The sequence below is a fragment of the Streptomyces sp. NPDC085937 genome, assembly GCF_044540535.1.
Classification (GTDB): domain Bacteria; phylum Actinomycetota; class Actinomycetes; order Streptomycetales; family Streptomycetaceae; genus Streptomyces.
The window spans coordinates 1-112,741 of sequence record NZ_JBITSH010000002.1 but is presented as its reverse complement, the minus strand read 5'-3'; the positions used below and the strand labels follow the sequence as shown (position 1 = coordinate 112,741).

94 protein-coding genes, 2 tRNA genes, 1 other RNA gene, 1 pseudogene and 1 riboswitch are annotated in these 112,741 nt (G+C 72.7%); of the genes and pseudogenes, 33 read left to right on the top strand and 65 right to left on the bottom strand.

Going from position 1 to position 112,741, the window contains the following annotated elements; genetic code table 11:
• The coding region (locus ACIF8S_RS04025) for an SGNH/GDSL hydrolase family protein (RefSeq protein ID WP_399997163.1) at positions 1–1,328 on the top strand (1,328 nt) is incomplete at its 5' end.
• Between the two features lie 36 nt (positions 1,329–1,364).
• Here the strand turns inward: ACIF8S_RS04025 and ACIF8S_RS04020 are convergent.
• Genes ACIF8S_RS04020 through ACIF8S_RS04005 form a run of 4 tightly spaced genes read right to left on the bottom strand, consistent with a single transcriptional unit; the run spans position 1,365 to position 4,868 of the window.
• Positions 1,365–2,213 (bottom strand): DUF1707 domain-containing protein, encoded by an 849-nt coding sequence (locus ACIF8S_RS04020; RefSeq protein WP_399997161.1) that lies wholly within the window; start codon positions 2,211–2,213, stop codon positions 1,365–1,367.
• Positions 2,214–2,246: 33 nt separating this feature from the next.
• Positions 2,247–3,260 (bottom strand): ATP-binding cassette domain-containing protein, encoded by a 1,014-nt coding sequence (locus tag ACIF8S_RS04015; RefSeq protein ID WP_399997160.1) that lies wholly within the window; start codon positions 3,258–3,260, stop codon positions 2,247–2,249.
• 8 nt (positions 3,261–3,268) lie between these two features.
• Positions 3,269–4,090: an ABC transporter permease gene (locus tag ACIF8S_RS04010; protein WP_399997158.1), complete on the bottom strand. Its 822-nt coding sequence runs from the start codon at positions 4,088–4,090 to the stop codon at positions 3,269–3,271.
• Positions 4,083–4,868: an ABC transporter permease gene (locus ACIF8S_RS04005; RefSeq protein ID WP_399997790.1), complete on the bottom strand. Its 786-nt coding sequence runs from the start codon at positions 4,866–4,868 to the stop codon at positions 4,083–4,085. Before ACIF8S_RS04005 ends, ACIF8S_RS04010 begins: the two co-directional genes overlap by 8 nt.
• Before the next feature lie 284 nt (positions 4,869–5,152).
• On the opposite strand from ACIF8S_RS04005, the gene ACIF8S_RS04000 reads away from it, so the two are divergent.
• Entirely contained in the window at positions 5,153–7,690 is a 2,538-nt protein-coding gene (locus ACIF8S_RS04000) for a transglycosylase domain-containing protein (RefSeq protein ID WP_399997157.1), read from the top strand.
• 26 nt (positions 7,691–7,716) lie between these two features.
• Here ACIF8S_RS04000 and ACIF8S_RS03995 read toward each other — a convergent pair whose 3' ends face one another.
• The 3 genes from ACIF8S_RS03995 to ACIF8S_RS03985 all read right to left on the bottom strand — a co-directional run bounded on the left by ACIF8S_RS03995 (position 7,717) and on the right by ACIF8S_RS03985 (position 8,979).
• On the bottom strand, positions 7,717–8,037 hold the full coding sequence (locus ACIF8S_RS03995) for a DMT family transporter (RefSeq protein WP_399997155.1): 321 nt from the start codon (positions 8,035–8,037) through the stop codon (positions 7,717–7,719).
• Positions 8,038–8,071: 34 nt separating this feature from the next.
• A riboswitch (guanidine-III (ykkC-III) riboswitch) is annotated at positions 8,072–8,138 on the bottom strand.
• 94 nt (positions 8,139–8,232) lie between these two features.
• Positions 8,233–8,535, bottom strand: a complete 303-nt coding sequence (locus tag ACIF8S_RS03990; protein WP_156698885.1) for a co-chaperone GroES — start codon at positions 8,533–8,535, stop codon at positions 8,233–8,235.
• Between the two features lie 114 nt (positions 8,536–8,649).
• Positions 8,650–8,979 (bottom strand): DUF3618 domain-containing protein, encoded by a 330-nt coding sequence (locus ACIF8S_RS03985; RefSeq protein WP_215210046.1) that lies wholly within the window; start codon positions 8,977–8,979, stop codon positions 8,650–8,652.
• Positions 8,980–9,117: 138 nt separating this feature from the next.
• Between ACIF8S_RS03985 and bcp the strand changes: the two genes are divergently transcribed.
• A complete protein-coding gene (gene bcp / locus ACIF8S_RS03980; RefSeq protein WP_231156913.1) occupies positions 9,118–9,585 on the top strand; it encodes a thioredoxin-dependent thiol peroxidase in 468 nt (155 codons plus the stop codon).
• Between the two features lie 165 nt (positions 9,586–9,750).
• Positions 9,751–9,833, top strand: a tRNA-Leu gene (locus tag ACIF8S_RS03975).
• Between the two features lie 40 nt (positions 9,834–9,873).
• Here ACIF8S_RS03975 and rdgB read toward each other — a convergent pair.
• From rdgB to ACIF8S_RS03955, 4 genes are all read right to left on the bottom strand, one after another.
• Complete coding sequence (gene rdgB / locus ACIF8S_RS03970; protein WP_399997154.1) at positions 9,874–10,476, bottom strand: RdgB/HAM1 family non-canonical purine NTP pyrophosphatase; 603 nt, start codon at positions 10,474–10,476, stop codon at positions 9,874–9,876.
• Positions 10,477–10,513: 37 nt separating this feature from the next.
• Positions 10,514–10,912 carry a hypothetical protein gene (locus ACIF8S_RS03965; RefSeq protein WP_399997153.1) on the bottom strand — a complete coding sequence of 133 codons (399 nt, stop codon included), beginning with the start codon at positions 10,910–10,912 and terminating at the stop codon, positions 10,514–10,516.
• Between the two features lie 141 nt (positions 10,913–11,053).
• Positions 11,054–11,791 (bottom strand): ribonuclease PH, encoded by a 738-nt coding sequence (gene rph, locus ACIF8S_RS03960; RefSeq protein WP_399997152.1) that lies wholly within the window; start codon positions 11,789–11,791, stop codon positions 11,054–11,056.
• A 110-nt stretch (positions 11,792–11,901) separates the two neighbouring features.
• A complete protein-coding gene (locus ACIF8S_RS03955; protein WP_399997151.1) occupies positions 11,902–12,135 on the bottom strand; it encodes a glucose PTS transporter subunit EIIB in 234 nt (77 codons plus the stop codon).
• A 185-nt stretch (positions 12,136–12,320) separates the two neighbouring features.
• On the opposite strand from ACIF8S_RS03955, the gene ACIF8S_RS03950 reads away from it, so the two are divergent.
• Together ACIF8S_RS03950 and ACIF8S_RS03945 are read left to right on the top strand one after the other, a co-directional pair.
• Positions 12,321–13,628: a PTS transporter subunit EIIC gene (locus tag ACIF8S_RS03950; RefSeq protein WP_399997788.1), complete on the top strand. Its 1,308-nt coding sequence runs from the start codon at positions 12,321–12,323 to the stop codon at positions 13,626–13,628.
• 210 nt (positions 13,629–13,838) lie between these two features.
• Positions 13,839–15,089, top strand: a complete 1,251-nt coding sequence (locus tag ACIF8S_RS03945; protein WP_349792483.1) for a PTS transporter subunit EIIC — start codon at positions 13,839–13,841, stop codon at positions 15,087–15,089.
• Between the two features lie 155 nt (positions 15,090–15,244).
• On the opposite strand, the gene ACIF8S_RS03940 is transcribed toward ACIF8S_RS03945, so the two are convergent.
• Positions 15,245–15,997, bottom strand: a complete 753-nt coding sequence (locus ACIF8S_RS03940; protein WP_399997150.1) for an MBL fold metallo-hydrolase — start codon at positions 15,995–15,997, stop codon at positions 15,245–15,247.
• A gap of 202 nt (positions 15,998–16,199) precedes the next feature.
• Here ACIF8S_RS03940 and ACIF8S_RS03935 point away from each other — a divergent pair, with 202 nt between their 5' ends.
• A complete protein-coding gene (locus tag ACIF8S_RS03935) occupies positions 16,200–16,334 on the top strand; it encodes a hypothetical protein (RefSeq protein WP_399997809.1) in 135 nt (44 codons plus the stop codon).
• A 71-nt stretch (positions 16,335–16,405) separates the two neighbouring features.
• Here ACIF8S_RS03935 and ACIF8S_RS03930 read toward each other — a convergent pair whose 3' ends face one another.
• The 8 genes from ACIF8S_RS03930 to clpS all read right to left on the bottom strand — a co-directional run bounded on the left by ACIF8S_RS03930 (position 16,406) and on the right by clpS (position 23,206).
• Positions 16,406–17,356: a PLP-dependent cysteine synthase family protein gene (locus ACIF8S_RS03930; protein ID WP_399997149.1), complete on the bottom strand. Its 951-nt coding sequence runs from the start codon at positions 17,354–17,356 to the stop codon at positions 16,406–16,408.
• Between the two features lie 5 nt (positions 17,357–17,361).
• A complete protein-coding gene (locus ACIF8S_RS03925) occupies positions 17,362–17,640 on the bottom strand; it encodes a MoaD/ThiS family protein (RefSeq protein ID WP_349792479.1) in 279 nt (92 codons plus the stop codon).
• 89 nt (positions 17,641–17,729) lie between these two features.
• The gene (locus ACIF8S_RS03920; protein ID WP_315898746.1) at positions 17,730–17,825 is read right to left on the bottom strand and encodes a putative leader peptide; all 96 of its coding nucleotides are present in this window, start codon (positions 17,823–17,825) and stop codon (positions 17,730–17,732) included.
• 79 nt (positions 17,826–17,904) lie between these two features.
• On the bottom strand, positions 17,905–18,327 hold the full coding sequence (locus ACIF8S_RS03915; RefSeq protein ID WP_024885388.1) for a M67 family metallopeptidase: 423 nt from the start codon (positions 18,325–18,327) through the stop codon (positions 17,905–17,907).
• Positions 18,328–18,461: 134 nt separating this feature from the next.
• Positions 18,462–19,880: an amino acid permease gene (locus tag ACIF8S_RS03910; protein ID WP_399997148.1), complete on the bottom strand. Its 1,419-nt coding sequence runs from the start codon at positions 19,878–19,880 to the stop codon at positions 18,462–18,464.
• Positions 19,881–20,320: 440 nt separating this feature from the next.
• On the bottom strand, positions 20,321–21,856 hold the full coding sequence (locus ACIF8S_RS03905) for an alanine/glycine:cation symporter family protein (RefSeq protein ID WP_399997147.1): 1,536 nt from the start codon (positions 21,854–21,856) through the stop codon (positions 20,321–20,323).
• A gap of 361 nt (positions 21,857–22,217) precedes the next feature.
• Positions 22,218–22,820 carry a DUF2017 domain-containing protein gene (locus ACIF8S_RS03900; RefSeq protein WP_349792474.1) on the bottom strand — a complete coding sequence of 201 codons (603 nt, stop codon included), beginning with the start codon at positions 22,818–22,820 and terminating at the stop codon, positions 22,218–22,220.
• Positions 22,821–22,888: 68 nt separating this feature from the next.
• A complete protein-coding gene (gene clpS, locus ACIF8S_RS03895) occupies positions 22,889–23,206 on the bottom strand; it encodes an ATP-dependent Clp protease adapter ClpS (protein ID WP_024885384.1) in 318 nt (105 codons plus the stop codon).
• A gap of 143 nt (positions 23,207–23,349) precedes the next feature.
• On the opposite strand from clpS, the gene ACIF8S_RS03890 reads away from it, so the two are divergent.
• Positions 23,350–24,696 (top strand): nicotinate phosphoribosyltransferase, encoded by a 1,347-nt coding sequence (locus ACIF8S_RS03890; RefSeq protein WP_399997146.1) that lies wholly within the window; start codon positions 23,350–23,352, stop codon positions 24,694–24,696.
• Positions 24,697–24,806: 110 nt separating this feature from the next.
• Complete coding sequence (locus tag ACIF8S_RS03885; protein ID WP_024885382.1) at positions 24,807–25,397, top strand: nicotinamidase; 591 nt, start codon at positions 24,807–24,809, stop codon at positions 25,395–25,397.
• A 68-nt stretch (positions 25,398–25,465) separates the two neighbouring features.
• On the opposite strand, the gene ACIF8S_RS03880 is transcribed toward ACIF8S_RS03885, so the two are convergent.
• Together ACIF8S_RS03880 and ACIF8S_RS03875 are read right to left on the bottom strand one after the other, a co-directional pair.
• On the bottom strand, positions 25,466–25,795 hold the full coding sequence (locus tag ACIF8S_RS03880) for a hypothetical protein (RefSeq protein WP_145827551.1): 330 nt from the start codon (positions 25,793–25,795) through the stop codon (positions 25,466–25,468).
• A 122-nt stretch (positions 25,796–25,917) separates the two neighbouring features.
• Entirely contained in the window at positions 25,918–28,275 is a 2,358-nt protein-coding gene (locus ACIF8S_RS03875; protein ID WP_399997145.1) for an immune inhibitor A domain-containing protein, read from the bottom strand.
• A gap of 390 nt (positions 28,276–28,665) precedes the next feature.
• On the opposite strand from ACIF8S_RS03875, the gene ACIF8S_RS03870 reads away from it, so the two are divergent.
• The gene (locus ACIF8S_RS03870; RefSeq protein ID WP_399997143.1) at positions 28,666–28,959 is read left to right on the top strand and encodes a hypothetical protein; all 294 of its coding nucleotides are present in this window, start codon (positions 28,666–28,668) and stop codon (positions 28,957–28,959) included.
• A gap of 62 nt (positions 28,960–29,021) precedes the next feature.
• Here ACIF8S_RS03870 and ACIF8S_RS03865 read toward each other — a convergent pair whose 3' ends face one another.
• The 3 genes from ACIF8S_RS03865 to ACIF8S_RS03855 all read right to left on the bottom strand — a co-directional run bounded on the left by ACIF8S_RS03865 (position 29,022) and on the right by ACIF8S_RS03855 (position 32,912).
• Positions 29,022–29,852, bottom strand: a complete 831-nt coding sequence (locus tag ACIF8S_RS03865; RefSeq protein WP_399997141.1) for an RDD family protein — start codon at positions 29,850–29,852, stop codon at positions 29,022–29,024.
• Between the two features lie 86 nt (positions 29,853–29,938).
• On the bottom strand, positions 29,939–31,381 hold the full coding sequence (locus ACIF8S_RS03860; protein ID WP_399997140.1) for an RDD family protein: 1,443 nt from the start codon (positions 31,379–31,381) through the stop codon (positions 29,939–29,941).
• 115 nt (positions 31,382–31,496) lie between these two features.
• Positions 31,497–32,912, bottom strand: a complete 1,416-nt coding sequence (locus ACIF8S_RS03855) for an FAD-binding oxidoreductase (RefSeq protein WP_399997138.1) — start codon at positions 32,910–32,912, stop codon at positions 31,497–31,499.
• A 103-nt stretch (positions 32,913–33,015) separates the two neighbouring features.
• Between ACIF8S_RS03855 and ACIF8S_RS03850 the strand changes: the two genes are divergently transcribed.
• Entirely contained in the window at positions 33,016–34,410 is a 1,395-nt protein-coding gene (locus ACIF8S_RS03850; protein ID WP_399997137.1) for a tetratricopeptide repeat protein, read from the top strand.
• A 28-nt stretch (positions 34,411–34,438) separates the two neighbouring features.
• Here ACIF8S_RS03850 and hppD read toward each other — a convergent pair whose 3' ends face one another.
• On the bottom strand, positions 34,439–35,584 hold the full coding sequence (gene hppD, locus ACIF8S_RS03845; RefSeq protein WP_024885374.1) for a 4-hydroxyphenylpyruvate dioxygenase: 1,146 nt from the start codon (positions 35,582–35,584) through the stop codon (positions 34,439–34,441).
• Positions 35,585–35,706: 122 nt separating this feature from the next.
• Between hppD and ACIF8S_RS03840 the strand changes: the two genes are divergently transcribed.
• From ACIF8S_RS03840 to ACIF8S_RS03820, 5 genes are all read left to right on the top strand, one after another.
• Complete coding sequence (locus tag ACIF8S_RS03840) at positions 35,707–36,177, top strand: Lrp/AsnC family transcriptional regulator (RefSeq protein ID WP_399997136.1); 471 nt, start codon at positions 35,707–35,709, stop codon at positions 36,175–36,177.
• 31 nt (positions 36,178–36,208) lie between these two features.
• Positions 36,209–36,862 carry an ABC transporter permease gene (locus ACIF8S_RS03835; protein WP_399997135.1) on the top strand — a complete coding sequence of 218 codons (654 nt, stop codon included), beginning with the start codon at positions 36,209–36,211 and terminating at the stop codon, positions 36,860–36,862.
• A gap of 25 nt (positions 36,863–36,887) precedes the next feature.
• Positions 36,888–38,117, top strand: coding sequence for a betaine/proline/choline family ABC transporter ATP-binding protein (locus ACIF8S_RS03830; RefSeq protein ID WP_399997787.1), 1,230 nt, complete (start codon positions 36,888–36,890; stop codon positions 38,115–38,117).
• Positions 38,114–38,959, top strand: coding sequence for an ABC transporter permease (locus ACIF8S_RS03825; RefSeq protein ID WP_399997133.1), 846 nt, complete (start codon positions 38,114–38,116; stop codon positions 38,957–38,959). The genes ACIF8S_RS03830 and ACIF8S_RS03825 overlap by 4 nt, the downstream gene beginning before the upstream one ends.
• Positions 38,960–39,042: 83 nt before the next feature.
• Positions 39,043–39,930 carry a glycine betaine ABC transporter substrate-binding protein gene (locus ACIF8S_RS03820; RefSeq protein WP_349793802.1) on the top strand — a complete coding sequence of 296 codons (888 nt, stop codon included), beginning with the start codon at positions 39,043–39,045 and terminating at the stop codon, positions 39,928–39,930.
• A 12-nt stretch (positions 39,931–39,942) separates the two neighbouring features.
• Here ACIF8S_RS03820 and ACIF8S_RS03815 read toward each other — a convergent pair whose 3' ends face one another.
• From ACIF8S_RS03815 to ACIF8S_RS03800, 4 genes are all read right to left on the bottom strand, one after another.
• The gene (locus ACIF8S_RS03815) at positions 39,943–40,734 is read right to left on the bottom strand and encodes a S16 family serine protease (protein ID WP_399997132.1); all 792 of its coding nucleotides are present in this window, start codon (positions 40,732–40,734) and stop codon (positions 39,943–39,945) included.
• Positions 40,735–40,825: 91 nt separating this feature from the next.
• Positions 40,826–41,467 carry an IclR family transcriptional regulator gene (locus ACIF8S_RS03810; protein WP_215215314.1) on the bottom strand — a complete coding sequence of 214 codons (642 nt, stop codon included), beginning with the start codon at positions 41,465–41,467 and terminating at the stop codon, positions 40,826–40,828.
• A 347-nt stretch (positions 41,468–41,814) separates the two neighbouring features.
• The gene (locus ACIF8S_RS03805; protein WP_399997130.1) at positions 41,815–43,608 is read right to left on the bottom strand and encodes a DEAD/DEAH box helicase; all 1,794 of its coding nucleotides are present in this window, start codon (positions 43,606–43,608) and stop codon (positions 41,815–41,817) included.
• A 273-nt stretch (positions 43,609–43,881) separates the two neighbouring features.
• On the bottom strand, positions 43,882–45,357 hold the full coding sequence (locus ACIF8S_RS03800; protein WP_399997128.1) for an MFS transporter: 1,476 nt from the start codon (positions 45,355–45,357) through the stop codon (positions 43,882–43,884).
• Positions 45,358–45,578: 221 nt separating this feature from the next.
• On the opposite strand from ACIF8S_RS03800, the gene ACIF8S_RS03795 reads away from it, so the two are divergent.
• Positions 45,579–45,676 (top strand) — tRNA-OTHER (locus ACIF8S_RS03795).
• Positions 45,677–45,753: 77 nt separating this feature from the next.
• Here ACIF8S_RS03795 and ACIF8S_RS03790 read toward each other — a convergent pair.
• The 10 genes from ACIF8S_RS03790 to ACIF8S_RS03745 form a co-directional block, all read right to left on the bottom strand.
• A complete protein-coding gene (locus ACIF8S_RS03790; protein ID WP_399997127.1) occupies positions 45,754–46,929 on the bottom strand; it encodes an SUKH-4 family immunity protein in 1,176 nt (391 codons plus the stop codon).
• A gap of 228 nt (positions 46,930–47,157) precedes the next feature.
• Positions 47,158–49,467 carry a xanthine dehydrogenase family protein molybdopterin-binding subunit gene (locus ACIF8S_RS03785; RefSeq protein ID WP_399997126.1) on the bottom strand — a complete coding sequence of 770 codons (2,310 nt, stop codon included), beginning with the start codon at positions 49,465–49,467 and terminating at the stop codon, positions 47,158–47,160.
• The gene (locus tag ACIF8S_RS03780; RefSeq protein WP_399997125.1) at positions 49,464–51,368 is read right to left on the bottom strand and encodes a 2Fe-2S iron-sulfur cluster-binding protein; all 1,905 of its coding nucleotides are present in this window, start codon (positions 51,366–51,368) and stop codon (positions 49,464–49,466) included. The genes ACIF8S_RS03785 and ACIF8S_RS03780 overlap by 4 nt, the downstream gene beginning before the upstream one ends.
• Positions 51,365–52,258 carry an FAD binding domain-containing protein gene (locus ACIF8S_RS03775; RefSeq protein WP_399997123.1) on the bottom strand — a complete coding sequence of 298 codons (894 nt, stop codon included), beginning with the start codon at positions 52,256–52,258 and terminating at the stop codon, positions 51,365–51,367. The genes ACIF8S_RS03780 and ACIF8S_RS03775 overlap by 4 nt, the downstream gene beginning before the upstream one ends.
• Positions 52,259–52,584: 326 nt before the next feature.
• Positions 52,585–54,228, bottom strand: coding sequence for a beta-N-acetylhexosaminidase (locus ACIF8S_RS03770; protein ID WP_399997122.1), 1,644 nt, complete (start codon positions 54,226–54,228; stop codon positions 52,585–52,587).
• A gap of 4 nt (positions 54,229–54,232) precedes the next feature.
• Positions 54,233–55,078 carry a carbohydrate ABC transporter permease gene (locus tag ACIF8S_RS03765; protein WP_399997120.1) on the bottom strand — a complete coding sequence of 282 codons (846 nt, stop codon included), beginning with the start codon at positions 55,076–55,078 and terminating at the stop codon, positions 54,233–54,235.
• Positions 55,079–55,107: 29 nt separating this feature from the next.
• Positions 55,108–56,097 (bottom strand): carbohydrate ABC transporter permease, encoded by a 990-nt coding sequence (locus ACIF8S_RS03760; RefSeq protein ID WP_399997119.1) that lies wholly within the window; start codon positions 56,095–56,097, stop codon positions 55,108–55,110.
• Positions 56,094–57,386 carry an extracellular solute-binding protein gene (locus ACIF8S_RS03755; RefSeq protein ID WP_399997117.1) on the bottom strand — a complete coding sequence of 431 codons (1,293 nt, stop codon included), beginning with the start codon at positions 57,384–57,386 and terminating at the stop codon, positions 56,094–56,096. The genes ACIF8S_RS03760 and ACIF8S_RS03755 overlap by 4 nt, the downstream gene beginning before the upstream one ends.
• A gap of 250 nt (positions 57,387–57,636) precedes the next feature.
• On the bottom strand, positions 57,637–57,918 hold the full coding sequence (locus tag ACIF8S_RS03750; RefSeq protein ID WP_024885352.1) for a DUF3039 domain-containing protein: 282 nt from the start codon (positions 57,916–57,918) through the stop codon (positions 57,637–57,639).
• A 29-nt stretch (positions 57,919–57,947) separates the two neighbouring features.
• Positions 57,948–58,520: a YqgE/AlgH family protein gene (locus ACIF8S_RS03745; RefSeq protein WP_167534624.1), complete on the bottom strand. Its 573-nt coding sequence runs from the start codon at positions 58,518–58,520 to the stop codon at positions 57,948–57,950.
• A gap of 309 nt (positions 58,521–58,829) precedes the next feature.
• Between ACIF8S_RS03745 and murA the strand changes: the two genes are divergently transcribed.
• Positions 58,830–60,176, top strand: a complete 1,347-nt coding sequence (gene murA / locus ACIF8S_RS03740; protein ID WP_145827526.1) for a UDP-N-acetylglucosamine 1-carboxyvinyltransferase — start codon at positions 58,830–58,832, stop codon at positions 60,174–60,176.
• Between the two features lie 175 nt (positions 60,177–60,351).
• On the opposite strand, the gene ACIF8S_RS03735 is transcribed toward murA, so the two are convergent.
• From ACIF8S_RS03735 to ACIF8S_RS03710, 6 genes are all read right to left on the bottom strand, one after another.
• A complete protein-coding gene (locus tag ACIF8S_RS03735; protein ID WP_003990598.1) occupies positions 60,352–60,633 on the bottom strand; it encodes an HU family DNA-binding protein in 282 nt (93 codons plus the stop codon).
• Between the two features lie 407 nt (positions 60,634–61,040).
• Positions 61,041–62,450 carry an NAD-dependent malic enzyme gene (locus tag ACIF8S_RS03730; protein WP_024885349.1) on the bottom strand — a complete coding sequence of 470 codons (1,410 nt, stop codon included), beginning with the start codon at positions 62,448–62,450 and terminating at the stop codon, positions 61,041–61,043.
• Between the two features lie 381 nt (positions 62,451–62,831).
• Positions 62,832–65,129 (bottom strand): HelD family protein, encoded by a 2,298-nt coding sequence (locus tag ACIF8S_RS03725; protein WP_399997114.1) that lies wholly within the window; start codon positions 65,127–65,129, stop codon positions 62,832–62,834.
• A 60-nt stretch (positions 65,130–65,189) separates the two neighbouring features.
• Complete coding sequence (locus ACIF8S_RS03720; protein WP_399997113.1) at positions 65,190–65,954, bottom strand: zf-HC2 domain-containing protein; 765 nt, start codon at positions 65,952–65,954, stop codon at positions 65,190–65,192.
• Positions 65,955–66,028: 74 nt separating this feature from the next.
• Complete coding sequence (locus tag ACIF8S_RS03715; protein ID WP_078492847.1) at positions 66,029–66,613, bottom strand: sigma-70 family RNA polymerase sigma factor; 585 nt, start codon at positions 66,611–66,613, stop codon at positions 66,029–66,031.
• 295 nt (positions 66,614–66,908) lie between these two features.
• The gene (locus ACIF8S_RS03710) at positions 66,909–67,496 is read right to left on the bottom strand and encodes a CGNR zinc finger domain-containing protein (protein ID WP_399997111.1); all 588 of its coding nucleotides are present in this window, start codon (positions 67,494–67,496) and stop codon (positions 66,909–66,911) included.
• A gap of 136 nt (positions 67,497–67,632) precedes the next feature.
• Here ACIF8S_RS03710 and ACIF8S_RS03705 point away from each other — a divergent pair, with 136 nt between their 5' ends.
• On the top strand, positions 67,633–68,211 hold the full coding sequence (locus tag ACIF8S_RS03705) for a YdeI family protein (RefSeq protein WP_399997110.1): 579 nt from the start codon (positions 67,633–67,635) through the stop codon (positions 68,209–68,211).
• 9 nt (positions 68,212–68,220) lie between these two features.
• On the opposite strand, the gene ACIF8S_RS03700 is transcribed toward ACIF8S_RS03705, so the two are convergent.
• From ACIF8S_RS03700 to ACIF8S_RS03670, 7 genes are all read right to left on the bottom strand, one after another.
• The gene (locus tag ACIF8S_RS03700) at positions 68,221–69,378 is read right to left on the bottom strand and encodes a uroporphyrinogen-III synthase (protein WP_399997109.1); all 1,158 of its coding nucleotides are present in this window, start codon (positions 69,376–69,378) and stop codon (positions 68,221–68,223) included.
• Between the two features lie 128 nt (positions 69,379–69,506).
• Positions 69,507–70,865, bottom strand: a complete 1,359-nt coding sequence (locus tag ACIF8S_RS03695; protein ID WP_399997107.1) for a nitrate/nitrite transporter — start codon at positions 70,863–70,865, stop codon at positions 69,507–69,509.
• Between the two features lie 190 nt (positions 70,866–71,055).
• The gene (locus ACIF8S_RS03690; RefSeq protein ID WP_399997106.1) at positions 71,056–71,973 is read right to left on the bottom strand and encodes a hypothetical protein; all 918 of its coding nucleotides are present in this window, start codon (positions 71,971–71,973) and stop codon (positions 71,056–71,058) included.
• 99 nt (positions 71,974–72,072) lie between these two features.
• Positions 72,073–73,416 (bottom strand): acyltransferase, encoded by a 1,344-nt coding sequence (locus ACIF8S_RS03685; protein ID WP_399997105.1) that lies wholly within the window; start codon positions 73,414–73,416, stop codon positions 72,073–72,075.
• Complete coding sequence (locus tag ACIF8S_RS03680) at positions 73,413–75,611, bottom strand: polysaccharide deacetylase family protein (RefSeq protein WP_399997103.1); 2,199 nt, start codon at positions 75,609–75,611, stop codon at positions 73,413–73,415. Before ACIF8S_RS03680 ends, ACIF8S_RS03685 begins: the two co-directional genes overlap by 4 nt.
• The gene (locus tag ACIF8S_RS03675; RefSeq protein WP_399997102.1) at positions 75,611–76,777 is read right to left on the bottom strand and encodes a hypothetical protein; all 1,167 of its coding nucleotides are present in this window, start codon (positions 76,775–76,777) and stop codon (positions 75,611–75,613) included. Before ACIF8S_RS03675 ends, ACIF8S_RS03680 begins: the two co-directional genes overlap by 1 nt.
• A 301-nt stretch (positions 76,778–77,078) precedes the next feature.
• On the bottom strand, positions 77,079–78,062 hold the full coding sequence (locus ACIF8S_RS03670; protein ID WP_399997101.1) for a LysR family transcriptional regulator: 984 nt from the start codon (positions 78,060–78,062) through the stop codon (positions 77,079–77,081).
• A gap of 83 nt (positions 78,063–78,145) precedes the next feature.
• Between ACIF8S_RS03670 and ACIF8S_RS03665 the strand changes: the two genes are divergently transcribed.
• On the top strand, positions 78,146–79,450 hold the full coding sequence (locus ACIF8S_RS03665; RefSeq protein ID WP_399997100.1) for an MFS transporter: 1,305 nt from the start codon (positions 78,146–78,148) through the stop codon (positions 79,448–79,450).
• Positions 79,451–79,654: 204 nt separating this feature from the next.
• Here the strand turns inward: ACIF8S_RS03665 and ACIF8S_RS03660 are convergent, their stop codons facing one another.
• The 6 genes from ACIF8S_RS03660 to ftsE form a co-directional block, all read right to left on the bottom strand.
• Positions 79,655–80,635, bottom strand: coding sequence for an alpha/beta hydrolase family esterase (locus ACIF8S_RS03660; RefSeq protein ID WP_399997099.1), 981 nt, complete (start codon positions 80,633–80,635; stop codon positions 79,655–79,657).
• 131 nt (positions 80,636–80,766) lie between these two features.
• Positions 80,767–81,170, bottom strand: a transfer-messenger RNA (tmRNA) gene (gene ssrA, locus ACIF8S_RS03655).
• A gap of 117 nt (positions 81,171–81,287) precedes the next feature.
• The gene (gene smpB / locus ACIF8S_RS03650; RefSeq protein WP_024885335.1) at positions 81,288–81,767 is read right to left on the bottom strand and encodes an SsrA-binding protein SmpB; all 480 of its coding nucleotides are present in this window, start codon (positions 81,765–81,767) and stop codon (positions 81,288–81,290) included.
• 60 nt (positions 81,768–81,827) lie between these two features.
• A complete protein-coding gene (locus ACIF8S_RS03645) occupies positions 81,828–82,988 on the bottom strand; it encodes a S41 family peptidase (protein WP_399997097.1) in 1,161 nt (386 codons plus the stop codon).
• A gap of 67 nt (positions 82,989–83,055) precedes the next feature.
• Positions 83,056–83,973: a permease-like cell division protein FtsX gene (ftsX, locus tag ACIF8S_RS03640; RefSeq protein ID WP_024885333.1), complete on the bottom strand. Its 918-nt coding sequence runs from the start codon at positions 83,971–83,973 to the stop codon at positions 83,056–83,058.
• 29 nt (positions 83,974–84,002) lie between these two features.
• Positions 84,003–84,692 (bottom strand): cell division ATP-binding protein FtsE, encoded by a 690-nt coding sequence (gene ftsE / locus ACIF8S_RS03635; protein WP_006132401.1) that lies wholly within the window; start codon positions 84,690–84,692, stop codon positions 84,003–84,005.
• A 283-nt stretch (positions 84,693–84,975) separates the two neighbouring features.
• Here ftsE and ACIF8S_RS03630 point away from each other — a divergent pair, with 283 nt between their 5' ends.
• Positions 84,976–85,167, top strand: coding sequence for a hypothetical protein (locus tag ACIF8S_RS03630; protein WP_349792364.1), 192 nt, complete (start codon positions 84,976–84,978; stop codon positions 85,165–85,167).
• 98 nt (positions 85,168–85,265) lie between these two features.
• Here the strand turns inward: ACIF8S_RS03630 and ACIF8S_RS03625 are convergent, their stop codons facing one another.
• The 4 genes from ACIF8S_RS03625 to ACIF8S_RS03610 form a co-directional block, all read right to left on the bottom strand.
• Positions 85,266–85,946 (bottom strand): LPXTG cell wall anchor domain-containing protein, encoded by a 681-nt coding sequence (locus ACIF8S_RS03625; protein WP_399997095.1) that lies wholly within the window; start codon positions 85,944–85,946, stop codon positions 85,266–85,268.
• Between the two features lie 307 nt (positions 85,947–86,253).
• Positions 86,254–87,360: a peptide chain release factor 2 gene (gene prfB / locus ACIF8S_RS03620; protein ID WP_399997094.1), complete on the bottom strand. Its 1,107-nt coding sequence runs from the start codon at positions 87,358–87,360 to the stop codon at positions 86,254–86,256.
• A gap of 380 nt (positions 87,361–87,740) precedes the next feature.
• The gene (locus ACIF8S_RS03615; RefSeq protein WP_399997093.1) at positions 87,741–88,979 is read right to left on the bottom strand and encodes a serine/threonine-protein kinase; all 1,239 of its coding nucleotides are present in this window, start codon (positions 88,977–88,979) and stop codon (positions 87,741–87,743) included.
• Positions 88,980–89,088: 109 nt separating this feature from the next.
• On the bottom strand, positions 89,089–90,723 hold the full coding sequence (locus tag ACIF8S_RS03610) for a serine/threonine-protein kinase (RefSeq protein ID WP_399997091.1): 1,635 nt from the start codon (positions 90,721–90,723) through the stop codon (positions 89,089–89,091).
• Positions 90,724–91,213: 490 nt separating this feature from the next.
• Here ACIF8S_RS03610 and ACIF8S_RS03605 point away from each other — a divergent pair, with 490 nt between their 5' ends.
• The 9 genes from ACIF8S_RS03605 (at position 91,214) to ACIF8S_RS03565 (ending at position 108,875) form a co-directional block, all read left to right on the top strand.
• Positions 91,214–94,747 carry an FHA domain-containing protein gene (locus ACIF8S_RS03605; protein WP_399997090.1) on the top strand — a complete coding sequence of 1,178 codons (3,534 nt, stop codon included), beginning with the start codon at positions 91,214–91,216 and terminating at the stop codon, positions 94,745–94,747.
• Positions 94,748–95,220: 473 nt separating this feature from the next.
• Complete coding sequence (locus tag ACIF8S_RS03600) at positions 95,221–96,642, top strand: ABC transporter substrate-binding protein (RefSeq protein WP_399997089.1); 1,422 nt, start codon at positions 95,221–95,223, stop codon at positions 96,640–96,642.
• A gap of 7 nt (positions 96,643–96,649) precedes the next feature.
• Entirely contained in the window at positions 96,650–97,999 is a 1,350-nt protein-coding gene (locus ACIF8S_RS03595; RefSeq protein ID WP_399997088.1) for a carbohydrate ABC transporter permease, read from the top strand.
• On the top strand, positions 97,996–98,910 hold the full coding sequence (locus ACIF8S_RS03590) for a carbohydrate ABC transporter permease (RefSeq protein WP_399997087.1): 915 nt from the start codon (positions 97,996–97,998) through the stop codon (positions 98,908–98,910). The genes ACIF8S_RS03595 and ACIF8S_RS03590 overlap by 4 nt, the downstream gene beginning before the upstream one ends.
• 147 nt (positions 98,911–99,057) lie before the next feature.
• Positions 99,058–101,298, top strand: coding sequence for a CDP-glycerol glycerophosphotransferase family protein (locus ACIF8S_RS03585; protein ID WP_399997085.1), 2,241 nt, complete (start codon positions 99,058–99,060; stop codon positions 101,296–101,298).
• Positions 101,299–101,468: 170 nt separating this feature from the next.
• Positions 101,469–103,688: a CDP-glycerol glycerophosphotransferase family protein gene (locus tag ACIF8S_RS03580; RefSeq protein ID WP_399997083.1), complete on the top strand. Its 2,220-nt coding sequence runs from the start codon at positions 101,469–101,471 to the stop codon at positions 103,686–103,688.
• 1 nt (position 103,689) lies between these two features.
• Positions 103,690–105,906, top strand: a complete 2,217-nt coding sequence (locus tag ACIF8S_RS03575; RefSeq protein WP_399997082.1) for a CDP-glycerol glycerophosphotransferase family protein — start codon at positions 103,690–103,692, stop codon at positions 105,904–105,906.
• On the top strand, positions 105,903–107,168 hold the full coding sequence (locus tag ACIF8S_RS03570; protein WP_399997081.1) for a hypothetical protein: 1,266 nt from the start codon (positions 105,903–105,905) through the stop codon (positions 107,166–107,168). Before ACIF8S_RS03575 ends, ACIF8S_RS03570 begins: the two co-directional genes overlap by 4 nt.
• Before the next feature lie 96 nt (positions 107,169–107,264).
• A complete protein-coding gene (locus ACIF8S_RS03565; protein ID WP_399997080.1) occupies positions 107,265–108,875 on the top strand; it encodes a hypothetical protein in 1,611 nt (536 codons plus the stop codon).
• Here the strand turns inward: ACIF8S_RS03565 and ACIF8S_RS03560 are convergent.
• A complete protein-coding gene (locus tag ACIF8S_RS03560; protein ID WP_024885318.1) occupies positions 108,824–109,237 on the bottom strand; it encodes an organic hydroperoxide resistance protein in 414 nt (137 codons plus the stop codon). The two genes, ACIF8S_RS03565 and ACIF8S_RS03560, sit on opposite strands and share 52 nt — an antisense overlap.
• Before the next feature lie 127 nt (positions 109,238–109,364).
• Between ACIF8S_RS03560 and ACIF8S_RS03555 the strand changes: the two genes are divergently transcribed.
• Both ACIF8S_RS03555 and ACIF8S_RS03550 read left to right on the top strand, forming a co-directional pair.
• The gene (locus ACIF8S_RS03555) at positions 109,365–109,859 is read left to right on the top strand and encodes a MarR family transcriptional regulator (protein ID WP_024885317.1); all 495 of its coding nucleotides are present in this window, start codon (positions 109,365–109,367) and stop codon (positions 109,857–109,859) included.
• A gap of 87 nt (positions 109,860–109,946) precedes the next feature.
• Positions 109,947–111,560: a glycosyltransferase family 2 protein gene (locus ACIF8S_RS03550; protein WP_399997079.1), complete on the top strand. Its 1,614-nt coding sequence runs from the start codon at positions 109,947–109,949 to the stop codon at positions 111,558–111,560.
• Positions 111,561–111,750: 190 nt separating this feature from the next.
• Here ACIF8S_RS03550 and ACIF8S_RS03545 read toward each other — a convergent pair whose 3' ends face one another.
• Entirely contained in the window at positions 111,751–112,386 is a 636-nt protein-coding gene (locus tag ACIF8S_RS03545; RefSeq protein WP_399997077.1) for a TetR/AcrR family transcriptional regulator, read from the bottom strand.
• Between the two features lie 134 nt (positions 112,387–112,520).
• On the opposite strand from ACIF8S_RS03545, the pseudogene ACIF8S_RS03540 reads away from it, so the two are divergent.
• Positions 112,521–112,741: pseudogene (locus ACIF8S_RS03540) on the top strand (ABC transporter permease); the annotation flags it as partial.

The following is a 112,741-nucleotide window of genomic DNA, read 5'->3' as shown; positions in this document are numbered from 1 at the left end:
GGCCCGACCGGCACGGGGCCCTGCTCGCCGCGATGCTCGTGGCCGTCCTCGCCGTGTCGTCCGTCATCTTCGTCGGCGTCTCGGCCGACCGCTCCCGCGGACGCGACACCCTCGCCGGCACCGGCGTCCTCGGCCTGCCCGTCGCCCCGGCCTCCGCCGGCACCTGGGTCACCGCCTGGACGGCCTCCCCCGGCGGCGCCGAACCCGGCACGGAGACCACCGGGCTCGCCGGCCGCTCCGTGCGCAACGTCGTGCACACCACCGCCGGCGGCACCCGCGCCCGGGTCACCCTGTCCAACCTCTACGGCCGCTCCCCACTGACCCTCACGCGCGCCTCCGTCGCCGTCGCGGCCGGCCGGGACACCGCGGCGGCGCTGGCGGAGACCATGCGCCCGCTGACCTTCGCCGGGAACCCGTCGGTCGTCGTCCCGGCGGGCGGACAGGTGGTCAGCGACGTCGTACGTGTCCGCGTCCCGCGCGACGGACACGTCCTCATCAGCACCTACTCGCCGATCCCGTCGGGGCCGGTCACCTTCCACAAGCACGCCCGGCAGATCTCCTGGGTCGCCGAGGGCGAGCACACCCACGACACCACCGGGGCCGCCTACTCGGGGCGGAGCACGGTCTGGCGGTACGTGACCGCGCTGGACGTCCTCAGCGACGACTCCGAGGGCACGGTCGTCGTCCTCGGCGACTCCCTCACCGACGGCATCACCTCCACCGTCGGCGCCGACGCCCGCTGGCCCGACGTGCTGTCCGGCCGGCTGCGCGCGGCCCTCGCCGACGGCCGGGACCTCCCCCGGTACAGCGTCGTCAACGCCGGGATCAGCGGGAACGAGATCCTCGCCGACCGGTCCGGGACGCCGCCCGAGAACCCCGGCGCGCTGCGCCGCTTCGACCGGGACGTGCTGGGACGCGCGCACGTCGAGGTGGTGGTCGTCGTGCTCGGCATCAACGACATCCTGCGCGCGCCCGGCACCGCCGACCCCGAGCGGATCGTGGGCGGTCTGACGGCCCTGGTGGAGCGGGCGCACGCCCAGGGGATCAAGGCCGTCGGGGCGACGCTGATGCCGTTCGGCGGCCACCGCGCGTACACCGACGCGCGCGAGGACGTACGGCAGCGGGTCAACGCGGCGATCCGCGACGGGGGCGTGTTCGACGCGGTCGTCGACTTCGACGAGGCGCTGCGGGACGGGTACGACCCGCGGCGGTTCCGCGCGGGCTACGACTCCGGCGACGGCCTGCACCCCAGCGACGAGGGGTACGCGCGCATGGCGGAGGCGTTCGACCTGGACGCGCTGAAGGGCGGCGCCCCGGCCCGCCTCTGACGCGTCACCGGGCCACCGCCGCAGCGGTGGCGGCCGTCAGTCGTCCTCCGGCCGGGGTTCGGGCCGGCGGTGCGGGGAGTGCAGGTCCAGCGGGTCGTGCAGCGGGCGGGGCGCCTCCACCTCACGGCGGTGCCGGTCCGAGCGCTCCAGGTGCTCCTGACGCTGCCGCTCCGCACGGTCCAGGTGCTGCCGGCGCCGCTCCTCCTTGCGTTCGAGCTTCTCCCGGCGACGCTCCTCGCGCAGCCGCTGCCGCTCCGCGCGGGGCAGCTTGCGCTCGACGCCCACACCGCCCCAGAAGGCCAGGCCCGTGACGACGACGCGCGGGGCGCCCGGCTCGGCCGGCACACCCTCCTCACGGTGGTCGAAGCCGCCCATGATGCCGACGCCGCGCACCACGACCTCCACGCCGGGCGGCACGATCACCTCCACCCCGCCCATGATCGCGACGGCGTTGATGACGATCTCCCGGTCCGCGAAGTTCGCCTCGCGCAGGTCGATCTCGCCGCCGCCCCAGAAGGCGAAGCAGTTGAAGCGCCGCGGCGCCGTCCACCGCCCCTTGCGCTGGAAGCCGCTCATCACGGCCACCGCCCAGCTCGACGTCCCCGGGTCGTCCCCGCCGACGATGCGGTCCGCCCAACCACCGCCGTCCGCCGGGTCCTTCGTCAGGGAGACGGCGGGCACCGGGGCCGAGCCCGCACCGGGGAGGTCACGGGTGATCGGCGTCAGTTCCCCGTACGTGCGCGCCTTGTACGTCGCGTCGAGCCGCTCCTCGAACTCCTCCATGTCCAGACGGCCCTCGGCGAGGGCGTCCCGGAGGATCTCGGCGACCCGTTCGCGGTCGGCGTCGGCGGCACGGAGGTCCGGGGCGGGTACGTCGTCGGTCATGGCAGCAGCCTACGAGTTGTCCCCGTCACACGGCTACGACGACTGCGTCGGGGTACGCCCGGCCCGCTCCGCGTACATCTTCGCGATGACGGCCTCGATGTCCGGCTCCCGCACCGACAGGTCGACCAGCGGGTAGCGTTCGGCGACCCGCGCCACCAGCCCGGCCGCCGACTCCGACGCCGGGAACGCCACCCACTGCCGCGGCCCCTCCACCCGCACCACACGCGCCGGCGCGGGCACCTCGACCGGCGGGCACTCGCGCTCCAGGTCCACCACCAGCGTCCGCTCGCTCTCCCCCACCTCGTGCAGCCCGGCGAGCGGCCCGTCGTACACCATCCGTCCGTGGTCGATCACCATCACCCGGGAACACACCTGCTCGATGTCCTGCAGGTCGTGCGTCGTCAGCAGCACCGTCGTGGCGCGCTCGGCGTTCACCTGCCGCAGGAAGTCCCGCACCCGGGTCTTGGAGACGACGTCCAGACCGATCGTCGGCTCGTCCAGGTACAGCACCTCCGGGTCGTGCAGCAGCGCCGCCGCGATGTCCCCGCGCATCCGCTGCCCCAGCGACAGCTGCCGCACCGGCACCTCCAACAGATCGCCCAGGTCGAGCAGTTCGACCAGCCGGGCGAGGTTCTCCCGGTAGCGGGCGTCGGGGATGCGGTACATGCGGTGCATCAGCTTGTACGAGTCGATCAGCGGGAGGTCCCACCACAGCGTGGTGCGCTGCCCGAACACCACCCCTATGCGGTGGGCCAGCCGGGTCCGCTCCCGGGACGGGTCGATTCCCGCGACCCGCAGCCGGCCCGCGCTCGGCGTGAGGATGCCCGTCAGCATCTTGATCGTCGTGGACTTCCCCGCGCCGTTCGGGCCGATGTAGCCGACCATCTCCCCGCGCGCCACGGTGAACGAGATCGAGTCCACGGCCCGCACCTGGTGCCGCTCCCGCCGCAGCAGCCCCTTGCGCCTGCGCACGTCGAAGACCTTCTCGACCCCCTCCAGCGCGATGAACCCCTCGGTACCGGTGTCCGGTCCGGCTGTCGTGTGCATCCGCCCGCTCAACTCCCCACGCTCATGTACGACCTGAGACCGGTCCGCCACGCCAGCCCGGCCAGCGCACAGCACCCCGCCGCCACCAGCGGCGACGCGAAGGCCACCCAGCCCGGCAGCACCACCGGGTACGGACGCCCCAGCACCTGGGCGGCCGGCACCCAGTTGACGAAGGCCAGCGGCAGCACGAACGTCACCCCCCGCACCAGGTCCTTCCCGAACACGCTCGGCGGGTACTGCAGCATCGTCGTCCCGCCGTACGTGAACGCGTTCTGCACCTCGGCGGCGTCCTGCGCGTAGATCTGGAAGACCGCGCCCGCCACGAACACCGCGACGAAGATCGCCGCACCGGAGAGCACCATCAGCGGCACCAGCAGTACCCGCGCCACCGTCCAGTCGATGTCCGCCGCCACCAGCGCCCAGCCCAGCACCGCCCCGCCCTGCACGAGCCGGCCCAGCCGGCGCAGCGAGAAACGGTCCCCGCCGATCTGCGCCAGCACCGGAACGGGACGCACCAGCAGCACGTCGAAGGAACCGTCCCGGATCCGGGAACCCAGCTGCGCCATCGACCCGGCCGCCAGATGCGCGATCCCGAACGACGTCACCGACGCCCCGTACAGGAACGCCACCTCGGGCAGCGACCAGCCGGCCAGCGAGTCGACGTGCGAGAACATCAGCAGGATCCCCACGAAGTCCAGGCCCGTCATCACCAGGTTCCCGAACAGCGTGAAGACGAAGGAGGTCCGGTAGGTCATGCCGGACCGCACCCACATGCCGGCGATCATCCGGTAGGCCCGCAGGCCCTCCAGCACCGCACCGCGCTCAGCCACCCTGCACCACCACCCGGCGCGTGGCCGCCGACTGCACCACCCGGCCCGCCGCCAGCAGCACCACCGCCCACACGGCCTGGAACACGAACGCCCCCGCCGCGCCCGTCTCCCCCATCAGCACGTCCGCCGGCACCTGCAGCTGCGCCGCCCACGGCAACGCCCGCGCGACCTCCCCGAACCCTCCGGGAAAGACGTTCAGCGGCAGCACCATGCCCGAGAAGAACACCCCGAGGATCATCATCGCCTGGTTGACGCCCGTACCGTCCAGCAGCCAGAACACGCTCAGCGCCACCAGGTAACGGATCGCGAAACTCACCACCGCCGCCAGCGCCAGCGCCACCGCGAAGGACGCCCACACGTCGAACCGCGTGGGCAGCGCCGTGGGAAACAGCAGCCCGCCCACCAGGAACGGCACCACACCCCGCCCCAGCAGCTGGAACATCCCCCGGCCCAGATCGCTCGCCAGCCACCACAGCTGCAGATCCGCCGGCCGGTACAGGTCCACCGCGATGTCACCCGTGCGGATCCGCTCCATCAACTCCTGCTCCACACCCCCGCCCTGCAGCGCCAGCGCCGCGAACAGGCACTGCCCCAGCCACACGTACGTCACCGCCTGCGCCTGGTCGTACCCCCCGAGATCCGGACGCTCGTCCCAGAGCGCCAGATACGTGTACACGAGGATCAGCCCGAACACCGTGTTGGTGAACACCCCCGCCACGGTGGCCGCCCGGTACGACGCGTACCGCCGGAACCCCCGGACCGCCACGGCCAGGTACAACCGCGCCGAGCCCACGCCCTCGTCCCCCTCCCGCGTCCGCACCGAAGCGCAGGAGCCTAGTGCGCGCGCCGAATCCGCCGCCACGGGTTTTCCGTCCCGTCCGCCGGTCGGGGGAACGTTCGGCGCGGCCGTAGCCGGGAAGCCGCACGGGTGCGTGACGCGCGTCGCCGTCTGCGAACGCGGCGCCGGATGCGACAGTCTTCAATAGGAGGCACGCATGAGGCGTACGCGTACACAAGAGGCGTACGGGAACGAACAAGGCGAAACAGGAGTCCGTGCACGACATGAGCGACGAGCCGCAGCCGAAGAAGCCCCGGCCGGGCTGGGCATCGCACGAACCCCGGACGCCCGGCACCCCCCGCCCCGGCACCGGCGGCGAGGACGACGGCACGGCGCCCTCCGGCCCCGGCGAACCCACCGCGGCCGAGGGACCCGACGCACCCGGCGTCACACGAACGGATGAAACCGGTCGTACTCGTCCCGACGACCCCCGCGCCGCGCGGAAAGCGGCCCGCCAGGAACGGCGCGCCGCCCGCAAGGCCCGCCGCACCGGCTGGCGCCGCGCCGTCCCCACCTGGCGCATGGTCCTCGGCGCGTTCCTCGTCACCGCCCTGCTCCTCGTCGGCGGCTTCCTCCTCGGCTACGCCCTCGTCCAGATCCCCGCCGCCAACGCCGCCGCCACCCAGCAGGCCAACGTCTACCTCTACGCCGACGGCTCCGTCATCGCCCGCGACGGCGAGGTCAACCGCGAGAACGTCACACTCGCCCAGATCTCCAAGGACGCCCAGCACGCCGTCCTCGCCGCCGAGGACCGCGACTTCTACACCGAGTCCGCCGTCGACCCCCAGGCCATGATCCGCGGCGCCTGGAACACCGTCACCGGCAAGGGCAAACAGTCCGGCTCCACCATCACCCAGCAGTACGTCAAGAACTACTACCTGCGCCAGGAGCAGACCGTCACCCGCAAGGTGAAGGAGTTCTTCATCGCCATCAAGCTGGACCGGAACCAGACCAAGGACGAGATCCTCGAGGGCTACCTCAACACCAGCTTCTTCGGCCGCGGCGCCTACGGCATCCAGGCCGCCGCCCACGCCTACTACGACATGGACGCCGACGAACTCGACGCCGGCCGCGCCGCCTACCTCGCCGCCCTCGTCAACGCCCCCAGCCAGTACGACGTCGTCGCCCACCCCGAGAACCGCGCCCTCGTCGAGGACCGCTGGAACTACGTCCTCGACGGCATGGTCGACGAAGGCTGGCTCGACCCCGGCGAACGCGCCCGCCTCACCTTCCCCGTCCCCAAGCGGACCACCCACTCCACCGGCATGTCCGGCCAGCGCGGCTACATCGTCAACATCGTCAAGCAGCACCTCGTCGACCAGAACATCGTCGACGAGACCTCCCTCGACGCCGGCGGCTACCGCATCACCACCACCCTGCAGAAGAAGAAGCAGGACGCCTTCGTCGACGCCGTCAACGACAACCTGATGGACCGCCTCGACCAGGACAGCCGCAAGGTCGACACCTACGTACGCGCCGGAGGCGCCTCCGTCGACCCCAAAACCGGCAAGGTCGTCGCGATGTACAACGGCATCGACTACGTCAAGCAGTACACCCCCAACGCCACCCGCCGGGACTTCCAGGTCGGCTCCTCCTTCAAGCCGTTCGTCTTCACCGCCGCCGTCGAGAACGGCTCCCGCACCCAGGACGGCCGCCGCATCACCCCCACCACCCGCTACGACGGCACCAGCGAACGCCCCGTCCAGGGCTGGCCCGGCGAACGGTACGCACCCGAGAACGAGGACCACGAGGACTACGGCGACATCACCGTCCGCGAGGCCACCGACAAGTCCGTCAACGCCGTCTACGCGCAGATGGCCGTCGACGTCGGCCCCGACAAGGTCCGCCGCACCGCCATCGACCTCGGCCTGTCCAAGGACACCCCCAGCCTCGACGACGCCGGCCCCTCCATCGCCCTCGGCGTCGCCACCGCCAGCGTCCTCGACATGGCCCAGGCCTACGCCACCCTCGCCAACCACGGCAAGCACACCCCGTACACCCTCGTCGAGAAGGTCACCCAGAACGGCCAGGACGTCACCCTGCCCGACCGGCGCACCCGCCAGGCCGTCAGCCGCGAGGCCGCCGACACCACCACCGCCGTCCTCAAGGGCGTCGTCGAGAACGGCACCGCCACCGCCGCCCAGACCTCGGGACACCCCGCCGCCGGCAAGACCGGTACCGCCGAGGAGGACACCGCCGCCTGGTTCGCCGGCTACACCCCCGACCTCGCCACCGTCGTCGCCGTCATGGGCCAGGACCCCGTCACCGCCGGCCACAAATCCCTCTACGGCGCCATGGGCCTGCCCCGCGTCAACGGCGGCGGCGCCCCCGCCGAGATCTGGGGCCAGTACACCCGCGACGCCCTCAAGGGCGCCGCCGTACGCTCCTTCGACCTGCGCCTCCAGCCCGGCGCCGACGAGAGCCAGCCGCCGGCCCCCGACTCCAGCACCGGCGCCTCCTCCTCCGGCGACCCCTCCGGCACCGCGACCGACGCGCCCGACGACGAGGACACCGACACCCCCACCCCGGACGACAGCGGCAGCCGCACCGGCGGCGGGAACGGCGACACCGGCGAACAGGACAGCACCGGCGGCACCACCACCGGCTCCCCCACCGGAGGCGGGAGCGGCGACTCCACCGACGGCGGCACCGGCACCGGAGACGGCGACACCGCGGGCGGCACCGACGACGGCGGCAACCGCGACGAACTCCCCGGACCCGGCGGACTCAGCGGCGCCCTCGACGGACGCCGCTGGAACTAGCGGCCGCCAGGGGGCGCTGGTGGCCGCTAGTGGCCGGAGGTCGCCTTCAGCCCCACCACGGCGACCAGCAGCAGACAGATGAAGAAGATCCGGGCGGCGGTCACCGGCTCCCCCAGCACCACCATGCCCAGCACCGCCGCCCCGGCCGCGCCGATCCCCACCCACACGCCGTACGCCGTACCGATCGGCAGCGTCCGTGCCGCGTACGACAGCAGCAGCATGCTCGTCACGATGCCCGCACCCGTCAGCACACTCGGCACCAGACGGGTGAAGCCATCCGTGTACTTCATACCGATCGACCAGCCGACCTCCAGCAGACCGGCGACCACCAACAGAACCCAGGCCATGACAGGCACCTCCGGGACACGACAGCGAAACGGGGGTGCGTCGTCTTTGCCTTCACCCCGGTACGGCGCGTCTCGTCGGGGCCCGCACGACCACGCCACACAGGGGCGCCGTACAGGACCCTCCACGGTAACCGACCACACGAGAAGGGCCGGTGACACCCGTCACCGGCCCTCCGGACAGCTGGAACCACCGACCTACAGGTACAGCCCGGTCGAGTCCTCCGACCCCTCGAAACGGTCCGCGGCCACCGCGTGCAGATCACGCTCCCGCATCAGCACGTACGCCGTACCGCGCACCTCGACCTCCGCCCGGTCCTCCGGGTCGAACAGCACCCGGTCACCCGGCTCCACCGTCCGCACGTTCTGCCCCACCGCGACCACCTCGGCCCAGGCCAGCCGACGGCCCACCGCCGCCGTCGCGGGAATGAGAATGCCGCCACCCGACCGCCGCTCACCCTCACCGGTCTCCTGCCGCACGAGCACACGGTCGTGCAGCATCCGGATCGGCAGCTTGTCGTGCGGGGAACTGTCGTTTCTCTTGGCGCTCACAGCCTGAAACCTACCTGCCTCGACGACGGACGCACGCGGGAGGGGTGACCGTCCGGCGGCACGTCAGCGCCGCCGCCTGCGGGACCCCAGGGCCAGCAGACCCACGACCCCCACCACCAGCACCGCCACCGGAACCACCCGCTCCAGCCGCGGCGCGCCCGCCTCGTCCACGAACTGCGCCTTGACGTCGCTCACCACACGGTTCACGCCCACATAGGCGCGGCCCAGCGTGTGGTCGACGTTCGACACGACCCTGGCCTTCGCGTCCCCCACGATCGTCTTCGGGTGCACCCGCACCCCGATCTCGTCCAGCGTCTCCGCCAGCGCCGCACGGCGACGCTCGATGTCCGCCTCGATCTGCGCCGGGGTCCTGGTGTCCGCCGTGTCCGCCACCGTGTCGCCTCCGCAATCCACATGTTGCCTGTGCCGGACAGTCTGTCAGCTCCAGGCCGCGCCGCACTGTCAGGACCCCCGGTTACCCTCGATCCCGGCACCCGATCCACGCAGTGCACGTACGAGGAGACCAGACCGATGAGCGAACGCCTCCAGCCCGGGGACGAGGCCCCCGCCTTCACCCTGCCCGACGCCGACGGCAACGAGGTGTCGCTGGCCGACCACAAGGGCCGCAAGGTCATCGTCTACTTCTACCCGGCGGCGCTGACCCCCGGCTGCACCAAGCAGGCCTGCGACTTCACCGACAACCTCGAGCTGCTGGCCGGCGCGGGCTACGACGTCATCGGCATCTCGCCCGACGCGCCCGAGAAGCTCGCCAAGTTCCGCGAGAAGGAGTCGCTGAAGGTCACCCTCCTCGCCGACCCGGACAAGAAGGTCCTCGACGCCTACGGCGCCTTCGGCGAGAAGAAGAACTACGGCAAGACCTACATGGGCGTCATCCGCTCCACGATCGTCGTCGACGAGGAGGGCAAGGTCGAACACGCCCTGTACAACGTCCGCGCGACGGGCCACGTGGCCAAGATCATCAAGGACCTGGGCATCTGACGCCGGAGCCTTTGCAACGGCCTGTACCGGAGCGCCGGTACAGGCCGTTCCGCTTTCCGGGATCTGAGCCTGCTGTGCCCGAACCGCCCCGTCCTCACCCGTACCTGGCTCAGAGGCGGGAACCGACGTGGACCGTCAGCTCAGCCGGGTAGCATGGCCCCGCAGGCGGCCGTTGCTGAATGGTATAAGCAGAGGTTTTAGGTGCCTCGGGGCATTTGCCCATGTGGGTTCGACTCCCATCGGCCGCACGCGTGGAGGGGCCGCCGATCGGTGGCCCCTCAGCATCGCTCAGCCCAACAACTCCCGCACCACCGGCACCAGTGCCCGGAACGCCTTCCCCCGGTGGCTGATCGCGTTCTTCTCGGCCGGGGTCAGCTCCGCGCACGTGCGCGTCTCGCCTTCCGGCTGGAGGATCGGGTCGTAGCCGAAGCCGTTCGTGCCGGCGGGGGCGTGGCGGAGGGTGCCGCCCAGGCGGCCCTCGACGACCCGCTCGGTGCCGTCGGGGAGGGCGAGGGCGGCGGCGCAGGCGAAGGACGCGCCGCGGTGCTCCTCGGCGATGTCGCCGAGCTGGGCGAGGAGGAGGTCGAGGTTGGCCTGGTCGTCGCCGTGGCGGCCGGACCAGCGGGCGGAGAAGATGCCGGGGGCGCCGCCGAGGACGTCGACACAGAGGCCGGAGTCGTCGGCGACGGCGGGCAGGCCGGTGGCCTGGGCGAGGGCGTGGGCCTTGAGGAGGGCGTTCTCGGCGAAGGTGACGCCGGTTTCCTTGACGTCGGGGACGTCGGGGTAGGCGTCGGCGCCGACGAGTTCGTGGGGCAGGCCCGCGTCGGCGAGGATCGAGCGGAGCTCGGTGATCTTTCCGGCGTTGCGGGTGGCGAGGATCAGGCGGGTCATGGGCCCAGTATCCCTGGGCCCATGGCGGGGGCCGTCGTTACGGGGTGCAGACCTTGGTGAGTTCGCCCGCCGCGTCGGTGACGGGGCTGATGTCGGGGGTGGGGTCGCCTTCGTCGATGGAGGTGCGGACGTTGGTGACGGCTTGTTCGAGGTTCTCGACGGCCTTGCCGACGTCGGCGTTGTCGGTTTCGTCGCGGAGTTTGCCGAGGTTGGTCTCGACGGAGTCGAGGGCTTCCTCGAGCTGGGTGACGTCGTTGGAGGCGTTCTCGACGGCCTGTTGCATGTCGGTGACGCTCTCGGCGACGGCGTCGGCGGTGCGGACGCAGTCCAGTGCCTTGTCGACGGCGTCGCAGCCGGTGGTGAGTCCGGCGGTGAGCGCGACGGCCGCCAGGGTGGCGGCGACGGCTGCGGTGCGGCGTCGGCGGCTCGAGGCCATGGAAGGTTCCCTCCCTCGTCGGGCCGGTGGGGCCCGGTTCGTCGGCGGGGCGCGCGGGGTGGAGCCGTGCGCCCGTATCCCTTCAGACGCGGCGGTGGCCGGCGCGGTTGCTCACGCCGGCCACGGTCCTTGGGGTGCCCTTTACTTTTCGAGGAGGGTACCGAGTGCGGCGTGCTGGGCGGTGGCGAGTTCGGTGCATCCGGTGACGGCGAGGTCGAGGAGGGCGTTGAGCTCGTCGCGGGCGAAGGGTTCGGCCTCGGCGGTGCCCTGGACCTCGACGAAGCGGCCGTCGCCGGTGCAGACGACGTTCATGTCGGTCTCGGCGCGTACGTCTTCCTCGTAGCAGAGGTCGAGGAGGGGGACGCCGGCGACGATGCCGACGGAGACGGCGGCGACGGTGCCGGTGAAGGGCTTGCGGCCGGGCTTGACGAGTTTCTTGCCCTGGGCCCAGCCGATGGCGTCGGCGAGGGCGACGTAGGCGCCGGTGATGGCGGCGGTGCGGGTGCCGCCGTCGGCCTGGAGGACGTCGCAGTCGAGGACGACCGTGTTCTCGCCGAGGGCCTTGTAGTCGATGACGGCGCGCAGGGAGCGGCCGATGAGGCGGCTGATCTCGTGGGTGCGGCCGCCGATGCGGCCGCGGACGGACTCGCGGTCGCCGCGGGTGTTGGTGGCGCGGGGGAGCATGGAGTATTCGGCGGTGACCCAGCCCTCGCCGCTGCCCTTGCGCCAGCGGGGGACGCCTTCGGTGAAGGAGGCGTTGCAGAGGACCTTGGTGTCGCCGAAGGAGACGAGGACGGAGCCTTCGGCGTGTTTGCTCCAGCCGCGTTCGATGGTGACGGGGCGGAGCTGTTCGGGGGTGCGGCCGTCGATGCGAGACATGGCGTCGAGCCTAGCCCTAGACGGGGTGGGCCCCTTCCGTGGTGGGGAAGGGGCCCGGGGTGCGGTGGCGGCCGGTGGGTGGCCGCGGTCGCGTCATGTGGCGGGGTGGCTCACATCATGTCTTCGATCTCGGCGGCGATGGGGTCGGCGTCGGTGCCGATGACGACCTGGATGGCGCTGCCCATCTTGACGACGCCGTGGGCGCCGGCGGCCTTGAGGGCGGCGTCGTTCACCTTGGAGGGGTCGACGACCTCGGTGCGGAGGCGGGTGATGCAGCCCTCGACCTCTTCGATGTTGTCGATGCCGCCGAGCCCGGCAACGATCTTCTCAGCCTTGGTGGCCATGTTCGTTCTCCCTGATCCGAACCGCTTTGTCGCAGTAACCCACAGTTGGCCCATCTTTGCGAGCGGTCATGTCGTGGGCGCTCGATGATGGGCGTCACGACAGCGGAACCGTCCTGCCTCACTGGTCTACACCACCGGGAGGACTGCCGCCAAACCCGTCATGGCCGCCCGGTGAAGGGGACTTGATGAGTGCCGAGACCCCCGCCGGTCCGGACGCCGGGGTGAGCCCCGCGCGGGAGCGCTGGAACCGGTTGTTCCAGGGGCTGCAGAAGATGGGGCGGAGTCTGCAGCTGCCGATCGCGGTGCTGCCGGCGGCGGGGATCCTCAACCGGCTGGGGCAGCCGGACGTGTTCGGGGACGACGGTCTGGGCTGGACGAACGTCTCGAAGGTGATGGCGGGTGCGGGCGGGGCGCTGCTGGACGGTTCGCTGGGGCTGCCGCTGCTGTTCTGTGTGGGTGTGGCCATCGGGATGGCGAAGAAGGCGGACGGGTCGACGGCGCTGGCGGCGGTGGTGGGGTTTCTCGTCTACTTCAATGTGCTGCGGCAGTTCCCGAAGGACTGTCCGGAGGGGTCAAAGGCGGTTCCGAACATCGGCTGTCAGCTGGCGGACGGGACGGTGACGGCGTTCGACTTCCAGAATCCGGGGGTGTTCGGCGGCATCGTCATCGGGTTGACGGCGGCGTATCTGTGGCAGCGGTTCCACCGCACGAAGCTGGTGGACTGGCTGGGCTTCTTCAACGGGCGCCGGCTGGTGCCGATCATCACGGCGTTCGCGGCGATCGTGTTCGCGGCGCTGTGCCTGTGGGTGTGGCCGCCGATCGGTGACGCGCTGGAGAGTTTCAGCGACTGGATGACGGGGCTGGGCGCGTGGGGTGCGGGTGTGTTCGGTGTGGCGAACCGGGCGTTGCTGGTGATCGGGCTGCACCAGTTCCTGAACGTGCCGATCTGGTTCCAGTTCGGGTCGTTCACGAAGCCGGACGGCACGGTGGTGCACGGTGACATCAACATGTTCCTGGCGGGTGATCCGGACGCGGGGCAGTTCCTGTCGGGGTTCTTCCCGATCATGATGTTCGCGTTGCCGGCGGCGGCGCTGGCGATCACGCACTGTGCGCGGCCGAGCCGGCGCAAGGAGATCGGCGGTCTGATGCTGTCGGTGGCGCTGACGTCGTTCGTGACGGGCATCACGGAGCCGATCGAGTACTCGTTCCTGTTCATCGCGCCGGCGTTGTACGCGGTGCACGCGGTGCTGACGGGTGTGTCGATGGCGGTGACGTGGGGGCTGGGGGTGCACGACGGCTTCAGCTTCTCGGCGGGGCTGATCGACTACGTCATCAACTGGAACCTGGCGACGAAGCCATGGCTGATCATTCCGATCGGTCTGGTGTTCGCGGCCGTGTATTACGTGGTGTTCCGCTTCGCGATCACGCGGTTCGATCTGAAGACTCCGGGGCGGGAGCCGGAGGAGGAGGTGGAGGACGCGGCGAGGCGTTGATCTCCTAGGCTGGAGGTGGCTGCCGAAGCCCTCGGATCCTTAAGTTCCGGGGGCTTTTCGGTGTGCCCGCGAAGGGTGTCGTCCGGCCGTTTCGCGCAGGCACCGTGCGTAGTGCCGCGGTCGCTATTTCGCGGGTTCCTTACGTGGCCTTCATCGTGCTACAACAGGTCTACACCAGTAGTGGTGTAGACCACCACCGATGGAGGAAGTATGAGCACCGCCACCGACTCGGCGGCCCCCGCGAAGAAGCGGGGATCCGGCCTGTTCCAGGGCCTGCAGAAGATCGGCCGCAGCCTGCAGCTCCCGATCGCCGTGCTCCCGGCGGCGGGCATCCTGCTCCGTCTCGGCCAGCCGGACGTGTTCGGCGCGGACGGTCTGGGCTGGGACAAGGTCGCGGCCGTCTTCGCCACCGCTGGTGGCGCGATCTTCGACAACCTGCCGATGCTCTTCTGCATCGGTGTGGCCATCGGCTTCGCCAAGAAGGCCGACGGCTCGACCGCCCTCGCCGCGCTCGTCGGCTTCCTGGTCTACAGCAACGTCCTGAAGGCCTTCCCGGTCACCGAGGCCAAGGTGCAGGACGGCGCGGACATAGCCGCGACCTACAACAACCCCGGTGTCCTCGGCGGCATCCTCATGGGTCTGCTGGCCGCGGTGCTCTGGCAGCGGTACCACCGCAAGCAGCTGGTGGACTGGCTCGGCTTCTTCAACGGCCGCCGGCTCGTCCCGATCATCATGGCGTTCGTCGGCACGCTCATGGGTGTCTTCTTCGGCCTCGTCTGGGAGCCGATCGGCAACGTCATCTCCGACGCGGGCGAGTGGATCACCGGTCTCGGTGCCGCGGGCGCGGGTCTGTTCGGTCTGATCAACCGCGCGCTGATCCCCATCGGCATGCACCAGTTCGTGAACACCGTCTCCTGGTTCCAGATCGGTGACTTCACCAACGCCGCCGGCGAGGTCGTCCACGGTGACCTGAACCGGTTCTTCGCCGGTGACCCGGACGCCGGTCTGTTCATGTCGGGCTTCTTCCCCATCATGATGTTCGGTCTCCCGGCCGCCGCGATCGCGATCGCGCACGCCGCCCGTCCCGAGCGCCGCAAGGCCGTGATGGGCATGATGGTCTCGCTCGCGCTGACCTCGTTCGTGACCGGTGTGACCGAGCCGATCGAGTTCGCGTTCATGTTCATCGCGCCGCTGCTGTACGTGATCCACGCGGTGCTCACCGCCCTGTCGATGGCGATCACCTGGGCGCTCGGTGTACACGCCGGCTTCACCTTCTCGGCGGGCTTCATCGACTACCTGCTGAACTGGAACCTGGCGACCAAGCCATGGCTGATCATCCCGATCGGCCTGGTGTTCGCGGTGATCTACTACGTGGTCTTCCGCTTCGCCATCGTCAAGTTCAACCTCACCACCCCGGGCCGCGAGCCCGAGGAGGAGATCGAGGACCTCACCAAGGCGTAGGTCCTCCCCCGCCCGACGCGAAGGCCCCGGAACCGAGACGGTTCCGGGGCCTTCGCCGTGCGGCGCGGGGGTTTTCGCCGTGCGGCGCGGGGGCCTTCGCCGTGCGGCGCGGGGGCCTTCGCCGTGCGGCGCGGGGACTCCGCCCTGTCGCGGCCTCAGATCTCGTACGTCGCCCCCGGCGCCGCCAGGCCGACCGGCCCGTCGTACACCGCGCGGGCGTCGGTGAGGTTGACCTGCGGGTCGGTCCACGGGGCGATGTGGGTGAGGATCAGCCGGCGGGCGCGTGCCCGGGCCGCCGTCTCGCCCGCCTCGCGGCCGTTGAGGTGCAGGTCGGGGATGTTCTCCTTGCCGTACGTGAAGGCGGCCTCGCACAGGAAGAGGTCGGCGTCGCGGCCGAGGTCGTCGAGCGCGGGGCTGACTCCCGTGTCGCCGGAGTAGGTGAGGGTCCTCCCGCCGTGCTCGATGCGGATGCCGTACGCCTCGACCGGGTGCGCGACGCGCTCGGTGTGCACGAGGAACGGTCCGATCTCGAAGGTGGACGGCTTGACCGTGTGGAAGTCGAAGACCTCGCTCATGGAGGAGGCCGAGGGGGTGTCGGCGTAGGCGGTCGTCAGCCGGTGCTCGGTGCCCTCGGGACCGTAGACCGGCAGCGGGGCGCAGCGGCCGCCGTCGTGCCGGTAGTAGCGCGCCACGAAGTAGGCGCACATGTCGATGCAGTGGTCGGCGTGCAGGTGGCTGAGGAAGATCGCGTCGAGGTCGTAGAGACCGCAGTGGCGCTGCAGCTCGCCCAGGGCGCCGTTGCCCATGTCGAGGAGCAGCCGGAAGCCGTCGGCCTCGACGAGGTAGCTCGAGCAGGCCGATTCCGCGGACGGGAACGACCCCGAGCAGCCGACGACGGTGAGCTTCATGAAGCAGAAACCTCCGCTGGCGGGTATGGAGAGACGGGGGTCGTGCGGTTCGTCGAGCGTAAGGCGCAAAACCTGCGGTCGCTCCTCCACCAGGCGCCGTTGTGGGCGAACTCACCTGCGCTGTCACCGGTTCGGCTGGAAGGGGCGCGCGCGGGGGCGGGAGGGGGCGCGCGGCGCCCGCTCGCGCCGGTACGGTCTGGGCATGAACACGGCCTGGTGGCTCGCGCTCGCCGCGGTGGTCCTGCTCGCCCTGGTCACCGCCCTGGTCGACGGCTGGGGCAGGGGCCACCGGCCGCGCAGGACGCGCCGCCCGAGACGCGACGGCGAACCGGAGTGACGACCCCCGGAAACACCTGAGGGGCCGGGGTGTCTCCCCCGGCCCCCGGCCCGCGCGTCATCCGCGGCGGGCTACGCCCAGAGCTGGCCCTGGAGGGTCTCGATGGCTTCTTCCGTCGTCGTGGCCGTGTAGACGCCCGTCGAGAGGTACTTCCAGCCGCCGTCGGCGACGACGAAAACCACGTCGGCGGACTCGCCGGCCTTCTGCGCCTTCTTCGCGACGCCGATCGCGGCGTGCAGGGCGGCGCCGGTGGAGACACCGGCGAAGATGCCCTCCTGCTGGAGGAGTTCGCGGGTGCGGGTGACCGCGTCGGCGGAGCCGACGGAGAAGCGGGTGGTCAGCACGGACGCGTCGTACAGCTCGGGCACGAAGCCCTCGTCGAGGTTGCGCAGGCCGTAGACCAGGTCGTCGTAGCGCGGCTCGGCGGCGACGATCTTCACGTCGGGCTTGTGCTCGCGCAGGTAGCGGCCGACGCCCATGAGCGTGCCGGTGGTGCCGAGGCCGGCGACGAAATGCGTGACGGAGGGGAGGTCGGCGAAAATCTCCGGTCCCGTCGTCGCGTAGTGCGCGCCCGCGTTGCCCGGGTTGCCGTACTGGTAGAGCATCACCCAGTCCGGGTGCTCGGCGGAGAGCTCCTTGGCGACGCGCACGGCGGTGTTGGAGCCGCCCGCGGCCGGGGAGGGGATGATCTCGGCGCCCCACATGCCGAGCAGGTCGCGCCGCTCCTGGGAGGTGTTCTCGGGCATCACGCAGACCATGCGGTAGCCCTTGAGCTTGGCGGCCATGGCGAGCGAGATGCCGGTGTTGCCGGAGGTGGGCTCCAGGATGGTGCAGCCGGGGGTGAGGCGGCCGTCCTTCTCCGCCTGCTCGATCATGTGCAGGGCGGGGCGGTCCTTGATCGAACCGGTGGGGTTGCGGTCCTCCAGCTTGGCCCAGATGCTCACGTCGGCGGACGGCGACAGCCGCGGCAGGCGCACCAGAGGGGTGTTGCCCACCGCGGCCAGCGGGGAGTCGTAACGCATGCGGATCAGGCCATACCGCCGGCGACGGCCGGCAGGATCGTCACGTTGTCGCCGTCGCTCAGCTTGGTGGTGATGCCGTCGAGGAAGCGGACGTCCTCGTCGTTGAGGTAGACGTTGACGAAGCGGCGCAGCTGGCCGCCGTCGACGATGCGGGCCTGGATGCCCGTGTGGCGGGTCTCGAGGTCGGCGAAGAGCTCGGCGAGGGTGTCCCCGTTGCCCTCCACGGCCTTCTGACCGTCGGTGTACTGGCGGAGGATGGTGGGGATGCGGACCTCGATGGCCATGGCTGAGGGCTCCTGTCGGAAGGTGTCGTGGGTTCTTCAAAGGCGCACGGCGGCGCCGCGGCTCACGGCCGTACGGCGGCGGCGGAACGTCAACAGATGGCGCTGTTCAGCCTGCACAGGTCGACGTGGAGCCGCGCCACGAGCAGTGCGCCCGGCGCCTTGTCGCCCACGTCGAAGAGAACCATGCACTCATCGTATCGATTCCCTGTCCGGGATCCGGAGTGTGATCCCACATCCCGGACGTCGACCATCCGCGATGCGGGATCAGTACGCGTCGACGACCCGTACCTCCTCCTCGGTGACCTCACCGTCCAGGATGCGGAAGGAGCGGAACTGGAACTCGCCGGCGCCGTCGGTGTCGGCGGTGGAGACCAGCACGTAGTGGGCGCCGGGCTCGTTGGCGTAGGAGATGTCGGTGCGGGAGGGATAGGCCTCGGTCGCGGTGTGCGAGTGGTAGATGACCACCGGCTCCTCGTCGCGGTCGTCCATCTCCCGGTACAGCTTCAGCAGGTCCTGGGAGTCGAACTCGTAGAACGTGGGCGAGCGGGCCGCGTTCAGCATGGGGATGAAACGCTCGGGGCGGCCGGAGCCCACCGGGCCCGCCACCACGCCGCACGCCTCGTCGGGGTGGTCCTCACGGGAGTGGGCGACGATCTGGTCGTACAGGGCCTGGGTGATGGTCAGCATGAGGCTCAGGATAAGCAGACGGGCCGTTCCGTACCGAGGGGTGGTACGGAACGGCCCGGATGCCGGACGCCTTGAGCGGATGGCGGCGGGGAAGGCCACGAGTGCTCCCCGTGCGCCGGCGTCCTTCGGGGTGGTCAGCCGACCTTCTCGAACCGGTCCTCGTCGCGGTCCGCGATCGCCGGGTTGCCCTTCTTGAGCACGGTCCAGCCGATGCCGAGGGCGACGGCCCAGCCGGCCGCGACGTACAGGCAGACCCGGGCGTCCTGGTCCGCCGCGATCATGACGGTCACGCCGATCAGGAAGGTCAGGGCGACCCAGCTGAACTTCGCCCCGCCGGGCGCGGGGAAGGACGAGGCGGGCAGCCGTCCGGCGTCGACCGCGCGGCGGTAGCGGATGTGGCTGACGAGGATCATCATCCAGGTCCAGATGCCGGCCGCGGTGGCCACGGAGGTGACGTAGGTGAACGCCTTCTCGGGGACGACGTAGTTGAGGATCACGCCGATGCCCATGAGGGCCACGGAGACGGTGATGCCGACGGCGGGCGTCTTGCGGGCGTTGAGCCGGGCGAACGCCTTGGGGGCCTCGTTGTTGGCGGCCAGTCCGCGCAGCATCCGGCCGGTGGAGTACATGCCGGAGTTGCAGGACGACAGGGCCGCGGTGAGCACCACGAAGTTGACGATGCCGGCGGCGAGCGGGATGCCGATCTTGCCGAAGGCGTGCACGAAGGGGCTCTCGCCCGCGGAGAACTCCGTCCACTTGACGACGGAGAGGATCACCAGCAGGGCGCCGACGTAGAAGACGATGATGCGCCAGGGCAGGGTGTTGATGGCCTTGGGCAGGGTCTTCTCGGGGTTCTCGGACTCGCCGGCGGTGACGCCGACCAGTTCGACGGCGAGGTAGGCGAACATGACGCCCTGAAGGGTCATCAGGCTGGAGCCGATGCCGTTGGGGAAGAACCCGTCGTGGGACCAGAGGTTGGAGACGGCGGCGGTGTCACCGGCGTCGGAGAAGCCGAGGGTGAGCACACCGAGTCCGATGACGATCATGCCGATGATGGCCGTCACCTTCACCATCGAGAACCAGAACTCGACCTCGCCGAAGATCTTCACGGAGATCAGGTTCACGCCGAAGAGCACCACGAGGAACACCAGGGCGCTGACCCACTGGGGGATCTCGGGGAACCAGAAGTGGATGTAGATGGCGGCGGCCGTCAGCTCGGCCATGCCGGTGACCACCCACATCAGCCAGTACGTCCAGCCGGTGACGAAGCCGAAGAACGGGCCGAGGAACTCCCGGGCGTACTCGGCGAAGGAGCCGGAGACGGGCCGGTAGAGGAGCAGTTCGCCCAGCGCCCGCATGATGAAGAAGATGACCACGCCGGCGAGGGCGTACATGAGGATGATGCTGGGCCCGGCCTTGGCGATGTTCGCCCCGGCGCCCATGAAGAGGCCGACGCCGATGGCGCCGCCGATGGCGATCATCTGGACCTGGCGGCTGCCGAGTCCGCGCTCGTACCCCTCTTCGGGGGCCTCGGTGACCTTCGCAGAGGTCATGTGTCGTGCGCCTTTCTCCATGCCGACCCGGGCCGGTACGTCGGCCGCGGATCGGGTCTCGATCCCCCCGGACTGATGGAGCTGAGCGGGCGTGCGGCGCCCGCTCGTGCCTGGCCGGCGGTGACCGGCTCGGTGGCGCACCCGGCCGAACGTTCGGGTGGCGTTCGCCGGGCGGTCGTGAAGGTCTATCACGGTCACCGTCGTGGTCGTCGGCCCATGATGTGACGGGCCACACAAAGAAAAGGGGACAAACGCGACCTGAAAACGGAAAGGCGGGCGGTCGTTTGACGCGATCGTTATGCGGATTTGAGAGCCCGTTGAGCGAACAGCTGTACACAGCGTGCAGGTGGAACGAAAAACGGAAGGGTCCCGTCCACACAGAGTGACGATGTGGACGAGACCCTTCCGGTTCTGTCGGGTCCCCGAGGATCCGGGTCGGGTCAGGGCGCCTCGGCCGGCTCCGGCTCCGCGGAGCCGGTGCCGGCCGCCGCGCCCGACCGGCGGTCGCGGACGAACGTGAGGAACGTGTCGAGCTCCCGCTTGACCACGGGGGCCAGCAGGTAGAGGCCGATGATGTTGAACACCGACAGCAGGAACAGCGCGGAGTCCGCCAGGCTGATCAGCGAGTCGAGCGAGAGCAGCGAGCCCGCGACCACGAACACGCTCCACACCGCCTTGAAGACGGTCTCGCTCACCTTGCTGCGCCCGAAGAGGTACGTCCACGCCTTCAGGCCGTAGTAGCCCCAGGTGAGGATCGTGGAGAAGGCGAACAGCAGCACCGCGACGGTCAGCAGGTTCGGGAACCAGGGCAGCACGGTCGCGAACGCGTCGGAGGTGATGGTGACGCCGCCGATCTCGTTGCCCTCACGGGCGGCGTCCCAGCTGGCGGGGGCCGCGATGACGATGGTCAGCGCGGTCATGGTGCAGATCACGACCGTGTCGATGAACGGCTCCAGCAGCGCGACCAGGCCCTCGCTCGCGGGGTGCTTGGTCTTCACCGCGGAGTGCGCGATCGGGGCCGAGCCCAGACCGGCCTCGTTGGAGAAGGCGGCGCGCTGGAAGCCGACGATCAGGGCGCCGATGACACCGCCCGCGACACCCTCCGCCTCGAAGGCACCCTGGAAGATGTTGCCGATGGCGTCGGGCACGGCGGTGACGTTGGTCAGGATGACGATCAGACACGCCACGACGTACATGATCGCCATGGCCGGGACCAGGCGGCTGGTGACCGAGGCGATGGAGCGGATGCCGCCGAGCAGCACCAGGCCGACGAGCGCGGCGACCACCAGGCCGAAGAGCACGGCGCCGGCGGAGGAGGCCAGGAAGCCGTCCTCGCCGCCGAAGGTCGAGGAGATCTGCGCGTAGGACTGGTTGGTTTGGAAGAGGTTGCCGCCGAACAGACCGAAGAACAGGATCATCACGGAGGCCAGGACCGCGAGCACCTTGCCGAGCTTGGCGCCGCCGCGGCCGAACCGCTCGGCGAGGCCCTTGGGGAGGTAGTGCATGGGGCCGCCGGAGACGGTGCCGTCGGGGTGCTCCTCGCGGTACTTCACACCGAGGGTGACCTCGACGAACTTGGTGGCCATGCCGAGCAGGCCGCAGAGGATCATCCAGAAGGTGGCGCCGGGGCCGCCGATGGAGACGGCGACGGCCACACCGGCGATGTTGCCGAGGCCGACGGTGCCGGAGACGGCGGCGGTCAGCGCCTGGAAGTGGCTGACCTCGCCGGGTGAGCCCTTCTCGTCGAAGCGGCCGCGCACGACGTCGAAGGCGAGTTTGAGCTTGCGGGCCTGGATCAGGCCGAACCAGCTGGTGAACACCAGGCCGGCGACGACCAGCCAGGCGACGATCAGGGGGAGGTCGGTTCCTCCCACGGGGACCGTGTAGAACACGATGTCGCCGACCGTGGTGGCGACCGGGTCGAAGAAATCGCTGACGGCGTCGTCGATGGTCGTGGTGATGGAGTCGAGTGACATCGAACTTCCTCGGTGAGGGCGGGGACGTCCTGGCAGCTGCGGAGCGGGGGGACGACGCGGGGCGTGGTCCGGGTCCCGTTCGGTGACGGAGGTTGGGGGGGACGGCCCCTGCGTGGGGCCGGCGTCCGTGTCGGGCAGGGCAGCACACCGGCGGGAACCGGCTTCGTCGCTCACCACCGCGTCGGCGGCGCAAGCGGGTTGCGAATTCTTACCACGCCCTTACCGGGCCACGAGTGGCCCAGGTCACATGAAATCGCCCCTGCGGCGGAAAGCCGCAGGGGCGGTGACGGGATCGTTATTCGGACTTGAGGTTCGTCTGAGCGAACGCGTCACGGGACGTTCGGGACGGACCGGGACACTGTCACGGCAGCAACGTCGAGACCAGCGTCTCCTGCAGACCGCCCAGCCAGAGGTACGCCATCACCATCGGTTTGCGCTGGTCCTCGTCCGGGAGGTGGAACAGCAGGTCGCTGTCGTCCTCGTCGGTGATCTCCAGCCGGGCCCCGATCGCCAGGCGCAGGTCGTTCAGCGCGCCGAGCCAGCGCCGGGACTCCTCCGCGGACAGCTTGAGCACCGCGCCGCCCTCGCCGGCCGGACCGAGCCCGTCCAGGGAGCGGATCACCGCGAGGGCGTTGTCCCGCTTGCCGGCCCGCAGGTCGTTCTCCGTGTACCGGCGGAACTCGGCGGAGTGCTCCCGCTGCTCCTCGGCCTCCCGGGCCTGCGGGGCGCCCTCCGGATCGACGTAGGCGTCCGGGAAGAGGCGGCGCAGCACCGGGTCGGAGGGGGGCTCGCTCGGCCCCTCGGCGAAGAGCTCCGCGAGCGGGTCGCCGCCGGCCTCCTCGGCCGGGCCGGGGCCGATGATCTCCATCAGCTGCACGGCCAGCGAGCGGATGATGGAGATCTCGACGTCGTCGAGGGCGACGGCCGCGCCGCCGCCGGGGAGCGGTTCGAAGTGTCCTGGCATGGAGGCGATTCGCTACTTCCGGTCCTGCGGGCGAGGTGGGGTCACGTCCGGTGCGGTCATGTCCGGCGTCACTTCCGGTCGTGCTGGAGGGTGGCCCACAGGCCGTAGCCGTGCATGGCCTGGACGTCGCGCTCCATCTCCTCACGGGTACCGCTGGAGACCACCGCCCGGCCCTTGTGGTGGACGTCGAGCATGAGCTTGGTGGCCTTGTCCTTGGAGTAGCCGAAGTACGACTGGAAGACGTACGTCACGTAGCTCATGAGGTTGACCGGGTCGTTGTGGACGATCGTGACCCACGGGACGTCGGGCTCGGGTACGGCGAAGACCTCCTCCGCCGACTCGGTGCGTTCGATCTCCAGGGGTGCGGGTGACGTCACACTGCCCATGCTGCCACCGGTGGGGGGTGGTCGCACAAACCGGCCCGCCCACAAGGCCGTCCGGGTGGTCCGCGCCCCGTCCGGACGGGGCTCGCCGTCCCTCCCGGAACCTTAAATCGTCAGAGTGACGAAATGGGGGTACCATCCTCGCCATGGACACAGCGGACCTTGCGTTGCCGGTGACCGTTCCGTCGACGGCGCTCTTCACCGACCAGTACGAACTGACGATGCTGCAGGCCGCGCTGAAGGCCGGGACGGCCGCGCGGCACAGCGTGTTCGAGGTCTTCACCCGGCGGCTGCCGCACGGCCGCCGCTACGGCGTCGTGGCCGGCACCGGACGGGTGCTCGACGCGGTGGAGAACTTCCGCTTCGACCCGGCCGTGCTGGGCTTCCTGCGCGAGAAGGCCATCGTCGACGAGGAGACCCTGGACTGGCTGGCCGGCTACCGCTTCTCCGGCGACATCTGGGGCTACCCCGAGGGCGAGGTCTACTTCCCCGGTTCGCCGATCATGCGGGTCGAGGGCAGCTTCGCGGAGTGCGTGCTGCTGGAGACGGTGATCCTGTCGATCCTCAACCACGACTCGGCCATCGCCGCCGCGGCCTCCCGGATGTCGTCGGCCGCCGGCGGCCGGCCGCTGATCGAGATGGGCGCCCGGCGCACCCACGAGCTGGCCGCCGTCGCCGCCTCCCGCGCCGCCTACATCGGTGGCTTCTCCTCCACCTCCGACCTGGCGGCCGGCTTCCGCTACAACATCCCCACCGTCGGCACCTCCGCGCACGCCTTCACCCTGCTGCACGACACCGAGCGGGACGCCTTCCGTGCCCAGGTGGACACCCTCGGCGCGGGCACGACGCTGCTGGTGGACACGTACGACGTGACCGAGGCGGTCCGCGCGGCCGTCGAGGTCGCGGGACCGGAGCTGGGCGCGGTGCGCATCGACTCCGGTGACCTGCTGCTGGTGGCGCACCGGGTGCGGCAGCAGCTCGACGAGCTGGGCGCCCGCGACACCAGGATCGTCGTGACCTCGGACCTGGACGAGTACGCCATCGCCTCGCTGGCCGCGGCGCCGGTGGACGCCTACGGTGTGGGCACCCAGCTGGTGACCGGCTCCGGGCACCCGACCGCCTCCATGGTCTACAAGCTGGTCGCCCGCGCCGCGACCGCCGACCCGGGGGCGCCGCTGATGCCGGTGGCGAAGAAGTCCACCGGCGGCAAGACCTCCGTGGGCGGCCGCAAGTGGGCCGCCCGGCGCCTGGACGCGGACGGCGTCGCCCAGGCCGAGGTGATCGGCACCGGCGAGGTGCCGCCGGAGCTGGCGGACCGGCAGCTGCTGGTGCCGCTGGTGCGCGGTGGCGAGGTGGTCGCCCGCGAGCCGCTGGACGTGGTCCGCGACCGGCACGCCGCCGCCCGCGCCGGACTCCCGCTGTCCGCGACCCAGCTGTCCCGCGGGGAACCCGTCCTTCCGACGGAGTACGCGCACGGGCCGTCGGGTAGCTAAAGGCAAGCCGACCGCGCGCGTCGCCGCCCGCCGTCCCCGGGGCCCGGTGTCCGCCCGCCCGGGCCCCACCCGAATCCGTCCGTCCACCCCAGAGCCGAAGGACACCGACCATGCGCCGCGCACTGATCGTCGTAGACGTGCAGAACGACTTCTGCGAGGGGGGCAGCCTCGCCGTCACCGGCGGCGCCGACGTGGCCGCCGCCGTCACCGAGCTGATCGGCCAGGCCGCCCCGGCCGGGTACCGGCACGTGGTCGCCACCCGCGACCACCACGTCGACCCCGGCGGGCACTTCGCCGACCACCCCGACTTCGTCCACTCCTGGCCCGCGCACTGCGTGGCCGGCACGGAGGGCGTCGGGTTCCACCCGAACTTCGCGCCCGCGGTCACCTCCGGCGCGGTCGACGCCGTCTTCGACAAGGGGGCGTACGCGGCGGCCTACAGCGGCTTCGAGGGGACCGACGAGAACGGCACCCCGCTGGCCCGGTGGCTGCGGGAGCGGGAGATCGACGAGGTGGACGTGGTGGGCATCGCCACGGACCACTGTGTGCGGGCCACCGCCCTGGACGCGGTGCGTGAGGGCTTCCGCACCCAGGTGCTGCTCGACCTCACCGCGGGTGTGGCCCGCGGGACGACGGAGCGTGCGCTGGAGGAGCTGCGGCAGGCGGGTGTGGAGCTGTCGGGGAAGCCGGTGGTGCAGTGACCCCGGGCGGCGCGGTTCCGCCGGCCCGCGGCTGACGTCCGCCGCCCTCCCGGGCCCGCCGGAGCCGGTCAGGCGCGGGCGGCCGGGGGTCTGAGCAGGGCCCGGATCGGGTGCCAGAGCTCCAGCGGGAGCACTCCCCCGGCCGGCGCCGTGCGCCATATCAGGCCGTCGGGATGGTGCAGGACCGCGGTGATCTCGTCGGGGGTGGGCGGCGCGGTGTTGCCGCGCAGGTAGACCGCCCGCAGGCCCAGGTTGCGCAGCCTGGTCAGGGCGCGCGCCCGGTTGTGGGCGTGGACCAGCACCCGCACCCCGGCCGGTGCGTCGGCGGCGGGGCTGGGCAGGTTCAGCGCCACCACCACCGTGCCGTTCGGCAGCTTGCAGAAACCTCCTGCGGCCATGCGGTCATACCCCCGTGTCACCAGGTGTCAATAAGAGAGCCACAGGAGGCACCTAAACACGGATCGGCGGTGACCCGCCAGGGGGTCACCGCCGATCATGTGCTGACCTGCGAGAACGCTACTTACCGGCCCGCAGGGCCCACCTCGAGCTCGATCGTGGAGCCGTCCTTGGGCTCCTTGGTGATCTTGATCTTGGTGTTGGTGTCAGTGACCTGGACACTGCCGGTCGGGTTCGCCGGGTCCCAGTAGGTGTTCTTGCGGTCGTTGAAGACCGACACACCCTTCGAGCCCGGGATGTACTTGGCGACGTCCGCCTTGTGCAGCGTGATCGCGTCCGTGCGGAACGTGCTGAACGGGGAGTCGTAGGCCTGGATGCGGTTGCGCATCAGGGTGCCGTCCGCCCACTTCAGCGCGGTCGGGTGGGAGTCGATCGGGAGGATCAGACCCTTGCCCGGGTGCTGGCTGGTGTTGTTGTCCAGCTGGGAGGTGTCCCACTTCCAGATCAGCAGGCCGTTCTGGTACGCGTAGTGCTCCACCCAGTCCGGACGGGCCGTGTAGCCGAAGTTGTACGGGCCGACCTCGAGGGTCTTGTCGTACGACACGTACTGCCGGTTTTCGGCGATGTAGTACTGCTCGTAGTCGTTGGTGAACGACGCGCCGATGCGGGAGAAGCCGGTGGCCTTCCAGGCGGCGTCGGCGGTCTCGGCGTTGTCCGAGAACACCGCGGCGCCGTCCGCCGTCACCGTGATCACGTCGGCCGTGAAGCCCTTCTGGGCCACGCCGCCGTCGGTCTGGTAGCGGAAGCGCAGGTCGATCTTCTGGCCGGCGTACGCGTCCAGGGAGTACGCGAACTTCTTGTGGCCGTCGATCGTGCCGTGCAGGGCGGGCTTGTCGCTGCCGTCGCGCGGGATCGCCTGGCCGTCCACCGTGCCGTCGACGGCGGTCCAGTTGGCGCCGCCGTCGGTCGACACCTCGGTGTAGAGGTAGTCGTAGTTGGCCTCGATGTCGTACCAGCCGTCGAAGGTGAGCTCGGCGGAGGACTTGCCGGTCAGGTCGACCGTGCGGCTCAGGGTGTTCTTGAGGTCGTCACCGCTGCCGCTCCACCACTGGGTCCGGCCCTCGGACGGCGTGACGACCTCGGTGGTGACGGCCTTCTTCGGCAGCGTCACGACCAGGGCCTGCTTGTGCTTGGTGTTGTACTCCGCGACGCCGAGCTTGTGCCAGGAGCTGACCCCGGCCTTGGCCACGTCGTAGTTCAGCCAGCCGAGCTGCAGCTTGTCCCAGGCGGTCATGTCGCCGGGCAGGTCGCCGATCTCCTTCTTCCCGGTGCCGAGCCAGGAACCGGAGGACATCAGGGTCCAGAAGCCGGTGGAGTTCTCGCCGCCCGCGGTGTCGTAGAGGTCCGGCAGACCGAGGTCGTGGCCGTACTCGTGGGCGAAGACGCCGAGTCCGCCGTTCTCCGGCTGGATGGTGTAGTCGCCGACCCAGATGCCGGTGGAGCCGATCTGCGTGCCGCCGAGCTTGTTCTCCTCGGGGCCGGTGGCGCCGGCGTCGGTGCCGAAGGCGTACCAGCGGTGGGCCCAGATCGCGTCCTCGCCCTGAACGCCGCCGCCGGCGGACTCGTCCTCACCGGCGTGCACGATCTGGAAGTGGTCGATGTAGCCGTCCGGCTCGTTGAAGTCGCCGTCGCCGTCGAAGTCGTAGCGGTCCCACTCGTCGAAGCGGGCCACGTCGGCCTTGATCTGGGCGTCGGTGCGGCCGGCGGCCTTCTGCTGGGCGACCCAGGCGTTCAGACCGTCGCTGACGACGTTCCACACGCTCGGGCAGGTGCTGTCGCCGCAGTAGTTGGAGCCGTAACGGGCCTCGTTGTAGGGGACCTTGACCCAGTCGGAGACCTCACCGTCGACCGAGTAGCGGCCCGAGGACTGCTTCTCGTAGTAGGTCTTGACCGAGTCGACGCCCTTGCCGGACCCGAAGTAGATGTCCTCGAAGTGCTGCTGGTTGTAGTCCGCCTGCCATGCGGTGGAGTTGTCCACCTTGCGGTCCGGCTTGGCGATCTGGTTGTGCAGCGGGCCGGGGGTGCCGCCGTAGCGGCTGTCTATCTGGTCGCCGAACTCGACAAGGATGGTGAAGATCTTGTCGGTCTTCTCCCGGCCCAGCTCGACGTACTTGGTGTCGCCCTTCTTGCTCTTGAGGCCGACGACCTTCGAGCCCGCGCGGTTCTTGACCGACGTCTTGCCGGACAGGACCTGGTTGAGGGCCTCCTCGCGCTGGGCCGCCTGCGTCTTGGAGAGCGGTCCCTCGAGGTCGTGCTCGACGTGGTTGTGCGACGCCGGGTCCTGGCGGTCCACGGCGCTCGGCCGGTCGGCCGCGTCGGCCGTGTCGGCCTGGGCCGTGGTGAACGCAGAGCAGGTGGCGGTGGCCGCCGCGAGGGCCACGCCTATCGCGGCCGCTCTGAACGTCCAGGGTCTACTGGTCACTTGAGATCCCCTCCCGCGTTCGTACGCGCGGATGAAGGAGGTTCCGTCAGGGAAGGTCCCGCGCGCACGTGATCAACGCGTGTAGTCAAGTGACGTCATTTGACTAAAGGTTCGCCAGAAAAAACAGACCTTGACTTGAACAGATCAAACGCGTTATGCGGAGCCGGGGTCCGTTTTCCGGACACTTCCGTGCGAAACCCCGGCGGGCGCGTCCGTCCGGCCGTGTGCGGGGTGGCATGAATCCGTGCGCCCCCTGTGCACCGGCCCTGTAGGTCAGGTCACGCTTACCGTCCGTTCCCCTCGGGCACCCTCGCGGTTAGAGTCGCTTGGCGGCACGCCGTTCACGCCGGTGGAAAGCCAGGCCGACAGCCCCCGACTTCCGAGGACACGATGGCCATGCCCCGTCCGACTGTCGCTCAGTTCGCCTACGGCACGTGCGCCGTGATCCTGTCGACCTTCGCCCTGCTGCTGCTGTCCGGGGCGAGTTCCGCCGCGGCCGTCGCGGTGATCGCCGTCGCGGCGCTCGCCCTGGGACTGGTGGTGGCCACGAGAGTCCCGGTCCCCGCCTCCCGGCGGCCCGTCACCGCGGTACCGCCCGCGACGCCTGCGCCGGTACGGGCCACGGTGCCCTCGCCGGCCCGCGAGCAGGTGCGCGAGCCGGTCCACGAGCGCGCCGCGTCCTGACGTCCCGTCCGCGCGGGGCCGGGCGGTGAACCCGGTCCCGTGCCGGGCCGTCCGGTCACGCGTCACCGGGTCGAGACCACCACGGTCCTGGCCGCCTTGTCGTGCAGCCCCTGCTTGTAGGGCCGGTCGAAGAAGCTCCAGCCGCCCGCGATCGCGGTCCACACACAGGCGCAGCAGAAGGCGAACGGCAGCCACAGCACGGCGGCGCGGATCAGCGCGGTCTGCACGGAGGGGTTGTTGCCGTCGGAGAGGTTGGCGACCCGCATGCCGAGCCACTTCTTGCCGAGGGTGCGGCCGAAGCGGACGGCCATGAAGGTGTCGTAGGCGATGTAGAGGACGGCGGCGATCACCGACTGGGCGAAGCCGTTGCCGACGTTGACCCGCTCGCCGTCGAAGTTGTACTCGCTGACCCCGACGGGCCAGGTGAGCAGCCAGACCACGATGCCGACGAGGATCAGGTCGATGATGCGGGCGAGCGTGCGCCGGGCGCTGTCGGCGAGCGGGGGCATACCGGCCAGCGGGTCGCCGCCCGGTGCGCCGCCGTAGGGGCCGCCGCCGTAGGGGCCGCCCCCGGGGGGACCTCCCCCGTAAGGGCCTCCGCCACCTCCGCCGTAGGGACCGCCGGGTCCGCCGGGTCCGCCGCCGTAGGGGTCGCCGCCCTGAGGGCCGCCCGCACCCTCGTACGGGCCGCCTTCGCCCCCGTACGGGCTGCCGCCGCCCTGCCCGGGCGGGGGTGTGCCGCCGGAGGTGTCGTACGGGGAGCCGGAGCCCGGACCGGGAGCGCCCGGCGGGGGCTGTTTCCTGAACGGGTCCTCGTCCGGCGGCGGCTGCTTCCTGAACGGGTCCTCGTCCGGCGGCTGCTGACCGGAGCCGTGGGGCGGTTCGGTGGTCATGCCCCCGAGTCGACCCCGAACCCCGCGGCCCCGCATCCGGCGAGCCGCCGTCCGGAGTACCGGGGCGCCGGGAGCCCGACGGGCCGTCAGGCGGCGGCGACGAACGTGTGCGCGGCCTTGTCGTGCCAGCACTGGCGCCACGGCTTGTCGAACAGGCACCACAGCACACCGACGACCCCGACCACGAGCAGTCCGGGCACGCTGTAGACGAGCCAGCGCCGCAGGGCCGCGCCGAACTCCGGCGCGTCGTGCCCCTCGATGTCCCGCACCTCCAGTCCGGTCAGCCGCTTGCCCAGCGTGCGGCCCCACTTGACGGTGGGCAGCACCTCGAGCAGCACCCCGGCGAGCAGCAGGACGGCGAGGACGATGCCGAGGTGCACCGCGGTGGTGCCGTCGATCAGCCAGACCGTGACGGTCTCGCCGGAGAGCTTGGCCGCCTCGATCTTGGCGTCGATGTGGTCCATGGCCTTCAGACCCAGCGGCACGGCGGCCACGGCGGTGACGGCGCCCAGGACGACGGTGTCCAGCAGCCGGGCGGCCAGCCGCCGGCCCAGCGAGGCGGGGCGGGCCGCGGCCTGCCGGCGGGCGGCGGCCTGGAAGACGTCGTCGACCGGCGGCTTCCACGGCGCGACCGGCTCCGGCTCCTGGGTGCCCGCGAGGCGGTGCACCTGCTGCGGCCAGGAGGACTGGCCGCCCCCCGGACCGGCCGTGAGCGGCGCGGCGGCGGCCGGGGCGGCAGCGGCGGGCGCGGCCGGGGCGGCGGGCGCGGCGGGCGCGGCGGCCTGCGGGGGTACAGGCGGGGCGGTGGCCTGCTGCGGTCCGGACGGTGCCGGGGCGGCGGGCGGGGACGCGGCGGCGCGCGCGGCCGCCGCCTTGCCGGCGGCGAACCCGGGCCGCCCGGGAGCCGCGCCCGCGCCCTGCTCCCCGGCGCGGGGGGTGACCGCGCGGAAGGTCATGGTGCCCTCGTCGGCGGCCGGCGCCGCGCCGCCCGAGGTGATCGGCGGCTGCGCCGGGCCCGTCGGTCTGCGGAACACGAAGGTCCCGCCGCCGGCCTGCGGACCGTCCGAGGCGGGCTCGGCGCCGGCCGGGCCGCCCGGTGCGGCACCGGGGCCGCCCGGGCCCGCGGCCCCGGTCGCCGGGGTGTGCGGGACCCGGGGGTCGGCGCCCCAGGAGACCTTGCGGTCCGGGTCGCCCCCGAAGCCCCTCTGGCGCGCGGGGTCGGCGCCCCAGGCCGCGGCGGGTTCGGGCCGGCTGCCGTGCTGCGCGTCGGCCGGGGACGGTCCCGCCGGGGCGGGTCCGTCGTCCGGGTCCTCGTCGAAGAAGTGCGGGCCGGTCTCCTCCACGGACGGCGCGGCCGGGGCGGCGCCGGGCGGCGGGGAGAGCGACTCGCCGTCACCGGGCGCCGGACGGCTCGTGCCCGGTACCCATGAGGCACCGTTCCAGTACCGGACATATCCAGGAATGGACGGGTCCGGGTAGTACCCTTCGCGGGGCCTGTCGTCGCCGGGGGCCGGGGTTGGGGCGCTCATGTCCGTCGTCCCGTATCTGCTCGAGGGGTGGGTCGGGGGGAACCACATCTATCAGACGGGCGGGGGCCGAACGGCCCGACCGACTGGACCCCACCCCTTTCGGGCACCTTCTCGTTCAGAAGAGCTTGCCCGGGTTCAGAATGTTCAGCGGATCGAAGGCGTGTTTGACGGCCCGCTGCATCTCCATGCTCACCGGGCCCGCCTCCCGCGCCAGCCACTCCTTCTTCAGCACGCCGACGCCGTGCTCGCCGGTGATGGTGCCGCCGAGCTCGAGACCGAGCGCCATGATCTCGTCGAAGGACTCCCTGGCCCGCCGCGACTCGTCCGGGTCGGAGGCGTCGAAGCAGACCGTCGGGTGGGTGTTGCCGTCACCGGCGTGGGCCACGACGCCGATGGTCAGCCGGTACTTCTCGGAGATCCGCTCGACGCCCTCGATCAGCTCGCCGAGCCGGGAGCGGGGCACACACACGTCGTCGATCATCGTGGTGCCCTTGACGGCCTCCAGCGCGACCAGGGACATCCGGCGGGCCTGGAGCAGCATCTCGGACTCGGCGGCGTCCTCGGCGGGGACGACCTGGGTGGCCCCGGCCTCCTCGCACAGCGCGCCGAGGGCGGCGAGGTCGGCGGCCGGGTCGGTGGTGTCGAAGGCGGCCAGCAGCAGCGCCTCGGTGGTCTCCGGCAGGCCCATGCGGGCCATGTCGTTGACCGCCTTGACGGTGGTGCGGTCCATCAGTTCGAGCAGGGACGGGACGTGTCCGGCGGCCATGACGCGGCACACCGCGTCACTGGCGGCGGCGCCGGAGGCGAACTCGGCGGCCAGCACCAGCTGCTCGGGGGGCTTGGGCCGCAGGGCGAGGACCGCGCGGACGACGACGCCGAGGGACCCCTCGGAACCGACGAACAGCCGGGTCAGGTCGTAGCCGGCGACGCCCTTGACGGTGCGGCGGCCGGTCGACAGCAGCCGGCCGTCGGCGAGGACGACGTCCAGGCCGAGGACGTACTCGGCGGTCACGCCGTACTTCACGCAGCACAGGCCGCCCGAGGCGGTGCCGATGTTGCCGCCGATGGTGCACATCTCCCAGCTGGAGGGGTCCGGCGGGTAGGCGAGGCCGTGTTCGCCGACCGCTCGGGAGAGCGTGGCGTTGACGACGCCCGGCTCCACGACGGCGATCCGGTCGACGGGGTCGATCTCCAGGATGCGGTCCATCCTGGTCAGGGAGAGCACCACGCAGCCGTCGGTGGCGTTGGCGGCGCCGGACAGGCCGGTGCGGGCGCCCTGCGGGACGACCGGCACCCGGAGCTCGGTGGCGGTGCGCATGACGTGCTGGACCTGTTCGACCGTGCGGGGCAGCACCACCACCGCGGGGCTGCCGGCCGGGCAGAAGCTCGCCATGTCGTGGGCGTAGGAGGCCGTGACGTCCGGGTCGGTGAGGACGGCCTCCGGGGGGAGCCCGCCGAGCAGCCGGTCGACGAGAGGTCCGGCCGCCACCGTGTCTTCATCGCGTCGCGCTTCGATACGGCTCATGATCACAGCGTCGCACCCGGGGCCATCGGTGTGAACCCCGCGGAACCGGTCCCGCCCCCTCGGAGTGTGATGATCATACGTAAGTGACCTGTGACGCACAGTGTGCGCCATGGACCACACAGCACGTGCGCACCGCCGGCGGATCCGCCGCCGGACGCTGCTCGCCTCGGCCGCCGGGGGCACCGCCCTGGCCGGGGTGCTGGTGACGCTGCCGTGGGGCGAGCAGGTGCCTCCCGGGCCCACCCCGCAGGAGCGGGCGCTGGCCGCGGTGACCAGCGGGGTCCCGGCCGCGCTGCCCGACCTGGAGGCGCTGGTCCGCGACCGTGAGCGGCGGGTGCGCGAACGGCCCCGGGACGCCCGCGTCTGGGCCGAGCTCGGCGCGGCCCGCGTGGAGCAGGGGCTGCGGCTGGCCGACCCGCGGTACTGGCCGCGGGCCGAGAAGGCCCTGCGCACCTCGCTCGACGTGCGGAAGGACAACGCGCCGGCGCTGCGGGCCATGGCCGCGCTGGCCAACGCCCGCCGCGACCACGCGGGCGCCCGCACGTGGGGCGAGGCCGCGCGGAAGCTGGAGCCGGAGCGGTGGACGACGTACCCGCCGCTGATCGAGGCGTCCGCCGGACTCGGGGACGACGAGGAGACCGGCCGGCTGCTCGAGAAGCTCACCGCGCTGCGCACCGGACCGGCCGTGATGGCACGGGCCGCCGCCGTCTACCGGGACCGGGGCTGGCGGGAGGACGCGGCGGCGAAGCTCGCGGACGCCGCGTCGGCCGCCGGGGAGCCCGCCGAGCGCGCGGCCTACCTGGAGCGGGCCGGACAGCTCGCCTGGGAGCGCGGCGACCGGGAGGACGCGCTGCGCCACTTCCAGGAGGCGGTGCGCGTCGACCCCGACCAGCGGGCGGCGCAGGCCGGGCAGGGCAGGGTGCTGGCGGCGCTGGGCCGGACCACGGAGGCGCTGAGCGCGTACCGGACGGCGCTGGCGAAGCACCCGCGGCCCGAGTACGCGCTGGAGCTGGGCGAGCTGTACGAGTCGCTGGGGCTGAAGCCGGCCGCGGAGGTGCAGTACGCGCTGCTGCGGGAGCGGGTCCGGCTGGCGTCCGCGCACGGCGGGGACGAGGAGTTGGTGCTGGGCCGGTTCGAGGCCGACCACGGCGATCCCGGGGCGGCGGTGCGGCGGCTGCGGGCGGAGTGGGAGCGGCAGCCGTCCACGGAGGTGGCGGACGCGCTGGGCTGGGCGCTGCACCGGGCCGGGGAGCACGAGGAGGCGCTGCCGTTCGCGGTGCGGGCCACGGAGGGGACGAAGGGCGGGGGCGTGCGCAGCGCGCTGTTCGCCTACCACCGGGGCGCCGTCGAGCGGGCGCTGGAGCGGTACGGGGCCGCGCGCCGCCATCTGACCGAGGCGCTGCGGATCAACCCCTGGTTCTCGCCGCTGCACGCGCCGCGGGCGAAGCAGGCGCTGGCCCGCCTGGGTGAGCCGTCCGTCCAGGCGGGCCCCGAGTCCTCCTGATCCGAGGGCGCGGTGCGGGGCGCGGCGCCTACAGGTTGCCGCGCTTGGCCTGCTCGCGCTCGATGGCCTCGAACAGCGCCTTGAAGTTGCCCTTGCCGAAGCCCATGGAGCCGTGGCGCTCGATCATCTCGAAGAAGACGGTCGGGCGGTCCTGGACCGGCTTGGTGAAGATCTGCAGCAGGTAGCCGTCCTCGTCGCGGTCGACGAGGATCTTCAGCTCGCGCAGCGTCTCCACCGGCACCCGGGTCTCGCCCGCCCACTCGCCGAGGGTGTCGTAGTACGAGTCGGGGGTGTCCAGGAACTGCACACCCGCGGCGCGCATCTGACGGACCGTGTGCACGATGTCGTTGGTGTTCAGCGCGATGTGCTGGACGCCGGCGCCTCCGTAGAACTCCAGGTACTCGTCGATCTGGGACTTCTTCTTGGCGACGGCGGGCTCGTTGATCGGGAACTTGACCTTGAGCGTGCCGTCGGCCACGACCTTCGACATCAGCGCGCTGTACTCGGTCGCGATGTCGTCGCCCACGAACTCCTTCATGTTCGTGAAGCCCATGACCTTGTTGTAGAACTCGACCCACTCGTTCATCCGGCCGAGCTCGACGTTGCCGACGCAGTGGTCGACGGCCTGGAAGGAGCGCTTGGCCGGCGGCTCGACGATCGGGTCCGCGGTGACGTAGCCGGGCAGGTAGGGGCCGTCGTAGCCGGTGCGCTCGACCAGGGTGTGCCGGGTCTTGCCGTAGGTGGCGATCGCGGCCAGCACGACGGTGCCGTGCTCGTCCTTCAGCTCGTACGGCTCGGCGACGGAGGTGGCGCCGTGCTCGATCGCGTAGGCGTACGCGGCGCGGGCGTCCGGGACCTCGATGGCGAGGTCGACCACACCGTCGCCGTGCGCGGCGACGTGGTCCTCGAGGAAGGAGCCCCACTCGGTGGAGCGCTTGATCACCGAGGTGAAGACGAAGCGGGCCGAGCCGCTCTCCAGCACGTAGGAGGCGGTCTCGCGGCTGCCGTTCTCCGGTCCGGAGTAGGCGACGAGCTGCATGCCGAAGGCGGTGGAGTAGTAGTGCGCCGCCTGCTTGGCGTTGCCCACGGCGAAGACGACCGCGTCCATTCCCTTGACCGGGAAGGGGTCTGCCTGCCGTGCGGTGTCGGGAGCGGTGTGTGTGGTCTGCGTCATAGGGGCAGGGTGGAACAGCACTGCAAGGTGCGCAATAGTTCACCCAATCACTGGGCAACATGTTCAGCCGAACGCCCGCATCGGCGGGCTTTCTGTACAGGATGACCACTGGGGAGAGCGGCATGGCGATCGATCATCTGGACGGGCGGATCATCGTGCTGCTGGCGCGCGAGCCGCGCATCGGGGTGCTGGAGATGTCCCGCCGGCTGGGGGTGGCGCGCGGGACCGTGCAGGCCCGTCTGGACCGGCTTCAGTCGAACGGAGTCATCCGCGGATTCGGCCCGCAGGTGGATCCCGCGGCCCTCGGCTACCCGGTCACCGCGTTCGCGACACTGCAGATCAGACAGGGTCAAGGAGCCGACGTGCGGGAGCACTTGGCGACCGTGCCGGAGGTCCTGGAGCTGCACACCACCACCGGCACGGGGGACATGCAGTGCCGGCTGGTGGCCCGCTCCAACGCCGATCTCCAGCGGGTGATCGACCGCGTCGTCGGTTTTGATGGCATCGTCCGGGCGTCCACGGCGATCGTCATGGAGAACCCCGTTCCGCTGCGGATCATCCCGCTGGTGGAGCAGGCCGCGCTCGGCGAGTGACCGGACCTGGCCGAGCTGGGGGTGAGCGGATGTGAACTTCTGGGAGTACCTGGAGAGCCGGCACCAGCAACTGCTCACCGACGCCTACCAGCACGCCAGCGTGGTCTTCCAGTGCATGGTGGTGGCGACCGTCCTCGGGGTGCTGATCGGCATCGTCACCTACCGCAGCGAATGGGCGGGCAACCTCGCCACGACCGTCACGGCGACACTGCTGACCGTCCCGGCACTGGCCATGATCGGCCTGCTCATCCCGATCGTGGGACTGGGCGTGGCGCCGACCGTGATCGCGCTGACCCTGTACGGGCTGCTGCCCATCGTGCGGAACGCGATCGTGGGTCTGCGCGGGGTCGATCCGGCGCTGGTGGACGCGGCCACGGGCATCGGCATGTCGCGGCTGTCCCGGCTGGTGCGGGTGGAGCTGCCGCTGGCCTGGCCGCCGATCCTGACCGGCATCCGGGTCTCCACCCAGATGCTGATGGGCATCGCGGCCATCGCCGCCTTCGCCTCCGGGCCCGGCCTCGGCAACCTGATCTTCCGTGGGATCGCCTCCCTGGGCAGCAAGAACGCGCTGAACCAGGTGCTCGCCGGCACGCTCGGGATCGTCGTCCTGGCCCTGCTGTTCGACGCCGCCTACGTCCTGATCGGACGGCTGACCATCTCCAGGGGGATCCGTGCCGGAGCCTGAGACGTCCGAGGCCGGGCCCCGGTCGATGGGGGCGCCCATCGAGCTGGAGGGCCTCACCAAGCGCTACCCGGGCAGCCGGCAGCCCGCCGTCGACAACGTCACCATGGACATCAAGGCGGGCGAGACGGTGGTGTTCGTCGGCCCCTCGGGGTGCGGGAAGTCCACCACGCTGAAGATGATCAACCGGCTGATCGAGCCCACGGGCGGCCGCATCCGCATCGGTGGCGAGGACGTCACCGACATGGACCCGGTGAAGCTGCGCCGCACCATCGGCTACGCGATCCAGGCGAGCGGGCTGTTCCCGCACATGACCGTGGCGCAGAACATCGCCCTGGTGCCGAAGATGCTGCGCTGGCCGGGCGCGCGGGTGCGGGACCGGGTCGAGGAGATGCTGGACCTGGTCGGCCTGGACCCCGGCGAGTTCCACGACCGCTATCCGCGCCAGCTCTCCGGCGGCCAGCAGCAGCGGGTGGGCGTGGCGCGGGCGCTGGCGGCGGACCCGCCGGTGCTGCTGATGGACGAGCCGTTCGGCGCGGTCGACCCGATCACCCGGGACCACCTCCAGGACGAGCTGATCCGGCTCCAGCGGGACCTGCACAAGACGATCGTCTTCGTCACCCACGACTTCGACGAGGCGATCAAGATCGGCGACCGGATCGCGGTGCTGCGCGAACGCTCCCACATCGCGCAGTTCGACACCCCGGAGGCGATCCTCACCACCCCGGCCGACGACTTCGTGTCCGGGTTCGTGGGCGCGGGGGCGGCCCTGAAGCGGCTCAACCTCACCCGGGTCGGCGACGTGGCGATCACCGACTACCCGACGGCCGGCGTCGACGACCCGCTCGACGAGATCTCCGCCCGGCTGCGGTCCGGCGGCACCGACGAGGTGCTGGTGCTCGACCAGCGGGGCCGCCCCTACAAGTGGCTGCGGCGCGGCGACATCATGCGCGCCAAGGGCTCGCTGGCCCGCGCGGGCGTGCTGGTGCAGGACACGGTGACCCGGGACGCGACCCTGCGGGACGCGCTGGAGGCGGTGCTCACCGACAACACCGGCCGGGTCGCGGTGACCGGACGGCGCGGCGCGTACGAGGGCGTCGTGGACGTGGAGACGCTGATGAACTCGGTGCACGAACTGCTGGAGGCCGACCGGCTGGAGGCGCGGGAGGCGCAGGCCGGCCTGGAGGAGCAGCGGGCCGCGCAGACGCACGCCGAGCAGGAGGGCGCCGCGGGCCCCGGAGGGGAGCCGCAGGCGTGAGGACCTCCGAGGGGCGGACGAGTGACGGCGACACCCTCCCGGGGGAGGGCGGCGGGCCGTCCGGCGAGGAGGTCGCTCCCCCGCCCCGCCCGGCCGTGGCGCCCTCCCGGGTGACCTGGCAGAAGCTGACGTTGCTGCCGGTGGCGCTGATCGCGGTGCTGCTGGCGACCTGGCTGTGGTTCGAGCAGGCCGACCTGGACGCCCTCACCCGGAACGCGCTGTCGGACGGGCGGGTGTCCCAGGCGCTGTGGCAGCACATCGAGCTGACCGTGATCTCGACGTTCTTCGTGCTGATCATCGCCATCCCGCTGGGCATCCTGCTGACCCGGCGCGGCTTCAGCAGGGCCACGCCGGTCGCGATGGCGTTCGCCAACATGGGGCAGGCCACCCCGGCGATCGGTCTGCTGGCGCTGCTGGTGATCTGGCTGGGCATCGGCCGCCGGGCCGCCCTGATCGGCATCATCGCCTACGCCGTGCTGCCGGTGCTGTCCAACACCATCGCCGGCCTGCGGGCCAACGACCCGACGCTGCTGGAGGCGGCGCGCGGCATCGGCATGTCCCCGTTCGGGGTGCTCACCCGGGTCGAGCTGCCGCTGGCCGTGCCGCTGATCCTCGCCGGGGTGCGCACCGCCCTGGTGCTCAACGTCGGCACCGCGACGCTCGCGACCTTCGGCGGGGGCGGCGGGCTGGGCGTGCTCATCACCACCGGGATCACCAGTCAGCGCATGCCGGTGCTGGTGATCGGGTCGGTCCTCACCGTCGCGCTCGCGCTGCTGGTGGACTGGCTGGCCTCGCTGGCGGAGCTGCTGCTGCGGCCGCGCGGTCTGGAGGCGGCACCGTGAGGGGGCGGGCAGGGGTGCGGCCGGCACTGGCGGCAGTGCTGCTGGCGGTGGTCGCGGGCTGCGGTCTGACCAGCGGGTCGCCCATGGTCGACGACGTGGAGCCGGGCACGGTCGGCCGGGGCGAGCCGCTGGAGGGCGCGAAACTCACCGTCACCTCCAAGGAGTTCACCGAGCAGCTGATCCTCGGCGCGATCATGGGCATCGCCTTCCAGGCGGCCGGCGCGGAGGTGATCGACCGCACCGGCATCCAGGGCTCGGTCGGCTCGCGGGAGGCGGTCGTCAAGGGCGAGGCCGACGCCGGTTTCGAGTACACGGGCACGGGATGGATCACGTACCTGGGCAACACCAAGCCGATCCCCGACCCGCGCGAGCAGTGGCTGGCGGTGCGGGAGGCGGACGCGAAGAACGGGGTGACCTGGCTGGAGCCGTCGGAGCTGAACAACACCTACGCCCTCGCCATGAACCAGGCCAACTACGAGCGGTACCGCACCCGCACCCTCTCGGAGGTGGCGGAGCTCTCCACGTCCGACCCGGGCGCGGTGACGCTGTGCGTGGAGGGCGAGTTCGCCAACCGCGCCGACGGGCTGCCGGGCCTGGAGAAGGCGTACGGGATGAGCATCCCGGCGGGGAACGTCACGCAGATGGACACCGGCATCATCTACACCCAGACGGCCAAGGGCGCCTGCACCTACGGCGAGGTCTTCACCACCGACGGGCGGATCAAGTCCATGAACCTGGTGGTGATGGAGGACGACAAGAAGTTCTTCCCCAACTACAACGCGGCCCCGACGGTCAACAGCGAGACGCTGAAGAAGTGGCCGGCGATCGCCGGGGTGCTGGCCCCGGTCACGGAGAAGCTGGACAACACCGTGGCGCAGACCCTCAACGCCCGCGTCGACGTCGACGGGGAGGACCCCCACCAGGTGGCGCTGGACTGGATGGTGGCGGAGGGCTTCGTCAAGGAGCGGTAGCGGGCGGCCGCGTCAGCAGCTCGGGACCCTGCCGGTGCCCTTCTCCAGCGCGACCAGCGCGTCGACCGCGCCCTCGAGGGTAGTGACGGGGACCAGCCGCAGGCCCTCGGGCAGCTCCGACCGCGCCTCGGAGCACTCGTCCTTCGGGACCAGGAAGACGGTGGCGCCGTCCCGCCGGGCGGCCTGCGTCTTCAGCGGCACACCGCCGACCGCGCCGACCCTGCCCGCCGCGTCGATGGTGCCGGTGCCCGCGATCACCCGGCCGCCGGTGAGGTCGCCGCCGCTGCCGTCGCCGTCCAGCTTGTCGACGATGCCGAGCGAGAACAGCAGTCCGGCGCTGGGGCCACCGACGTCGGCGAGCTTCAGGGTGACGTCGATGCCCTCGTTCTGCCGGCCCAGGAACGTCAGCGCGGCCCGGGTGGCCTCGTCCTGGGACTCCTCCATCTGCTTCTGGTTGAACTTCTCGATCTCCTTGACGTCGTCCCCGCTCGGGTAAACGGCGTCACGGGGCATGACCGCCTCGTCGCTGCTGAACCAGCTGTCGATCACCTGGGGGAGGTTCACCCGGGTGTCCGGCGAGGTCGCCTCGATCGTCGTCATCCGCAGCTGCCCGGTGGTCTTCCGCACGGGTGCGCCGGAGATCGTGATGACCTGCTGCCCCTTGTTGTCGCCAAGCACGTCGGCCGTCAGCCCGGGCTGCGCCACGGAGAAGGGCAGCGGCGCGAGCACGGCGGTGGCCAGCAGCGCTACGGCCGGGGCGGCGCAGACGGCCAGGGTTTGGGGACGCGTGAGGCGAGAGAGCACGGAGCCAATCTAACGCGACGGGGGACACGCCCCGCCGGGGTGCCCGCGGGGCCGCTCACGGAAGCCGGCGCGGCTGGGCCGCGCCCGCGGATCAGCGCAGGGCCTCCGCGACCTCCCGGGCGGCCTCCATCACACGGGCGCCGACCCGCTCCGGTACGACGTCCGCCAGCATGACCACGCCCACGCTGCCCTCGACGCCCGTCACTCCCACCAGCGGCGCGGCGGCCCCGCACGCGCCGGCCTCCAGCTCGCCCTGCGTCAGCGTGTAGCCGGGGTCGCCGGGTGTCTTCCGCCGGGCGGCGAGTATCGCCTTGCCCGCGGCCCCGCGGTCCAGGGGGTGGCGGAAGCCCGCCCGGTACGCCACGTGGTAGTCCGTCCACGACGGCTCCACCACCGCGACCGCCAGGGCCTCGGCGCCGTCGACCAGGGTCAGGTGGGCGGTCGCGCCGATGTCGTCCGCCAACGACCGCAGCGCCGGCATCGCCGCCTCCCGCACCAGCGGGTGCACCTGCCGTCCCAGCCGCAGCACGCCCAGCCCGACGCGGGCCCGTCCGCCGAGGTCGCGGCGGACCAGTGCGTGCTGCTCCAGCGTCGCCAGCAACCGGTACACCACGGTCCGGTTGACGCCCAGTTTGTGGGAAAGCTCGGTGACGGTCAGCCCGTGATCGGTGTCGGCGAGCAGCTTCAGAACCCGTAGGCCCCTGTCGAGCGTCTGAGAGGTCTCCGCGGTCACGACGCCCACTCCTTCAGTGGTGAGGTCGACGGCCCCCTCGCGCGGATACGTCACCGAGTCCCGTCGGTCACGCGCGTCAGAGGCCGCCGATCGGCCGGCGGCCCGGTCGGCTCCCGGGCACTGTCGCTTCACGGCTGCGCTCCGCGGCGGCGCTGCCACGGGGCGTGTGCGTAGCCGGACAGTAGCGAGCCGGTTCGCTGAGCGGAAGTCTCCGTCCAGAATCCGGTCACCACTTCAACAAAGTGGTCACTTTTGTCCCGGAACGCACGCCGGTTGACCGGTACCCCACGCGGACCGACCGACGGTGTGCGCCGGTTGACGGCCCTCCCGGAGGACGGAAGGGCGCCTCAGCGCATGCGGGTGGCCCACTCCTGCACCTTGGCGATCCGCTGGCGCAGCTGCCCCGCGGTCGCCTCGGCGGACGGCGGGCCGCCGCACACCCGGCGCAGTTCGGTGTGGACGACACCGTGCGGCTTGCCGCTCTGGTGGACGTACGCGCCGACCAGGGAGTTGAGCTTCTTGCGCAGCTCCATCATCTCCTTGTGGGAGACCACGGGCCGCCGCTCGGCGGGCAGTTCGAGGAGGTCGGCCTCCTCGGCCGGCTTCTTCTTGCTGTGCGCGATCTGCCGGGCCTGCCGCTTCTGGAGCAGCAGCTGCACCTGGTCGGGCTCCAGCAGGCCCGGGATGCCGAGGTAGTCCTGCTCCTCCTCGCTGCCGGGGTGCGCCTGCATGCCGAACTCGGCGCCGTTGTACATGACCCGGTCGAAGACGGCGTCGGACTCCAGCGCCTCGAAGGGGAGCATGTCCTGCTCGCCGGTGTCCTCGTCCTGCTCCCGGTTCGCCTCCTCCATCTCCTTCTCGGACTCGGCGTACGGGTCCTCCTCGCCCCCCTTCTTGGGCTTGTCGAGGACGTGGTCGCGCTCGCGCTCCATCTCGTTGGCGAAGGAGAGGAGGTCCGGCACGGTCGGCAGGAACACCGACGCGGTCTCGCCACGCCGCCTGGACCGCACGAAACGGCCGACGGCCTGGGCGAAGAACAGCGGGGTGGAGATGGTCGTGGCGTACACGCCGACCGCGAGACGGGGCACGTCGACGCCCTCGGACACCATGCGGACAGCGACCATCCAGCGGTCGTCGCTCCGGCTGAAGTCGTCGATCCGCTGGGACGCGCCGCTGTCGTCGGAGAGGACGAGCGTCGCCCTGTGCCCGGTGATGTCCCGGATCAGCTTGGCGTAGGCGCGGGCGGACTCCTGGTCGGAGGCGATGACGAGGGCGCCGGCGTCCGGGATGGCCTTGCGCACCTCGGTGAGCCGCTGGTCCGCCGCGCGCAGCACGGACGGCATCCACTCGCCGCGCGGGTCGAGGGCGGTGCGCCAGGCCTGGCTGATCGCGTCCTTGGTCATGGGCTCGCCGAGCCGGGCGGCGATCTCGTCGCCGGCCTTGGTGCGCCAGCGCATGTTGCCGCTGTACGACATGAAGATCACGGGCCGCACGACGTTGTCGGCGAGCGCGGAGCCGTACCCGTAGGTGTAGTCGGCGGACGACCGGCGGATCCCGTCGTCGCCCTCCTCGTACGTCACGAACGGGATGGGGTTGGTGTCCGAGCGGAACGGCGTACCGGTCAGCGCGAGCCGGCGGGTGGCCGGCTCGAACGCCTCCAGGCACGCCTCGCCCCACGACTTGGAGTCGCCGGCGTGATGGATCTCGTCGAGGATGACGAGCGTCTTGCGCTGCTCGACGCGGTTGCGGTGCAGCATGGGGCGCACGCCGACACCGGCGTACGTGACGGCGACGCCGTCGTACTCCCGGCCGAGGGGGCCCGCGCTGTACTCCGGGTCGAGCTTGATGCCTATCCGCGCGGCGGCCTCGGCCCACTGCTTCTTCAGGTGCTCGGTGGGCGCGACGACGGTCACCTGCTGCACGACGTGGTGGTGCAGCAGCCAGGACGCCAGCGTCAGCGCGAACGTGGTCTTGCCGGCGCCGGGGGTGGCGACCGCGAGGAAGTCACGGGGCTGAGCCTGGATGTACTTGTCCATCGCCCCCTGCTGCCAGGCGCGCAGCTTGCCGGCGGTGCCCCAGGGGGCACGTCCGGGGAAGGCCGGGGACAGGTGGTGCGAGGCGGTGCCGGCGGTGGTAGTCACGATCTCCGGGAGGGGGGTCGGGCGGCTCAGGTGCGTGGGACGACCGGGCCACCCTACCGATGGCCCGGTGGTGCACACGCCGCTTGAGGCCCGCGTCGCCCGAGGGTGGGACCCACGTCACAGCCGCCGCAGCCGCCCTCGATCTCCCCCACGTCCCCCTCCACCCCGGAAGCCACGTCGACGACCAGCCCGTACGCGGCGTCCTGGTCCACGCCCGTTTACCCGGTCCTCGTAGGCCGGTGCACGCGATGACTACGGTCCGCGACCGGACGCTCACGAGTTCCGCACGGGCTGCTTCCCGTCCGGCCGTACCCGGGTCGCCACCCAGACGCCCACCAGGGCCACCGCCGCCATCGGCAGGAAGACCGCGGCGAAGGCGGCCGGGTGGGAGCCGGTGGCCTGGGTCGCCGCGTGGCTGACGGTGCCCCCGCCCAGGGCGGCGAAGGCGGCGCCGCCGACCGCCAGCAGGAGGACGTTGGACAGGCCGTCGGAGATCTGCAGGGCGGCGGAGTTGGTGCCGGCCTCCTCGGGGGCGGAGAGCTGGAGCAGCAGGACGCTGGTGGAGGAGATCACCAGGCCCATGCCGAAGCAGCCGAAGGCCCAGGCGACCGCCAGCGTCCAGGCGGGCACGGCGTGGATCAGCACGCTCGGCGCCGCAGCGACGGCGAAGGCGACCAGCAGCATCCCGAGGGTCATCAGCCGTTCCCGGTGCGGCTCCAGCCGGGGCCGGGACTGCACCCAGGAGCCCAGCGCCCAGGTGCCGCCGCCCGCCGCGAGGGAGAAGCCGGCCATCGTGGGGCTGAGTCCGCGCTGGGTGACCAGCATCAGCGGCACGAAGGACTCCGCCGCGATGAACGACCCGGCGGCGACACCGCGCAGCAGCACCACGGAGGGCAGGCCGCGCGCCGCCCGCCAGGTGCCGTGCGGGAGCAGGCCGAGGACGGCCGGGACCAGCAGGGCCACGCCCAGCGCGCCCGGCAGCAGCGACAGCCAGCGCAGGTCCTGGGCGGCGTACTGGAGCAGGCCGGCGCCGAAGGAGATGGCGAGGGCCAGCCGGATGCGGCGGCCGTCGAAGGAGACAGGCGTCTCCTTGTCCTCCCCGACCGGGCCGGCCGCGAGGCGCCGTATCTGGGGCAGCGCGAGGGCCAGCGGGAGCGTGACGAGCACCGGTATGCCGAGGAAGACCCAGCGCCAGCCGAGGTGCTCGGTCACCGCGCCGGACGCGAGCGGGCCGACGATGGAGGGGACGACCCAGCTGGCCGCGAACGCCGCCATGATCGCCGGCCGCAGCCGCTCCGGGTAGGCGCGCCCCACGACGACGTACAGCGCGACGATCACCAGGCCGCCGCCGAGGCCCTGCACGGCCCGCCCGAGGATGAACATCCACATCGCGCCCGCGGTCCCGGCGAGCAGCAGGCCGGCCGCGAACGAGGCGATGCCCCAGGTCAGCGGCGCGAGCGGGCCTCGCCGGTCGGACCACTGGCCGGACAGCACCATGCCGAAGAGGCTGGTGGTGAAGTATCCCGAGAACGCGAACGCGTAGAGCGAGACCCCGTCCAGCTCGCGCGCGGCGACCGGCATGGCGGTGCCCACGGCGGTCGCCTCGAAGGCGATCAGCAGCACCACGGAGACGACCCCGATGCTCAGCGCGCGGTAGGTACGGCTGAGGACGGTGTCGTCGGGGGCGAGGGCCGGGGCGGCACCTGCGGGCTCGGCGACACCGGTGTCGCGGGGGTTCGGGGTGGTCATGCCCGCCAGAGTAAGGTCCACGCCCCGCTTTGACCCCTGTCGGGGGTCGGTAACCGGACCGGGACGTTGGTCGTAGGCCCTCGCCGCCGAGTGTGAACGGCACATGGCAGTCGCGTTGCACGCCCCGGAGTTCCCTTGAGCGCCGTTCGCGGCCCCCCGTACGGTCGCTGTACCGGTTCGGGACGGCGAGGCGCCGCACGGCACCTCTCCCCCACCGACACGGCCGTGTGCCCGAGTGGCTCAGGGACTCGCCTGCGCCGCATCCATCAGCGAGCTCCGCTCGCGGGGAGTTACGCGGGTTCGATTCCCGCCACGGCCTCCCCCAGAGCGGGGCGCATCACCAAGCGCCCCGCCCTTCGACGTGCGCGCCCAGCGCCCTCACCGGGCGGTGCCGTGTCACAGCACCCCGCCCGCCTCGTCCTGGAAGAGGCGGGTCCAGTAGTGCCAGTCCGTGTCGGGGGTGGTGCCCGTCGGGTCGACGGAGGCGAGGACCTGGATCATCGTCAGCGCCAGCTGGTCGTACGCGTCGCTGGTGAGCGCGTGGCCCGCATCCTCGTCGAGGGAGCGCTCCCGGTGCAGCAGCCACAGCGTGAAGGCGAGCGTGGAGATGTCCGTGTTCAGCGGGCGCAGCACCGCCTCGGCCTCGCTCCAGCTGAGCACCGCGCCCGTCGCGCCGTCGACGATCAGGCTGTGGTCGTCGACCAGGTGACCGACGCGGATCAGCCGGTCGGCGTAGGCCGGGAGGAGACCCGGCGGGATGCCGCCGCCGCAGTCGTCGGCGTCGTACTCCGCGAGGGTGCGCAGCGGCTGGTCGGTGTCCAAGGAGAACAGGAAGCCGTCCTCGGGCAGGCCCGTCTCGCGCAGGAAGCGGCGGGTCGGCTCGTGCGTGAGCGTCGAGGGGAAGTCGACCTCCTCGAAGCGGACCACACCGCCCCGGCCGAACTCCTCGTCCAGCAGGCGCAGGGGCAGGTCCAGGGCGAGGCCCGACGAGGTGCCGGGGCCCGCGACGAGGGCGAGCGGGCGGATCAGCGCGGCCATCCGCCAGAACGGCGCCGGCTCGCCGTCCGCGCCCTCCTCGAACACCGCGAGCAGCTGCCGCGAGGCCTCCGCGACCGCCTTGGTGCCGTAGCGGCCGGCGTACGCGGCGAACTGGCCACGCAGCCCGGCCAGTTCGTCCGTGGCCGCGGCGAAGCGGACCAGGGTCGGCAGGGACGGGGCGAGCGGACGGCAGTCCATGAGGTCGGGCCGGTCGTGCACGTACGTCGTGGAGACCTCCCCGGTCGCGCCGTCGAGCAGCACCGACTCCGTCTCCAGGCCCGCCGGGGCGAGCAGTTCGCCGATGACGAGCTGGTCCCGCAGCGCGGGCGGCAGCCGGTCGGCGGCGCCCGTCACCTCGGCGACCGTGTGCGGTCCGCCGTGCCGGCCCAGCTCGGCGAAGCGGAACAGGCCGCTGTCGCAGGGCAGTCCGGGGCCGGTCAGCCAGCTCCGCGTGGAGGCGTGCGTGACCTGGGGACCGAGGTCGTCCTCGGTGAGTGTGATCGCCCTCGCGACAACGGTGTCGGTCATGCTCATGATTCCCCCGCGATACGTGTGCTCGGTCCCGGGCCCGCGAACGTCCCGCCCCGGGCAGGACGGCCCGCGCCCCGCCGGACCCACGGCCGTCCCCCACTGCTTCCGCAGACTACGCGGCGCCACTGACAACGCCTCAGAACCGCGGGGCGCGGCCGGCGCCCTGTCTCTCAAGACGCGCGAGAGGCCACTGGCGTTGCCCTGACGGGGCGATCGCCTCGCGGAAACCGCTCAGTTCGCGGTGACCACGGCGGCCTGCGGGCGGATCGGCAGCCGGTTGACCGGTCGGCCGGTGGCGGCGCGCACCGCCGAGGCGATGGCGGCCGGCGAGGTCACCACCGGCACCGCGCTGACCGACTTCGCGCCGAACGGCGCGACCACGTCCCGCTCCTCGACCAGCTTCACGATCCGGATGTCGGGCGCGTCCAGCGCCGTCGGCAGGGCGTACCCGGTGAGGTCGGGGTGGCGGATCAGGCCGCGCGGCGTGCGCAGGTTCTCGGTGAGCGCGGCACCCAGGCCCTGGGTCACGCCCGCCTCGATCCGCGCCGCCAGCTGCGCCGGGTTGAGCACCCGGCCCACGTCCTGGGCGACCGCCAGTTCCACGACCCGTACCGAGCCGAGCTCGATGTCGACGTCGACGACCGCGCGGATCGCGCAGAAGGAGATGCCGACGAAGGCGTCGCCCTGCCCGGACTCGTCCAGCGGCTCGGTGGGGTGCGGGCGGCACTGGGCGGTGGCCCACAGCTCCTTGCCGTCCAGCGCCTCGGTGACGGTCGTGGACAGCACGCCGTCGTACGAGGTGATCTTGCCGTCGGTGATCTGGAGCAGCTCGGTGGACATGCCGAACTGGTGCGCCAGGGGCTGGAGGAGCTGGGTGCGGACCATCTTGGCCGCACGCTCCACCGCCCCGCCGGACACCCAGGTGTGCCGGCCCCGGCAGCCCGCCCCGGCCGGGGGCTGGTCGGTGTCCACGGGCACCACGTGCACCTCGTCGATGCCGAGGGTCTCCTGGACGATCTGCCGGGCCAGGGTGGTGAAGCCCTGCCCCGTCTCCACGGCCGCGCACAACACGGTCGCCACGCCGTCCTGGACGCGCACGGTGGCCGTGGACACCTCGTCGGCGCCCTCCGCGCCCAGCATGTGCACCATGCCCAGGCCGTAGCCGACGCCGCGGCGGACCGCGCCCGGTTCGCCCGCGCCCTCGGGGCCGCCGGGCAGCAGCCACTCGTCCTCGGGGGTGTCCTTGGGCAGCGGCGGCAGCGGGAACTCCCGCACCGCCTCCAGCAGTTCGGCGACCGGTGCGGGGCAGGTCACGGTCTGGCCGGTGGGCAGCAGGTCGCCGGTGGCCATCACGTTGCGCAGCCGTACCTCGGCCGGGTCCAGGCCCAGCTTCTTCGCCAGCTTGTCCATCTGCGCCTCGTACGCGGCGCACACCTGCATCGCGCCCTCGCCGCGCACATGGCCGGAGGGCGGGTTGTTGGTGCGCACCGCCCAGCCCTCGATGAAGGCGTGCGGGACGACGTACGGGCCGCACGCGAAGGCGACGGCGGCGGCCAGGGCGTCGGAGGAGGTGCCGGCGTAGGCGCCCGCGTCGAGCAGGATCTGCGCCTCGACCTTGACCAGCTTGCCCTCGGCGTCGGCGTGGTGGCGGTAGCGCAGCAGGGTGGGGTGGCGGTGGGTGTGGCCGAGGAAGGACTCCTCGCGGGTGGCGGCGAGCTTCACCGGGCACCCGGTCTTCAGCGCGAGCAGGCCGAGGGGGAGCTGGAAGCTCTGGTCCTCGCGGTCGGCGGTGGCGCCGGGCACCCCGGTGACGACGATCTTGACCTGGTCCTGCTGGAGGCCGAAGGCGGCGGCCGCGGTGTCCCGGTCGCCGTGCGGGTCGGTGGACGCCAGGTACAGCTCGACCCCGCCGTCCGGGCGGGGCACGGCGAGTCCGGCCTCGGCTCCTATGGGGGCGGGGTCCTGGCGGCCGATGCGGTACAGGCCCTCGACGACGACCTCGCCGGCCGCCTCGGGGTCGCCGTGGCGCAGCGGGATGTGCCGGATCAGGTTGCCGTCGGGGTGCAGCGGCTCGGCCTCGAAGGCCTGCTCGGGGTCGGTCACCGGGTCGAGCACCTCGTACTCGACGATGACCGCGGCGGCGGCCATCCGCGCGGTGTCGGGGTGGTCGGCGGCGACGGCGGCCAGCGGTTCGCCGTGGTGGCGTACGACCTCGGAGGCGAAGACCGGGCGGTCGGCGGTGCCGCGGCCGAGCACCGCGGTGCCGGGGACGTCCTCGTGGGTGACGACCGCGCGGACGCCCGGCATCTCGCGCGCGTGCGTGGTGTCGATCGACTTGACGCGCGCGTGCGGGTGCGGCGAGCGCAGCACGGCGGCCCACAGCAGCCCCTCGGCCCACAGGTCGGCGGCGTAGGGGAAGGTGCCCTCGGTCTTGGCGCGGGCGTCGGCGGCCGGGAGGGAGGTGCCGAGTCCGCGCGGGAGGGCCTCCTGCTCGGCGGCCTCCGTCCCGGCGGCCTGCGCGGTGGCGGTCTCGTTGCTCACGCCTGGCCTCCGTCCTGGCCGTAGGACTGGTCGTGCGGTCCGGGGACGCCGAACGCCGAGGGGTTCACCCCGCCGGCGCCGGGGCCCGCCTGGTGCGGGATGCGCGGGGTGTCGTCGCCGTCGTCCGCGGCGTCCGCGGCGAACTCGGCCTGCGCCTCCGCCTGCGCCTCGCGTCCGGCGACGACCTCTTTGACGGCGTCGACCACACCCCGGTAGCCGGAGCACCGGCACAGGTTGCCGCACAGGGCCTGCCGGGTCTCCAGCTCGGTGGGGGCGGGGTTGCCCTCCAGCAGGTCGTGCACGGTCATCGCGATGCCGGGGACGCAGAAGCCGCACTGCACGGCGCCGCACCGGGCGAGGGCGCGCTGCACGTCCGAGGGGCGGCCGTCCTGGGCCAGTCCCTCGACGGTGCGGACCTCGCTGCCCGCCGCGGTGACGGCGGGGACCAGGCAGGACGCGACGAGCCGGCCGTCGACCTGCACGTTGCAGGCGCCGCACTCGCCCTGCGAGCAGCCGTCCTTGGCGCCGGCCAGGCCGAGCCGCTCGCGCAGCACGTAGAGCAGCGACTCGCCGATCCAGGCGTCGGTGACGGGCCGGTCGGTGCCGTTGACGCGGAGCACGTAGGAGGCGAGGGGGTGGTCCTCGTGGGGTGCCACGAGGATGTCGGGGCCGTCCGCGCCGTCGGCGCCCTGCTCCCCCGCCGGGGCGTCCGGTCCGCCCGAACGGCCGTCGGCGGGTGCGGTGTCCGGGCCGGCGGAGGCGCCGTCGCCGGAACCCGGCCGCGTGCCTTCGTCGGCGGAGGCCGCCGAGGGGCGCTCCGCGGGCTCGGGAGCCGCCTGGGCCTCCCCGGCGTCGGTCCCGGTCCCGTGCGCCCCGGACGCGGGCTCAGCGCCGCCCTGGGGGGCGGAGTCCGGGTGCTCGGACGGGTGGCCGTCGGCGGGTCCGTCGGCGGGTCCGTCGCCGGGCTGCCAGGGCTGCTCGTGGTGGTCCGGGCGCTCCTCGGCGGGCAGCGGCCGGGACGCCTCGCCCGGACGCGGACCGCCGTGCGCGGGCGCGTCCGTGGCGGCGGGGTCGTACGCGGACGGGTCGGCGGCGCGCGGCTGCCCCTCCTCGGGGCCCTCCTCGCGTGCGGGACCGCCGCGGTGGCCGCCGGCGTACGCCTGCTCGTCGTGGACGGCACCGCCGTCGGGGCGGCCGTGCTGCCGTGCGGCCGGGTCCCGGGGCTCGTGGGCCGGCCCGTGCTCGCCGCCCTGCGGCTGGTGGCCGGCGTCGTGCCGGTCGTGGTCCTGGGGGACGCCCGGTACGCCGGGGCCCCACGGCCTGCCGATCGACTGCGTGTCGGCCCAGGGGGCCGGGGCGCCGCCCGGGAGGGTCGCGGGAGGGGTGCTGCCCCACTGCTCGACCAGGGACGACGCGGTGAACTCGCCGGACTCGTCCGGCAGGTCGCCGCCCGCCACGGGGATCGACCACTGCCCGGTGGCGTTCTGCCCCGGTGCCGGGTCCTGTCCCGGCGCGTGCTGCGGCGCGGCGGCGGTCTCGTCGTAGGTCCACCGGCCGGTGGCGCCGGGGTCGTAGCTGAAGCGGTCCGCCGCCTGCTCCGGCTGTCCGGACTGCGGGTCGTGCCACTGGGCCCCGTCGACGGGCGCGCCGGGCACCGCCCAGGAGCCGGTCGCCGCCGGGTCGGTGCCCGCGGTGGTCGCGGGCGTGACCGTTATCTGCGGCGGCACGTAGCCGTGTCCGGGAGCGGCGAGGGGGCTCTCCATGGCGTCCAGCAGGGCGTCGATGCCGCCCTCCGGGAGGTTCACGAAGGCCGTGGCCCCGTCGTCGTAGTCGCCCTGCGGCAACGGGTCCCAGCGGCTGCCGCCCGGAGGCGTGCCCTGTCCGTGCTGGTCGTCGGTCACGACAACGCCCTCCCCAGTGCTCGTCGGGCCAGCGCGGCGACGGTGCGCCGCAGGTGCAGTACCGCGGGCGGCAGTGGTGGGACGGCGCCGTCCTCGCCGGGGGCGGCGTCGGGGATGCAGGCCGCGGCGACGTACTCCCCGAACGCGGTCAGTGCCTCGGGCACGATCGCGCGGTTGTTGTCCCAGTCGATGAGCTGCGCGACCCACTGCTCGGCCTCCAGGGGCCGCAGCGGCATCGGCGCGATGGCGCCCACCGCGCAGCGCACCCCGCGCCGGGCGGGGTCGAGCACGAGGGCGACGGAGGCGACCGCGCGGCCGGGGCCGGTGCGTCCGGTCGCCTTCAGGAAGACCTGGGGGGCGTGCAGCAGGGGGACGCGCACGTAGCCGATGAGTTCGCCGGGGCGCAGCAGGTCCATGCCGGCCAGCAGGTGGGACACCGGGACCTCGCGGCGGGCGCCGGCCGGGCCCGCGACGACCAGCGTCGCCTCCAGGGCGGCCAGCACGGGCAGCGCGTCGCCGGTGGGGGCGGCGGAGGCGATGTTGCCGCCGAGGGTGCCGGCGTTGCGGATGTGCGGGGGCCCGGCGGCCCGCGCGGCGGCGGCGAGCGCCGGGATGAGGGCGGCGAAGTCGGGGCGGCCCATGCGCGCGTGGGTGAGGCCGGCGCCGAGCAGCGCGTGTCCGTCGAGGTACTGCCAGCCGCGGATCTCGCTGATCTTGCCGAGGCCGACCAGCGCGGCGGGCCTGAGCTGCCCGGAGTTGACGGCGGCCATCAGGTCGGTGCCGCCCGCGACGGGCACGGCGGCGGGCATGGCGGTGAGCGCCGCCACGGCGTCGTCCAGCGTCGTGGGCAGCGTCACGGCCTGCGCCGCCTGCGGTGCGTGCGTGCTCAAAACCGGCTGCCCCTTCCCGCTGCCCCACCTGGTCCCGCCCGTGCGCCGTACGGTACGTGCTGACAGGGCGGACGTGGCAACTCTGGCACATCTTGGCAGGTGCCGAAGACGGGGGTCCGCTAGGAGGCATTCGCCCGGCTGGAACCGCACCTGACCGATTCCGTCCCGAGATCACCGCTGCGCCGTGGAATCACAGCCTTCGGAAGCCCTTGTTCCGTTATCGGCCGACCTGTTCGGCCCGCAGCGAACGCCCGGGGCACGGGTCGTCCCCCGGGGCAGGAGAGCCCCGGGGGACGACCCGTGAGGTGGCGCCGCGGCACCGCCCCTCACACGACCGGGGGCGCTCCCTCGATCGGGCGGCCCAGCACGCCCGGGCGGCGTTGCCACGGGTGGGGCCCGGTGGGCGGGCGGTAGGCGACGCCGAGGGCGTCCAGGCGCCGGTAGTGGGCGGTCATCCGCCGCTCGAAGCCGGCGAAGTCCCGCTCGGCCGGCGCCGGAAGCTCGCTCCACGCGACCTCGCACAGCGCGGCGAGCCGCGGGAACACCTGGTAGTCGACGCGCCCCTGGTCCTCCATCACCTCGGTCCACACGTTCGCCTGGGTGCCCAGCACCCGCGCCCGCTCCCCCGGCGTCAGCTCCGCCGGGACGGGTTCGAAGCGGTAGACGTCCTCCAGGGTGCGCACGTAGCCGATCGGCACCGGCTCGTCGGGGCCCGCGTCCTGACGGTGGTCCAGGTAGACCTGCTGCTCGGGGCACACGACCACGTCGTGCCCGGCGCGGGCGGCGGCGACCCCGCCCGCGTAGCCGCGCCAGGACGACACGGCCGCGCCCGGTGCCAGTCCGCCCTCCAGGATCTCGTCCCAGCCGATCAGCCGGCGCCCGCGCTCGGCGAGCCAGCCGTCGAAGTGCCCGATGAACCAGGACTGCAGGGCGTCCTCGTCCGCTAGCCCGAGTGACGTGATCCGCTCGCGCGCGGTGGCCGAGGCGCGCCACTGGTCCTTGACGCATTCGTCGCCACCGATGTGCACGAACGGCGAGAACGGCCCGGCGTCGGCGGGGAACAGTTCCAGGACTTCCTCCAGCACCCCTTCGTAGAAGCGCAGGGTGTCCTCGGTGGGGGCGAGGACGTTCTGATTGATGCCCCAGGTGTCCCAGACGGTCAGGGCCGTGGTGTCGACGACGTCGGAGTTGCCGAGTTCCGGATACGCGGCGATCGCGGCCTGCGAGTGCCCGGGCACGTCGATTTCCGGGACCACGCCGATATGGCGTTCCGCGGCGTAGGCGACGATCTCGCGGATGTCGTCCTGGGTGTAGTGACCGCCGTGCGGCCGGTCGTCCCACAGCGGCGAGGCGCGGTGGCCGATTTTGGTGCGGGCGCGCCAGGAACCGACCTCGGTGAGCTTCGGGTGGCGGCGGATCTCGATGCGCCAGCCCTGGTCGTCCGTCAGATGCAGATGAAGGACGTTGAGTTTGTGCGCGGCCATCAGATCGAGATAGCGCAGCACGCCTTCCTTCGGCATGAAGTGCCGGGCGACATCCAGCATCAGCCCGCGCCACCGGAAACGGGGCGCGTCCTCGATCGTCACGTACGGCACCGTCCACACCCGGTCGCGGCGCACGGGCGCCCTGCGGTACGCGTCGGGCCCGAGGAGCTGCCGCAGCGTCTGGGTGCCCCGGAAGACACCCGCCGCGTCACCGCCCTCGACGAGGACGCCCGCACCGTCGCTGACGAGGCGGTACTCCTCCGGGCCCAGTCCCGGGGCGAGCGCGAGACGGATGCCGTCCCCGGCACCGGAGGCCGCCGTCCCCTCCTGCCAGGGCAGCCCGGTGGCCGCCCGCAGCACGCCGCCCAGCCAGCGCCCGACACCCTCCGTGCCGGCGCCGGCGTCGAGGCGGGAGTGTTCCGTCAGGCGCACCTCGCCGGTGCCCGTGACGACGCCGCGGGGCGCCGGAATCAGTGAAGTCGGCATCACGTCAGTCCTTTACCGCGCCGCCCAGTCCGGAGACCAGACGCCGCTGTACGAGTACGAAGAAGACCAGCACCGGAATCGTCATCACCGTGGACGCCGCCATGACGCCGCCCCAGTCCGGGTCGTCGGGTTTGTAGAACACCAGCAGTGCCATCGGCAGGGTCGACTGCGAGATGTCGCTGATGATGAACGACTTGGCGAACAGGAAGTCGTTCCAGGCGGAGATGAAGGAGAACACGCTGGTGGCCACGAGACCCGGCAGAACGAGCGGGAAAAGGATCTGCCAAAGGAAACGCGCGCGGCTCGCGCCGTCGATGTACGCGGCCTCCTCCAGTGCCTCCGGAACGCCCTTCACGAACCCCCTGAGCATCCAGATCGCGAACGGCAGCGAGAAGGCGATGTGGGGCAGGATCAACGACCACAGCGTGTTCAGCTGACCGAGATCGCGCATCACGAAGAACAGCGGGATCGTCAGCGCCTCCACGGGCACCATCTGGGCCACCAGAAACATGATCAGCAGGGTGGTCCGCAAACGGAACCGGAATCGCGTCACGGCGGTCGCGGCGAGAAACGCGATGAGCGCGGAGGCGATCGCCACGGCGACCGCGACGACGACGCTGTTGAGGAAGTAACGGCCGAAATCCTGCTGCCCGAACACCCGCCGGAACGAGTCGAGCGTGGGCGCCGACGTCCAGGGACGCGGCTCGCTCGACTGGATCTCGCCGGCCGGTTTGAAGGCGCTCAGCACCATCCAGTACAGCGGGAACGCCACCACCGCGGCGACCACCAGGGCGGTCACCTCGGCCGCCGTACGCCCCGGGCGCCGGGCGAACCCGCGCACAAGATTCACTCCGGGCTCCCGGCCCCGGCCCACCAGGCTCACAGTTCCTCCCCCTGGCGGCGCAGCAGCCGCAGGTACACCAGCGTCACGGCGAGCAGGATCACCAGCATCACCACGCCGATCGCGGCGCCCAGGCTGTACTGCGAGGACGCGAACGCCTTCTGGTAGGCGTAGACGTTGAGCACCAGGTTCTGGCCCGCGATGCCGCCGCCGCCCGTCATGACGTAGATCTGTGTGAAGACCTTGAAGTCCCAGATGACCGACTGGATGGTGACCACCACCAGGATCGGCCGGAGCATCGGCGCGAGCACGGAGCGCCAGATCCGCCACTGCGAGGCCCCGTCGAGCGCCGCGGCCTCCAGCACCTCGGACGGTACGGCGCGGATGCCGGCGTAGACCGTGACCATCACGAACGGGAAGGAGCACCACACCACTTCGAGCAGCACCAGGAAGAAGGCGCTGAACCGCCCGTACGTCCAGGAGTGGTCGCCGAGGCCGAGCACCCGGTTGACCGGGCCGAAGTCGGCGTCGAAGAGGAACAGCCACACCGTGGACCCGGTGATCGCCGGGGTGGCCCAGGCGCCGAGCGCGGCCAGCATCAACGCGAGCCGCGGCACCGCCCGCACCCGGGTGAGCAGCACGGCGAGCGCGCAGCCGACGGCCAGGGTGGAGACGACACAGGCCGCCGCGAACAGCACGGTGGCCAGCAGCACCTCCCAGAACTGCCCGTCCCCGAACAGCTCGGCGTAGTTCCCGAACCCCTCGAAGGTGGTCGGCTCCCCACCACTGACCTGGGCCTGGGTGTAGTGAAAGACGGAGATCAGCCCGAGCTGGTAAATGGGATAGGCCAGCAACCCTCCGAGCACGACAAGCGCCGGCGCGAGATACAACCAAGGGGTGCGTGAACGCCCCCTCCGGGGGCGCGGGGCTGTACCGGATGTGCGGCTACCGCCGCGTGGGCGCGAGAACCCCCCACGGCCGGGAGCCCGCCGACGCTCCGAAACCCCCGCCCCGGTAGGCCGGTTCACCCGACCGACCCGAACGCGTCGTTCATCTTCTTCGCAGCATCCGCCGACGCGGTAGCCACGTCCTTCTTGCCGGACACGACCTCCTGGAACATCGTCGGCAGCACCTGCCCCGCGTCGATCTGCGCCCACGCCGGCGAAGCAGGCACGAACTTCGTGTCGGCGGCCAAGGTCGCGACGAACGGCTTCACGAAGGCCTCCTTCGCGGCCACCTGCTGCCGTACGTCGGAGAACGTCGGCAGGAAGCCCATCGCGTCGAACAGCTCGCCCTGCGCCTCCTTGGACGCGAGCCGTTGCATCAGGTCGACGGCAAGGGTCCGGTGGGAGGTGGACTTCAGCACGCCGAGGTTGTTCCCGCCGGCGAACGCGGGGGCGATCGACCCTGCCTCGACGCCCGGCAGGGGGACAACGGCGTACTTGCCCTTGACCTTGCCGGCCTCCACGGCGGCGTGGCTGAAGTCGCCGCCGATCGCCATCGCCGCCTTGCCCGCGGCGAAGGCGGTGATCGTGTCGTTGCCGGTCATCGCGGCGCACTTGGCGGCCGGGCAGTTGTCGTCGCCGAACAGCGAGGTGTACGCCTCGATGCCCTTGCGCGCGGCGGCGCCGTCGATGGCGGAGGCGTACGAGCCTCCCTTGCCGGTGGCGAGTTCGCCGCCGTGGGCCCAGATGAAGGGCATCGCGCCGTAGGTGTAGGCGCCGCCGACCGCGAGGCCGTACAGCTCGGGCCGGGCGGCGCGGATCTGCTGCGCGGTGGCGATCAGCTCGGCCTGGGTCTGCGGGACGTCCAGGCCGAGTTCGTCGAAGACGTCCGTGCGGTAGTAGAGCGCGCGGACGCCGACGAAGTAGGGGACGCCGTAGACCTTGCCGTCCACGGTGACCGACTGCCGGGCGGTCGGGTCGGTGTCCTTGGCCTCGTCCCAGGCGCCGAACTCCCGGGTGAGGTCGGCGAGTCCGCCGTCCTTCACATAGCCCGCGGTGTCGGTGTTGCCGTACTCGACGAGGTCGGGGGCGGACCCCGGATCGTTGAAGGCTGCCTTGATGCGCTGGGCGCGGGTCTCGACGGGTATGTACTCGACGGTGACCTCGGCGCCCTCGTGCGCCTTCTCGAACTCGGCGAGGACGGAGTCGACGACCTGTTCCTTGGGGGTGTTGTTGACCTCCTGGAAGAGCCAGACACGCAGGGTGCCGGTCTTCTCGTCCTTGTCGGAGGAGGAGGTGCCGGAGGTCTGAGGGGCGCAGGCGGCGGTGGCGAGGACGGCCGCTACGGCGACCATGCGGGCGGACAGCTTCATGGAGTACTCCTCCGAGCGCGTTGCAGCATATGCAATGGCGGTTTCGCTGTGCACAACTCATCGGAGGCTAGGGACTGGGTGAACCAGGCCACAAGAGGTCTCCACCACTCTGTGACCGGCCGGCGCACCCTGTGCAACGCGCACACGGCACAAAGGCCCCCGGGGCACGCAAAGCGCGCCCCGGGGGCCTCGTGGAAGTTCCGCGTCCGGCGGACGCCAGGGGGAGCGGACCGACGGCCGCCCCGGCGGGCTACTTGTCGCCCTTGCCCTTGTCGTCGCCGCCCTCACTCATGGACTCGTAGATCTCCTTGCACATGGGGCAGACCGGGTACTTCTTCGGGTCCCGGCCGGGCACCCACACCTTGCCGCACAGCGCCACGACGGGAGTACCGTCGAGGGCGCTCGCCATGATCTTGTCCTTCTGGACGTAGTGGGCGAAGCGCTCGTGGTCACCGTCGCCGTGGGAGGTCTGCGGCGTCGGCTCGACGAGGGTCCCCGTACCAGTCCCGCGCTCGGGCTCAAGAGTGCTCATGCCGCCAAGGGTACTGAAGCCCGCGCGCCTCAGTTGAGCGAAGGGTCGTCCGGATATGTGGCGACCATCGCCAGCTCGTTGCGCTGCCGGCGCAGCACCTCGCGCCAGAGCCGCTCGGGGGACGGGCAGGACACGTCACCCGGCTCCGACTCCACCACGTACCAGGCGCCGTCCACCAGCTCGTCCTCCAGCTGGCCCGGACCCCAGCCCGCGTATCCGGCGAAGATGCGCAGCGAGCCGAGCGCCGAGGCGAGCAGTTCCGGCGGGGCCTCCAGGTCGACCAGCCCGATCGCGCCGTGCACCCGGCGCCAGCCCGGCGGCGGGCTCTCCCCCGCCGCCCCGCCCGGCACCACGGCGACACCGAGCGCCGAGTCCAGCGACACCGGACCGCCCTGGAACACCACACCGGGCTCTCCGGTCAGGTCCGCCCAGCCCTCCAGGATGTCGCCGACGTCCACCGGGGTCGGCCGGTTGAGGACGACACCGAGGGAGCCCTCCTCGTCGTGGTCGAGGAGGAGCACCACCGCGCGGTCGAAGTTCGGGTCCGCCAGAGCGGGAGTGGCCACGAGCAGCCGCCCTGTGAGCGAGGACACCTCGGTCATGCCAGACATGATCCCGCATCTTCCCCGTACGCGGGGAGGCAATGCGGGTGACGGGGTGAACGCGACCGGGGTGAGGGAGAGCGGCCTGGTGAGGCGTTGTCCGGCGGAGGTGAAGGAGCGCGGGCGGGCGGCCGGGAGCGCGCCCGGCGTGCGAGGGCTCGCGGTGACCGCCCGTGGCCGTCGCGGAACGGTTCGTGTTGTGACAGACCCATGACGTGCCCAAGGGCTCCTTGGGCTTACAGAAGGGGGGTACAGGGCGATTACCCTTTCCCTTCTGGCCCCTGCCCCACTCCACGGAACGCGAGATTCATGACCGTCAACGACGTCGATGACGTACTGCTTGTCCACGGCGGAACCCCGCTGGAGGGCGAGATCCGGGTCCGCGGTGCGAAGAACCTCGTACCGAAGGCCATGGTGGCCGCACTGCTGGGCAGCTCACCGAGCCGGCTGCGCAACGTTCCGGACATCCGTGACGTCCGGGTCGTCCGGGGCCTGCTGCAGCTGCACGGTGTGACGGTCCGTCCGGGTGACGAGCCCGGCGAACTGGTGCTCGATCCCACGTACGTGGAGAGCGCCAACGTCGCTGACATCGATGCCCACGCCGGTTCCTCGCGGATCCCGATCCTGTTCTGCGGCCCGCTGCTGCACCGGCTCGGGCACGCGTTCATCCCCGGCCTCGGCGGCTGCGACATCGGCGGACGCCCCATCGACTTCCACTTCGACGTGCTGCGGCAGTTCGGCGCGCGGATCGAGAAGCGGGCGGACGGCCAGTACCTGGAGGCCCCGCAGCGGCTGCGCGGCACCAAGATCGCCCTGCCGTACCCGTCCGTCGGCGCGACCGAGCAGGTGCTGCTCACGGCGGTCCTCGCGGAGGGCGTCACCGAGCTCTCCAACGCGGCGGTGGAGCCGGAGATCGAGGACCTGATCTGTGTCCTGCAGAAGATGGGCGCCATCATCGCGATGGACACCGACCGGACGATCCGCATCACCGGTGTGGACAAGCTCGGCGGCTACACCCACCGCGCCCTGCCGGACCGTCTGGAGGCCGCCTCCTGGGCGTCCGCCGCGCTCGCCACCGAGGGCAACATCTACGTCCACGGCGCGCAGCAGCGCTCGATGATGACGTTCCTCAACACCTACCGCAAGGTCGGCGGCGCCTTCGAGATCGACGACGAGGGCATCCGCTTCTGGCATCCCGGCGGACAGTTGAAGTCCATCGCGCTGGAGACCGACGTGCACCCCGGTTTCCAGACCGACTGGCAGCAGCCGCTGGTGGTGGCGCTGACGCAGGCCACGGGGCTGTCCATCATCCACGAGACGGTCTACGAGTCCCGCCTCGGCTTCACCTCCGCGCTCAACCAGATGGGCGCACACATCCAGCTGTACCGCGAGTGCCTGGGCGGCTCGAACTGCCGCTTCGGCCAGCGCAACTTCCTGCACTCGGCGGTCGTCTCGGGCCCGACGAGACTCCAGGGCGCGGACCTCGAGATCCCCGACCTGCGCGGCGGCTTCTCGTACCTGATCGCGGCCCTGGCCGCCCAGGGCACCTCCCGCGTCCACGGGATCGGCCTGATCAACCGCGGCTACGAGAACTTCATGGAGAAGCTCTCCGAGCTGGGCGCGAAGGTGGAACTCCCGGGCAAGGCCCTCGGCTGACCCCGTCCCCCGAACGCCGATGGGGCGGCCACCCGAAAAGGGTGACCGCCCCATCGACGTTCACGCCGGCGCCCCCGCAGGGGCGCGGGGAACTGCGCGACAAGCCACGTCGGACCGGCACCCGCCCGGGGGCACTCAGCCGAACGGCGTTGCAGCGCGCAGGCGCGCAGGCGCCTTACTTGCCCTTGGCCGCTTCCTTGAGCTTCGAGCCCGCCGACACCTTCACGCTGTAACCCGCGGGGATCTGGATCGGCTCACCGGTCTGCGGGTTGCGCGCGGTGCGCGCAGCGCGGTGGGTGCGCTCGAAGGTCAGGAAGCCGGGGATGGTGACCTTCTCGTCGCCCTTGGAGACGATGTCGCCGACGACGTCGGCGAACGCGGCCAGCACGGCGTCGGCGTCCTTGCGGGTCACCTCGGCGCGGTCGGCCAGCGCGGCCACCAGCTCACTGCGGTTCATGTTCTTACTCCCGTGTTCTTCTTGCCGTTGAGGCGTGCCACGCGGCGGAGCCGCATGTCGGGCACGGCGAAAGCCGATGCTGCCAGGTTCCTCGGTGAGTCCCCGGACCCGGGTCCTTCGTCGGACCCTCGCGCCCAGGGACGCATCCTGCCTCTACCTGCGGCGGTAATGCCAATCCGGCACCCGCAGGAGTCGTGAGAACACCCGAGGGAGTCACACGAAGAGCGCCACGGCCTCCGCACGGTGACGCTCCGTCCGCTTCCGGCAGCGGACAGCAGGGGCCGGAGCCCGGTCCCGGCCGCCCACCCTAGAGGGCGGCCGGGACTACGGTTTCCGCGACGCGCCGGTTCAAACCTGGTGGCGATCCTCACAGCGTGCGGACCGCCGCGGAGGTCGGGCCCCGGAGGTCAGGCCCCGGCGGCCTTGGCGGCGTCCCGGACCGCGCCGGCGACCGCGCCCGCGACCTTCTCGTTGAAGACGCTGGGGATGATGTAGTTCGGGTTCAGCTCGTCCTCGGTGACCACGTCGGCCAGGGCCTGCGCGGCGGCCAGCATCATCTCCGTGTTGACGGTGCGGGACTGCGCGTCCAGCAGGCCGCGGAAGACACCCGGGAACACCAGCACGTTGTTGATCTGGTTGGGGAAGTCCGAGCGGCCGGTGGCCACAACGGCCGCCGTCTGGCGGGCGATTGCCGGGTCCACCTCGGGGTCGGGGTTCGCGAGCGCGAACACGATCGCGCCCTCGGCCATCGCCGCGACGTCCTCGGCACCGAGGACGTTGGGGGCGGAGACGCCGATGAAGACGTCCGCGCCGCGCACGGCCTCCTTCAGCGTGCCGGTGAGGTTCTCCGGGTTGGTGTTGTCGGCGATCCAGCGCAGGGCGGAACCGGGGACGGCGTCGACCAGGTCCTCGCGGCCGGCGTGCACCACCCCGTGGATGTCGGCGACCACGGCGTTCTTCACGCCGGCGGCCAGCAGCAGCTTCAGGATGGCCGTGCCGGCCGCGCCGGCGCCGGACATGACGACCCGGATGCTCTCGATGGTCTTGCCGGTCACGCGCAGGGCGTTGGTCAGGGCGGCGAGCACGACGATCGCGGTGCCGTGCTGGTCGTCGTGGAAGACGGGGATGTCGAGGGCCTCGCGCAGCCGGGCCTCGATCTCGAAGCAGCGGGGCGCCGAGATGTCCTCCAGGTTGATGCCGGCGAAGCCGGGGGCGATCGCCTTCACGATCTCCACGATCGCGTCGGTGTCCTGGGTGTCCAGGCACAGGGGCCAGGCGTCGATGCCGGCGAACCGCTTGAACAGGGCGGCCTTGCCCTCCATCACCGGCAGGGCGGCCTTGGGGCCGATGTTGCCCAGGCCCAGCACGGCGGAGCCGTCCGTCACGACCGCAACGGAGTTGCGCTTGATGGTGAGGCGGCGGGCGTCCTCGGGGTTCTCGGCGATCGCCATGCAGACCCGGGCCACGCCGGGGGTGTAGACCATGGACAGGTCGTCACGGTTGCGGATGGGGTGCTTCGACGCCATCTCGATCTTGCCGCCGAGGTGCATCAGGAACGTACGGTCGGAGACCTTGCCGAGGGTGACACCCTCGATTCGGCGCAGCTGCTCGACGATCTCGTCGGCGTGGGCGGTGGACGTGGCCGCGATGGTGACGTCGATGCGGAGCCGCTCGTGGCCCGACGCCGTCACGTCGAGGCCGGTCACCGAGCCTCCGTGGGACTCGACGGCCCCGGTGAGCTGGGACACCGCGGTTCCTCCCGCGGGCACCTCCAGCCGGATGGTCATCGAGTAGGAGACGCTGGGCGCCGTTGCCATGGCCGTTCCTCTGCTTTTCAACCGTGTCGCGAATCGTGCCGTCCGATCGTCGCACCTACCACCGGGTACGTGGTAGCCGCCTGGGATTGCGGACGTTTTGTTCACCGGACTCTGTCGTCAACCGGAAAACGAGTTCCACCATACGAGAGACGGCCGGGCAGCAAAAGAGGCCCACGTCACTGTCGTGACGTGGGCCTCTCAGACGCTTGTGACACCGACCCGCCATGCTCGCCTCGCGGCAAGTGGTCGCTCGAAGCGACTAAGGTTGGGCCCGGGGGCTTGGATCGGGCCGGTGCCACGTCCAGGCTAACAAACGGATCGCCTGAGGCCATTCCCATGACCCGGGGATATTTCCCGCACCCCCTCCGCGCCCCTCACCGGTCAGTCCCGCAGCAGGTCGGGGACCCCGCCGGCGTCCGGTACGTCGCGGTCCGCCGACACCACGGTGAGCTGCTGCGTGGCACGCGTCAGGGCGACGTACAGCACGCGCAGCCCCGCCGGGGACTCGTCGGCGATCTCCGCCGGGGAGACCACGACCGTCGCGTCGTACTCCAGGCCCTTGGCCTCCAGGCTGCCGAGCGCCACCACGCGGTCGCCGAGCCCGTCCAGCCAGCGCCGGGCCTCCTCGCGCCGCTGCATGGCGACGACCACGCCGACGGTGCCGTCCACCCGCTCGAGCAGCCGGGCGGCCTCCGCCCGCACGGTGTCGCCCAGCGTGTCCCGGACCACGGCGAAGCGCGGCTCGACCCCGGTGGAACGCACCGCCCGGGGCGCCTCGGAGCCCGGCATGGCGAGGGCGAGGACCCTGGACGCCAGCTCGGCGATCTCCGCCGGGTTGCGGTAGTTCACGGTGAGCTCGAAGCGGCGGCGCGGACGGGTGCCCAGGGCCTCGTCGCGGGCCTGTGCGGCCTCGTCGGGGTCGGACCAGGAGGACTGGGCCGGGTCGCCGACGACCGTCCAGGTGGCGTGCCGGCCGCGGCGGCCGACCATGCGCCACTGCATCGGGGTGAGGTCCTGCGCCTCGTCGACGATGACGTGCGCGTACTCCACGCGCTCCTGGGCCAGCCGCTCGGCCCGCTCGCGCTGGGTCTCCTCGCGCACCGGCATCAGCTCCTCCAGGCCGGTGAGCTGGTCCAGCGGGTCGATCTCACGCTTCTTGCGGGGGCGCGCGGGAGCGCCCAGGATCGCCTGGAGCTCGTCCAGCAGCGCGATGTCGTGCACGGAGCGCCCGTCCCGCTTCAGGGCGCGCGCCACCTTGCGCACCTCCCCCGGGTTCAGCACGCGCCGGGCCCAGCGGCCGAGGCGCCGCTCGTCGGCCATGGCGTCCAGGACGGCGGCCGGGGTCAGCTCGGGCCACCAGGCGTCCAGGAAGGCCACGAAGTCGTCCTCGGAGGTGATGTCCTCGTCGAAGGAGGAGCGCAGCTCGGCGGCGAGTTCCGGGTCGGTGTGCCGGTTCCCGGCGCCGGAGCGCTCCCACAGGGCGTCGAGGAGCAGCTTGCGGGCGCGGGGGCGCAGCAGGTTGACCGGTGCGGTGCCGCCGAGGGCGGTGCGGCGGACCTCCGCCAGCTCCTCCGCCTCCAGCTCCAGCCGCCGTCCGAAGGCGACGACCCGCAGCCGCTGGGGCGCGTCCTGCCGCTCCAGGGCGCCGCGCGCGGCCTTCCGCAGCACCTTGAGCATGCGGGAGGAGCCCTTGATCCGGGCCACCGACGGGGAGTCGTACACCGTGGCCTCGGCGCCGTCGACGAGGGAGCCGATGGCGCGGATGGCGACCTGGCCCTCCTCGCCGAGGGACGGCAGCACGCCCTCGGTGTAGGCGACCAGCAGCGGGGTCGGGGAGACGATCAGGATGCCGCCCGCGTACCGCCGCCGGTCCTGGTAGAGCAGGTAGGCCGCGCGGTGCAGGGCGACGGCGGTCTTGCCGGTGCCGGGGCCGCCCTCCACATAGGTGACGGAGGCCGCGGGCGCGCGGATCACCAGGTCCTGTTCGGCCTGGATGGACGCCACGATGTCCCGCATGGAGTGGGTACGGGCCTGCCCGAGTGCGGCCATCAGGGCACCGTCGCCGATCACGGCCAGCTCGCGGCCGTCGAGGGACGCCGTCAGCTCGGGGCGCATCAGGTCGTCCTCGACGCTGCGCACCTGCCGCCCCTTGGAGCGGATCACCCGGCGCCGCACGACCCGGCCGGGGTCGACCGGCGTGGAGCGGTAGAAGGGGGCCGCGGCGGGCGCCCGCCAGTCGATGACCAGCGGGGCGTAGTCCTCGTCGAGGACGCCGATCCGGCCGATGTGCAGGGTCTCGGCGATGTCGGCGGTGTTGTCGGGCCGGACGGCGCCCTCGGCGGGCTCGACGGCGGTGTAAGCGCCGTCCGGGCCCTTCTTGCCGTCCTTGCCGAGCAGCAGGTCGATCCGGCCGAAGAGGAAGTCCTCGTACTCGTTGTGCAGCCGGTTGAGGTGGACGCCGGCCCGGAAGACCTGGGCGTCCCGTTCGGCGAGGGCGCCGGGCGTGCCGACGTGGCCGCGCTGGGCGGCGTCGCGCATGAGGAACTCGGCCTCGGAGATCTTCTCCTCGAGCCGGCGGTACACCCGGTCCAGGTGTTCCTGTTCCACACGGATCTCCCGGTCGCGACCGGAGTCGTGATCCGGGTCGACCGCGGATTCCTGTTGAGCCTGAGCGGCCACCGGGCCCCCTTCTGACGTGCTGGGCAGCCGTCAACCGTACGCGAAGGGGGCCCCGTGAGGCTACGCGTCGACCTCCACGAGCGTCTCGCCGTCGAAGTTCGCGATCTCGAAGTGGTCGATCTCGTTGCGCTCGAAGGCGGCGCCGCCCTGGACGTACAGCGGCAGCTTGCCCTTGTCGGTGGTGGCGTCGGGCAGTCCGTAACCCTCGCCGGTGACCGACCAGGAGTTCACCGTCTCACGCTCGCCGTTCTTGCCGACGGCGATGAGCGAGCACTTCTGGTCACCCTTGACGTTCTTCAGCTCGGTGACGATCTCGGTGCCCCAGAGCTTGTTCTCCAGGGCCACGGTGGCGGTCACCCCGGTGCCGGGGTCGGTCGCCGTGATCTTCTCGGAGCTCTTGTCGAAGAGGTCCTTCGCCGGGTTGGCCGCGAGCGTGCGGTTGGTGCCGCCCCCGCCGCCGCTGCCGCTGTCCCCGCCGCTGGCGGCGACGGCCACGAACGGGCCGCTGACGATCAGCGCGCCGGCCGCGGCCACCATGTAGAAGTTGCGGCGGCGCTTGCGCGCACGGCGCTCGGCCACCTCGTCGACCAGTTTCTCCACGACGCGCGGCGAGGGCTTCGCGGACAGCGACTCACCGATCGCGGGCGAGCCGGCGGCCTCGGGCAGGTCCGCGAGCGCGGCCAGCATCGGTTCCATGCCGGCGAGTTCGTCAAGCTGCTGGGCGCACCACTCGCACGTCGCCAAGTGCGCCTCGAAGGCAGTGGCTTCGGCGTCGTCGAGGATCCCGAGGGCGTAGGCACCGACGGTCTCGTGCTCGTTCGGCACCGGTGATCCCTCCATGGCACCAGACATACCCGTCCCGCCCGTGCCGAATCCCTGGTTTCCCCCGTACACACTCATCACGCCGTCACCCCCCGCTCCTCCAGAGCCAGCTTCATCGACCGCAGGGCGTAGAACACCCGGGAGCGTACGGTGCCGCTCGGTATGCCGAGTGTCTGGGCCGCCTCATTGACGGTACGCCCCTTGAAGTAGGTCTCGACGAGGACCTCCCGGTGGGCCGGGGTCAGGTCGTCGAGTGCGTCCGACAGCGTCATCAGCCACAGCGCCTTGTCGATCTCGTCCTCCGCGGGGATGACCTCCAGCGGCGACGGATCGACCTCCTGCGGCCGGGCCTGCCGGCTGCGGTGGCCGTCGATGACGATGCGCCGGGCGACCGTCACCAGCCAGGGGCGTACCGAACCGGTCGCCCGATTGAGCTGACCGGCGTTCTTCCAGGCACGGATGAGCGTTTCCTGGACGACGTCCTCGGCGCGCTGCCGGTCTCCGGCGACCAGCCTGAGGACGTAGGCCAGCAGGGGTCCTGCGTGCTCGCGGTACAGCGCACGCATCAGCTCCTCGTCAGGTTCCGAGGGCTGTGAAGACATGCGATGTCGGGCCCTCGTCCCACGTTCATTGGCCACGGCCGCATCCTTGCGCACGCCCACCTCCGGTGTCCGGGGGATCCCCCAGTCGGTCGCTCGACAACCGGTACGCAGGAAGCGGGTGGGGTGTTCAAAGAGAGACGGCAGTTTTCTGCGGGACGTCACGACGACCGGGACATGAACGCACATTCCCCCCGCTTCCTCTTCACATTTCCGACACACGACGGGCGAGGGGTCGCCAGGGGGACGGCCATCGGGGACCAACAGCCGCGTGACGTAGATCACTTGAGCAAGTTCCGGCATCCTCGGTGCGCGAAAACCGCGAACGGGATGAGGGAGTTCAATCGGGCGCCGGTGCTCAGGCGCGGGTGAGGGCCGCCGCGCGACGGCGGTGCCGGGCCACGCGCTCGCGGTTGCCGCAGACGTCGCTGGAACACCAGCGGCGCCGGCGACCGCGGGAGGTGTCGACGTAGACGATGGGGCAGTTGTCGCCCTCGCACTGCCGCAGGCTCGCGCGGGCCGCCGGGTCGGTCAGCAGGTCCACCGCGTCCCGCGCGACCGCCCCGAGCAGCGCGTCCCGGCCGGGCGGGCCGTCCAGCCGGCGCACCAGGGTCCCGTCCGCGCCGGGCACCGCGCGGGGCGCCGGCGGTGCGGCGCGCGCGAGTTCGTTGACCCGGGTGAGCGCGGGGGCGTACGAAGGGCTGCCGGGGGCGCGGACCAACGGGACCAGGTGCGCGCGCAGTTCGCGGAACGCGGCGAGCCAGCCCGGGTCGGCGTGGGCGAGTCCGGTGCCCGCCGGGACGAGTCCCGCGCCGGTGATCCAGGCGCACAGCGCGTCGACGGAGTCGAGCCGTTCCTCGGGATGGGTGGTCGCGAGCAGGTCCAGGCAGACCCGCCCGGTGTCGAACCTCAGCTCGTAGGACGCCGTGACCGTACCCAGTGCCATGTGCTGCCACCGCCTAGGGGCCCCGCGCGCGTGGGGGCCGGTGCGCGATCCGGGAAACCGTTCTCCCCCCACAGTGCCCGCCCGTCCGGGCCCCCGGAACCCCTCCCGCCGCGAGCTTTCGGCTTAGCCTTCCCACATGGAGGAGATCGACGGGGTGGAGGTCCGCGCGTTCCCGGACGCGGCGGCCTTCGAGGCGTGGCTGGCCGAGCACCACACCCGGCGCGAGGGGGTGTGGGTCAAGGTGGCGAAGAAGGCGTCGGGGATCGCCTCGGTCACCGAGGACGAGCTGGTCGACGTGGGCCTGTGCTGGGGCTGGATCTCCGGACAGCGCCGGCGCCTGGACGACCGGCACTACCTGCAGAAGTACGGGCCGCGTCGGCCGCGGAGCCTGTGGTCGCGGGTGAACGTGGAGAAGGTCGCGGCGCTCGCGGCGGAGGGCCGGATGCGGGAACCCGGACTCGCCGAGGTCCGGCGGGCCCAGGAGGACGGCCGCTGGGACCGGGCGTACGCCTCGCAGGGGACGGCGAAGGTCCCGGACGACCTGGCCGAGGCCCTCGCCGCGAACCCGGAGGCCCGCACGGCGTTCGACGCGCTGGACCGCACGGCCCGCTACCTGGCCCTGCTCCCCCTGCTCCGGGCAGCGACGCCCGAGACCCGGAGGAAACGCCTGGAGCGCACGGTCCGGGACCTGGCGGAGGGCCGCCGGGACGGCTGACGGCCCGGGTCAGCCCGCCGTGTCGTACTTGGTGTCCGCCGCCGGGTCGAGGGCAAGGCGGTAGCCGCGCTTCACGACCGTCTGGATCAGCTTCGGGGCGCCCAGGGCGGTGCGCAGGCGGGCCATCGCGGTCTCCACCGCGTGCTCGTCGCGGCCCGCGCCCGGCAGCGCGCGCAGCAGTTCCGCGCGGGAGACCACCCATCCGGGCCGGCGGGACAGCGCCCGCAGCAGGGACATCCCGGCCGGCGGTACGGGCCGCAGCGCGCCGTCCACCAGGACCGCGTGCCCCCGGATCTCCATCCGGTGCCCGGCGACGGGCAGGGTGCGGGCGCGGGACGGCAGTTCGCGGCAGAGCAGCTGGACCAGCGGGCCCAGCCGGAAGCGTTCGGGCTGCACGGTGTCGACGCCCCGGGCCTGGAGCGGCAGGGCGGTGACCGGTCCCACGCAGGCGGGCAGCACGTCGTGGCCGAGGGCGGCCAGCAGGTCGTCCGACAGGCCGCGTTCCCCGGCACGGGAGAGCAGCGAGGCGGCCGCGGGCGCGCTGGTGAAGGTGACCGCGTCCAGGGTGCGGGCGACGGCCGCGTCGATCAGGCGGTCGACCGGGCCGATGTCCTCCGGCGGCAGCCACCGGTAGACCGGCACGCCCACCACCTCCGCTCCCCCGGCCCGCAGCGACTCCACGAACCCGGGCAGCGGCTCGCCGTGCAGCTGCACGGCGATGCGCAGCCCGTCCACGCCCTCCTCGAGGAGCCGGTCCAGCACCTCCGCCATCGACTCCGACGCCGGCGACCACTCCTCGGTCAGCCCGGCGGCCCGGATCGCGCCCTTCACCTTGGGGCCGCGCGCCAGGATCCGCACCCCCCGCAGCCGTTCCAGCAGGTCCTCGCCGAGCCCCCAGCCGTCGGCCGCCTCCACCCAGCCGCGGAACCCGATGGCGGTGGTGGCGACCGCGATGTCCGGGGCCTGCCCGATGATGTCCTTCGTCGCGGCCAGCAGTTCACTGTCGTCGGAGAGCGGCACGATCCGCAGGGCGGGGGCGTGCAGCACGGCGGCACCGCGGCGCTCCAGCAGCGCGCCCAGCTCGTCGGCACGGCGCGCCGCCGTCACGCCCACGGTGAAGCCCGCGAGGGGCCCGTGGTCGGGTGACTGCTCTCGTTCGTCGTCCATGGCTCTCGTCCCGGCTCGAGTCGGCGTCCTCACGGAGGTGCGGCTCCACGTCCGTGCCGAGCGAGCCTGTCAATGATCCATGACAGGCTCGGTTCGGCTTCATGTCACCAGTGTTACGTCACCGTCCGTCAGACCTCGGCGTAGCTGAGCTGCGGCTTCTCCTGCGGGGCGGTGTCCGTCCCGGCCGGGCGGGCGGCGGGCCGGCGAAGGTATACCGCCCAGGTGACCGCGAAACAGACCGCGTAGCAGGCGAGGAACGCGACGAACGCGCCGGTGCCCGAGCCGTAGGAGAGGAAGGACTGGCGGAAGGCGAGGTTGATGCCGACACCGCCGAGCGCGCCCACCGCTCCGATCAGCCCCATGGAGGCGCCGGACAGCCGCCGCCCGTACGCGGCCGCCTCCTCCCCCGCGAGCCCCAGGGCCTGGGCCTTGGCCTGGAAGATGCCGGGGATCATCTTGTACGTCGACCCGTTGCCGAGGCCGGTCAGCACGAACAGCCCCACGAAGGCGACGGTGAACAGCGCCAGCGACTGCGCCATGGAGGCGGCGATCAGCACGGCGGTCGCGGCGCCCATGGCGACGAAGTTCCACAGGGTGATGCGCGCGCCGCCGTAGCGGTCGGCGAGCCGGCCGCCCAGCGGCCGGATCAGCGAGCCCAGCAGCGGACCGACGAAGGTGACGTACGCGGCCTCCAGCGGGGTGCGGCCGAACTGGTTCTGCAGCACCTGTCCGAAGGCGAAGCTGTAGCCGATGAACGAGCCGAACGTGCCGATGTAGAGGAACGACATGATCCAGGTGTGCGGGTCGCGCGCGGCATCCTTCGCGGCGCCGGTGTCGTTCTTCACCGAGGCCAGGTTGTCCATGCAGAGGGCCGCGAGCACGGCGGCGAGGACGATCAGCGGGATGTAGAGGCCGAGCAGTACCCGCGGTCCGCCGCCCGCGCCGATGATCGCGAGGGTGACCAGTTGGATGACGGGCACGCCGATGTTGCCGCCGCCGGCGTTCAGCCCGAGCGCCCAACCCTTCTTCCGCAGCGGGAAGAAGGCGTTGATGTTGGTCATGGAGGAGGCGAAGTTGCCGCCGCCGATGCCGGCCAGCAGGCCGACCAGCAGGAAGGTGGAGAAGGAGGTGCCCGGCTCCATCACCGTGAACGCGGCGACGGTGGGCACGAGCAGCAGGCCCGCGGAGACGATCGTCCAGTTCCGCCCGCCGAACACCGCGACGGCGAAGGTGTACGGGACCCGGACGACGGCGCCGACCAGCGTGACCATCGACGTCAGCAGGAACTTGTCGGCCGGGGTCAGCCCGTACTCCGGGCCCATGAAGAGCACCAGCACGGACCACATGGTCCAGATGGAGAAGCCGATGTGCTCGGACAGCACGGAGAAGAGGAGATTGCGGCGGGCGATCCGTTCGCCGGTGCGGCTCCAGAAGGTCTCGTCCTCCGGGTCCCACTGCTGGATCCAACGGCCGCTGCGGGCTGTCATGAGGCCTCCACTGCTCTCCGGGGCGCGGCGGTGCCGCGAGGGCTGGTCCCGAAGGTAGGGAGGGAGCGTTTCCGGCCTGTGGCACGCGGTGACCGGCAGGGAACGTTGCTCTCACCCCCGCCGGGGGCGGGGTGAGAGGTGCCCGTCACCGGTCACCGGGGGCGCCGTGAGGGGTCAGTGCTGCGGGGGGTCAGTGCTGCGGGGGCTGCCCGTAGGGGCCGGGCTGCTGCTGCGGGGCGCCGTAGGGGCCGGGAGCCTGCTGCGGGGCACCGTACGGGCCGGGCTGGCCGTAAGGGCCGGGCTGCTGGCTGCCGTAGGGGCCCGGCTGGTGGGCGGGAGGCTGCTGGGCGTAGCCCGGGGCAGGCTGCTGCTGCTGCTGCGGAAACGGCTGACCGTACGCCGGGGGCTGCTGAGGGTGGCCCGGAGCCGGCTGCTGCGGGACCGGGGCACCCTGGGCCGGCGCCCCGTACGGCCCGTAGGGGCCGGCCCCGAAGGGGTTGCCGTGGCCCGGCATCCCACCCCCCGGGGGCAGGTAACGCACCCGGCCCGTCTCGTCGGTCACCGGGGCGAAGCCGGCCGCCTGGAGCCGCGCCGCGAACTTGGCGTTGCGCTTGCGGGTGACGACGAAGCCGACGCCCAGGATCGCCATGAGGGCCAGCCAGATCACGGCCGCGATGACGAAGTCGTCCGAGGTGCCGCCGAGCCGGTAGGCGATGATGACGCTGCCGACGGAGACACCGAGGGCGCCGTAGCCGATCCGCTTCTCGGCGCTCTTGCCGGTGAGGTCGAAGTTGATGCGGGCCTTGAGCAGTTCGAAGGCGTCCGGCACGAGCGGCGGCACGGACACCCCGTCGCCGGCGTTGGGGTACTGCGCCCAGTTCTGCGCGGCGCGGGCCTGGGCCTGCGGGCCGGGGTCGGGCACGATCAGCATCTTCAGCTGGCTGTTGTTCCCGCCGCCCTGCCGGACGTCGGCGTACTCGTAGCCGAACTGCTGGGCGACGAAGGCGAGTCGGGCGAGTTTCTTCACGGATGCCATGGGACTGGTGAGCTCCACCGGCTCCCCGCTCGCCATCAGTTGCAGCATCTTCTGTGTCTGCCGCTTGCTCATCCGCCTGCGCCCCCTGGCCCACCGTTCACTTCAGCAACAGGGGGCAGTCTGGCACGGGCCGCCCCGGCGCGAAAGGCGCGGCCGGGGCGGCCCGTGACATCAACGGCGGCGCGTCCGGCCGGCGGTCTCGGCGCGCTTGTCCTTCGCGCCGTTCGGCCAAAGCCGCGGGCGGCGCTTCGCGGCGAGGTCCTCGACCCAGCCGGTCGCGACGACCACCAGACCGATGAGCGGCCAGATGAACGCGAACGCCCACAGCTCGTACGTGCTGTTGAGGGCCTCCGCCCCCCGCTCGCTCTGCATGAACGGCAGCTTGTACAGCAGGTCGACGATCGGGAAGGTGAGCGCGATCAGCAGGTTGTGCCACAGGTAGATGGTGACGGCCCGGTTGTTGGACAGGGTCACCAGCTTGTCCCAGTTGGCCAGCCGCCCCGGCAGCTCCTGCCACGAGGGCGAGTACTGGAGCAGGATCACCACGAACCCGAACGACCACGCGGCCTGCGCGAGCGGGATGTTGTTGAGGTCCCAGCCCTCGTCGCCGAGGTGGCCGGAGGCCCACCACAGTCCGAACGCCATCACCAGGGCCGCGCAGGACACCGAGATGTAGCGCGGCACCTGCTTGAGCATGCCGTCGTGGTGGGCGAAGCCCAGCACCCAGCAGGAGCCGTAGACCGCGAAGTCGGTGACCGCGTTGCCGGTCTCGCCGGGAATGGTGACCAGCCCGGAGCCGACGACGGCCGTCAGGCCGAGCGGGGCGAGCAGCGTCGGCCAGGGGGCCCGGCGGAACGCCCACAGCAACAGCGGGGAGGCGAGGACGAACCACAGGTAGGCGCGCAGGTACCACAGCGGGCCCACCCCGTCGTCCGCCCAGGTGCCGCCGGTCAGCGGCCCCAGGTCCCCGGCCTCGACGGGGTACGGCGGGGCGCCGATCGGGACGAGGTAGTTGAACAGCTTCACCAGGCCCCAGGACCCGCCGCCCTGGTCGGGGTCGTCCCCGGGGTTCCAGCCGCTGGCGAACAGCAGCGTCAGCGCCACGGCGGCGAAGATCCACATCGGCGGCAGCAGGCGGCGGACCCGCGACCGGATCACGCTCCACGCGGGCCGCTTCAGGGACCGCGCCATCAGCGAGCCCGCCAGCGCGAACATCACGCCCATGGACGGGAACAGCACCGTCAGCCAGGCCCACCCGAAGAGGTGGTAGACGACGACGCGGACCAGGGCGACGGACCGCAGCAGGTCCAGATACCGGTCCCGGCCCGGCTTCTTCGGGGCCGGCTCCGCCGCGGACTCCGGTTCCGGTTCCGCGGCCGGCTCGGTGACGTGCTGCTGGGGGAACGGGTACGGCGACTGCGCCGCCACGCCCACCTGCCCACCGTACGGCGGGCCGTAGGGGCCGGCCGGTTCCTGCGGGACCGGACCGGTGCCGGTCGGGTAACCGTGCGTCATGCCACCGGCCTCCGGTCGTCGCTGGGCGCCTGCCCGCTCGGCACGGCTCCGTTCACGGGCGCGCCGACCACACCGGTGCGGCGCAGCTTCTGCCAGCGCAGCCGGCCGCCGGTGAGCGCGGTGATCCAGGACTGGAGCAGCACGACGTACATGAGCTGGCGGTAGAGGATCTGCTGCAGCGGCAGCGAGATCAGGTGGGTCATGCGTTCCTTGTCCAGCCGGAACGCGTACGCGGCGCAGACCGCCTGGATGGCCAGCACGCCCAGCCACGCGAGGATCGTCTGCTGGGTCGGGCCGAAGACCAGGCCGTAGAGCAGGAAGACGTCGATCAGCGGGGCCAGCAGCGGGGCCACGATCATGAACAGGGAGACGAAGGGCAGGCCCACGCGGCCGAAGCGGCCCGAGGGACCCTTGTCGATGAGGGCCCGGCGGTGCTTCCAGATGGCCTGCATGGTGCCGTACGACCAGCGGTAGCGCTGCGACCAGAGCTGCTGCACGGTCTCCGGGGCCTCGGTCCAGGCGCGGGCGTTCTCCGCGTAGACCACGCGCCAGCCGGCGCGGTGCAGCGCCATGGTGACGTCGGTGTCCTCGGCGAGCGTGTCCTCGCTCATGCCGCCGATCGGCTCCAGCGCCGACTTCCGGAAGGCGCCCACGGCACCCGGGATGGTCGGCATGCAGCGCAGGATGTCGTACATGCGGCGGTCCAGGTTGAAGCCCATCACGTACTCGATGTGCTGCCAGGCGCCGATGAGGCTGTCCTTGTTGCCGACCTTCGCGTTGCCGGCCACGGCGCCGACCCGCGGGTCGCCGAAGGGCTGGACGAGCTCACGGACGGTGGACGGCTCGAAGACCGTGTCGCCGTCCATCATCACGACGATGTCGTAGCGGGCGTTGGCCAGGCCCCGGTTGAGGGCGGCGGGCTTGCCCGCGTTGAGCTGGCGGATGACCCGGACGTTGGGCAGGCCCATCGCCTCGACGATGCGGGCGGTGCCGTCGGTGGACCCGTCGTCGATGACCAGCACCTCGATCGGATGATCGCTGGCCATCAGGGAGTTGACGGTGTTCTCGATGCACTTGGCCTCGTTGTACGCCGGGACCAGCACGGTCACCGGTTCGGTGACCGTCGGGCCCCAGCGGAAGCCCTTGCGGCGCACCCGGCGGGCGTGGGCGCCGGACAGCAGCAGCATCAGCACGAAGCGGGCGATGACCAGGGTGCCGATGACGGCCAGGCCGACCACCAGCACGCCGGTGATCTTCTCGGAGGCCTGCACCAGGAAGATCCAGGCCTTGCCCTTCCAGAGGTCGGGTCCGGTGACCGGGCTGTGCGCGCTGGGCGCGTCCAGTGCCTCGGTCAGGTTGTCGAACTCGTAACCCTGGTCCTTCAGTCCGGGCAGGAACGTGTCGAGCGCGGCCACGGTCTGGCTGCGGTCGCCGCCGGAGTCGTGCATGAGGACGATGGCGCCCTGGCCGTTCTCCGGTGTGGCGCGGCGGATGATCTCGTCGACGCCGGGCCGCTTCCAGTCCTCGCTGTCGGTGTTGTTGACGACGGTGAGGTAGCCGCGGCTGCCGATGTACTCGGTGACCGGCCAGGACGCGTTGTCCATGGCGTCGGCGTGGGAGGAGTACGGCGGACGGAACAGCGAGGTGCGGATGCCGGCCGCGCCGGTGAGGGCGAGCTGGTTCTGCGACAGCTCCCAGTCGATGCGCTTCTTGGACTGGAGCGACAGGTCGGGGTGGTTGAAGGTGTGCAGGCCGATCTCGTGGCCCTCGTCCACCATGCGCTGGACCAGGTCCGGGTAGCGGGAGGCCATGGTGCCGGTGACGAAGAAGACGGCGTGCGCGTCATGCTTCTTCAGCACGTCGAGCACCTTCGGCGTCCAGGTGGGGTCCGGGCCGTCGTCGAAGGTGAGCACCAGCCGGTGGTCGGGCACGCTCAGGGACGTGGCCTTGCCGTTGCGGACGTCTATGACCGGGCCGCCCTCGAGTATCTCCTCGGGGACCTGGGTGGTCGGGGCGGGGTCCTGCACCCGGTGGTCGGCGAGGATCTCGCTGTGCACGTAGCCGCGCAGCATCAGCATGGCGGCGAGGGCGACGAGGACCAGCAGCGGGAGCAGCAGGCGCAGCGGTACACGGCGGCGCAGTGCGCCGCGCCGGGACGGGCGGGCGGCCCGGCGGCGGTGGGACGGGGATGCCATCAGAGGACGTTCTCCGGGGACTGTGCGGCGGCGGGGGCGGCGTCGGCGCCCGCGGCGGGTTCGGCGGCGACCGGCTGGTCGGCGGGGGGAGCGGCGAGGTTGTCGGTGCCGCCGGCCTCGCCGCCGCCGCCCGTGGTGGCGGTGGGGTCGGGAGGAGGTGCCTCCGTGGTGACCGGGTCGGAGGGCTGCGTGGTGGTACCGCCGCCGCCCGCCGGGGGCGTGTTGGTGGTGGCGCCGCCGCCGGTGCCGCCGGTGGCCGGCTGGGAGCTGGCGCGGCCGGCCGGCGTGGTCGCCGGGGCGCCCCCGTCCGGCTGCTTCACCGTGCCGCCGGTGCCGCCCGCCACGGGGGCGGAGGCGCCGGGCGTGGGCACGTCGGAGGCGCCGAGGCTCGGGGCGCCGCTGCCCGGCTGGAGGCTGGTGCCGGCGCTGGGCGTGGGGTCGGCCGCCGAGGGCTTCGGCGTGGTCTCGACCTGCTCGGCCGGCTTGTCCTCCTGCCCCGGGACGGGCATCCAGGGGGCGTCGGAGTTGCCGGACAGCAGGGTGGCGACCATGACGACGGCGTAGCCCGCGCAGGCGAGGCCGACGGCCAGGCCGATGCGGCGGTAGAGCCGGTTGCGGCGGCCCGACTCGTCGACGAAGACGGGGGCCGCCTCCGGGGCCGCGCCCGCACCGGGCGTCCGGCTCAGTACACCGCCGGCACCGATCTGCACGGCGTCGAGCTGGACCGTCACCTCGTGCGGGTCGTGGGTGGCGTCGGCGCCGGCGTCCTCCTGCCACGGGTCGCGGACGGTGGTGCCGGTGTCCGCGGGGACCGCAGGACCGGCGGGGGAGGCGGGCGGGCGCGGGACGCGCAGGGCGGTGGTGCGCTCGGAGTCGTAGGCGTCGTCGGCCCGGCTCCCGGCGGGCCGTGGCGTCCCGCCGAAGGCGCTGAAGCCGTCCCCGCCGCCGGACGGTGTGGGCCGGCCGCCCGTGTCGGGCAGCACCTGGGTCCTGTCTTCGGTGCCGGGCGGGGGCAGCATCTGGGTCCTGTCGTCGGTGCCTGACGGGGGCAGTATCTGCGTCCGGTCGTCGTCCATGCCGTTCCCGGACGGGAACACGCCGAGGCGGGCCCAGCGCTCGTCCAGGGAACCGGAACCGGCGCGGAGGCCGTCCGCGCCGTCTCTCACGCCGGGTTCGGCCGGTCTTCCCGACAGGGGGAGCACCCGTGTCTCACGGGCGTCCTCGTCCCCTTCCGCGAACCGCCGCGCGGCGTCAGCCGATTGCGGCCGCCCCGGTTGGGCGTCTTCTCGCCACTTGTCCACGCGCTCGCACTTCCCCCCAAACGGAACCATCGGCGCGCGTACGACCCGAGCACCCGTCGGCGGACCGGGCCCCCACCCGCTCCGAGCGCCCCGTTTATCACACCGTGCTCGAAGCATCGAATGTAGCGCACGCGGAGGTTGTGTGTTTGCAGGGAGACCTTTTGTGTCAGCAGCGAGACATTGGGTGCGCTCCCATGACAGCGGCGTCGGTTTCGGGCAGCCAGGAGTCCTCGGGGCGTCGCAACCAGCCACGTTCGACTGCGACTTCAGCCGCGGAACGGCACAGTTCGGTCAAAGCGGGATGGATCATTCCTTTTCGCCACACGAGCGACACGGGCGAAAGCGGCACCGGCGCCACCAGAGGCCGCGAAACCGTCCCGGGAAGTGGCGGAAAACTCACCACCGCGAGGATCGGATTCCGCGTCCGGTCCATGATCCGCCGGAACTCCTCCTCCCCCACCGCCAACGGAGCGGGCGGTGCGAGCGTGATCCCCCGACCGTCGAACAGCAGGCGTGCCAGGTCCGTCCACTCCAGGGTGCGGGGGTTGCCCGCACCCGCGTACACCGTCTCACCCGCCAGCGCGGCCAGCGGCACCTCGGGCAGCTCCGCCAGCGCGTGGTCCTCGGGCAGCACCACGGCCATCGGCTCGTAGCGCACGGGCTGCTGCTCCAGCCCGGTGCGCAGCGCGGGCGCCAGCCCCGCGAACCGGCCGAACGACACGTCGATCCGTCCCGCCAGCAGCTCACCGGCCGCCCAGGTCAGCCCACTCTCGTAGCGGGCCATCAGTTCGTGACCCGCGGCCCGCTCCCGGGCCCGGTGCAGCACCTCGCGGTGGGTCTCCAGACCCGGCGAGTTGAGGTCCACCAGCAGCGGGCGGCTCCGTCCGGCGGCGGCGAGCAGGTCGTCCTGCGCCTGGAGCACCGCGCGGGCGTACGGCAGGAGGCGTTCGCCGTCGGCGGTGAGCGTCACCCGGCGGGTGCTGCGGACGAACAACTCGCAGCCCAGGTCCCGCTCCAGGCGCCGTACGTCCCGGCTGAGCGCCTGCTGGGCGATGTACAGGCGCGCGGCGGCCCGGGTGAAGTGCAGCTCCTCGGCGACCGTGACGAAGGCACGCAGGAGCCGGGGATCGACGGCGGCGGGGACGGGCATCCGGTGAACCTACAACACAGGTGCGTGAATCGGCACCGAGAAGGTGTTGGACCGGGCGGAGTGCCGGGCACGACGGTGGAGCCATGCCCCAGCCGACCTCGCGGGACACCCGCCTGTTCACCGTCACCGCCGACACCCTCGTCGCCGTCGACTTCGCCCCGCACGCCCGGCGCGAGCCCGGCCCGTACCGCCGGCTGTTCGCCCTGCCCGGCACCCGCGCCTTCACCGCCGGCAACCTGATCGCCCGGCTGCCCATGGGCATGTTCGGCGTCAGCGCCATCGTGATGATCGCCGGAAGCCGCGGGTCCTACGCCCTGGCCGGCGCCGTCACCGCGACCGGCCTCGCGGCCACGGCGGTGGTCGCCCCCTGGACCGCGCGCCTGGTGGACCGGTACGGGCAGGCCCGGGTGGCCCTGCCGGCCACGCTGTTCGCCGTACTGGGCTCGCTCGCGCTGGTGCTCTGCGTACGCCGGGACGCCCCCGACTGGACGCTGTTCGCCTCCTACGCCGCGACCGCCACCACACCGAACACCGGGGGCATGTCCCGGGCCCGCTGGGCGCACCTGCTGAAGGGCAGGCCCGAGGAACTGCACACCGCGAACTCCTTCGAACAGGCCGCTGACGAACTGTGCTTCATGCTCGGCCCGGTGCTCGCGGCCGTGCTGTGCGGGACCTTCTTCCCGGAGGCGGGGACGCTGGTGGGCGCGGTGCTGCTGCTGACGGGCGTCGCGCTGTTCACCGCGCAGCGCTCGACGGAGCCGCCGGCCGTCCGGCGTACCGCGGGCCGGGCACCCCTGCGGGCCCCCGGCATACGCCCCCTGCTGCTGATCTGCCTGGCGACCGGCGCGGTGTTCGGCTCCATGGAGGTGGTGACGATCGCGTTCGCGGACGGGCAGGGGCACCGCACGGCGGCCGGCGCGGTGCTCGCGCTCCAGGCGGCCGGCTCCTGCGCGGCGGGCCTGCTGTACGGGGCGGTCCGCCCCGCCGGGCCCGCGCGGTCCCGGCTGGTGTGGTGCCTGGCCGCGATGGCCGCGCTGATGACCCTCCCGCCGCTCGCCGCCGGCCTCACCGGCTCGCTGCTGGTCCTGGCGGGGGCGCTGCTGGTCGCGGGGATGGCCACCGCCCCGACGATGGTGACCACCATGACGCTGGTGCAGGAGCACACCCCCGAGGGGCGGCTGAACGAGGGCATGACGCTCGCGGTCACCGGGCTGCTCGGCGGGATCGCCGGCGGCAGCGCGGCGGGCGGCTGGGTCGTCGAGCACGTCTCGGCCACCACCGGCTACGTCGTGCCCGCGGCGGCGGCGCTGACCGCCTTCCTGGCCGCCGGAGCGCTGCGTTCCTTCGGCGCGTCGAACCGCGCCGGCGAACGCCGCTCCTCCCGTTGACGAATCCGTTCGGCGATTCCCGTTGACGGCCACAGGTCGCGACGGCCCGCGTCCCGGTCACCTCGGTGACCGGGACGGCGGCTGAGCCGGGCACCCGCGCGGTGCGGCTGCTGGTACGGAGGGCTCTCGGGAGCCGTACCGGGCGGCACCACCCTGCTGCCGCCCCGGCCGGCGGAGCGGGCGAGCAGGGCGCCGGGAGCGCGGTCAGCCCAGGCCCCAGGCCTTCCCCAGCCGGTGGGCGGCGCACAGGTTCACGTCCAGGAAGTACGCCCCGGCCGCCCCGCACTGCGTCTCCCCGCTCCCGGGGTCGACCGGCTGGCCGTGTCCCATGCCGGTGAGGCCGTACGTCTCCACGACCGCGTTCCCGCCGGGGCCGCGGTAGACGCGGTGCGGGTGCCCGGCGACGGTGTCGCTGACGTCCGGGGTGCGGTCGGCGCCCTGCACGTCGGTCCACTGGTCCACCAGACCGGTCATGTTGGCCGGCCTCACCGTGTAGTCGGCCGTGCCGTGGAACACCGTGAGGGCGGGCCAGGGGCCGGTGTACCCGGGCCGCGCGGCCCGCACCCGGTCGCCCCACTGCGCCGGGGTCTGCGTGGCCCCGACGTACATGCACACGTAGGGCGACCCGGCGGCCTGCGCGCAGCCGTACGGCAGCCCGGCGACGATCCCGCCCGCGGCGAACTTCTCCGGGTAGGCGGCCATCATCACGGCGGTCATCCCGCCGCCGGCGGACAGGCCGGTGACGTAGACGCGGGACGGGTCGCCGGAGACGTCGGCGAGCTGCCGGTCGACCATCTGGGCCACCGAGGCGGCCTCGCCCTGCCCGCGCCGGATGTCGGCGGGCTCGAACCAGTTGAAGCACTGGGTGAGGTTGTTGCCGCTCTGCTGCTGCGGCAGGACGACGGAGAAGCCCCAGCGGTCGGCGAGCGCCGTCCAGCCGGTTCCGGAGGCGTACCCGGCGGCGTTCTGGGTGCAGCCGTGCAGGGCGACGACCACGGGGCGGCCGGCGGGCAGCCCGTCGGGGATGTAGCGGTACATCTTCAGGGCGCCCGGGTTGCTGCCGAAGCCGGTGACCTCCTGGAGGGAGGCGGCGGAGGCGGGCGCGGGGGCGAGCAGGACGGAGAGGAGGGCGGCCAGGAGGGCCGTCAGCACGGTGGGGCGCAGTGCGGCTCTGGTCTGTGTCATGGAGAGCGAAGGTAGAAGCGTGAACCACCCTTCGATATGGGCGCGGACCCCACATCCCCGGGGTGCGCTCATGTGGGCGCATGACAAAGGCCCCGTCGCTTGCCGCGACGGGGCCCGTGCCCACATGGGGTAAGTGGAGATGGCGGGAATCGAACCCGCGTCCAACGGTGCGGAACCAGGGCTTCTCCGTGTGCAGTCGGCTGTGCTTTTCTCGGCCCCGGAGATCACGCCGACAAGTCTCCGACGGGCCCAGTCACTGTGTGATTTCCCTCTTCACCCCGTGACCGGGATCAAGGTTTAGTTCCCTAGCTGATGCCAGGATCCGGGTCGGGAACACCCCCGGGCTGACACTCCCTTAAGTGGGGGAGCCGCTGCTCGCTACCTGAAGATCAGGCAGCGAGGGCGAGCTCGCCCTGGGAGATGGATCGCTTGGAATTGGCGATTATTTTTTTCGGCCTGTGGTTTACGAGATCATGGCCGCTTCCTCGACACGCTTCCCCTGCTTCGACAGCCGCTGTCGAAACCGATCATCCCCATGTTGTTTTTTCAAACCCTCCGGGAGGAGGGGGCGCGCACCCGCTGTGAGGTGCAGTGCCATCGTACGTGACCAACGCGGGTCGATGCCAGCCTATTCCCGCGCCGCCGCCGGCCCTCAGGCCCGCTGCTTGCGGCGGACCGCGGAGATGGCCCGCTCGGTCTCGCGGCGGTCCTGCTTCTCACGCAGCGTCTGCCGCTTGTCGTACTCCTTCTTGCCCTTGGCGAGCGCGATCTCGACCTTCGCCCGGCCGTCCTTGAAGTACAGGGCGAGCGGCACGATGGTGTGGCCCGTCTCCTGGGACTTGGCCTCCAGCTTGTCGATCTCCTCGCGGTGCAGCAGCAGCTTGCGCTTGCGCCGCGCGGTGTGGTTGGTCCAGGTGCCCTGGCTGTACTCCGGCACGTGCACGTTGTGCAGCCACGCCTCGTTGCCGTCCAGCTGGACGAAGCCGTCCACCAGCGACGCCCGGCCCTGGCGCAGGGACTTCACCTCGGTGCCGGTGAGGACCAGGCCCGCCTCGTAGGTGTCGATGATGAGGTAGTCGTGCCGCGCCTTCTTGTTCTGCGCGATCAGCTTGCGCCCTTTTTCCTTAGCCATAGTGCCGCCCATTTTCGCACTACGGAGGGGCCCCGGGGGAAGCCGATTATCGCCGCCGGGCTACTGCCCGAGTCCGCCGAGCACCGTCTCGGCCCGCTGAAGCGCCCCATCCCCGGCCTCCAGGTCGGGGGTGAGGCCCTCGCCGTCGACGCCCCGGCCGGAGGGGGTGCGGTAGTGGCCGACGGTCAGTTCCGCGACGGAGCCGTCGGGCAGCGGGGTCGGCATCTGCACCGAGCCCTTGCCGAAGGTGCGGGAGCCGACCACGACCGCCCGGCCGCGGTCCTGCAGGGCTCCGGTGAGGAGCTCGGCCGCGCTCATCGTCCCCCCGTCGACCAGCGCGACCAGGGGTCGGGTGGTGTCGCCGCCGGGCTCGGCGTGCAGGGCGCGCTGCTCGCCGTCGACGTCGTAGGTGGCGACCAGGCCGCCGTCGAGGAAGGCGGAGGCGGCCGTGACCGCCTCGGTGACCAGGCCGCCGGGGTTGCCCCGCAGGTCCAGGACGATGCCGGCGCCCGCGGGGGCCTCGCGCACGGCGGAACGGACCCGTTCCCCGGAGCCCCTGGTGAAGGCGCCGACCTCGATGACCCTGATCCGGGAGGCGAGGGAGCGGACGGTGACCGTGTCCCGGGAGACCCGGGCGCGCCGCAGGGTCTCGCTCCACGCGCGCGTGCCACGCTCCAGGCCGAGCCGGACGGTGGTGCCGGTGCTCTCCCCGGTGGTGTCGCCGCGCAGTAAGGAGACGACCTCCGTGACGGGCCGGCCGTCGACCTTCTGGCCGTCGACGCTGCGCAGCCGGTCGCCCGGGCGGATGCCCGCCCCGGCGGCGGGCGTGCCGCTGCCGACCCGGGTGACCTCGATCCGTCCGCCCCGTTCGCGGGCCCACAGGCCGACACCGGTGTAGGCGCCGTCGAGGGTGTCCTCGAACTCCTCGTACTCGTCCGGGGAGTAGACGGCGGCCCAGCGGTCCCCGCTGCGGCTGACGGCGCGCTCCGCGGCCTCCAGGGGGGACGCCCCGTGGGCGGCGGCCTCCTCGGCCGCCCGGGCGACCTCGGCGTGGTGACCGACGGGCGTGGCCTGCGCGGCGCCGTCCGCCGCGTCCCGGCGGTCGGTGCCGGGGAGACTGCCCGTGGCCGCGCCGGCGACGAGGACGCTCGCGAACACCAAGGTCAGGGCGGCGCCGCGGCGGACGCTGCGGTGCCGACAGAACGGGTCACGACCTGACATGCCGGTGAGTCTAGGACAACGCGAAGGGGCGCACGGCCGGTTGGCCGCGCGCCCCAGTTGGCAAGAGTCACACCTTCAGATACTTGCGCAGCGCGAAGAACGCGGCCAACGCCGGCATCAGCAGACTCGTCGCGAGGATGAGCGGAAGCTTCGTCAGGACGGCGTCCCAGCCGATGAAGTTGATCAGGCTCAGCTTCTCCGACAGCGCCAGTCCGTGGTCGATGATGAAGTACCGGCCCAGCAGCAGGAAGGAGCACGCCAGGGTGCCGCCGATGAGGCCGGCGACCGCGGCCTCCATGATGAACGGCGCCTGGATGTAGAAGCCGGAGGCGCCCACCAGACGCATGATCCCGGTCTCGCGCCGGCGGCTGAACGCGGACACCCGGACCGTGTTCACGATCAGCATCAGGGCGACGACCAGCATCAGCGCCATCATCGCGAGCGCGGCGATGTTCATGCCCTCCAGCAGCCCGAAGAGGTTGTCCAGCAGCCCCTTCTGGTCCTGCACCGACTGCACGCCGTCCCGCCCGTCGAAGGCGGTCGCGATGACCTGGTACTTCTCCGGGTCCTTCAGCTTGATGCGGTAGGACTCCTGCATCTGGTCGGGCGTGAGGGAGCTGGCCAGCGGCGAGTCGCCGAACTGCTCCTTGTAGTGCTTGTACGCCTCGTCCTGGGACTCGTACGACACCGTGTCGACGACCGACATCTTCTCCAGGTCGGTCTTGATCTGGGTCTTCTGGTCGTCGGTCACCGCGCCCTTGGCGCAGTTGGGGTCGGACTCGGCGTCGCTCTTGTTGCAGAGGAAGATGGAGACGTTGACCTTGTCGTACCAGTAGCCCTTCATGGTGTTCACCTGGTCGTTCATCAGGAGTGAACCACCGAACAGGGCGAGCGACAGGGCGACGGAGACGACGACGGCGAAGGTCATCGTCAGGTTGCGGCGGAGACCGACGCCGATCTCCGACAGGACGAACTGGGCGCGCATGGCGTCTGATCAAGCCTTTCCGTGGAGCGTCAGTGCTGGTAGCCGTAGACGCCGCGTGCCTGGTCGCGTACGAGGCGGCCCTTCTCCAGCTCGATGACGCGCTTGCGCATCTGGTCCACGATGTTCTGGTCGTGCGTCGCCATCACCACGGTGGTGCCCGTCCGGTTGATCCGGTCGAGCAGCTTCATGATGCCGACGGAGGTCTGCGGGTCGAGGTTGCCGGTGGGCTCGTCGCAGATGAGCAGCTTGGGCCGGTTGACGAAGGCCCGCGCGATGGCGACGCGCTGCTGCTCACCGCCGGAGAGCTCGCCCGGCATGCGGTCCTCCTTGCCGCCGAGCCCGACGAGGTCGAGCACCTGCGGCACGGACTTGCGGATCTCACCGCGCGACTTGCCGATGACCTCCTGCGCGAAGGCGACGTTCTCCGCGACCGTCTTGTTCGGCAGCAGGCGGAAGTCCTGGAACACGGTCCCCAGCTGGCGCCGGATCTGCGGCACCTTCCAGTTGGATACGCGGGCGAGATCCTTGCCGAGGACGTGCACCTGACCGTGGCTGGCGCGCTCCTCGCGGAGGACGAGCCGCAGGAAGGTGGACTTACCGGAGCCGGAGGACCCGACGAGGAACACGAACTCGCCCTTCTCGACCTCCAGGGAGACGTCCCGGAGGGCAGGGCGGGTCTGCTTGGGGTAGACCTTGGACACGTTGTCGAATCGGATCACGGATGCACCACGGGTAGCCGGGGGTAGATGAGCGTGACCTTACGCGACCCGGGGAGGCGTGCGCAGGCACCGGTAGGGGTTGCGCAAGACTTGCGCCCTTTTGTTCCGGTGCCGGGTGAGGGCAGCGTCCACCCCAACGGCACCGCGGCCGCGAATCCTCATGAACCATCCTCTCCGGGAGGGACCCGGCGCGGCTTCCGCAGGAACCTGGCACAGTGGGAGGGGAACGTTCACGCGGTGGTGGGCGTTGAACCCCAGGAACCGGTGCGAGGAGGGCGAGCGCATGACGTACGACCGGCTGGTGTGCGCGAACTGCGCCGCGCCCGTGAGCGAGGGCCGGTGCCCCGTGTGCCGTGCGAACCGCGAGCGGCTGCAACAGGACAACTTCTTCTCGGGGCTGAACCCGGTGACACTGATCGCCCTGCTGGCGGTACTGATCGCGGCGGTGGCGCTGCTCGCCCACCAGACCGTCTGACCCCGGGGCACAAGGACACGGGCGAGGGCCCGGAGCGCACTGGCGCTCCGGGCCCTCGTCTCATGTCGTGCGTACGGTGCGTAGGCGTGCCGCGACCGTCAGGCGGCGGCGCCTCCGCGGCCGGTCATCAGGCGCGGGAGCACCCGGAAGCCGATACCGCCGGCGATCATCGTGGCGGCACCGATCACCAGGAAGGTGGTCTCGGCGGCACCGGTCTCGGCGAGCTCCTTGCCGCTGCCCTGCGCCGAGGCGGCCGGGGCCTCCTCGCCGGTGTCGGTCAGGGAGGAGGAGCCCTCCTCCTGCGGCGAGGCACCGCCGTCGGGGTCGAGGCCGCCGCCGGGGGTCTCCGAGGGCTCCTCGACAGGGCCCTCGCCTCCGCCCGGCGTCTCCCCGCCGTCGCCCGGGGTCTCGCCGCCGTCACCGGGGGTCTCGCCGCCGTCGCCCGGCGTCTCGCCACCGTCACCGGGGGTCTCGCCGCCGTCACCGGGGGTCTCCCCGCCGTCGCCCGGCGTCTCGCCACCGTCACCCGGCGTCTCGCCGTCACCCGGGCAGTCCGGGTTCGTGCCGATGTCGCAGCCCGGGTCCGTCTCGTCGCCGCCCGGCTCCGGGTCGTCCTCGTCGCCGAGGCTCGCACTGAGGCCGAGGCCCGCGTCGTTCGCCTCGGCGCTCACGCCGATCTCAAGGGCGGAGGCGGCGCCGGCCGCCGTCAGCGAGGCACCGGCCGCTATCACGGCACCGGCCGCGATGCGTGCGACACGGATCCGCGTCTTCTTGGTCATGTGGTTGCTACCCCCAGTAGCTCATCGTCAGTGAGGCGGCGCCCGGGGCCGTGATCAACGGAGGTAACTGTGGTGAAACGCCCCCCGGTTCACATGCGCCCCAGAAATGCGCATGCCACGCTTCACCATTCCCATTTTCCAAAAGAACGTCAAGGCCGTTGCGACCGCGATGTCCGACTCCGCGCGCTTTGTGAGACACGGAACCTGTGAGTGTGATGTAAATCCCGGACATCCCCGACACGACAAGGCAACTGCCGCTCATTCAGCGGCAGTTGCCTTGTCGACAAATCGGTGTTCGGCGGAGGGGTTACTTCTCCCGCTGCTTGCGCCAGCGAATTCCGGCCTCCAGGAAACCGTCGATCTCGCCGTTGAACACGGCCTCCGGGTTGCCGACCTCGTACTCCGTGCGCAGGTCCTTGACCATCTGGTACGGGTGCAGCACGTACGAACGCATCTGGTTGCCCCAGGAGTTGCCGCCGTCGCCCTTGAGGGCGTCCATCTTGGCCTGCTCCTCCTGGCGGCGCCGCTCCAGCAGCTTGGCCTGGAGCACGTTCATCGCGGTCGCCTTGTTCTGGATCTGCGAGCGCTCGTTCTGGCAGGAGACGACGATGCCGGTGGGGAGGTGGGTCAGGCGCACCGCCGAGTCGGTGGTGTTGACGCCCTGTCCGCCGGGCCCGGAGGACCGGTACACGTCCACGCGCAGCTCGGACTCGTCGATCTCGATGTGGTCGGTCTGCTCGACCACGGGGAGCACCTCGACGCCCGCGAAGGACGTCTGGCGGCGGCCCTGGTTGTCGAACGGCGAGATGCGCACCAGGCGGTGCGTGCCCTGCTCGACGGAGAGGGTGCCGTAGGCGTAGGGCGACTGCACGGAGAAGGTGGTCGACTTGATGCCGGCCTCCTCCGCGTACGAGGTCTCGATCAGCTCGGTCTTGTAGCCGTGCTGCTCGGCCCAGCGCAGGTACATGCGCTGCAGCTTCTCGGCGAAGTCGGCGGCGTCGACGCCGCCGGCCTCGGCGCGGATGTTGACCAGCGCCTCGCGGGAGTCGTACTCGCCGCTGAGGAGGGTACGGACCTCCATCTCGTCCAGCGCCTTCTTGACCGACGCGAGCTCCGACTCGGCCTCCTCGCGGGTGTCCGGGTCGTCCTCCTCCTCGGCCATCTCGAAGAGCACGGCGAGATCGTCGATCCGGCCGCGCAGCGTCTCGGCCTTCCGTACCTCCGCCTGGAGGTGGGAGAGCTTGCTGGTGATCTTCTGCGCCTCGTCCGGGTTGTCCCACAGGGACGGCGCGGCCGCCTGCTCCTCGAGCACGGCGATGTCTGCCCTCAGCTTGTCGAGGTCCAGGACGGCCTCGATCGACTCCATGGTCGAGGAGAGGGACTTGAGCTCTTCGGATACATCGACGACTGCCACGCCCTCCAGCGTAACGGCTCCCCGCCGTGGGCCATGCCGGGCGGGGGCGCCCGGCTCCCTCCCGTCTCCCGGGAGCTCGGCCCCGGGGCCCCGTTCGCGCGGTTCCCCGCGCCCCGGGAGTCACCTCACCCGCGTGGGTGGGGGCGGGCGCGGGCGCGCCGGAGGGGTGCCGCCCGTCGTCCTCCCGTTTCGGGGGCTCCGCCCCCGGACCCCGTTCGCGCAGTTCCCCGCGCCCCTTGGGGGGAGTCACCTCACCCGCGTCATCACGGAGGGGGCGATGGCGGCGGAGGCGTGTGGCGGGAGGGTGACCCCGTCGCCCTCCCGTCTCGGGGGCTCCGCCCCCGGACCCCCGTTCGCGCAGTTCCCCGCGCCCCTGTGGCCTACGGGGCGGCCGGGGCCGAGGTCTGGGTGTCGGGGGGTGGGGGGGTGGTGTCGTTCGAGGTGGCCAGGTAGGTGCCTACTCCGGCGGCCGTCAGGATCAGCGCCGCCACCGCCACCACCAGGCGGCGTCGGCGGGTGACCGCGCGGTTGCGGGCGGAGCCGGGGCGGGGGGCGCCCGCCGCGCGGGGGGCCCGGGCCGTGCCGTGGGCTCCCCCGGCCAGCTCGTCGGGCGCCGGCACCCGCATCGACGTGTGCGTGTCGCGGTTGGAGTCGGAGGGCTTCGCGCCCGGCACCAGCGGGACCGCGCCCCGGCGGCGTACCGGCCGGCCGGTCACCGGGGCGGCGCCGGACAGCTCCTCCGCGGCCTCCTCCGCCGCCTCGGTGTCCGGCTCGTCCACGTCCAGCGGCGGCATCCCGGCCAGCAGCGGCAGCAGCTCCCGCAGCCGGGCGGCCAGCTCGGAGGCGCGCAGCCGGGACGCCGGGGCCTTCGCCAGGCACTGCACCAGCAGCTGCCACAGCTCGTCCGGGATACCGGGCAGCGGGACGACCGTCTCGGTCACGTGGCGGCGCAGCACGGCGCCCGGGTGGCCGCCGCCGAACGGCGTGAAGCCCGCGAGCAGCTCGTACAGGACCGTGGCGAGGGCGTAGATGTCGACGGACGCGCGCGGCGGGAGACCCTCGACGATCTCCGGGGCGAGGTAGTCCGGCGTGCCGATGATCTTGGTGGCCCGGGTGCGGCGCGGGGTGTCGATGAGCTTGGCCACACCGAAGTCGGTGAGCAGGGCACGGTGCGAGCCGCCGGGGCCGAGCGGGCCCTGCATGTCGAGCAGCACGTTCTCCGGCTTCACATCCCGGTGCACCACCCCGGCCGCGTGGGCCGCCGCCAGACCTTCCGCGACGTCGGCGACGATCGCCACCGCGGCCTCGGGGGCCAGCCGGCGCTCCCGGTCCAGCCGGGTGCGCAGGTCCGTACCCCGTACCAGGTCCATGACCAGCGCGAGGTCGTTGCCGTCGACCACCAGGTCCCGCACGGACACCACGTGCGGATGCTCCAGACCGAGCAGCGCCGTCCGCTCCTGCACGAAGCGGCCGACGAGCTCCTGGTCCGAGGAGAGATCCTCACGCAGCAGCTTGATGGCGACGGGCCCCTCGGGGCCCTCGCCCAGCCACACCGTGCCGGCGCTGCCCCGCCCGAGGATCTGATGGGCGGTGTACCGGCTGCCGATTCTCCGTGCCAAGACTGCTCCTACCGACGCGTGTTGTCGCCAAAGCTACGCGTCCGGACAGGTGACCTTCACCGGAGACCCGGAAATCGGCCCCCAGGTGTCGACAAATCGGCAGGCTCGCTCAGTTCGTGGGGTCGGAGGGCCCGCCCAGGTCCTCGATCCAGCCCGTGATCGAGCCGAACCAGTCGCTGAGCTGCTCCCAGTAGCCCTTGCCGGCGCCGATCCAGTCCTGCAGCGGGCTCAGCTCCCAGATCAGCCAGCTGGCCACGAACAGGATGAGCAGCGTGAACAGGCACCCCTTGAGGCAGCCGAGGCCGGGGACGCGCATCGGGTTGGCGCCGCGCTGCCGGGGCCGGCGCGGCTCCCGCGCGGGGCGCTGCGGCTCCGGCGGCGGCGCGTACCGCTGCGGCGGCTGGGGCTGCTGGCGCCGCTGGCGCTCCGGCGGCGGGGCGTACTGCTGCGGCTGGGGCTGCTGCGGGTAGCCGTACCCCGGACCGGGCTGGCGCTGCGGCGGCTGCTGCGGGGGCCGGGCGACCTGCCGCTGGGGGCGGCGGCGCAGCGGGTCCTGGCCGGGGTCGAGGTACTGGACCTGGGTCTGCTCGTTGCGGTCGCGGGCCGCGCGGAGCTGGTTCTGCCAGGGGTGCGGGTCCTCGGGTCCGCCGGACTGTCCGGGCGGGCCGGGCGGCACGGGAGGCATCACGGCCGTGGGGTCGGCGGCGCCGGGCGGCGGGCCGGTCTGCGGCAGGACGCTGGTCGCCGCGTTGGGGTCGTAGGCGCCGTTCGGGTTCTGCGGCAGCACCTGGGTGGGGTCCGAGGCGCCGGGGACGCCGGGCACCTGGGCGGGCGTGGGGTCGGGGGCGAGGAGCGCGCCCACGTTCTCCGCGGCCGCGATCTGCGCCGAGTTCGCGTGCACGCCGATGCCCTGGGCGACGACCCGCAGGCCGCGCGCCAGGTTCTCCGCGCTGGGCCGCTCGTCGGGGTTCTTGCGCAGGCAGCGCTCGATGACCGTCCACAGCGGGTCGGGCACGGTGGACGGGCGGCGCGGCTCGGCGCTCAGGTGCTGGTGCAGCACCTCCAGGGCGGACGCCCCGGCGAACGGCGGACGGCCGGTGACCAGCTCGTACAGCAGGATGCCGGCGCCGTAGATGTCGACGGCGGAGGTCTGCGGGCGGCCCTCGGCGGACTCCGGCGCGATGTACGCGGGCGTGCCGACGAACTCCTGGGTGCGGGTCAGGCCCGGTGAGTCGGCGAGGCGCGCGATGCCGAAGTCGGTGAGCATCGGGTGCAGCTCGTCGCCCTGCTGCTTCAGCAGGACGTTGGCGGGCTTCAGGTCGCGGTGCACGACGCCGTCGGCGTGGCTGGCGCCGAGCGCGTCGGCGATCTGCGCGGTCAGCAGCGCCGCGGCGACGGGGGTGAGGGGGCCGTTCTCCCGCAGGTAGCGGTGCAGGTCGGGGCCCTCGACGAGGTCCATGACCAGGGCCAGCAGCTCACCCTCGACGACCAGGTCGCGGACCCGGACGATGTTGGGGTGGGTCAGCCGCAGCAGGACCGAGCGCTCCCGCAGGAAGCGCATCACGATGTCGGCGTCGCCCGCCAGCTCTTCCTTGAGGACCTTGATCGCCACGGTCTCGCCTGGCTGGCCCGGCACGGCCGCCTCGGCGCCCGCGGTCTCCCGCTGGCGCGCTCGCCAGACGGTGCCCGTGGCGCCGCGTCCGAGCGGCTCCTCGAGCAGGTACTTGCTCCCTACCGGCCGCACGTCATGCGCTCCCTGCTGCTTGCCTGGCTGGCGTACACCGTGGTCCACCCTGCTGCGGAATGTTCCGACCCACTGTAGTGCCGCCGCACGGGATACCGGCCGGCCGACTTCTGCGTCGTCCTGTGCTGGGTCCTACGCACCGGCTCCCGTTCCTGTTCGACGGTTCCGCGGTTTCCGCCTGTGTGCGGAGTCTGCAGGAAAGACGCCCGACTCTGTCCGTTGGTTGCCGCGGGCCGGACGTGACCGATCTCAAGTCGGCCCGGACTGATCATCCGAGCGTCACTGGTCAGGCATTTTTACGGGCAGAGCCGACCAATCAAGATCATTTGATGCCCGGGGGCGGGCGCACTGTCGGTGACAGGTGCGAGGATGCGGGCAGTACTGGCCGTACGTGCGCGTGTGGCGGTGGGGGAAGTCCGCGGAGGGGGACCGCGGGGCGGCTTCGTCCCCCGTGTCGCGGGCGCCCGCGCAGAAGGGACCGCTGACGGCGATGCAGATCCGGCTGACCGTCGTAGACCCGCTGGGCCCCTCCTCCCCCGTCCGGGAGCGGGCCATGAGCTGCGACGTGCTGGTCACGGCGCCCGCGGGCACGGCACTCGCCGCGGTCGCCTCCGCGCTGGCCTCGGCGGTCTCCGGCGGCGACGGCACCTCCGGCTCGTCGGGCGCGCCCGTGTTCCACGCCGGTGACCAGCGCCTGGACGCCCAGCGCTGCACGCTGGGCGAGCCGCCGCTGATCGACGGCGCGGTGCTGGCGGTGGGCGCCCCGGGCGATCCCGAGCCGCATCCGGAGCTGGACACCACCCCGACCCGGCTGCATGTCGTCGCCGGCCCCGACGCGGGCGGGGTGCATCTGCTGCACGGCGGGGAGATCCGCATAGGCCGCTCGGCCGACGCCGACGTGCCGCTCGACGACCCGGACGTCTCCCGGCTGCACTGCGCGGTGACGGTCGGCGCGGACGGCCGCGTCGCGGTCGCCGACCTCGGCTCCACCAACGGCACGACCCTGGACGGCCGTCCCGTGGGCGCCCGCCCGGTGCGGCTCACCCCGGGCGCGCTGCTGCGCATCGGCGAGTCCGCGCTGCGGCTGACCCCGGCCGAGGGCCCGTCGGCGCGGACGGCCACCACGCCGGACGGCGAGGGGCACGTACGGGTGCCGGGGCCGCGCGCTGCGGACACGGAGAGGGACGCGGACGCCGGCGGGCGGACCGCGGCCGGGGGCGGCGCCGTGGAGACGCCGGGCGCCGGGGGCGGTACGGACGGCCTCCCGGGCGGCGCGCGCGAATCCCGGCCGCACGCCCGCACCCACCACGCCTACGGCTCGACGGACCTGGCCCCTCCCGCGCGCGCCGCCGGCCGGACCACCGCGGGACCCGGCCCCGTCCCGCTGGTGCCGGAGCAGGGCGGGCCGCCCGAGGCCGAGCGCCGTGGCGGCGCGGCGCCCGCGCGCACCGTGCGGATCGCGACGCACGGGGACGTGCCCCGGATGCCCAAGGGCCGGCGGGTGTCGCGGCCCGCCCCCGCCGACGAGACGCACGCCGGCCAGGGACACGCCTCCCCCCTGTACGCCGGCCCCGTGCACGACGCGGCCCGGGACGAGGCTCCCACCGCCCCTCCCGGCCCCCCGCCCGCGGGACCGACCGGCCGGACCACCGGCGACACCCGCGACGGGCGCTACGGTGACGGCACCACCGTCGGCCCCCACTCCGACGTCTCTCCCGACGGCCGCCCCGACCCCCACGACGGCGCCCTCGACGGCACCCGCAAGGGCACCCCCGTACGGGGCACCGACGTCCCCGAGCCGCCGCGTGCGCGCAGGCGGGGCGGGATCGGCGCCTGGGCGCGGCGGCTCGCCGGCGGACGGCAGGAGCGCGAGACCGACACGGCCCCCTACGACGCGTACGAGGAGGAGCCGGAGCACACCCCGGCCCCCCTCGCTCCCGTACGGCCCGAGACCTGGCCGGACCCGGCCACCCTGCTGCTGACCGCGCTCGGCCCCGGCCCCCGGCTGTGGGAGCGCGGACCGGGACACCCGGAGGCGCTGGCGGTGCGGCTCGGCACGGCGGACCGGCCCGCACCGGACGGCTCCGGTCTGCTGCCCGTCGTCCCCGTGACCGTGGGTCTGCGGGAGGTCGGCGCGCTGGGGCTGGCCGGCCCGCGCGAGCGCCTCGCCGGGCTGGCCCGCGCGGTGCTCGCCCAGCTCGCCGCGCTGCACTCCCCCGACCTCCTGGAGATCGTGCTGATCGCCGCGGACCCCGCCCGCCCGTCGGCGGAGCGCACCGCCGAGTGGTCCTGGCTCGGCTGGCTGCCGCATCTGCGGCCGGGGCACGGCCAGGACTGCCGGCTGCTCCTCGCCCACGACCGGGAGCAGGCCGCGGCCCGCACCGACGAGCTGCTGCGCCGTCTCGCCGACCACGACCTCACGGCCGCCCCTGCGGGCGCGGGCCCGTACACGGTGGTCGTCGTGGACGGCGACCCCGGCGGTGCCGACGTCCGGGCGGCCCTGGCGCGGCTGGCGGCGGACGGGCCGCGGGCCGGGATCCACCTGCTGTGTCTCGCCGAGACGCCCGCCGCCTCGCCCGCGTCCCCGGTGACGGAGACGTACGAGGCGGCCTGCGCGGTGGCGCCGGCGTTCCGGAACTGCGGGGCCGTCGCCCTGCTCAGCGGGGACGTGGCGACCGCGCTCAGGCTGCTGCGGGTGGCCCGGGCGGGCGACGGCACGGCGCCCGGACCGGTCGGGCACGGCACCCTCGCCACCGTCGACGCGGTCTCCGCGGCCTGGGCGGAGCGGTTCGCGCGGGCGCTGGCACCGCTGCGCACCGACGGGCCCGCGACCGGTTCGCACGCGCGCGTGTCGGCGCCGCTGCCCCCGTCGGCGCGGCTGCTGGACGAACTGGGCCTGGCCCGCGCCACCCCCGCCTCGCTGATGGCCCGCTGGGCGGACGCGGCCGACGACACCCGGGCACTCGGCGGGCGCGCCACCGCCATACTGGGCGCCGGACCGCGCGGCCCGGTCACCGCCGACCTCGCCGCCGACGGACCGCATCTGCTGATCGAGGGCCCGTCCGGCAGCGGCCGTACGGAGCTGCTGCGCGCGGTCGTCGCCTCGCTGGCCGCGGCCGAGCGTCCCGACCGGCTGGGCATCGTCCTGGTCGACGGCCGGAACGGCCCGGTGACCGGCACCGGGCACGGCGAGGGCCTGCGGGTGTGCACCGACGTGCCGCACGTCAGCACCCACCTGTGCGCGGACGACCCGGTGCGGATGCGGGAGTTCGCCCAGTCGCTGAGCGCGGAGCTGAAGCGGCGGGCGGAGCTGCTGGGCCGTTCCGACTTCGCCGAGTGGCACACCGGGCGCGCGCTGGCGGACCGGATGGTCGCCCAGCGCACCGCCGCCTCCCGCGCGGGTGCCGTCGCCGGGGCCGAGGGGAACGGCGACCTGGACAGCCCGCCCAGCGCCACCGTGCGGCTGCGGCCGGGCGCGGACCGCCGCAAGACGGAGGCGGCGCCCGCGCTGCCCCGGCTGGTGGTGGTCGTCGACGACCTCGACGCGCTGGTCTCCCCCGCGCTCGGCTCGCCGGGGCGGCCGGCCGCCGGGTCGGTGATGCGGGCGCTGGAGGCGGTGGCCCGGGACGGCGAACGGCTCGGGGTGCATCTGGTGGCGGCCACCGCGCCGTGTCCCCGGACCGCGCAGACCGAGCCGGTGAAGCAGGCCTCGCTGCGGGTGGCGCTGGACGCGCCGGTCGCCGGGCGCGGGCCGGACGATCCCGCGCCGGGGCGTGGCCGGCTGGTCCGTCCGGACGGGCGGGAGACGGCATTCCAGGGTGGCCGGGTGACCGGCCGCATCCCGCGCACGGCGACGCTGCGGCCGACGGTCGTGCCGCTGGAGTGGCACCGCATGGGCGACCCGCCGGCCCGCCGCCAGGTCCGCGAACTCGGCAACGGCCCCACGGACCTCGCGCTCCTCGCCAGCGCCCTGGACCGTGCGGCCCGCCAGGTCGCCTCCCCGCGGGTGCCGTCGCTCCTGTAGAACACCTGACCCCGCGCAAGCACCCCCCAGGGGCGCGAGGAACTGCGCGCCCAGCCACCAACCACCCGCACCCGGCACTCCAGAGGTGCCTGCCTGCCCGCAGCAGCGGGAACCCTTGCAGCGGCCGCGGCCGAAGCACCCCCCAGGGGCGCGGGGAACTGCGCGACCAGCCCCCGACCATCCGCACCCGGCACTGACAGGGTGCCGCCGCGCCCACCCTCCCGCAGCGCCGGAGGCCCTTGCAGCGACCATGGCGCAAACACCCCAGGGGCGCGGGGAACTGCGCACCCAGCCACCGACCACCCGCAGCCAGGGCGGCCGCGCACGTGACGCCTGGTCACGACGTGGTCACGATCGCCGAGTTGACACGGGACGCGCTCTTGCCACCCCCACGCCCCGGGCGTAGACCAGACCGCACGGGACAGCGCTCGAACGTTCGGCGGAGTACGACGGAGTACGAGAACGGGGCAGTGATGCGCAGGACGAGCAGGATCATCCGGATACGCAGGTCGCCCGACCACCACGTGACACCTCCCCCCACCCGACGGACCGTCAGGGCCGCCGCGGCCCTGGCCGCGGGCGTGCTGGCGGTCTCCCTCACCGCCTGCGGAGGCGACGACGAGGGCGGCGGCGGTGACGCCAAGGACAAGGGCTCCGGCGACACCGGAACCACCGTCACCCTGCCCAAGCTGGACGGCCAGACCCTCGAGGTCGCCGCCGTGTGGACCGGTGCGGAGCAGAAGAACTTCAAGCAGGTCCTCGCGGAGTTCGAGAAGCGCACCGGCGCCAAGGTGACCTTCGTCCCCGCCCAGGACCCGATCATCAACTTCCTCGGCTCGAAGATCGCGGGCGGCGCCCCGCCGGACGTGGCGATGCTGCCGCAGCCGGGCGCCATCAAGCAGGCGGTGGAGAAGAACTGGGCGAAGCCGCTCGGCCCGGAGGCCACGAAGGAGCTCACCAAGAACTACTCGCAGGGCTGGCAGGACATCGGCAAGGTCGACGGCAAGCAGTACGGCGTCTACTACAAGGCCGCCAACAAGTCGCTGATCTGGTACAACGCGCAGGTCTTCGAGAACGCGGGCGCGGCCGAGCCGAAGACCTGGGACGAGCTGCTGAACACCGCGCAGATGGTCTACGACTCGGGCGTCACCCCGTTCTCCGTCGGCGGGGCCGACGGCTGGACGCTCACCGACTGGTTCGAGAACATCTACCTCTCCCAGGCCGGGCCGGAGAAGTACGACCAGCTGGCCAAGCACGAGATCAAGTGGACGGACCCCTCTGTCAAGGAGGCCCTGACCACCCTCGCCCAGGTCTGGGGCAAGAAGGACTACCTCGCGGGCGGCCCGAACGGCGCCCTGCAGACTGAGTTCCCGGCGTCCGTGACGCAGACGTTCACCGGCGGCGACCAGCCGAAGGCCGGCATGGTCTACGAGGGCGACTTCGTGCAGGTCAACATCGGCGAGACCAAGGCGGAGGTGGGCACCGACGCGAAGGTGTTCCCGTTCCCCGCCGTCGGTGACGCCCCGCCGGTGGTGTCCGGCGGCGACGCGGCGGTGATCCTGGAGGACTCCGAGGCGGCGCAGGCGCTGGTGACGTTCCTCGCCTCTCCGGACGCGGCGAGCGTCCAGGCGAAGCTGGGCGGCTACCTCTCGCCGAACAGGAACGTGCCCAGCTCGGCGTACCCCAACGAGGTCCAGCAGAAGATGGCCAAGGCGCTCGTCGACGCCGGGGACGACTTCCGCTTCGACATGTCCGACCAGGCCCCGCAGGCCTTCGGCGGCACGCCCGGCAAGGGCGAGTGGAAGGCGCTGCAGGACTTCCTGAAGAACCCGGCGGACGTGGTCGGCACCCAGGCCCGGCTGGAGGCCGACGCGGCCGCGGCGTACGGGAACTGATCCGGCGATGACGACGGACACGGCGGCGGGGGCCCGGAAGACGGCCCCTGCCGCCCCCAGGTCGCGCAAGAGCGTCACCGGCACCCGCAAGGCCGTGGCGGCACTGTTCCTGCTGCCGGCCCTGGTGCTGCTCGGGGCGCTCGTGGTCTACCCGATCGGGTACTCGGTCGTGCGCAGCTTCTACGACCAGTCCGGTGACGGCTTCGCCGGATTCGACAACTACCAGGCGCTGTTCACCGACGACGGCATCCGCACCGCGCTGAAGAACAACATCATCTGGGTGGTGTTCGCGCCGACGGTGGCGACCGCGCTCGGCCTGGTCTTCGCGGTGCTCACCGAACGGGTGCGCTGGGGAACGGCGTTCAAGCTGGTCGTCTTCATGCCGATGGCGATCTCCATGCTGGCGGCCGGCATCATCTTCCGCCTGGTGTACGACCAGGACCCGGACAAGGGCGTGGCGAACGCCGTGTGGGTGGGGGTGCACGACACCTTCGCCCAGTCCTCGGCGTTCCCGAAGGCGCACCCGGGCCGCGAGTCGCCTCTGGAACCGGCAGGCGGGGGCGCGTTCGTCACCAAGGACACGGTGAGCGCGGGTGACACGGTCACGCTGCCGCTGGTGGGTGTCGCCCCGGACCTGATGCCGGACGGCGCGAAGCCCGCGGCGGCGCCGAAGCCGGAGGACGACCGGATCACCGGCAGCACCTGGCAGGACTTCACCCGCGGCAAGGGCGTCGGCACGCTGAACCAGGTGGACTCCGCCGAGCTGGGGTACGCCGGGATGCGGATCGAGGCCGTGAAGGACGGCTCGGTGGTGGAGACGGCCACGGCCGCCGGCGACGGCACCTTCTCGTTCTCGTCGAAGGCCGACGGGGCGCGTCTGCGGCTCCCGGCGGACAACTTCACCGAGCCGTACAACGGCCTGGACTGGCTGGGCCCGTCGCTGGTCACGCCGGCCATCATCGGCTCGTACATCTGGATGTGGGCGGGGTTCGCGATGGTGCTGATCGCGGCCGGTCTCGCGGGCATGCCCCGGGAGCTGCTGGAGGCCGCCCGGGTGGACGGCGCCAACGAGTGGCAGGTGTTCCGGCGGGTCACGGTGCCACTGCTGGCGCCGGTCCTCGCGGTGGTCACCGTCACCTTGATGATCAACGTGCTCAAGGTGTTCGACCTGGTCTTCATCATCGCGCCGGGCTCGTCCCAGGACGACGCCAACGTCCTCGCCCTGGAGCTGTACCGCAAGGGCTTCTCCGAGGACCAGCCGGGCATCGCGAGCGCCATCGCGGTGTTCCTGCTGCTGCTGGTGATCCCGGTGATGTGGTTCAACGTACGGCGGCTGAGGCGGGAGGTGCGGCGATGAGCGCGGACGCCGGAAGCGTCACGAAGGCGGGCGTGCCCCCCGCCGTACCCGTCGAGGCGCGGCAGTCCCTCGGGTCCCGGCTCGCGCGGTGGACGAGCGGCGGAGCGGTCCGCGTCTTCCTGATCGTCGTCGGGCTGTTCTGGCTGGTGCCGACGCTCGGGCTGCTGCTGGCCAGTCTGCGCACCCCCGAGGACATGGCCGCCGACGGCTGGTGGACGGTGTTCACCGAGCCGTCGCAGCTCACCTTCGGCGCCTACCGGACCCTGCTGGAGAACGACGACATCACCGGTTCGCTGCTGAACACGGCGTACATCACCGTCCCGGCGACCGTGCTGGTGGTGGTGATCGGCTCGCTCGCCGGGTACGCCTTCGCCTGGATGGACTTCCCGGGCCGCGACTGGTGGTTCCTCGCCGTGGTGGGGCTGCTGGTGGTGCCGGTACAGGTGGCGCTGATCCCGATCGCCGAACTCTTCGGCGGCCTGGGCATCTTCGGGTCGCTGACCGGTGTGGTGCTGTTCCACGTCGGCTTCGGCCTGCCGTTCGCGGTGTTCCTGCTGCGGAACTTCTTCGCGGAGATCCCCCGGGAGCTGCTGGAGGCGGCGCGGCTGGACGGTGCCGGCGAACTCCGGCTGTTCGTCCGGGTCGTGATGCCGCTGGCCGGGCCGGCGATCGCGGCGCTCGGCATCTTCCAGTTCCTGTGGGTGTGGAACGACATGCTGGTCGCGCTGATCTTCACGGACTCGGCCAACCAGCCGATCACGGTCGCCCTGCAGACGCAGGTACGGCAGTTCGGCAACAACATCGACGTGCTGGCACCCGGCGCGTTCATCTCGATGGTGGTCCCGCTGGTCGTGTTCTTCGCCTTCCAGCGGCAGTTCGTCTCCGGTGTGATGGCGGGCGCCGTCAAGTAGGCACACCTGGCGCCAGGTTGGGGGGCGGACCGGCAAAGGTCCGCCCCTTCGTGCTACCGGATTCCCCCGGATGCCGCAGGCGGCGTAACCAAGCCGGGCCAACGGGCGTTGCCGGGCAGAACGCCCGCACCGACCGTTGGATGCCCCTTGCCCAGGTTCAGTGTCATTGTCCCCGCGTACCAGGTTCAGGCGTATCTGCGCGAGTGCCTGGAGTCGGTGCTGACCCAGTCGTACCCGGATCTCGAACTGATCGCCGTGGACGACTGCTCGCCGGATGCCTGCGGAGCGGTGATCGACGAGTTCGCGGCCCGCGACCCACGGGTGCGCCCGGTGCACCTGCCGGCCAACACCGGCCTGGGCCCGGCCCGGAACGCGGGGGCGGCCCGCGCCACCGGGGACTACCTGGTGTTCCTGGACGGTGACGACACCCTCACCCCGGACGCGCTGCTGGCCGTCGCCGACCGGCTGAAGGAGACCGGCGACCCGGACGTCCTGGTCTACGACTACGCCCGCACCTACTGGACGGGCGAGACCGTGCGCAACCAGGTCGCCGCCGAGCTCACCGAGCACGGCCCGGCGCCGTTCACGCTCGCCGACCGGCCGGGGCTGCTGAACGTGCTGGCGGTGGCCTGGAACAAGGCCTACCGGCGGGAGTTCGTCGAGCGCGCCGGGTTGGTCTTCCCGCCGGGCTACTACGAGGACACCCCGTGGACCTACCCGGTGCTGATGACGGCGGAGACGGTCGCCACCCTCGACCGGGTGTGCGTCCACTACCGGCAGCGGCGGACCGGCGGCATCCTGCACACCACCAGCGAGCGCCACTTCGAGGTCTTCGACCAGTACGACCGGGTCTTCGCGTACCTCGACGAGCACCCCGCCCTGGAGCGCTGGCGGCCGGTGCTGTTCCGCCGCATGGTCGACCACCTGCTGACGGTGTACACGCGCCCGGACCGGCTGCCCCGCGGCTCACGCGCCGCCTTCCTGCGGCGGGCCCGCGACCAGTACCGGCGCCACCGGACGCCCGGCGCGTCCGTCCCCGCGCGGGCCCGGGTGCGGCACGCGCTGGTCCGCTTCGGCCTGCACCGCACCTACCGCGCCCTGCGGCTGGCCGCGGCCCTCGGCCGCCGGGCGCGCCGGCTGTCCCGCCGGTCGCTGCGCGCCCTGCGCGCCGCCCTGCTGCGGACGCACTACCGCGTCCAGCGGCTGCTGCCGCTGGACACCGGGCGGGTGCTGTTCACGGTCCGCGAGGACGGCCCCTACGGCGGTGACCCGGCCGCCCTGGAGTCCGCGGTGCGCGACCACGCGCCGCATGTCCGCACCGCCTGGGTCACCCGCCCCGCGCTCCACCACACCCTGCCCACCGCCACCCGCCGGATCGTGCCGGGCACGGCGGCGCATCTCACCGCGCTCGCCCGCAGCGCCTGCCTGGTGACCGACCGCGAGGTGGTGCCCGGGCTGGTCAAGCGCCGGGGGCAGGTCCTGGTGCACACGCCGCCCGGCACCCCGCTGGCGCACGCGGGCATCGACCTCCAGGAGCGCCCGGCGGCGGCCCGGGACACGGACTTCGCCCGGCTGCTCAGGGGCGTCGACCAGTGGGACCACGTGGTCTCCGGCGACCGGCACTCCACGCTGACCTGGGAGCGGGTGTACCCGGGTCGCTACACCACCCTGGAGTACGGCAGGCCGCGCACCGACCGGTTCCACACGGCGACCTCGGCGGACGTGGCCGTGCTGCGGGAGTGCCTGGGCGTGCCCGCGGGCACGGTGGCGGTCCTGTACGCGCCCGCTCCCCGCGACTACCGCCGCACCCCGTTCCCGCTGCTCGACCTGGAGCGGGTGGCCCGGCGGCTCGGTCCGCGCTTCGTGATCCTGTCCCGCGCGGTCCGGCCGCACGACGGGCCGCTGGAGGCCGCCTCCGACCGGGTGGTGGACGTCTCCGCGCACCCCGACGTGACGACGCTGTGCCTGGCCTCGGACGCCCTGGTCACCGACTTTTCCCCGCTGATGTGCGACTACGCGGGCCTGGACCGGCCGATCGTGCTGCACGCCGGGGACCGCGAGGCGTACGCGGCGGCCCGCGGCCTCTACGTCGATCCGTGGACGTTCCCGCCGGGCCCGGTGGCCGGCAGTGAGGACGAGCTGATCGAGATCTTCGCCGGCGGCCGCTGGTGCGGGGCCCGTTCGACGGGGCAGCGGGCGGCGTTCCGGGACCGTTTCTGCCCGCACGACGACGGGCGCGCAGCCGAGCGGGTCGTACGCCGGGTGCTGTGCGGGGAGACGGAGACGGCACCCCCCGTCCCGCCGGAGCGGCGGCGCCCGGTGCCGTCGGCCGCGGCCGCGCTGGAGGCCGCCGCGGTGTCGCTGCCGCCGCAGCCGGCCGTCTTCTGACCGTCACCGACCCCGCCGACCGTCGTTGCCCCACTGGGAGTACCCATGCCCCCCGGCTCGTCGCGGCCCGCCCCGGCCCGGCCGCCCGCCCGGCGGCCGACGGGGCGGCCCGGGCGGCGGCCCGCCCGCTGAGCGGCCGCCGTCACGCCCCCGTCAACGGAAAGAGCAGAATGCCCCGCTTCAGCATCATCGTCCCGACCCACGGGGTCGCAGGCCGGCTGGGCCAGGCGCTGGACTCGGTCCTCGCCCAGTCGTTCGGAGACTTCGAGCTGATCCCGGTCTGCGACACGGCCGGGTCCCCGGCGGCCGACGTCGCCGCCGGGCACGCGGAGCGCGACTCCCGGGTGGCGCCCGTGCACGCGCCGCCGTCCGAGGGGCTGGCGGGGGCGCGCAACGCGGGCGTGCGGGCGGCGACCGGGACGTATCTGCTGTTCCTCGACGGTGACGACCTGCTGCTGCCGGGCGCCCTGGCGGCCCTGGACGCCCTGCTGGCGGACACCGGCCCGGTGGACGTGCTGCCCTTCGCGTACGAGCGGGTGCCCTGGTGGGAGGGGGAGCCGGCCTTTCCGGCGGCGCCCCTGCTGGCCGGCGCCCCGGACGGCGCCTTCGCCCCGTCCCGCGCCCCGCACCTCACCGGGGTGCGGCTGCCCGCCTGGAGCACGGCCTGGCGCCGGGCCTTCGTCACCGAACACGAACTGTCCTTCCCGCCCGGGTACTTCACCGACGTCGGCTGGGGCGGGCGGGCGATGCTGCACGCGAAGCGCCTCGCGGTGCTGCGCCGGGTGCTGGTGCGGCACCGGGCGCGCCGCCAGGGCGACCGGCTGCGGCTGCCGGGGCCGCACCACGCCGACCTGCTGGACCAGGCCGAGCGGGTGCTGAACGTGGCCGCCGCGCTGGCCCTGCCGGCCGAGCGGTCGGCGCCGCTGTTCGAGCAGCTCTTCGCCGCCGTGCTGAAGACCGCCGCGCATCCCCGGCGGCTGCCCGCGGGACGGCGGGCGTTCTTCCACCGCGCGAGCGCCCTCTACCGCCGCCACCGCCCCGCGGGCTACCGGCCGCCCGGCGGCAGTCTGGGCGTGCAGCACCGGCTGCTGGCGGCCGGGTCCTACGAGGCGTTCGCCGCGCTGCGCGACACCCGGCGCGCGGCCGCCCGGGCGGCCGCGGCGCTGCCCCGCCCCCGCGGCCTGCGCACCCGGCTGCACTACAACCTGCACCTGCGCCGCCCCCTCGACCCGGACCTCGCCGTCTACTGCGCGTACTGGGGCCGGGGTTACGCCTGCAACCCGGCCGCGATCCACGCCAAGGCGCGGGAACTCGCCCCGCACCTGCGCGGCGTGTTCCTGGTGGAGGCCGACCAGGCGCACACCGTGCCCGAGGGCGTGGAGTACGCGGTCCTCGGCAGCCACCGCGCCTGGGAGCTCCTGGCCCGCGCCACGTACCTGGTCAACAACGCCAACTTCGCGGAGGGCGTGGTCAAACGCCCCGGGAGCGTGCACCTGCAGACGCAGCACGGCACCCCGCTGAAGACCATGGGCGTGGACCAGTCGACGTACCCGGTGGTGGCGGCCGCCACCGGCAGCTTCACCAAGCTGCTCGGCCGGGTGGACCGCTGGGACTACAACCTCTCCTCCAACCCGCACTCCACCCGCGTGTGGGAGCGCGCCTTCCCCGGCTCGTACGAGCACCTGGAGTACGGCTACCCGCGCAACGACGTGTACGTGACGGCCGGCGCCGACGACGTGGCCCGGATCCGCGCCGAGCTGGGCGTCCCGGAGGGCGCGCGAGCCGTGCTGTACGCGCCCACCCACCGCGACCACCACACCGGTTTCGAGTCCGGCCTCGACCTGGAGGCGTTCTGCGAGGCGGCCGGCGAGGACGTGGTGGTGCTGCTGCGCGCGCACTACTTCTACGACCGGGGCGGGCCCGGGACCGGCGGCCGGTCCGGCCGGGTCAGCCGCGTCATCGATGTGTCCGGCCACCGTTCCTCGGAGGACGTGTGCCTCGCCGCGGACGCCCTGATCACCGACTACTCGTCGATCATGTTCGACTACGCCAACCTGGACCGCCCGATCGTCGTCCACGCCGACGACTGGGACGTGTACCGGGAGACGCGGGGCGTCTGCTTCGACCTGACGGCCGCTCCGCCGGGCCCGGTCACCCGGACGCCGGAGGAGCTGGCCCGGGTGTTCCGCGACGGCACGTACGCGGACGCGGAGTCGGCGGCGCTGCGGGCGGCGTTCCGGGAGCGCTTCTGCCCCTTCGACGACGGGCGGGCCGCCGAGCGGGTCGTGCGCCGGGTGCTGCTCGGTGAGCCGCCCGAGGCCCTGCCGCCCGTGATCCCGCTCGCGGAGCGCGTCCCCGCCCCCGCGGCCGCCACCCTGGTGAGGAGCTGACGTGCCCCGCTTCAGCGTCATCGTCCCCGTGTACAAGGTGCAGGCGTATCTGCACGCCTGTCTCGACTCGGTGCTCGGGCAGTCGTACCGCGACATCGAGGTGATCGCCGTCGACGACCGCTCCCCGGACGGCTGCGGGGAGATCCTCGACGCGTACGCGGCCCGCGACGAACGCCTCCAGGTGCTGCACCTGCCGGAGAACGTGGGCCTCGGCCGGGCCCGCAACGCGGCGATGCCGCACGCCACGGGCGACTACCTGTTCTTCCTGGACAGCGACGACACCCTCACCCCGGGCTCGCTGCGCGCCCTTGCGGACCGGCTCGACGAGACCGGCGACCCGGACGTGCTGGTCTTCGACTACGCCCGCACCTACTGGTGGGGCGGCACCCGCCGCAACGTCCTGTCCCATGTGCTGACCGAGGCCGCCGGGAGCACCTTCACGGCGGCCGAGCGGCCCGGGATCCTCGAACTGCTGATGGTGGTGTGGAACAAGGTCTACCGCCGTGACTTCGTGGAGCGGGAGGGCTTCTCCTTCCCGCCCGGCTACTACGAGGACACGCCCTGGACCTTCCCGGTGCTGCTCAGCGCGGAGCGCATCGCCACCCTGGACCGGATCTGCCTGTACTACCGGCAGCGCCGCCAGGGGAACATCCTGTCCACCACCAGCCGTAAGCACTTCGACGTGCACGAGCAGTACGCGCGGGTGTTCCGCTTCGTCGACGCCCGCCCGGCGCTGGCGCACTGGCGGCCGTTCCTGCACGCCAAGATGGGCGAGCACTGCCTCGACATCCTGTCCAAGCCGGACCGGCTGCCGCCGTCGGACCGGGCGGAGTTCTTCCGCCGCACCGCCGAGATGTTCCACACGCACCGGCCGCCCGGCGTCCGGATCCCCGCCGAACTGCGGGCGCTGGAGGGCGGTTACGCCGGCTACGTGCTGCGGCGGCGCGCCCAACGGGCCGGCCGGGACCTGGCCCGCCGGGCCGGGCAGGCGCGGGTGGCGACGGCGGTGCGCGCCGTGCGCGCCCGGTCGCTGCTGCGCCGTCCGCTGGATCCGGACCTCGCCGTGTACTCCGCGTTCTCGCACCGCGGGATGTACGGCGACCCGGCGGCCGTCTACCGGGCGGCGCGCGAACTCGCCCCGCACGTCCGGGGCGTGTGGGTGGTCGCGGACGAGGAGCGGGCCGCGGCCCTGCCGCCGGACACCCCGTACGTGCTGCTCGACTCGCCCGGCTACCGTCGGGTGACGGAGCGGGCCACCTACTTCGTCAACAACGTCAACTGGCCCTATACGCTCGCCAAACGCCCGGGAAGCGTGCACGTCCACACCCACCAGGGCACCCCGCTCAAGTACATGGGCGCCGATCTGCTGGGCAAGCCCGGCGCCCGGCTGCACTTCGACGTGCCGCGGATGCTGCGCCGGGCCGACCGCTGGGACTACAGCCTGGTCGCCAACCGCCACTCCGAGCGGGTGTGGGAGGGGGCCTTCCCCTGCCACTTCACGTCGCTGCGGTCGGGGTCCCCGCGCAACGACGTGCTGGTGCGGGGGGACGAGGAGCGGGCCCGCGCGACGCGGGAACGGCTGGGCGTCCCCGACGGCCACACGGTGGTGCTGTACGCGCCGACCCGCCGGGACTACCGCAGGGACGGCCTGGTGGAGCGGATCGACCTGGCCCGCTTCGCCGCCGACCTGGGCGAGGGCCGCACCCTCGTGGTCCGGCTGCACCCCTCGCTCGCCGACGGGCCGGCCCGCGGGCTGGGTCTCGCGGACCTGCACCGGCGGGGCGTGCTGGTGGACGCCACGGACGAGCCGGAGGTGCAGGACGTGCTGCTCGCGGCCGACGTCCTGGTCACCGACTACTCGGCCGTGATGGTCGACTACGCCCTGCTCGACCGGCCGATCGTGATCCACGCCGACGACTGGGACGCCTTCCGCGCGAGCCGGGGCGCGTACGTCGACGTCACGGCCGAGGCGCCCGGCCATGTGACGCGTTCCTACCGGGAGCTGGCGTGGCTGTTCGCGTCCGGGACCTGGGCGGACGCGGAGTCGGCGCGGCTGCGGGCGGCGTTCCGGGAGCGGTTCTGCGAGTTCGACGACGGCGGGGCCGCCGAGCGGGTGGTGCGCACGCTGATGCTGGGCGAGCCGATGCCCGACCCGCCGGCCGGTCCTGGCCTGCTGCCCGCCCAGGCCGGCGGCCGCGACCTGCTGACGCCGTCGTGAGGCCGCGCACCTGGGTGCTGCTGCTGGCGGCGCTGTTCGCACTGCTGCAACTGGCCAACGTGGAGGGCCGCGACACCCCCGACAGCAAGAACTACGTGTCGTACGCGCTGAGTCTGGGCGGCGCGGACAAGCGGGAGGCGGCGGAGGCCACCATCGACCACTACTGCGCGGGCCGGGCGGCGATGGCCCACCGCGCGCAGAACGTGGACGTGGTGCGCTTCCACGCCCCGGACCCCGCGCCCCGGGTCCTTCAGGAGTGCCGGGAGCAGGAGTGGCGGCAGGTGCAGGCGCGCCTGGCGGCCGGGGACACCGCGGGGCACACGGTGCCGTTCATGCCGGAGCGGTTCATGCGGATCTTCGAGGTGCGGCCCGGCTACCCGGTGTTCCTGCTGCCGTTCGTCACCCTGCTCGGGGTGACCTGGGGGGTGTGGGCCGCGGGCGTGGTGATCACCTGCGCGGGCGGGGTGCTCGCGTACCTGGTGCTGCGCGCCCTCGCGGTCCCGGTGCCGCTAGCGCTCACCGGACAGGCGCTGTTCCTCGTCCTGCCGTGCGGGACGACGGCGATGCGCCCGATGACCGAGGGGCTGCTGCTGGCCCTCACCCTGGCCGCGCTGTGGGGCTGCGCCCTGGTGCTGGGCGGGACCCGGCCGCGGGCGGGGCTGTCGCTGGTGGCCGGCGCGCTGCTGGCGCTGTTCACCGTGAAGCACTCCCAGGCGCTGTTCCTCGGGCTGTGCCTGGCGGCCGCGGGCGCGGCGGTCGCCGTACGGCGCCGGTGGCGGGGCCTGCCGTCGGGGCGCGGCCCCGTGGCGCTCGCCGCGGTGGGGTGCGCGGGGATGCTCGGCACGCTGCTGGTGTCCCGGCTGCTGGACTACCCGTCGACGTCGGAGAGCGTGCAGGACCTGCTCACCGACCACTTCGCCCGCCCCGACCGGGAGCGGCCGTGGGCGGAGTTCTTCCAGCTCCAGGGGAACTTCTGGATGGAATGGGCGCGGCGGCAGATGTGGGAGCCGCTGTTCGTGGCGGCGCTGGCGGCGGGCGCGCTGGGCGCGCTGCGGCGGCCGGCGTTCGGCGTCTTCCTGGCCGGGGCGGCCTGCACGGGTCTGCTCAACCAGGCGGGGCATCCGGACATCAACATCTGGGGCGACCGGCTGATCACCCTGGCCTGGCTGCTGCCGGTGCTGGGAGTGCCGCTGCTGCTGGAGCCGGTGCTGCGGCGGGCGGTGGTGCCCGCGCGGGGTGCGGCCGTGGAACCCGTGGGCTGACCGGGGGTCACTCGAAGAGGTGAGGGAGGGTCAATCCCGCGCGCGAGCCGGGAACATTGGGCAAATGCCTCGAATGCCCCTTTCCCCTCTCGTCCGGTGAGCGCCGGCGTCCTCGTCCGGCGCCGCACGGTGGACGGCGCCACGGCGCTGCGCGGCGGCGGGTCCTGGCGCCCCACGCCGTACCAGTGCGCCGGCTTCCTGTTCTTCCTGGTGATGTCCCTGGCGTTCTGGCGGGTGCCGCTGTGCTGCGACGCCGGTCAGCACGCGGCGGTGGTGGAGCGCCTGAAGGACGATCTGCTGCGGCCCCGGCACCCGATGGCGGACCTGCCCGGCCGGGGCAGCCCGTACTACTCGCCGTACGCGGTGGCGCAGGGCGTGCTGGCCCGGCTGACCGGGCTGGGCGGCTGGGAGGTGCTGCGGCTCACCGGGCCGCTGAACCTGCTGGTGCTGCTCACCGGGCTGGGCCGCTTCGTGCGCGTGCTCACCCCGCGCCCCTGGGCGCCGGTGCTGGCACTGGCCGCGATGACCCTGCTGTGGGGGGTGGAGCGGGCCTGGTGGAGCGGCTACCTGAACCTGATGTCGATGACGGGCAACCTGCCCTACCCGTCGGCGTTCGCGATCGGGCTGGCCTTCTGGGCCTGGGCGCTGACGGGCGCGCGGGCCCGGGACGCGGGCACCGTGCGGTACGTGGGGCCGGGCGGGCTGCGCCCGTTGTCCGGCTACGCGGGCCTCGGGCTGCTGTACGGGCTGATCCTGCTGGTGCACCCGATCACGGCGGTCGCGGCGGCGCTGGGGGCGCTGGCCCTGGTCGCCGGGTGGCAGCGGCGCTGGTCGCCGGCGCTGGCCGGGCGCTGGGCGCTGACGGGCGCTGTGGCGCTGCTGGTGGCGGTGTGCTGGCCGTACTTCGACGTTTTCGCGCTGGCCGGGGACACCAGCGTGGACGCGATGCACCGGCGGCTGTACCTGGACCTGGCGGGCCAGTTCGGGCTGGCGCTGCTCGGCCTGCCGGCCCTGTGGCTGCGGGCCCGGCGTTCACGGCGCGACCCTCTGGTGCTGATGTTCGCGCTGGACTGCCTGGTGGTGGCGTACGGCTGGGTGAGCGGCCACTACACCTACGGCCGGGCCCTCGGGCTGACCCTGGTGCCCCTGCAGTTCGCGCTGGCGGTGGAGCTGGCGGCGCCCCGCCCGTGGCCGGTGTGGCGCCGGCTGCTGGGCGGGGCCGCGGCGGCGGGGGCTCTCGCGGGGCTCCTGACCGTGCACGCCGGGGCGCTGCTGCCGCCGTCGGCCGGCTTCCGGCAGCCTCCGGACTGGCCCCCGTACGACTGGGCCGCGCGGCACATCGCCCCGGGCGAGGTGGTGATCACCGACGGCTACTACGCCGTCCACGCGATCGCCGGGTACGGGCCGAACCTCGCCGCACCCGCCTGGCCGGACGCCTCGCTGGACGAACGGGAGCGGCTGCGGCGGGTGGCCGACGTGCGGGCCTACCTGGCCCCCGCCTCGACCCGCGCCGTGCGGGACACGGTGGTCCGCCGGTACCGGGTGCGCTGGCTGCTGCTGACGCCCCGGCAGCGGGTGCCCGAGGAGGCGGTGGTGGTGGCCTGGAGCCGGCGGACCGGCGAGGTGCTGGCGCGGGTCGGGAGCGGGCGGGGGGACTACTCGATGACGAGCTCGACCGGGATGTTGCCGCGGGTGGCGTTGGAGTAGGGGCAGACCTGGTGGGCCTGCTCGACCAGCTTGCGGCCGGTCTCCTCGTCGAGGCCGTCGGGCAGCTCGACGCGGAGCGTCACGGCGAGCGCGAAGCCCTCGCCCTGCTTGCCGATGCCGACCTCGGCGGTCACCGCGGCCTCGCTGACGTCCACCTTCGCGGCGCGGCCGACGGCGCCCAGGGCGCTGCCGAAGCAGGCCGCGTACCCGGCGGCGAACAGCTGCTCGGGGTTGGTGCCCTTGCCGTCGCCGCCCAGCTCCGCGGGGGCGCTCAGCCCGAGGTCCAGCTTGCCGTCGGAGGTGACGGCGCGGCCCTCGCGACCGTGGGTGGCGGTGGCGACTGCGGTGTAGAGCGCGTCCATGGGGACACCTTTCCTTTCGGCGGGTGACCGGCCGGTTCCCCTGGGGACCCGGCCTCCGTGGACTCAAGTAGAGCACACAATTCAGTTGGGCACAACCAAATGGCTCGCCCGGCGTTACCCTGGACGCATGACAGCCACACCCAGCCCCCCGGCCGCGACGGACGCGCCGGCCGTCACGGACGACTGGCTCCGCCTCGACCAGCAGATCTGTTTCAGCCTCAACGCCGCCGCGCGCGCCTTCAACGGCGTCTACCGGGTGGTGCTCAAGGACCTCGGCATCACCTATCCGCAGTACCTGGTCATGCTGGTGCTGTGGGAGCACGGCACCCTGCCCGTGAAGGCGCTCGGCGAACGCCTTCGCCTGGACTCCGGCACGCTGTCCCCGCTGCTCAAGCGGCTGGAGACGGCCGGTCTCGTGCACCGGGAGCGCAGCGCGCGCGACGAGCGGTCGGTCGAGGTCCGGCTCACCGACGAGGGTGTCGCGCTGCGCCGGCGGGCCGTGGAGGTGCCGCGCCGGATCTCCGCCGCCACCGGACTGCGGGCCGAGGAGATGCGTTCCCTGAGCACCACCCTCGCGCAGCTGACCGCCGCGCTGGACAAGGCCGCCGCCGAAGGGGCCTGACGCCCGCGGGGACGCCCACGGGGTGCGGACCGGCGCGGCGCGGGTGACGTTGTACGGGACCTCCCCGCAGCACGCCCCGAGGAAGCCATGCACCCCGACCCCGCACCGGCCGGCGCCGTCTCCGTCGTCGTCATAGGCCACGACGACTCCGCCCACGTGGCCGACGCGGTGCGGTCCGCGCTCGGCCAGGGACCCGCCGTGCGCGAGGTCGTCGCCGTGGACGACTGCTCCACGGACGGCAGCGCGGGCCTGCTGGAGCGGCTGGCCGCCGGCGAGCCCCGGCTGCGGGTGATCCGGCTGCCCGTCAACAGCGGCGGCTGCGGCACCCCGCGCAACACCGGCCTGGACGCGGTGCGCACGCCGTACGTGATGTTCCTGGACAGCGACGACGTCCTGCCGCCCGGCGCGGTGGAGGCGCTGCTCGCCGCCGCGACGCGGGCGGACGCGCAGGTCACGGGCGGTCTGTGCGTGCGCCGCGAGCTGCCCTCGGGTCGCGAGGTGCCGTGGGAGCCCGCCCTGTACGCCTCCCCCGCCGTCCTCGCCCACCCCGCCGACCGCCCCCGCCTGGTCCGCGACACCCTGAGCGTCGACAAGCTGTACGCCACGGCCTTCCTGCGCGAGAACGGCATCCGGTTCCCGGACGGCCGCTTCCCCTACGAGGACTTCGTGTTCACCGCCCGGGTGTGGGCCGCCGGACCGCGCGTCGCCCTGGTCCCCGACCGGGTGTACGTCTGGCACGTGCGCCGGTCCGCACCCCGGCTGTCGATCTCGCTGGACCGGGCGGACGCCGCCAACTGGCGCGCCCGCACGCACGCCTGCCGGACGGCCCACGCGATCCTGCTCGACGCCGGGGAGAAGCGGCTGGCGCGCGCCGCCCGGGCCAAGTTCCTCGACCACGACCTGCGGATGTACGCGCGCGAGCTGCCGCTGCGGGACGAGGCCTACCGGCGGGAGTGGTGGGCGCACACCCGCGACCACCTCGCCGGGTACGACGCCGCCGACCTGGCCCGCGACCCGGTCTCCCCCGGCACGCTGATCGCCCGGGTGCTGCTGGCCTCGCCCGCCCCGCGCGACCTGCCCCGGCTGCGGGAGCTCGCCGCCCGCCCGGCCCGGCTGTGCCCGCCGTACGCCCGCGCGCGGGACGGCACACCGTGCTGGTCGGCGGACCTGCCCGGGGTCAGCCTGGAGTCCCTCCCCGCCCGCCCCACCCGGCTGCTCCCGCTCGCCGTCGACGCGGAGCTGCGCCCGCGCACCCGCCTGCTGCGGCTGCGCCTGCACGAGCTGTACGGCGCGGTGGCGCGGGCCGGTCCGGTGGAGGTGGAGGTCGAATGGCGCCACCGGGACCGGCCCGGCACGGCGCTGCGCCGCACCCTGCCGCTGCGGCCGTCCTCCGACACCCTGTGGACCGCCCTCGTCCCCGTCCCCTTCGACCGGCTGGCCGCCCTGGCCACCGGCGCCTGGGACCTGCGACTGCGGCTGCGCTTCCGCAACGGCGCGGTCCGGACCGTCTCGGCCCACGCGCTCACCGGCCCCGGCCTGCTGCGCCCCGGCGCCGTGCCGAGCCGCCGGTACGGGGTGGTCCTGATCCGCCCCTACGCCACGCACGCGGGCGCACTGTCCCTGCGGGTGACGGCCGGCGCCCAGGCCACCACCCAAGTCCTGCGCGGCCGCCTGCGCCGCCTGCTACCGGGCACGGGGTGAGGACCGAGGGCCGACGGGCCTAGCAGGGGTCCGGGTCCGGCGGACCGGAAATCCGGGCCGTGTCGGCGGGCCCGAAACCCGGACCGGGTCCTGGGGCGTGGAGACCAGGCCAGGACCGGCGGATCAGAAGTCCGTGTCAGTGGCCCGTACGGCGGGCGGGGGCAGAGGGCCACGAGGACCCGGGCCCGGGTCAGAGGGCCTTGAGGGCCTGGGCCGTGGCGCGGGCCAGGGCGGGCAGGTAGCCCTTGGGCAGCTTCGGGTTACGGATGACCACCGAGCGCCAGTAGAGCGGCCCGGAGACCAGGTCGAGGGCCAGGCCGTGGTCGGCGTCCGCGCGCATCTCTCCCCGGTCCTGCGCCGCGGTGACGATGCCCTTGGCCACCCCGTCCTGACCCTCGCGCAGAGCCTTCTGCACGGCCTCGGCGATGTCGGGGTTGCGGGCGGCCTCGGCCTGGAGGTCGGGGAGGATCTGCGAGGCGACGGGGTGGCGCAGGGCCCGGGAGGTGACCTCGTACAGCAGGCGCAGGTCGTCCTCCAGGGAGCCGGTGTCCGGCACCGGCAGGCCCTGCACGGCGAGCGCGGACACCAGGTCGAGGACCACGTGCAGCTTGGAGCGCCAGCGGCGGTACACGGCGGTCTTGCCGACGCCCGCGCGGCGCGCGATGCCCTCGATCGACATCCGGGCGTAGCCGACGGCGGCGAGCTCCTCGAAGACGGCCGCACGGATGGCCTCCGTGACGTCCTCGCGCAGGACGGCGGCCCCGGCGGGGGCCCGGCGGCGCGGACGGGGCTCGGGCTCGTCTGCGTTCGTCATGCGGTCCAGCATAGGCCGCCCCCGTATCGACGAAACGGTTGCGTTCCGACGCGTATTCGACCTACGCTCACGACACGACGATACGGTTCCGTTCCGACGTCGGACCCGTTGCCCACCACACCCCCCTTCTAGCGAAAGCAGCGGATGTGAGTCAGGCCCTCCACACACCGCCCGCCGCGCAGGCGAGCCCGGCACCGGGCGAGGAAGACCTCGCGGCCCTCGCCGCCCGCCACGGCCTCACGGTCAGCGGTGCCCGCCCGCCTCTCGGCGCATATGTCCGTCAGCTGTGGGGCAGGCGGCACTTCATCCTGGCCTTCTCGCAGGCCAAGCTCACCGCCCAGTACAGCAGGGCCAAGCTGGGCCAGCT

Bases quoted from the DNA above. Each gene is read 5' to 3' on its own strand.
- bcp (WP_231156913.1), top strand. From the start codon at position 9,118: ATGAGCGAACGCCTCCAGCCCGGGGACGAGGCCCCCGCCTTCACCCTG.
- ACIF8S_RS03580 (WP_399997083.1), top strand. From the start codon at position 101,469: ATGCCCCGCTTCAGCATCATCGTCCCGACCCACGGGGTCGCAGGCCGG.
- ACIF8S_RS03870 (WP_399997143.1), top strand. From the start codon at position 28,666: ATGGCCATGCCCCGTCCGACTGTCGCTCAGTTCGCCTACGGCACGTGC.
- ACIF8S_RS03940 (WP_399997150.1), bottom strand. From the start codon at position 15,997: ATGAAGCTCACCGTCGTCGGCTGCTCGGGGTCGTTCCCGTCCGCGGAA.
- ACIF8S_RS03880 (WP_145827551.1), bottom strand. From the start codon at position 25,795: ATGGCCGCAGGAGGTTTCTGCAAGCTGCCGAACGGCACGGTGGTGGTG.
- ACIF8S_RS03790 (WP_399997127.1), bottom strand. From the start codon at position 46,929: ATGAGCATGACCGACACCGTTGTCGCGAGGGCGATCACACTCACCGAG.
- ACIF8S_RS03755 (WP_399997117.1), bottom strand. From the start codon at position 57,386: ATGAAGCTGTCCGCCCGCATGGTCGCCGTAGCGGCCGTCCTCGCCACC.
- ACIF8S_RS03800 (WP_399997128.1), bottom strand. From the start codon at position 45,357: ATGACCACCCCGAACCCCCGCGACACCGGTGTCGCCGAGCCCGCAGGT.
- ACIF8S_RS03955 (WP_399997151.1), bottom strand. From the start codon at position 12,135: ATGGCCACCAAGGCTGAGAAGATCGTTGCCGGGCTCGGCGGCATCGAC.
- ACIF8S_RS03900 (WP_349792474.1), bottom strand. From the start codon at position 22,820: ATGCCAGGACACTTCGAACCGCTCCCCGGCGGCGGCGCGGCCGTCGCC.
- ACIF8S_RS03945 (WP_349792483.1), top strand. From the start codon at position 13,839: ATGAGCACCGCCACCGACTCGGCGGCCCCCGCGAAGAAGCGGGGATCC.
- ACIF8S_RS03550 (WP_399997079.1), top strand. From the start codon at position 109,947: ATGCACCCCGACCCCGCACCGGCCGGCGCCGTCTCCGTCGTCGTCATA.
- ACIF8S_RS03555 (WP_024885317.1), top strand. From the start codon at position 109,365: ATGACAGCCACACCCAGCCCCCCGGCCGCGACGGACGCGCCGGCCGTC.
- ACIF8S_RS03660 (WP_399997099.1), bottom strand. From the start codon at position 80,635: ATGACACAGACCAGAGCCGCACTGCGCCCCACCGTGCTGACGGCCCTC.
- ACIF8S_RS03915 (WP_024885388.1), bottom strand. From the start codon at position 18,327: ATGCTGACCATCACCCAGGCCCTGTACGACCAGATCGTCGCCCACTCC.
- ACIF8S_RS03630 (WP_349792364.1), top strand. From the start codon at position 84,976: ATGACGTACGACCGGCTGGTGTGCGCGAACTGCGCCGCGCCCGTGAGC.
- ACIF8S_RS03865 (WP_399997141.1), bottom strand. From the start codon at position 29,852: ATGACCACCGAACCGCCCCACGGCTCCGGTCAGCAGCCGCCGGACGAG.
- ACIF8S_RS03700 (WP_399997109.1), bottom strand. From the start codon at position 69,378: ATGGACGACGAACGAGAGCAGTCACCCGACCACGGGCCCCTCGCGGGC.
- ACIF8S_RS03935 (WP_399997809.1), top strand. From the start codon at position 16,200: ATGAACACGGCCTGGTGGCTCGCGCTCGCCGCGGTGGTCCTGCTCGCC.
- ACIF8S_RS03625 (WP_399997095.1), bottom strand. From the start codon at position 85,946: ATGACCAAGAAGACGCGGATCCGTGTCGCACGCATCGCGGCCGGTGCC.
- ACIF8S_RS03750 (WP_024885352.1), bottom strand. From the start codon at position 57,918: ATGAGCACTCTTGAGCCCGAGCGCGGGACTGGTACGGGGACCCTCGTC.
- ACIF8S_RS03710 (WP_399997111.1), bottom strand. From the start codon at position 67,496: ATGGCACTGGGTACGGTCACGGCGTCCTACGAGCTGAGGTTCGACACC.
- ACIF8S_RS03745 (WP_167534624.1), bottom strand. From the start codon at position 58,520: ATGACCGAGGTGTCCTCGCTCACAGGGCGGCTGCTCGTGGCCACTCCC.
- ACIF8S_RS03685 (WP_399997105.1), bottom strand. From the start codon at position 73,416: ATGACGCACGGTTACCCGACCGGCACCGGTCCGGTCCCGCAGGAACCG.
- ACIF8S_RS03590 (WP_399997087.1), top strand. From the start codon at position 97,996: ATGAGCGCGGACGCCGGAAGCGTCACGAAGGCGGGCGTGCCCCCCGCC.
- ftsX (WP_024885333.1), bottom strand. From the start codon at position 83,973: ATGCGCGCCCAGTTCGTCCTGTCGGAGATCGGCGTCGGTCTCCGCCGC.
- ACIF8S_RS04020 (WP_399997161.1), bottom strand. From the start codon at position 2,213: ATGACCGACGACGTACCCGCCCCGGACCTCCGTGCCGCCGACGCCGAC.
- ACIF8S_RS03645 (WP_399997097.1), bottom strand. From the start codon at position 82,988: ATGTCAGGTCGTGACCCGTTCTGTCGGCACCGCAGCGTCCGCCGCGGC.
- ACIF8S_RS03730 (WP_024885349.1), bottom strand. From the start codon at position 62,450: ATGGCAACGGCGCCCAGCGTCTCCTACTCGATGACCATCCGGCTGGAG.
- ACIF8S_RS03545 (WP_399997077.1), bottom strand. From the start codon at position 112,386: ATGCTGGACCGCATGACGAACGCAGACGAGCCCGAGCCCCGTCCGCGC.
- ACIF8S_RS03995 (WP_399997155.1), bottom strand. From the start codon at position 8,037: ATGGCCTGGGTTCTGTTGGTGGTCGCCGGTCTGCTGGAGGTCGGCTGG.
- ACIF8S_RS03705 (WP_399997110.1), top strand. From the start codon at position 67,633: ATGGAGGAGATCGACGGGGTGGAGGTCCGCGCGTTCCCGGACGCGGCG.
- smpB (WP_024885335.1), bottom strand. From the start codon at position 81,767: ATGGCTAAGGAAAAAGGGCGCAAGCTGATCGCGCAGAACAAGAAGGCG.
- ACIF8S_RS03925 (WP_349792479.1), bottom strand. From the start codon at position 17,640: ATGGCCATCGAGGTCCGCATCCCCACCATCCTCCGCCAGTACACCGAC.
- rdgB (WP_399997154.1), bottom strand. From the start codon at position 10,476: ATGACCCGCCTGATCCTCGCCACCCGCAACGCCGGAAAGATCACCGAG.
- ACIF8S_RS03595 (WP_399997088.1), top strand. From the start codon at position 96,650: ATGACGACGGACACGGCGGCGGGGGCCCGGAAGACGGCCCCTGCCGCC.
- ACIF8S_RS03890 (WP_399997146.1), top strand. From the start codon at position 23,350: ATGGACACAGCGGACCTTGCGTTGCCGGTGACCGTTCCGTCGACGGCG.
- ACIF8S_RS03560 (WP_024885318.1), bottom strand. From the start codon at position 109,237: ATGGACGCGCTCTACACCGCAGTCGCCACCGCCACCCACGGTCGCGAG.
- ACIF8S_RS03600 (WP_399997089.1), top strand. From the start codon at position 95,221: ATGCGCAGGACGAGCAGGATCATCCGGATACGCAGGTCGCCCGACCAC.
- ACIF8S_RS03735 (WP_003990598.1), bottom strand. From the start codon at position 60,633: ATGAACCGCAGTGAGCTGGTGGCCGCGCTGGCCGACCGCGCCGAGGTG.
- ACIF8S_RS03690 (WP_399997106.1), bottom strand. From the start codon at position 71,973: ATGAGCAAGCGGCAGACACAGAAGATGCTGCAACTGATGGCGAGCGGG.
- ACIF8S_RS03950 (WP_399997788.1), top strand. From the start codon at position 12,321: ATGAGTGCCGAGACCCCCGCCGGTCCGGACGCCGGGGTGAGCCCCGCG.
- ACIF8S_RS03930 (WP_399997149.1), bottom strand. From the start codon at position 17,356: ATGCGTTACGACTCCCCGCTGGCCGCGGTGGGCAACACCCCTCTGGTG.
- hppD (WP_024885374.1), bottom strand. From the start codon at position 35,584: ATGACGCAGACCACACACACCGCTCCCGACACCGCACGGCAGGCAGAC.
- ACIF8S_RS03920 (WP_315898746.1), bottom strand. From the start codon at position 17,825: ATGGTTCTCTTCGACGTGGGCGACAAGGCGCCGGGCGCACTGCTCGTG.
- ACIF8S_RS03860 (WP_399997140.1), bottom strand. From the start codon at position 31,381: ATGAGCGCCCCAACCCCGGCCCCCGGCGACGACAGGCCCCGCGAAGGG.
- ACIF8S_RS03830 (WP_399997787.1), top strand. From the start codon at position 36,888: ATGGGGGCGCCCATCGAGCTGGAGGGCCTCACCAAGCGCTACCCGGGC.
- clpS (WP_024885384.1), bottom strand. From the start codon at position 23,206: ATGGGCAGTGTGACGTCACCCGCACCCCTGGAGATCGAACGCACCGAG.
- ACIF8S_RS03670 (WP_399997101.1), bottom strand. From the start codon at position 78,062: ATGCCCGTCCCCGCCGCCGTCGATCCCCGGCTCCTGCGTGCCTTCGTC.
- ACIF8S_RS03840 (WP_399997136.1), top strand. From the start codon at position 35,707: ATGGCGATCGATCATCTGGACGGGCGGATCATCGTGCTGCTGGCGCGC.
- rph (WP_399997152.1), bottom strand. From the start codon at position 11,791: ATGTCTCGCATCGACGGCCGCACCCCCGAACAGCTCCGCCCCGTCACC.
- ACIF8S_RS03990 (WP_156698885.1), bottom strand. From the start codon at position 8,535: ATGCTGCACGACCGTGTGCTCGTGCGGCAGGAGACCGGTGAGGGTGAG.
- ACIF8S_RS03885 (WP_024885382.1), top strand. From the start codon at position 24,807: ATGCGCCGCGCACTGATCGTCGTAGACGTGCAGAACGACTTCTGCGAG.
- ACIF8S_RS03695 (WP_399997107.1), bottom strand. From the start codon at position 70,865: ATGACAGCCCGCAGCGGCCGTTGGATCCAGCAGTGGGACCCGGAGGAC.
- ACIF8S_RS03905 (WP_399997147.1), bottom strand. From the start codon at position 21,856: ATGTCACTCGACTCCATCACCACGACCATCGACGACGCCGTCAGCGAT.
- ACIF8S_RS03680 (WP_399997103.1), bottom strand. From the start codon at position 75,611: ATGGCATCCCCGTCCCACCGCCGCCGGGCCGCCCGCCCGTCCCGGCGC.
- ACIF8S_RS04000 (WP_399997157.1), top strand. From the start codon at position 5,153: ATGAGCGACGAGCCGCAGCCGAAGAAGCCCCGGCCGGGCTGGGCATCG.
- murA (WP_145827526.1), top strand. From the start codon at position 58,830: ATGACCGTCAACGACGTCGATGACGTACTGCTTGTCCACGGCGGAACC.
- ACIF8S_RS03665 (WP_399997100.1), top strand. From the start codon at position 78,146: ATGCCCCAGCCGACCTCGCGGGACACCCGCCTGTTCACCGTCACCGCC.
- ACIF8S_RS03910 (WP_399997148.1), bottom strand. From the start codon at position 19,880: ATGACCTCTGCGAAGGTCACCGAGGCCCCCGAAGAGGGGTACGAGCGC.
- ACIF8S_RS03770 (WP_399997122.1), bottom strand. From the start codon at position 54,228: ATGCCGACTTCACTGATTCCGGCGCCCCGCGGCGTCGTCACGGGCACC.
- ACIF8S_RS04015 (WP_399997160.1), bottom strand. From the start codon at position 3,260: ATGCACACGACAGCCGGACCGGACACCGGTACCGAGGGGTTCATCGCG.
- ACIF8S_RS03820 (WP_349793802.1), top strand. From the start codon at position 39,043: ATGGTCGACGACGTGGAGCCGGGCACGGTCGGCCGGGGCGAGCCGCTG.
- ACIF8S_RS03850 (WP_399997137.1), top strand. From the start codon at position 33,016: ATGGACCACACAGCACGTGCGCACCGCCGGCGGATCCGCCGCCGGACG.
- ACIF8S_RS03965 (WP_399997153.1), bottom strand. From the start codon at position 10,912: ATGGCCTCGAGCCGCCGACGCCGCACCGCAGCCGTCGCCGCCACCCTG.
- ACIF8S_RS03605 (WP_399997090.1), top strand. From the start codon at position 91,214: ATGCAGATCCGGCTGACCGTCGTAGACCCGCTGGGCCCCTCCTCCCCC.